At 67.0% G+C, this 115,343-nt stretch carries 96 protein-coding genes, 1 tRNA gene and 2 pseudogenes (2 of these 99 running past the window's edge); 50 read left to right on the forward strand and 49 right to left on the reverse strand.

What is annotated here, in order from left to right:
• The 5 genes from K6142_RS08200 to K6142_RS08220 all read right to left on the reverse strand — a co-directional run.
• Positions 1-7: the 5' end (the start) of a radical SAM protein gene (locus K6142_RS08200; protein ID WP_012612937.1), read on the reverse strand. Its footprint begins 710 nt before the window's first position; 7 of the gene's 717 nt are visible here — the first part of the coding sequence; the start codon lies at positions 5-7; its stop codon lies beyond the left edge, outside the window.
• A 549-nt stretch (positions 8-556) separates the two neighbouring features.
• Entirely contained in the window at positions 557-1,021 is a 465-nt protein-coding gene (locus K6142_RS08205; protein WP_012612936.1) for a chemotaxis protein CheX, read from the reverse strand.
• A gap of 365 nt (positions 1,022-1,386) precedes the next feature.
• Positions 1,387-1,671 carry a tetratricopeptide repeat protein gene (locus K6142_RS08210; protein ID WP_223380803.1) on the reverse strand — a complete coding sequence of 95 codons (285 nt, stop codon included), beginning with the start codon at positions 1,669-1,671 and terminating at the stop codon, positions 1,387-1,389.
• A gap of 266 nt (positions 1,672-1,937) precedes the next feature.
• A complete protein-coding gene (locus K6142_RS08215) occupies positions 1,938-2,216 on the reverse strand; it encodes a DUF2325 domain-containing protein (protein WP_012612934.1) in 279 nt (92 codons plus the stop codon).
• Positions 2,217-2,618: 402 nt separating this feature from the next.
• Positions 2,619-2,813 carry a ferredoxin gene (locus K6142_RS08220; protein WP_012612933.1) on the reverse strand — a complete coding sequence of 65 codons (195 nt, stop codon included), beginning with the start codon at positions 2,811-2,813 and terminating at the stop codon, positions 2,619-2,621.
• A 99-nt stretch (positions 2,814-2,912) separates the two neighbouring features.
• On the opposite strand from K6142_RS08220, the gene K6142_RS08225 reads away from it, so the two are divergent.
• Entirely contained in the window at positions 2,913-3,545 is a 633-nt protein-coding gene (locus tag K6142_RS08225; RefSeq protein ID WP_190244323.1) for a hypothetical protein, read from the forward strand.
• Positions 3,546-3,950: 405 nt separating this feature from the next.
• Here K6142_RS08225 and K6142_RS08230 read toward each other — a convergent pair whose 3' ends face one another.
• Positions 3,951-4,232, reverse strand: a complete 282-nt coding sequence (locus K6142_RS08230; RefSeq protein ID WP_190244324.1) for a hypothetical protein — start codon at positions 4,230-4,232, stop codon at positions 3,951-3,953.
• Positions 4,233-4,499: 267 nt separating this feature from the next.
• Between K6142_RS08230 and K6142_RS08235 the strand changes: the two genes are divergently transcribed.
• The 5 genes from K6142_RS08235 (at position 4,500) to K6142_RS08255 (ending at position 10,699) form a co-directional block, all read left to right on the forward strand.
• A complete protein-coding gene (locus K6142_RS08235) occupies positions 4,500-5,288 on the forward strand; it encodes a type III pantothenate kinase (RefSeq protein WP_190244325.1) in 789 nt (262 codons plus the stop codon).
• 509 nt (positions 5,289-5,797) lie between these two features.
• Positions 5,798-7,102 (forward strand): phosphopyruvate hydratase, encoded by a 1,305-nt coding sequence (eno, locus tag K6142_RS08240; RefSeq protein ID WP_190244326.1) that lies wholly within the window; start codon positions 5,798-5,800, stop codon positions 7,100-7,102.
• A 317-nt stretch (positions 7,103-7,419) separates the two neighbouring features.
• Positions 7,420-8,283 carry a bifunctional methylenetetrahydrofolate dehydrogenase/methenyltetrahydrofolate cyclohydrolase FolD gene (folD, locus tag K6142_RS08245; RefSeq protein ID WP_190244327.1) on the forward strand — a complete coding sequence of 288 codons (864 nt, stop codon included), beginning with the start codon at positions 7,420-7,422 and terminating at the stop codon, positions 8,281-8,283.
• 171 nt (positions 8,284-8,454) lie between these two features.
• Complete coding sequence (locus tag K6142_RS08250; RefSeq protein WP_190244328.1) at positions 8,455-8,844, forward strand: hypothetical protein; 390 nt, start codon at positions 8,455-8,457, stop codon at positions 8,842-8,844.
• Between the two features lie 349 nt (positions 8,845-9,193).
• Complete coding sequence (locus tag K6142_RS08255; protein WP_190244329.1) at positions 9,194-10,699, forward strand: flagellar hook protein FlgE; 1,506 nt, start codon at positions 9,194-9,196, stop codon at positions 10,697-10,699.
• Between the two features lie 93 nt (positions 10,700-10,792).
• On the opposite strand, the gene K6142_RS08260 is transcribed toward K6142_RS08255, so the two are convergent.
• The 5 genes from K6142_RS08260 to K6142_RS08280 all read right to left on the reverse strand — a co-directional run bounded on the left by K6142_RS08260 (position 10,793) and on the right by K6142_RS08280 (position 15,323).
• A complete protein-coding gene (locus tag K6142_RS08260; RefSeq protein WP_190244330.1) occupies positions 10,793-11,755 on the reverse strand; it encodes a DMT family transporter in 963 nt (320 codons plus the stop codon).
• Between the two features lie 436 nt (positions 11,756-12,191).
• Complete coding sequence (locus tag K6142_RS08265; protein ID WP_012612925.1) at positions 12,192-12,593, reverse strand: MucR family transcriptional regulator; 402 nt, start codon at positions 12,591-12,593, stop codon at positions 12,192-12,194.
• 398 nt (positions 12,594-12,991) lie between these two features.
• Positions 12,992-13,606 carry a VOC family protein gene (locus tag K6142_RS08270; protein WP_190244331.1) on the reverse strand — a complete coding sequence of 205 codons (615 nt, stop codon included), beginning with the start codon at positions 13,604-13,606 and terminating at the stop codon, positions 12,992-12,994.
• A gap of 29 nt (positions 13,607-13,635) precedes the next feature.
• Positions 13,636-14,547: a redoxin domain-containing protein gene (locus K6142_RS08275; RefSeq protein ID WP_190244332.1), complete on the reverse strand. Its 912-nt coding sequence runs from the start codon at positions 14,545-14,547 to the stop codon at positions 13,636-13,638.
• A gap of 71 nt (positions 14,548-14,618) precedes the next feature.
• Entirely contained in the window at positions 14,619-15,323 is a 705-nt protein-coding gene (locus K6142_RS08280) for a peroxiredoxin family protein (RefSeq protein WP_190244333.1), read from the reverse strand.
• Between the two features lie 165 nt (positions 15,324-15,488).
• Here K6142_RS08280 and K6142_RS08285 point away from each other — a divergent pair, with 165 nt between their 5' ends.
• Positions 15,489-16,559 carry a DMT family transporter gene (locus K6142_RS08285; RefSeq protein ID WP_223290283.1) on the forward strand — a complete coding sequence of 357 codons (1,071 nt, stop codon included), beginning with the start codon at positions 15,489-15,491 and terminating at the stop codon, positions 16,557-16,559.
• 946 nt (positions 16,560-17,505) lie between these two features.
• On the opposite strand, the gene pspC is transcribed toward K6142_RS08285, so the two are convergent.
• The 3 genes from pspC to pspA form a co-directional block, all read right to left on the reverse strand.
• A complete protein-coding gene (gene pspC / locus K6142_RS08290) occupies positions 17,506-18,093 on the reverse strand; it encodes an envelope stress response membrane protein PspC (protein ID WP_317846375.1) in 588 nt (195 codons plus the stop codon).
• Positions 18,090-18,413 carry an envelope stress response membrane protein PspB gene (gene pspB, locus K6142_RS08295; protein WP_190244334.1) on the reverse strand — a complete coding sequence of 108 codons (324 nt, stop codon included), beginning with the start codon at positions 18,411-18,413 and terminating at the stop codon, positions 18,090-18,092. The genes pspC and pspB overlap by 4 nt, the downstream gene beginning before the upstream one ends.
• A gap of 256 nt (positions 18,414-18,669) precedes the next feature.
• Complete coding sequence (gene pspA, locus K6142_RS08300) at positions 18,670-19,401, reverse strand: phage shock protein PspA (RefSeq protein ID WP_190244335.1); 732 nt, start codon at positions 19,399-19,401, stop codon at positions 18,670-18,672.
• 188 nt (positions 19,402-19,589) lie between these two features.
• Between pspA and K6142_RS08305 the strand changes: the two genes are divergently transcribed.
• From K6142_RS08305 to K6142_RS08315, 3 genes are all read left to right on the forward strand, one after another.
• Positions 19,590-20,879, forward strand: a complete 1,290-nt coding sequence (locus K6142_RS08305) for a sigma 54-interacting transcriptional regulator (RefSeq protein WP_190244336.1) — start codon at positions 19,590-19,592, stop codon at positions 20,877-20,879.
• 69 nt (positions 20,880-20,948) lie between these two features.
• Positions 20,949-22,916, forward strand: a complete 1,968-nt coding sequence (locus tag K6142_RS08310) for a molybdopterin biosynthesis protein (protein ID WP_190244337.1) — start codon at positions 20,949-20,951, stop codon at positions 22,914-22,916.
• Between the two features lie 122 nt (positions 22,917-23,038).
• Positions 23,039-23,785: an SAM-dependent methyltransferase gene (locus tag K6142_RS08315; RefSeq protein WP_190244338.1), complete on the forward strand. Its 747-nt coding sequence runs from the start codon at positions 23,039-23,041 to the stop codon at positions 23,783-23,785.
• A 270-nt stretch (positions 23,786-24,055) separates the two neighbouring features.
• On the opposite strand, the gene leuB is transcribed toward K6142_RS08315, so the two are convergent.
• The 8 genes from leuB to K6142_RS08355 all read right to left on the reverse strand — a co-directional run bounded on the left by leuB (position 24,056) and on the right by K6142_RS08355 (position 32,478).
• Entirely contained in the window at positions 24,056-25,132 is a 1,077-nt protein-coding gene (leuB, locus tag K6142_RS08320; RefSeq protein WP_012612913.1) for a 3-isopropylmalate dehydrogenase, read from the reverse strand.
• A gap of 254 nt (positions 25,133-25,386) precedes the next feature.
• Positions 25,387-25,878, reverse strand: a complete 492-nt coding sequence (locus K6142_RS08325) for a 3-isopropylmalate dehydratase small subunit (RefSeq protein ID WP_012612912.1) — start codon at positions 25,876-25,878, stop codon at positions 25,387-25,389.
• 53 nt (positions 25,879-25,931) lie between these two features.
• Positions 25,932-27,188: a 3-isopropylmalate dehydratase large subunit gene (gene leuC / locus K6142_RS08330; RefSeq protein WP_223380804.1), complete on the reverse strand. Its 1,257-nt coding sequence runs from the start codon at positions 27,186-27,188 to the stop codon at positions 25,932-25,934.
• Positions 27,189-28,733 (reverse strand): 2-isopropylmalate synthase, encoded by a 1,545-nt coding sequence (locus K6142_RS08335; RefSeq protein WP_223380805.1) that lies wholly within the window; start codon positions 28,731-28,733, stop codon positions 27,189-27,191.
• 228 nt (positions 28,734-28,961) lie between these two features.
• The gene (gene pssA, locus K6142_RS08340; RefSeq protein WP_190244343.1) at positions 28,962-29,711 is read right to left on the reverse strand and encodes a CDP-diacylglycerol--serine O-phosphatidyltransferase; all 750 of its coding nucleotides are present in this window, start codon (positions 29,709-29,711) and stop codon (positions 28,962-28,964) included.
• A gap of 57 nt (positions 29,712-29,768) precedes the next feature.
• On the reverse strand, positions 29,769-30,413 hold the full coding sequence (locus tag K6142_RS08345) for a phosphatidylserine decarboxylase family protein (protein ID WP_012612908.1): 645 nt from the start codon (positions 30,411-30,413) through the stop codon (positions 29,769-29,771).
• Between the two features lie 189 nt (positions 30,414-30,602).
• Positions 30,603-31,448: a TVP38/TMEM64 family protein gene (locus K6142_RS08350; protein ID WP_223380806.1), complete on the reverse strand. Its 846-nt coding sequence runs from the start codon at positions 31,446-31,448 to the stop codon at positions 30,603-30,605.
• A gap of 373 nt (positions 31,449-31,821) precedes the next feature.
• The gene (locus tag K6142_RS08355; protein WP_223380807.1) at positions 31,822-32,478 is read right to left on the reverse strand and encodes an HAD family hydrolase; all 657 of its coding nucleotides are present in this window, start codon (positions 32,476-32,478) and stop codon (positions 31,822-31,824) included.
• A 201-nt stretch (positions 32,479-32,679) separates the two neighbouring features.
• Between K6142_RS08355 and K6142_RS08360 the strand changes: the two genes are divergently transcribed.
• The 7 genes from K6142_RS08360 to K6142_RS08390 all read left to right on the forward strand — a co-directional run bounded on the left by K6142_RS08360 (position 32,680) and on the right by K6142_RS08390 (position 40,679).
• Complete coding sequence (locus K6142_RS08360; protein WP_223380907.1) at positions 32,680-33,711, forward strand: YbgA family protein; 1,032 nt, start codon at positions 32,680-32,682, stop codon at positions 33,709-33,711.
• Between the two features lie 204 nt (positions 33,712-33,915).
• A complete protein-coding gene (locus K6142_RS08365; protein ID WP_190244346.1) occupies positions 33,916-34,194 on the forward strand; it encodes a hypothetical protein in 279 nt (92 codons plus the stop codon).
• A 379-nt stretch (positions 34,195-34,573) separates the two neighbouring features.
• Positions 34,574-35,689: a metal-dependent hydrolase gene (locus K6142_RS08370; protein WP_223380808.1), complete on the forward strand. Its 1,116-nt coding sequence runs from the start codon at positions 34,574-34,576 to the stop codon at positions 35,687-35,689.
• Positions 35,690-35,999: 310 nt separating this feature from the next.
• Complete coding sequence (locus K6142_RS08375; protein WP_012612903.1) at positions 36,000-36,275, forward strand: HU family DNA-binding protein; 276 nt, start codon at positions 36,000-36,002, stop codon at positions 36,273-36,275.
• Positions 36,276-36,510: 235 nt separating this feature from the next.
• Positions 36,511-37,239, forward strand: coding sequence for a chemotaxis protein CheD (locus K6142_RS08380; RefSeq protein WP_190244348.1), 729 nt, complete (start codon positions 36,511-36,513; stop codon positions 37,237-37,239).
• A 266-nt stretch (positions 37,240-37,505) separates the two neighbouring features.
• A complete protein-coding gene (locus K6142_RS08385; protein ID WP_190244349.1) occupies positions 37,506-38,369 on the forward strand; it encodes a glycosyltransferase in 864 nt (287 codons plus the stop codon).
• Positions 38,370-38,996: 627 nt separating this feature from the next.
• Complete coding sequence (locus K6142_RS08390; protein ID WP_190244350.1) at positions 38,997-40,679, forward strand: aldehyde dehydrogenase family protein; 1,683 nt, start codon at positions 38,997-38,999, stop codon at positions 40,677-40,679.
• Positions 40,680-41,014: 335 nt separating this feature from the next.
• On the opposite strand, the gene brnA is transcribed toward K6142_RS08390, so the two are convergent.
• Positions 41,015-41,257, reverse strand: coding sequence for a type II toxin-antitoxin system BrnA family antitoxin (gene brnA / locus K6142_RS08395; protein ID WP_190244351.1), 243 nt, complete (start codon positions 41,255-41,257; stop codon positions 41,015-41,017).
• A gap of 219 nt (positions 41,258-41,476) precedes the next feature.
• Between brnA and K6142_RS08400 the strand changes: the two genes are divergently transcribed.
• From K6142_RS08400 to K6142_RS08410, 3 genes are read left to right on the forward strand one after another with little or no spacing between them, the layout of a single operon-like run.
• Positions 41,477-42,493 carry a nucleoid-associated protein gene (locus tag K6142_RS08400; protein WP_190244352.1) on the forward strand — a complete coding sequence of 339 codons (1,017 nt, stop codon included), beginning with the start codon at positions 41,477-41,479 and terminating at the stop codon, positions 42,491-42,493.
• Complete coding sequence (locus tag K6142_RS08405; RefSeq protein WP_190244353.1) at positions 42,493-43,431, forward strand: hypothetical protein; 939 nt, start codon at positions 42,493-42,495, stop codon at positions 43,429-43,431. The genes K6142_RS08400 and K6142_RS08405 overlap by 1 nt, the downstream gene beginning before the upstream one ends.
• 1 nt (position 43,432) lies before the next feature.
• Positions 43,433-44,578, forward strand: a complete 1,146-nt coding sequence (locus tag K6142_RS08410) for a hypothetical protein (RefSeq protein ID WP_190244354.1) — start codon at positions 43,433-43,435, stop codon at positions 44,576-44,578.
• A 97-nt stretch (positions 44,579-44,675) separates the two neighbouring features.
• Here the strand turns inward: K6142_RS08410 and K6142_RS08415 are convergent, their stop codons facing one another.
• Positions 44,676-47,357 carry a bifunctional acetate--CoA ligase family protein/GNAT family N-acetyltransferase gene (locus K6142_RS08415; RefSeq protein ID WP_190244360.1) on the reverse strand — a complete coding sequence of 894 codons (2,682 nt, stop codon included), beginning with the start codon at positions 47,355-47,357 and terminating at the stop codon, positions 44,676-44,678.
• Positions 47,358-47,800: 443 nt separating this feature from the next.
• On the opposite strand from K6142_RS08415, the gene acs reads away from it, so the two are divergent.
• Together acs and K6142_RS08425 are read left to right on the forward strand one after the other, a co-directional pair.
• On the forward strand, positions 47,801-49,804 hold the full coding sequence (gene acs / locus K6142_RS08420) for an acetate--CoA ligase (RefSeq protein WP_190245989.1): 2,004 nt from the start codon (positions 47,801-47,803) through the stop codon (positions 49,802-49,804).
• Between the two features lie 594 nt (positions 49,805-50,398).
• Complete coding sequence (locus K6142_RS08425; RefSeq protein ID WP_223290480.1) at positions 50,399-51,037, forward strand: DUF3313 domain-containing protein; 639 nt, start codon at positions 50,399-50,401, stop codon at positions 51,035-51,037.
• 112 nt (positions 51,038-51,149) lie between these two features.
• On the opposite strand, the gene K6142_RS08430 is transcribed toward K6142_RS08425, so the two are convergent.
• The 10 genes from K6142_RS08430 to K6142_RS08475 form a co-directional block, all read right to left on the reverse strand.
• On the reverse strand, positions 51,150-52,376 hold the full coding sequence (locus tag K6142_RS08430) for a sensor histidine kinase (RefSeq protein WP_223290479.1): 1,227 nt from the start codon (positions 52,374-52,376) through the stop codon (positions 51,150-51,152).
• Between the two features lie 98 nt (positions 52,377-52,474).
• Positions 52,475-52,930 (reverse strand): response regulator, encoded by a 456-nt coding sequence (locus tag K6142_RS08435; RefSeq protein ID WP_012612892.1) that lies wholly within the window; start codon positions 52,928-52,930, stop codon positions 52,475-52,477.
• A gap of 87 nt (positions 52,931-53,017) precedes the next feature.
• On the reverse strand, positions 53,018-53,308 hold the full coding sequence (locus K6142_RS08440; protein ID WP_012612891.1) for a hypothetical protein: 291 nt from the start codon (positions 53,306-53,308) through the stop codon (positions 53,018-53,020).
• 125 nt (positions 53,309-53,433) lie between these two features.
• A complete protein-coding gene (locus tag K6142_RS08445) occupies positions 53,434-54,192 on the reverse strand; it encodes a sensor histidine kinase (protein WP_223380809.1) in 759 nt (252 codons plus the stop codon).
• A 48-nt stretch (positions 54,193-54,240) separates the two neighbouring features.
• Positions 54,241-54,630 (reverse strand): response regulator, encoded by a 390-nt coding sequence (locus K6142_RS08450; protein ID WP_190245597.1) that lies wholly within the window; start codon positions 54,628-54,630, stop codon positions 54,241-54,243.
• Positions 54,631-54,632: 2 nt separating this feature from the next.
• On the reverse strand, positions 54,633-56,363 hold the full coding sequence (locus K6142_RS08455; RefSeq protein WP_190245596.1) for a PAS domain-containing sensor histidine kinase: 1,731 nt from the start codon (positions 56,361-56,363) through the stop codon (positions 54,633-54,635).
• Entirely contained in the window at positions 56,360-56,707 is a 348-nt protein-coding gene (locus K6142_RS08460; protein WP_190245595.1) for a NifB/NifX family molybdenum-iron cluster-binding protein, read from the reverse strand. Before K6142_RS08460 ends, K6142_RS08455 begins: the two co-directional genes overlap by 4 nt.
• Before the next feature lies 1 nt (position 56,708).
• Entirely contained in the window at positions 56,709-58,298 is a 1,590-nt protein-coding gene (locus K6142_RS08465) for a sigma-54 interaction domain-containing protein (RefSeq protein ID WP_190245594.1), read from the reverse strand.
• Between the two features lie 178 nt (positions 58,299-58,476).
• Positions 58,477-58,896, reverse strand: coding sequence for a DUF1634 domain-containing protein (locus K6142_RS08470; RefSeq protein ID WP_190245593.1), 420 nt, complete (start codon positions 58,894-58,896; stop codon positions 58,477-58,479).
• Between the two features lie 24 nt (positions 58,897-58,920).
• Positions 58,921-59,898 (reverse strand): sulfite exporter TauE/SafE family protein, encoded by a 978-nt coding sequence (locus K6142_RS08475; protein WP_012612884.1) that lies wholly within the window; start codon positions 59,896-59,898, stop codon positions 58,921-58,923.
• A 363-nt stretch (positions 59,899-60,261) separates the two neighbouring features.
• Here K6142_RS08475 and K6142_RS08480 point away from each other — a divergent pair, with 363 nt between their 5' ends.
• Complete coding sequence (locus K6142_RS08480; RefSeq protein ID WP_411722703.1) at positions 60,262-61,314, forward strand: sigma-54 interaction domain-containing protein; 1,053 nt, start codon at positions 60,262-60,264, stop codon at positions 61,312-61,314.
• An 88-nt stretch (positions 61,315-61,402) separates the two neighbouring features.
• Here the strand turns inward: K6142_RS08480 and K6142_RS08485 are convergent.
• Positions 61,403-61,489: transfer RNA gene (locus K6142_RS08485), tRNA-Leu, on the reverse strand.
• A 603-nt stretch (positions 61,490-62,092) separates the two neighbouring features.
• On the opposite strand from K6142_RS08485, the gene K6142_RS08490 reads away from it, so the two are divergent.
• Both K6142_RS08490 and K6142_RS08495 read left to right on the forward strand, forming a co-directional pair.
• Positions 62,093-63,037: a bifunctional riboflavin kinase/FAD synthetase gene (locus tag K6142_RS08490; RefSeq protein WP_190245591.1), complete on the forward strand. Its 945-nt coding sequence runs from the start codon at positions 62,093-62,095 to the stop codon at positions 63,035-63,037.
• A 338-nt stretch (positions 63,038-63,375) separates the two neighbouring features.
• Positions 63,376-65,193 (forward strand): chloride channel protein, encoded by a 1,818-nt coding sequence (locus tag K6142_RS08495; RefSeq protein ID WP_190245590.1) that lies wholly within the window; start codon positions 63,376-63,378, stop codon positions 65,191-65,193.
• A gap of 17 nt (positions 65,194-65,210) precedes the next feature.
• Here K6142_RS08495 and K6142_RS08500 read toward each other — a convergent pair whose 3' ends face one another.
• Positions 65,211-68,873 (reverse strand): DEAD/DEAH box helicase, encoded by a 3,663-nt coding sequence (locus K6142_RS08500; protein WP_190245589.1) that lies wholly within the window; start codon positions 68,871-68,873, stop codon positions 65,211-65,213.
• A 129-nt stretch (positions 68,874-69,002) separates the two neighbouring features.
• On the reverse strand, positions 69,003-70,199 hold the full coding sequence (locus K6142_RS08505; protein WP_190245588.1) for a tRNA1(Val) (adenine(37)-N6)-methyltransferase: 1,197 nt from the start codon (positions 70,197-70,199) through the stop codon (positions 69,003-69,005).
• A gap of 217 nt (positions 70,200-70,416) precedes the next feature.
• Between K6142_RS08505 and K6142_RS08510 the strand changes: the two genes are divergently transcribed.
• A complete protein-coding gene (locus K6142_RS08510) occupies positions 70,417-74,142 on the forward strand; it encodes a UvrD-helicase domain-containing protein (protein WP_223380810.1) in 3,726 nt (1,241 codons plus the stop codon).
• Positions 74,143-74,466: 324 nt separating this feature from the next.
• On the opposite strand, the gene K6142_RS08515 is transcribed toward K6142_RS08510, so the two are convergent.
• Positions 74,467-74,616: a hypothetical protein gene (locus K6142_RS08515; RefSeq protein WP_007524573.1), complete on the reverse strand. Its 150-nt coding sequence runs from the start codon at positions 74,614-74,616 to the stop codon at positions 74,467-74,469.
• Between the two features lie 243 nt (positions 74,617-74,859).
• On the opposite strand from K6142_RS08515, the gene cbiR reads away from it, so the two are divergent.
• Both cbiR and K6142_RS08525 read left to right on the forward strand, forming a co-directional pair.
• A complete protein-coding gene (cbiR, locus tag K6142_RS08520) occupies positions 74,860-75,675 on the forward strand; it encodes a cobamide remodeling phosphodiesterase CbiR (RefSeq protein WP_263284330.1) in 816 nt (271 codons plus the stop codon).
• 156 nt (positions 75,676-75,831) lie between these two features.
• A pseudogene (locus K6142_RS08525) lies at positions 75,832-76,833 on the forward strand (DHH family phosphoesterase); the annotation flags it as partial.
• Between the two features lie 760 nt (positions 76,834-77,593).
• Here the strand turns inward: K6142_RS08525 and K6142_RS08530 are convergent.
• On the reverse strand, positions 77,594-78,889 hold the full coding sequence (locus K6142_RS08530) for an EAL domain-containing protein (RefSeq protein ID WP_190244719.1): 1,296 nt from the start codon (positions 78,887-78,889) through the stop codon (positions 77,594-77,596).
• Between the two features lie 140 nt (positions 78,890-79,029).
• Complete coding sequence (locus tag K6142_RS08535; RefSeq protein WP_223290330.1) at positions 79,030-79,653, reverse strand: hypothetical protein; 624 nt, start codon at positions 79,651-79,653, stop codon at positions 79,030-79,032.
• Positions 79,654-80,448: 795 nt separating this feature from the next.
• Between K6142_RS08535 and K6142_RS08540 the strand changes: the two genes are divergently transcribed.
• From K6142_RS08540 to rfaD, 18 genes and pseudogenes are all read left to right on the forward strand, one after another.
• Positions 80,449-81,246, forward strand: coding sequence for a 2-amino-3,7-dideoxy-D-threo-hept-6-ulosonate synthase (locus K6142_RS08540; protein ID WP_167124796.1), 798 nt, complete (start codon positions 80,449-80,451; stop codon positions 81,244-81,246).
• Positions 81,247-81,516: 270 nt separating this feature from the next.
• Positions 81,517-82,488, forward strand: a complete 972-nt coding sequence (locus K6142_RS08545; protein ID WP_190244720.1) for a 3-dehydroquinate synthase II family protein — start codon at positions 81,517-81,519, stop codon at positions 82,486-82,488.
• A gap of 34 nt (positions 82,489-82,522) precedes the next feature.
• Positions 82,523-83,788, forward strand: coding sequence for a prephenate dehydratase (gene pheA / locus K6142_RS08550; protein ID WP_190244721.1), 1,266 nt, complete (start codon positions 82,523-82,525; stop codon positions 83,786-83,788).
• 432 nt (positions 83,789-84,220) lie between these two features.
• Positions 84,221-85,573 carry a 3-phosphoshikimate 1-carboxyvinyltransferase gene (gene aroA, locus K6142_RS08555; protein ID WP_190244722.1) on the forward strand — a complete coding sequence of 451 codons (1,353 nt, stop codon included), beginning with the start codon at positions 84,221-84,223 and terminating at the stop codon, positions 85,571-85,573.
• A complete protein-coding gene (locus K6142_RS08560; protein ID WP_190244723.1) occupies positions 85,570-86,361 on the forward strand; it encodes a prephenate dehydrogenase in 792 nt (263 codons plus the stop codon). The genes aroA and K6142_RS08560 overlap by 4 nt, the downstream gene beginning before the upstream one ends.
• Positions 86,362-86,481: 120 nt before the next feature.
• Positions 86,482-88,044 carry an anthranilate synthase component I family protein gene (locus K6142_RS08565; RefSeq protein ID WP_223290331.1) on the forward strand — a complete coding sequence of 521 codons (1,563 nt, stop codon included), beginning with the start codon at positions 86,482-86,484 and terminating at the stop codon, positions 88,042-88,044.
• Positions 88,025-88,603 (forward strand): anthranilate synthase component II, encoded by a 579-nt coding sequence (locus K6142_RS08570; protein ID WP_190244724.1) that lies wholly within the window; start codon positions 88,025-88,027, stop codon positions 88,601-88,603. Before K6142_RS08565 ends, K6142_RS08570 begins: the two co-directional genes overlap by 20 nt.
• 215 nt (positions 88,604-88,818) lie before the next feature.
• On the forward strand, positions 88,819-89,835 hold the full coding sequence (gene trpD, locus K6142_RS08575) for an anthranilate phosphoribosyltransferase (protein ID WP_190244725.1): 1,017 nt from the start codon (positions 88,819-88,821) through the stop codon (positions 89,833-89,835).
• A pseudogene (locus K6142_RS08580) lies at positions 89,828-90,631 on the forward strand (indole-3-glycerol-phosphate synthase); the annotation flags it as partial. The gene trpD and the pseudogene K6142_RS08580, both read left to right, overlap by 8 nt.
• Positions 90,632-90,789: 158 nt before the next feature.
• Positions 90,790-91,467: a phosphoribosylanthranilate isomerase gene (locus K6142_RS08585; protein WP_190244727.1), complete on the forward strand. Its 678-nt coding sequence runs from the start codon at positions 90,790-90,792 to the stop codon at positions 91,465-91,467.
• A 39-nt stretch (positions 91,468-91,506) separates the two neighbouring features.
• Positions 91,507-92,691 (forward strand): tryptophan synthase subunit beta, encoded by a 1,185-nt coding sequence (gene trpB, locus K6142_RS08590; RefSeq protein ID WP_190244728.1) that lies wholly within the window; start codon positions 91,507-91,509, stop codon positions 92,689-92,691.
• 29 nt (positions 92,692-92,720) lie between these two features.
• Positions 92,721-93,500 carry a tryptophan synthase subunit alpha gene (gene trpA, locus K6142_RS08595; protein WP_190244750.1) on the forward strand — a complete coding sequence of 260 codons (780 nt, stop codon included), beginning with the start codon at positions 92,721-92,723 and terminating at the stop codon, positions 93,498-93,500.
• A 317-nt stretch (positions 93,501-93,817) separates the two neighbouring features.
• Positions 93,818-94,966 (forward strand): NADP-dependent isocitrate dehydrogenase, encoded by a 1,149-nt coding sequence (gene icd / locus K6142_RS08600; RefSeq protein ID WP_190244729.1) that lies wholly within the window; start codon positions 93,818-93,820, stop codon positions 94,964-94,966.
• A gap of 342 nt (positions 94,967-95,308) precedes the next feature.
• The gene (locus K6142_RS08605; protein ID WP_223290332.1) at positions 95,309-95,908 is read left to right on the forward strand and encodes a tetratricopeptide repeat protein; all 600 of its coding nucleotides are present in this window, start codon (positions 95,309-95,311) and stop codon (positions 95,906-95,908) included.
• 116 nt (positions 95,909-96,024) lie between these two features.
• Positions 96,025-96,753 (forward strand): metallophosphoesterase family protein, encoded by a 729-nt coding sequence (locus K6142_RS08610; RefSeq protein WP_012612858.1) that lies wholly within the window; start codon positions 96,025-96,027, stop codon positions 96,751-96,753.
• Between the two features lie 236 nt (positions 96,754-96,989).
• Positions 96,990-98,864, forward strand: a complete 1,875-nt coding sequence (locus tag K6142_RS08615; protein ID WP_190244731.1) for a protein kinase domain-containing protein — start codon at positions 96,990-96,992, stop codon at positions 98,862-98,864.
• Positions 98,865-99,116: 252 nt separating this feature from the next.
• Positions 99,117-100,118: a YkgJ family cysteine cluster protein gene (locus K6142_RS08620; RefSeq protein ID WP_190244732.1), complete on the forward strand. Its 1,002-nt coding sequence runs from the start codon at positions 99,117-99,119 to the stop codon at positions 100,116-100,118.
• 124 nt (positions 100,119-100,242) lie between these two features.
• The gene (gene rfaD, locus K6142_RS08625) at positions 100,243-101,226 is read left to right on the forward strand and encodes an ADP-glyceromanno-heptose 6-epimerase (protein ID WP_012612855.1); all 984 of its coding nucleotides are present in this window, start codon (positions 100,243-100,245) and stop codon (positions 101,224-101,226) included.
• 153 nt (positions 101,227-101,379) lie between these two features.
• On the opposite strand, the gene K6142_RS08630 is transcribed toward rfaD, so the two are convergent.
• From K6142_RS08630 to mutL, 5 genes are all read right to left on the reverse strand, one after another.
• Positions 101,380-103,029, reverse strand: a complete 1,650-nt coding sequence (locus K6142_RS08630) for a nickel-dependent hydrogenase large subunit (protein ID WP_190244733.1) — start codon at positions 103,027-103,029, stop codon at positions 101,380-101,382.
• 11 nt (positions 103,030-103,040) lie between these two features.
• Entirely contained in the window at positions 103,041-104,009 is a 969-nt protein-coding gene (locus K6142_RS08635; protein WP_190244734.1) for a hydrogenase small subunit, read from the reverse strand.
• Positions 104,006-104,410, reverse strand: coding sequence for a cytochrome c3 family protein (locus K6142_RS08640; RefSeq protein WP_190244735.1), 405 nt, complete (start codon positions 104,408-104,410; stop codon positions 104,006-104,008). Before K6142_RS08640 ends, K6142_RS08635 begins: the two co-directional genes overlap by 4 nt.
• A 387-nt stretch (positions 104,411-104,797) precedes the next feature.
• Complete coding sequence (locus K6142_RS08645) at positions 104,798-106,330, reverse strand: response regulator (RefSeq protein WP_190244736.1); 1,533 nt, start codon at positions 106,328-106,330, stop codon at positions 104,798-104,800.
• Between the two features lie 242 nt (positions 106,331-106,572).
• Positions 106,573-108,849, reverse strand: coding sequence for a DNA mismatch repair endonuclease MutL (gene mutL / locus K6142_RS08650; protein WP_190244737.1), 2,277 nt, complete (start codon positions 108,847-108,849; stop codon positions 106,573-106,575).
• Between the two features lie 335 nt (positions 108,850-109,184).
• Here mutL and K6142_RS08655 point away from each other — a divergent pair, with 335 nt between their 5' ends.
• From K6142_RS08655 to K6142_RS08665, 3 genes are all read left to right on the forward strand, one after another.
• A complete protein-coding gene (locus tag K6142_RS08655) occupies positions 109,185-110,018 on the forward strand; it encodes an ATP-binding cassette domain-containing protein (protein WP_190244738.1) in 834 nt (277 codons plus the stop codon).
• A complete protein-coding gene (locus K6142_RS08660) occupies positions 110,015-110,812 on the forward strand; it encodes an ABC transporter permease (protein ID WP_190244739.1) in 798 nt (265 codons plus the stop codon). Before K6142_RS08655 ends, K6142_RS08660 begins: the two co-directional genes overlap by 4 nt.
• A 182-nt stretch (positions 110,813-110,994) precedes the next feature.
• Positions 110,995-111,318: a hypothetical protein gene (locus K6142_RS08665; protein ID WP_190244740.1), complete on the forward strand. Its 324-nt coding sequence runs from the start codon at positions 110,995-110,997 to the stop codon at positions 111,316-111,318.
• A 248-nt stretch (positions 111,319-111,566) separates the two neighbouring features.
• On the opposite strand, the gene K6142_RS08670 is transcribed toward K6142_RS08665, so the two are convergent.
• From K6142_RS08670 to purD, 4 genes are all read right to left on the reverse strand, one after another.
• Positions 111,567-111,983 (reverse strand): type II toxin-antitoxin system HicB family antitoxin, encoded by a 417-nt coding sequence (locus tag K6142_RS08670; RefSeq protein ID WP_223290333.1) that lies wholly within the window; start codon positions 111,981-111,983, stop codon positions 111,567-111,569.
• Positions 111,980-112,186, reverse strand: coding sequence for a type II toxin-antitoxin system HicA family toxin (locus K6142_RS08675; RefSeq protein WP_190244741.1), 207 nt, complete (start codon positions 112,184-112,186; stop codon positions 111,980-111,982). Before K6142_RS08675 ends, K6142_RS08670 begins: the two co-directional genes overlap by 4 nt.
• A gap of 109 nt (positions 112,187-112,295) precedes the next feature.
• Positions 112,296-112,796 carry a 5-(carboxyamino)imidazole ribonucleotide mutase gene (gene purE, locus K6142_RS08680; protein ID WP_190244742.1) on the reverse strand — a complete coding sequence of 167 codons (501 nt, stop codon included), beginning with the start codon at positions 112,794-112,796 and terminating at the stop codon, positions 112,296-112,298.
• 316 nt (positions 112,797-113,112) lie between these two features.
• On the reverse strand, positions 113,113-114,390 hold the full coding sequence (gene purD, locus K6142_RS08685; RefSeq protein WP_190244743.1) for a phosphoribosylamine--glycine ligase: 1,278 nt from the start codon (positions 114,388-114,390) through the stop codon (positions 113,113-113,115).
• 571 nt (positions 114,391-114,961) lie between these two features.
• On the opposite strand from purD, the gene K6142_RS08690 reads away from it, so the two are divergent.
• Positions 114,962-115,343: the 5' end (the start) of a phenylacetate--CoA ligase gene (locus K6142_RS08690; RefSeq protein WP_190244744.1), read on the forward strand. It continues 914 nt past the right edge of the window; only the first 382 of its 1,296 coding nucleotides appear in the window; the start codon lies at positions 114,962-114,964; the stop codon falls past the right edge of the window.

Genomic DNA, 115,343 nt, shown 5'->3' on the forward strand with positions numbered 1-115,343 from the left:
AGGACATGACGGGAAGTATCCTTGTCCGGGCGGCGAGATCCCGGAAACGAAAAGCCCCTTGGCGGCGCCTTGCGGCAGGTGCGTTGCGGTGCTCCGCGCCGTCAAGAAAGTGTCTAGTAAATTTTTAACCCGGCGGGTTAGTTCGAGCCGAAGCCTACTGCACCCATATTTTTTTGTATAGTGGGGTGTTTTGGAAAAGCCAGTCCTTAACCCGTTAGGGGGTGGAATACCGGGCTATTTTTTCCCGGTTTTCTGCCGTCGGCAGGGGTGGTTGGGGCCTTTGTGCCTGTCTTTTCACAGGCTGCGCGCGGCGTTGTGCGCATGGTGCGCGGCAGTGGCATTTCGTTGCGGCACGTGGCGCTGCGCGACGCAATGATTCATCGTGATTTCAGAGTGATGCCTTGTGAATTTCGTGCTGGGGAAAAATAGGTGCCGCCGGAGTTCCGGCGGCACCGTACACAGCAAGGCAGGGGTATTGTGGATACGCTGACGGTGGAAAACTCTCGTGCGTTCCCGCACGCGTCCCGACGGCGGCGCCACCTGGGCCCGGAGGCGGCTACTCGAAGCAGAACTCCACGGTGAAGTCGCCGTGGGGCGTGCCGAAGGGAATGGCGATGATGGGCGCCTTGGTGACGTGGCTGATGGTGTGCCCGTCGCCCATGATAACCGAGGGGGTGGCCCCCTGGAAGGTCATGCCCATTTCGGCAAGGCCCGCGCGGGCCTGGCCGGAGATCATGTTGGTCACCTCGCCCACGGCGTCCTTGATGTCCTGGACGATGTCCTGGATGTCGTCGCCCAGCATGGCCTTCACCAGGGCGATGGCGCACTTCTTGGTGAAGGTCACCGAGATGGTGCCGTTCTTGTACCCGGTAATGCCGATGACGGCAGATACGTCGCCCTTGGCCACGTTGTTCTTCTTCACGTAGGGGGGCCCAGCCGTGGGGGTGATGCCCGCCATGGTGGACAGCACGTTGATGGTGGCCGCGACGAAGGGCTTTGCGACTTCGATGCCGCTGCTCATGGTATGGCTCCTTGACGGTGGGCGTGCCCCCCCCTCCCGTGATGTGGCGGGGTGGCGAGGGCGCACTGAACAACCTACTGGAAACGGGCTGGGGCCGTCCAGTGCCAAGGCGCTCGTTTCACGCAAATGGCCGGGAAACGCGGCCCACATCGCCGGGCAAGGGCGAAGACTGCGGCGTCGCGGTGCGGCTCTGCACGTGGCGGGCGCAGCGCATGCACGGGCCATGCATCGTGCGGGCGGTGAAGGGGAAGCGTGCGCGCGGGCGCGCCAGTGTCATGCGGGATTGGCGCGCGACGTGCGCAGCATGGTGCGGGCGCCTGGCGGGGGCGCGGGAGGATGCCGTACCGCAAGCCTGCGCGTGGCGGCTAATGCAGAACGCTGGCAGAGGCTTCCGCCTTGGCGGCGTTCAGGTTGCCCGCGATGGCGGTGTAGACGCGGTGCTGTGTGCCCACCTTGGCTTCAAGATGAGCCAGGGCGGCGGAGAAATGGGTCACGGCTTCGTCGGTGCGGCCACGCAGGCGGCAGACCAGCCCGAGATTGTTGCGGATCTTGGCCTCGAACCCGACAAGCCCAAGGGCCATGGCCTGGCGCAGGGCCTGCGAAAGCAGAAAGTCCGCGTTGGCGAGGTTGCCTTCCGAAAGGGCCTGCATGCCCTGCCTGTTCAAAGCGCCGATCCGGCTTGCTGCGCACATGGTCTTTGTCCTTGGTCCAGAAATGTGATGCGGTGATGGCGTGGCGCCGTGCTTTCCGTCCGGGGTGGTGCCCCATGGTGCCCCATGGTGCCGCTGGCGTCGCTGACGCCGCCGCGGAGCCCCGGCATGAAGCGTGGGTGCGGCTGCGCCGGGCGGGTCGCATCCGCGCGCTTTGCGGGTAAGGGCCGGGGTTCCACGGCGGTGGCGTCGTCGTGCCTGAAATTCTAGTTGGTGGTGTCCAGGGCCTGACGCAGTGTGGAAACGCCGCAGCTGTGCAGCATCTGCACGGGAATGCTGTTGGCCTTGGCGTGCTGCACCACCTCGCGCTTGGCAGCGTGCGAGATCTTGTTGGTGAACACGATGACCAGGTCCGCCTGGCCGAGCTTGTCGGCGATGCGGTTCTCCTTGCCCGTGAACACCTTGAGGTCCACGCCGCTGGCGAGGGCTGCATTGATGTAGTCGCGCTTCAGTCTGTCCATTCCGCCGATGAGTGCTGCGCACATGTGAGGCTCCTTCCGACGAGTCTCGCGTCGTTTTGTCCTGTTTAATGAAAACGATTTTCATTGTCAACACGAGCGCGTGAATTTTTATGCTGCCCATGCGCTGCGCAGCGTGTTCCGGGAGGATTCCGGTGGCAATTGGCGGGCAAAACCCTGGAACTGTCGACTGTTATTGCGCGGCGGGGCATTGCGTACGACGTGGTCTGCCCCGTGACGAGGCAGGGGCGGATTGGCGCGGCGGGATGCGCGGCGCGGGGCGTAACGCGTGCGGGCCGCGCGTCCCGGCAAGAACGAGCGGCCCGTGCGGAATGTGCCGAAACGGGCAGGTATGGAGGGGCGTCGGGCGCGGGGGGCGTCCGGGCGGAGCGCCGTGCGATGCGAAGCGGGGAGTTTCGGGACGCGGGGCTATTCCTCGCGCCACTCGATACATTCCACCGGACAGGTGGAGATGGCGTCTTCCACGCATTCCGCGGTGGTATTGGGGTCGATGACCTCCGCATATTCGCCTGCGCTGGACATTCTGAACGCCTCGGGGCAAAGTTCGACGCACGATTCGCACGCCATGCATTCGTCCTGATCAAGGTACAGATACTTCGCCATGGTGGCCTCCTTGGGCTGTTTGCTCCATGGCATAGCATGGCCGAAGCGTCGAGCACAACGGGCGGGGCGCACGGCGTCCAACGCAGCGGAGGCAACCCGGTGGCATCCAAAGGCGACGCGCGCCAGGCGCGCGAGTACCTGGCGCGAGCCAAGGCATATTTTCACAGGCACGACGTGCCCCGCGCCCTGGCGGCCACCGCCGCCGGCGTGCAACCCATCGTGGACGGCGGCATCGTCGGGCGCGACCTGGCCGAACTGCACGGCGCGCTGCGCGAGATGGTGCAGATGCTCTCGCGCGACGAGGACGTGAAGACGCGTGCCATGGCGATTTCGCCGCGCGGGCTGACCTTCGAGAAGGGGGCCGAGAAGCAGTTGCTGGCCATGCTGGCGCGCATTCTGCGGTCCATGCGCGACGAGCAGGAGCAGGAAACCTACGAGCAGGCCATTGCCCGCAAGCAGCAGCTGGACAAGCTGCTGCTGCACGGCAAGCGGTTGCTGGAACACAAGAAGGTGGGCGAGGCGGACGAGGCCTTCACCGAGGCCACGGGCTTCTACCGCAACGAACACCGGCTGTTTCTGCTCATGGGCAAGGCCATGCTGGATGCGGGAGAACCCAAGCGCGCCCTGCGCCACCTGCGCAAGGCCATGGAGGTGGACCCGGACAAGGAGCAGGCCAGGCGGGTGCACGATACGGCCCTGGCCCGCAGCAAGGGCGAGCCCGATCCGGCGTGATGCCCCGGCGTTGCCCGGCACCCCGGTTCTGCCTGACGCCGGGCGCGTCCGACTGGCGCCGGGCGGGCAGGGGGCCGACAGCGGACAGGCACCGGACCGGGGACCGGGGCCAGACCGGCCCGGAAATCCGGCAGGCACAGGAAATCCGGCAGGCACGACGCCCTCATGCACGCGAAACGTTCCGCGTGCATGAGGGCGTCGTGCCGTTGCGGCGCAGGGAGAATGACAGGCTGCGTGCCGGTCAGGGGACAGCGACAGGGCGATTACAACAGGGGGACAACATCAGGGCGCAACATCAGGGCGGCAACGGCAATTGGTGCCCCGTTGCGGCGGGTTGCCGGGAGGCTGGCGGCGGGCTGGGGTCCGGCTGGCGTCCAACTGCCGGGAGGCAGCCCGGAGGGCGGCCTACAGGTCCAGCAGGCGGGCCACCCGTTCCGGATCCAGCGAGCGGTGCGCATCGCCGGAGGGGGCGGCCAGCATGTCCATGACCGCGCTGTAGGCCAGGTCGGCCTCGGCGGTGGGCACCTCGGCATTGGCGGCCTGCCCTGCCGGGGCAGCATGGGCGGACTGGGCACCGGTGGCGCCAAGCGAGGAACGCTTGGCTTCGGTGGTCTCGCGGGCGTGCGCCAGCAGCGTGTCGATGCGAGAGAAGGTATCCTGCGAAATGGTGGTGATGCCCGTGGTCATGGCGGCCTCCTGGAAGTTTTTTCCGTATGCCCGGGCAGGAATGCAAGTGACGTGCAAAACCGCAGGCGACGTGCCCTGTCATCTTCGTTATTCCCATCATTCCCGGCGGGCCCGGCAGGCCGCGAACCGTTGCGAATCGGGCCGCTTTGAGGTAGGCGAAGCGGCGCGCCACGGTTGCGTTTCCGTCCGAACAGGCTACACTTGCGCAAAGGTGCATCACGCACGGGACGGCAGCGGCCACATCCATACCCGACTGGCGGAAGCGGCATGACCCAGCATTTTCTGCTGTTCGACATAGGCAACACCAACGTCAAGATCGGCATCGCGGTGGAAACCGCCGTGCTGACTTCGTACGTGCTGCCCACAGACCCCGGCCAGACGGCCGACTCCATCGGGCTGCGCCTGCTGGAGGTGCTGCGCCATGCCGGGCTGGGACCGGCGGACGTGGGGGCCTGCGTGGCCAGTTCGGTGGTGCCCGGCGTCAACCCGCTGATCCGCCGCGCCTGCGAACGCTACCTGTACCGCAAACTGCTGTTCGCCCCCGGCGACATCGCCATTCCGCTGGAAAACCGTTACGAACGGCCCGCCGAAGTGGGCGCGGACCGGTTGGTGGCGGCCTATGCCGCCCGGAGGATGTACCCCGGCCCCCGGTCGCTGGTATCCGTGGATTTCGGCACCGCCACCACGTTTGACTGTGTGGAAGGCGGTGCGTATCTTGGTGGTTTGATCTGTCCCGGCGTGCTGTCGTCCGCCGGGGCGTTGTCGTCGCGCACGGCCAAGCTGCCGCGCATCAGCCTGGAAGTGGAAGAGGATTCGCCGGTCATCGGGCGGTCCACCACCACCAGCCTGAACCACGGCTTCATTTTCGGCTTTGCCGCCATGACCGAAGGGGTGCTGGCTCGCCTGCGCGGCGTGCTGCCCGGCCCCACGGAGGTGGTGGCCACGGGCGGATTCGCCCGGGACATCGCGCGGGTGAGCAGCTGTTTCGACCACGTCAGGCCAGACCTTTTGCTGGAGGGCCTGCGGCTGTTGTATATGGAACGTGACGCGCGCTAGGGATTGCGGCGCGCCGCGTCGGAGCCGGATTTTCGACGTGCCGCTGGCGGCATGGGTATTTGCCGATATAACGACGCGCCGCGTCTGATTGTACGAAACGACGCTCTGCGTCTGGCATGACTTGCGACGCACAGCGTCTGGCAACATGTTTCGACGCACAGCGTCTGGCATGACTTGCGACGCTCTGCGTCAGGCAGCACGTAACGACGCTCCGCGTCAGGCAGCACGTAACGACGCTCTGCGTCAGGCATGACTTGCGACGTTTCGCGTCTGGCATGACTTGCGACGCTCCGCGTCTGGCATGACTTGCGACGCTCCGCGTCTGGCATGACTTGCGACGCTCCGCGTCTGGCATGACTTGCGACGCTCCGCGTCTGGCATGACTTGCGACGCTCCGCGTCTGGCATGACTTGCGACGCTCCGCGTCTGGCATGACTTGCGACGCTCCGCGTCTGGCATCGACATTCCGACAGAAACCCGACGAACATGAAAGGACCAAGGAGATGCAGATGAGCACCATCGTATCCGTCTGGGCGAGGGAAATCCTTGACTCCCGCGGGAACCCCACCGTCGAGGTGGAAGTCTCCCTGGAATCGGGCCACACCGGCCGCGCCGCCGTACCTTCCGGCGCCTCCACCGGCACCCGTGAAGCGCTGGAAATGCGCGACGGCGACAAGGGCCGCTACAAGGGCAAAGGCGTTGAGAAGGCCGTGGACAACGTGATGGGTGAAATCGCCGAAGCCATCGTGGGGCTGGATTCCCTGCGTCAGGTGCAGGTGGACAACACCCTGCTGGACCTCGACGGCACCGACAACAAGTCGCGTCTGGGCGCCAACGCCATGCTGGGCGTGTCCCTGGCCACCGCGCGCGCCGCGTCCAGCTTTCTGGGCCTGCCGCTGTACCAGTACCTGGGCGGCGTGAACGCCAAGGTGCTGCCCGTGCCGCTGATGAACATCATCAACGGCGGCGCCCACGCGCCCAACAATCTGGATATCCAGGAATTCATGATCATGCCCATCGGCGCGGCCACCTTCCGCGATGCGCTGCGCATGGGCGCCGAGACCTTCCACACCCTGAAGGCGCTGCTGGCCGCCGACGGCCACGTGACCAGCGTGGGCGACGAGGGCGGCTTTGCCCCCAACCTGAAGAACCACGACGAGGCTTTCCGCTACATCATGAAGGCCATCGAGGAAGCGGGCTACATTCCCGGCGCGGAAATCGCGCTGGCCATCGACGCCGCCGCCTCCGAGTTCCACAAGGACGGCAAGTACGTGCTGACGGGCGAAGGCAAGAAGCTGTCCAATTCCGAGATGGTGGAGTGGCTGGGCGAGTTCACCACCCGCTACCCGCTGATCTCCATCGAGGATGGCCTTGCCGAAGCCGACTGGGACGGCTGGCGCGAGCTGACCTACAAGCTGGGCGACACCATCCAGCTGGTGGGCGACGACATCTTCGTGACCAACCCGGACATCCTGGCCGAGGGCATCGACGAGGGCGTGGCCAACTCCATTCTCATCAAGCTGAACCAGATCGGTACGCTCACCGAGACCCTGGACACCATCGAGATGGCCAAGCAGGCCGCGTACACCACGGTGATTTCGCACCGTTCGGGCGAGACCGAAGACCACTTCATCTCGGATCTGGCCGTGGGCCTGAACGCCGGGCAGATCAAGACCGGCTCCTTGTGCCGCAGCGACCGGCTGGCCAAGTACAACCAGCTGCTGCGCATCGAGGAAGACCTGGACGATACGGGCATCTACTTCGGGCCCATGATGAGCTCGCACTTCGGCTTCGAGGAAGAAGGCGAGGAGTAGCGGGCTGTCGCGTACATCGGGGGAGGGGGCCTGCGTGGCTCCCTCCCTTTTGCTTTCGGGCGGGGGGAGAGCGGCAGGGTGTTGCACGCGGTTCGGCAGAGAATTTCAGTTTGAACCCGCCCCCAAAAAGGGGGTTCGGGGGAGCATGCTCCCCCGGCGGGGTACGGGGCAGCGCCCCGATATTTTAAAGGCCGCCACTTTCCCGCAAGGGACAAGGCGGCAATACATGGCGGATGCAACCGGAACGCAGGACGGTGCCGGGCAGCGGAATCAGACAGGCGGCGCGCACGCGCGCCGGATTTCGGGAGGTTGGAGAGATGTTGCTGCTCGACGGCAAGGCGACGGCTGCGGCCATTCGCGCGGAGCTGAAGGAAGAAGTGGCGGCGGGGCTTGCGGCGGCGGGCCGCGCGCCGGGGTTGGCGGTCATTCTGGTGGGTGAGGATCCCGCCTCGCAGGTGTACGTGCGCAACAAGGAGCGCGGCTGCGAAGAGGCGGGCATCCGGTCCGAGGCGTTTCGCCTGCCTGCGGACACCACGCAGGAAACGCTGGAAGTGCTCATCGACGAACTGAACGGGCGCGCGGACATTGACGGCATTCTGCTGCAACTGCCGCTGCCCAAGGGGTTGAACAGCCAGCGCTGTCTGGAGCGCATCAGCCCCAGAAAGGACGTGGACGGCTTTCACCCCGAAAACATGGGGCGTCTGGCGCTGGGGCTGCCGGGCTTTCGCCCGTGCACCCCGGCGGGGGTGATGACCCTGCTGGAACGGTATGACCTGTCGCCTTCGGGCAAGAAGGCCGTGGTGGTGGGGCGCAGCAACATCGTGGGCAAGCCGCTGGCGCTGATGCTGGGCGCGCCCGGCAAGTACGCCAACGCCACGGTGACGGTGTGCCATTCCGGCACGCCGAACCTGGCCGAAGAGTGTCGCCAGGCGGACTTCCTGTTCGTGGCGGCGGGGCGGCCCTGCCTGGTCACCTCGGACATGGTCAAGCCCGGCGCCGTGGTGGTGGACGTGGGCATCCACCGCACCGACGAAGGGCTGGTGGGCGACTGCAAGTACGACGACATCAGCTGCATCGCATCGGCCATGACTCCGGTGCCCGGCGGCGTGGGGCCCATGACCATTGCCCAGTTGCTCATCAACACCGTGATCTCGTGGAAGGGCCGCACCGCTGCGGCGTAGCCAGAATCCGAAATATTTAGTCTGCATGCGCGCCGCGCGGGGAATGCCCGCGCGGCGCTTTTATTATTTGCGGGCGACGCTATGCGTGGCGCGGCACGTGGTGTAACATGAAAGAACTATGCCGCACATGTGCGTGACGGCGGCGTTTGAATCACCACAAGGAGGGCTTCTATGCGCAATGTATTCATGAAGATGGCGCTGTCTGCGGCGCTTGTTCTGGCCCTGGGCCTGCCGTCCCTGGGCTTTGCGGCAGAGGCCGCGCCCGCCCCGGCAGACCATGGCGTCCACGACGCCAAACCCGCTGGCGAAGGGCCGAAGATGATGATGGATGGCGCCGACACCATGATGCACATGAAGGACATGTCCAAGGGCGAGATGATGATGCAGCAGGGCAAGGGGATGATGGACAAGAACGCCCCCATGACCCCCGGCAGGAAGAAGATGATGGAAGGACATGACAAGATGATGCAGGGCAAGAAGATGATGATGGAAGGCCATACCATGATGATGGACGGCAAGAAGATGATGGACATGGAGGCCGCCGGGGCTCCGAAACAATAGCGGCAAAGCCGCTCCGGTCGGACGCAGCCAGAAGCAGTCCGGTGCAGGGTGTGCTTTTCGGGCGGGGTCATGGAAGCATGACCCCGTTGTCGTTGCGGCGGGTGGCCGGACCGCACGGCAGAAAAAACAGTGGAGCCCTTGCGGGCAGTTCCTGCCGCCTTGCGCGCCTTGTCAAGATTATCTATCTTTACATTCCAATGTATTGCCTAATGTAACCCAGCGCTGGCACGGCTCGTGCTTTGCGACTCCGCAGGGAAGAATCTTCCCCGGTTCCGCGTGCCCGCCTTCCACCGGGAAGGCAGGCGAGACGCGTTACGGACCGGGGTACTTCGCGCCCGAGGAGATACGCATGTTACGCGCCCTCTATTCCGGCGCCACCGGCATGAAAACCCTGGCGCAGGGCATGCAGGCGGTCAGCAACAACCTGGCCAACGTGAACACCGTGGGGTTCAAGCAACAGCAGGCGCTGTTCGAGGACCTCATGAGCCAGTACGCGGGCACGGGAAACTCGGCATCCACCTCCATCAGCCAGGTGGGTCTGGGCACGCGCCTGACGGATATCCGGACCGTGTACGGGCAGGGATCGTACGAATCGGGCACCGATATCACCGACCTGTCCATCAACGGCAAGGGGTTCTTCCAGGTTTCGCTGGACGGCAAGACGCATTACACCCGCGCGGGCAACTTCCGGTTCGACAAGGGCGGAAACCTGGTGGACCCCAACGGCTTCGTGCTGAACGGGCGGGCCATCACCAACGGGGTGGAGGGTGCCACCGGCCCCATCAGCCTGCCGCCGGGCGCGGACGGGCGCAACGTCATGCCCGCCAAGGCCACCACGTCCATCACGGCGCTGAACAACCTGGGTTCGGGCGACAGGTCGTCGGATGCGGCCAACCCGTACTTTTCGCTGCTGTCCAAGTGGAACGGCACGGCGCAAAGTCCCCTGGGCGATTCGGCCTACACGTACAAGCAGTCCATCAAGGTTTACGACGCCACGGGCAACGCCCATGACGTGACCATCTATTTCGACGGCGCCGGGCAGAGCGGCGGCAACAAGCATTTCGAATTCGTGGTGAGCATGGACCCGGCGCACGACGGTTCGGGCATGGCCGGGACATCCGCGGCGGGGCTGCTGATGTCCGGCACGCTTACCTTCAATTCGTCCGGCCAGTTGGTGAACATGTCCGCCTACACGCCCACGGGCACCGACGCCACCAACCTCAGCAACTGGGCTCCGGCGTCGTTCGGCGCGGGCGGATTGCCCCAGTTCACCGCCACCTTTGCAAGCGGCGGCGGAACGCAGGTGGTGGGGCTGGACCTTGGCCTGACCTCGTCCACAGGGGCCTGGACGGCGGGGGCTGGCAGTCCGGCTGCCGTGGGCAGCAACGCATCCAACCTGATGGGCATGGGCGGGGCCACCCTGGCGGCGGTCAGCACCACGGCCTACGGCGGCAGTTCGTCGGAAATCCGGTCGAAGCAGGACGGCTACGCACAGGGCTTTCTGGCGGGCATCGACATCAGCGCCGACGGGATCATCACGGGGCGCTACAGCAACGGACAGAACGACGACCTGTACCACATCACCCTGTACCGCTTCACCAGCGAGGACGGCCTGCGCCGCGAGGGCATGAACCACTTCTCCGCCACGCTGGAATCCGGCGCGGCGCAAGAGGGCCTGCCCGACACCCAGAACTACGGCACCGTGGCGGCCAAGAGCCTGGAACAGTCCAACGTGTCCATGGAGCGGGAGTTCGTGAACATGATCATCTACCAGCGCGGCTTCCAGACCAACTCCAAGTCGATCATGACGGCGGATTCCATGATCCAGAAGGCGCTGGAACTGAAGCGCACGTAGTGTGCCGTTTTGGCAGAACCACCAGGCAGCATGAAAGGCCGCTTCCGGAACCGGGGGCGGCCTTTGGCGTTGTGCGGGGGGACGGGCGGGGTGTTACTTTTTTCCGCCCGGCTGCGTGGCGGTGCCGTTTGGCGCGGATTCATCCGGCGCGGCCTTGTCGGGCACGGTGGCGCCGCGCCCTTGCGACAGCAGCACGCCCACCAGCACCAGGGCTGACGCCGCGTACTGCTGCGGCGTCAGCTGGTCGCCCAGCAGCACCCGGCCCATGAGCAGGGTGATTACCGGAATCAGGTTGATGAACGCCGAAGCCTGCCCGGCGGGCAGGCGGCTGACCCCGAAGTTGTACAGCCCGTAAGCCCCCAGCGAGATGCACGTGCCCAGATAGACCACGGACAGCGTGGGCAGCAGCGGGAAGGCATCGGGCAACTGCGTGGTGGGCAGGAACAGCAGCGGCAGAAAGAACGCGCTGCCCGCCAGAGACTGCACGGCGGTGATGAACAGCGGGGGATACGTGGCGGACAGCTTCTTGGCGTTGATGACATAGCCGGTGGCGCTGACCATGGCGCATAATTCCAGCAGGTTGCCCAGCAGGGGGTTGGGCGCGTTGTCGGAACTGGTCCCGCCAAGGCTCAGCCAGATAACCCCGATGATGGCCAGCACGAATCCGGACCACACCCGGCGGGCCAGCCGTTCGCCCAGCACGATCCACGCGGCCAAGGCCACGCACAGCGGCATCACCGAAACGATCATGCCCGCCTGCGAGGCCGATGTGTAGCGCAGGGCGTACGCCTCGAACACGAAGTACAGGCACGGTTCGCACAGCGCCATGGCGCCGAGGCGCTTCCAGTCGCCCTTGCGGTAACGCACGTGGCGAAAGTTGCGCCACAGGGCCAGGAACACCGCCGACGAAATGCCCATGCGGCCGAACACCACCACCATGGGGTCGAACCCTTCCAGCGCCACCTTCATGGCGATGAACGAACTGCTCCACAGCAGCATGGCCAGCAGCAATGCCAGAGTGGCGGAAGAGACGGGGACGGTGCGTGATGCGGACATGGCGGTGCAGGGAGCAAAAGGTGCAGGGCGCGCGCCGCGCCGGGATGCCGGGCGGCGGCATGTAGCCTGGGCAGCGCTGTGCATGCCCGGCGCATTGCCGAAGGAATGCCGGTCGCCACGCCGTACGGTGTCAACGGCAGGACCGGTGGGCGCACACTATCCGCGCGGTGTCCGGGTGTCCACTGGCATGGGCTGGGGCGGTGCTTTCGCTGGCGTCTTTTCTTGCGGGCCAGTGGGCGCATGTGCCCCGGCGGCGGCCATGCGCAATGCGGGCGGCGTGCGGCGTCCGGAGTGGCGGCTGCCAATGGCAACTGGCCCGCCAATGGCGACGCCCCGGCGGCAGGTGCCGTCGGGGCGTCCGGGATCCGTCATGCGAGGCATGAAGGGGGCTGAACAGGAAGAAGGCCGGGGGGCGCGGCGGATTGTCCGCCGGGCGCTACGCCTGCTTGCGGCGCTTCTCCCACAGCTTCATGTCCTTCATCTTCTTGCGGCGCTCGCGTTGCAGCGACTTGCACACCAGGGGCATGTCCTTGCGGTAGCCGTATTTGTCCCTGTAGCTGTCAGGTGTGAGGTCGTGAGAAGCCAGGTGCTTGCGGGTCAGGATCTTGAAGGTCTTGCCACATTCCAGACAGGTGATGGACTTTTCCTTCAGCGCCTTTGCAGCGTCGGGCAGCGGTGCTTCGGGAGCGGCCTGCTCTTCGCAGGGAACGCCATCGCTAATCTGACGGATGGCCAGCGCGATCTTCTGCACCATGGAACTGATCTCTTCCTCGTTCATGGTGCGGACGCTGGCCTGAGCCTTCACGATGTCGAGGGCCTGCTTGAGATATTCTTCCATTTCGGTTCTCCTTTGCGGTGGCGGGTGTGCAACGTCATGGATGGTGCCACGCTGGTCGCCATCATCGCACTCCGCATGCGGAATGCCGCTTCCAATGTTGCATGATGCACAATTTTTCCGGTAGACGTCATGCTCTTTCGTGCTCAGCAACGCGCATGCGCACTGCATTATCACCATGCGATGTGCAATACCATTATTTTTTTACATGCAAAATTACACACCTGGCGCAGCGTGGCAGTGGGTGAAAACGCAACGCCGCTCCAGGATGTGATAGGGGAGCGGCGAATGGGTTGCGGCACTCGCGGAATAGGTGGTGCGCGCATGCGGAAGCTGCGGGCAGAGAAGTGCGGCGTCATGCGATGCCATGCCGGGGAACCGTTACGCCCCTCTGCCGGGCGTCATGCCGGGTCGTGTTTCAGGGGAGGCCAGGCGTTGCGCTTGGTCCGCAGGAAATCGTCGCCTTCTCCCGGGTACACCCGGCGGTCGGCCAACGGCGTGGGTGTGGTGACCGGCGGCCAGTGACCGGGCGTCGGGTCCGGCCCCTCCAGTGCGGCGGGCACGGGCTGGGTATCGGTCATGCGCGGATTCGCCCGCACGTCCACGCCGTGCACCGGCGCGGAAAACTCGATGGCCAGCCCGTTGGGGTCGAAGCTGTACAGCGAGTGGATGAAGCCGTGGTCCACCAGTTCCGAACACCAGAATCCCGCTGCCTCCAGCCTGTCCTTGAGTTCCCACAGGTCGTCGTCCGTCGCCACGCCCACGGAAACGTGGTCGAACACCACGGCTCCGCGCACGGGCGCGCCGTGGTCCTTTTCCTCCACGGGGGTCACGCCGTCCCACTCGAAGAAGGCAATCATGTCCACGGGCGACACTTCGAAGAAGTACTGGCGGTAGCCGGAGTGGCCCAGCCCGGCCACGATGCGCATGCCGAGCAGGTCGCGCCAGAAACGAACGGTGGACTCCATGTCGCCGGTGACCATGGCCAGATGGTTGAAGCCGGTATAGCGGGGCATCGGGGCTCCTGATGGCTTGCGTGAAGATGCTAGGGGGAGGGCAGGGCATCCAGCGCCCGCAGGATGATGTCCAGCGGGGGGCGCTTGTTCACGTCGGATACGTGGATGTGCCGGATGATGCCCTGCCTGTCGATGATGACAAGGGCGCGTTCCGCCATGCCGTCGCCGCGCAGCAGGCCGTAGGACGCGGCAACCGCGCCGTGCGGCCAGAAGTCGGACAGCACCGGAAACCACACGCCGCCGACAGCGCCGCCGACTTCGCCTTGCCGGGGTACGGCTGTCTGCCCCTTGCGGGGCGGAGGTGAGGACTGGCCCGCGCCGTGCCCCTCATCGTTACCGTTTCCGGGGGTGCGCTCGACCATCTCGCGGGTCCACGCGTACAGCGAGGGCAGGTTGTCGGTGGTGATGCCCAGCAGCACCGCGCCGCGCCGTTCGAATTCCTCGCGGGCAATGTTGTAGCCCGGCCATTGCCCGGAACAGACCGGGGTGAACGCGGCAGGCACGAATGAAAGAACCACGGCGCGCTTGCCCCGGAAGTCGGACAACCGGATCGTGCCGGTGTCTGTGCCGCTGGTTGATGTGTACGGACCGGGCAGGGCAGGCAGGACGAAGTCGGGCGCGGTGTCGCCTACTGCCACCTTCAGTACGCTGTCCACCGGCTTGCGGGGGGCATCCGGGTAGATCAGGTCTTGCAGACCGGCGGCCTGCAACGGCACGGCAACGGCCAGCACGCCCAGAAGGGCCAGTGCCAGGATGGCGGCGGCCAGAAGGAGGCCAGTGCGGCCAGTGAGCCAGTACGGCGTGCCGGGGGCCGAAGATGTCTGGGTCGTGCGATCTGGGCGATCTGGGCGACCTGGGCGACCTGGGCGACCCGTGCGGCCAGCGGGAACAGTGCGGCCCGGGGGCGGGTTGCCCGTGCAGGATGCGGTAGTGCGTGGCATGGCTGGTACCCTCTTTCGGGGCGGCGTATCGACGGAGCGGCGGGGCAGCCGGGGGGGGGCGCCCGTGGGCATCAGTTGCTGCGTTTGGCGATGGCGGAAAGCTCGTCCAGAAAGGCCTGCGGGGAGGCCATGCGCCCGGTGCGCGAGAACAGCGTGGCGGGCGCGGCGGGATTTTTCAGCGAAACCAGAAAGAAATGCGGCGTGCCTGGTTCGCCCACCTGCTCATGCACGGCCAGGTCCGGATCGGCGAACAGAGGGATGGTCACCCCGTACCGCTCGCGGAAGAGGTCCACTTCCATGCGGGTATTGCCCGCCCCCACGCCGATGACCGTGATGCGGTCCTTCAGGGGCGAGGCGGCCAGCAACTCGGCAAGGCGGTTCATGTGCGGGGCCTCGCGCTGGCAGTGCGGGCAGTACATGCTGAAGATTTCGATCAGCACCAGCTGCGCCTTGCTGCCCGTGGCCGGGCGGATGTCCGAAAGCTTCCACGGCCCCTCGCCGGAAAGGCCCAGCGCGGCCAGTTGAGCAGGCGTGGCGGCGTTTTCCAGAGGAATGTCCGGGAATGGTGAACTGGCCGGAACAGGCTCCGCCAGGGTGGGCGTGGCGCAGGCGGGCAGCAGGGCCAGCAGGGCTGCCAGCAGCAGGGTGCGCAGCAGCGGCAGGGGGATGACCGTGCTATGTGGCTGGCCGGGGTGCCAATGGCGGGGGGCCTTCCGTGCGATTGTTGCGGCCTGTCTGGCCGGACGCGGCATTTCCGGGGTGTGGCGGCAGGGCATGGCGGTCTCCGGTACTGGCGGTGCGTAGTATTGCGGAGCATACAGCAGGAATCCGGATTGCGCAAAGGCGTGCCCCATTGCACCCGGTCCAGCACCGGACGCAGGAGGCCGCCGCCATTGGCATTGTCTGCCGGGCGGTGCTAGTACACGCGGCAGGAGGCGCACATGACCACTCCTCACGACAGTCCGCCTGGCGACACGACCGCTGCGCAGGGCGCTCCGACCGACATCACACCCGGCACCGGGGGTGCCGGACCTGTCGGCGATTGCGCGTCCGCACCGTCCGCATCCGCCCCGCCTGCGCCTGACGTCTCCGCCTCTGCCACGCCTGTCGCTGCCGGACAGCGCCCCGACCAGCGCAAGGCCTACCTGTACGGCATCGCCACGGTGGCCATCTGGTCCACGGTGGCCACGGCCTTCAAGCTGGCACTGCGCCAGCTGGATCCGTTGCAGTTGCTGCTGGTGTCCACGGCGGTGTCGCTGCTGGTGCTGGCCGCCATCCTGCTGGTCCGCCACGGATTCGGGGGGCTGGCCCGTGAACTGGCGGCCGCGCCCCGGCGCGAACTGCTGCGGGCCGCGCTGCTGGGCGTGCTGAACCCCTTCGCCTACTACATCGTGCTGTTCAAGGCGTACGCCCTGCTGCCCGCGCAGGTGGCCCAGCCGGTGAACTACACCTGGGCCATCACCCTGACGCTGCTTTCCGTGCCGCTGCTGGGGCACAAGGTGACCCGGCGCGAGTTGCTGGCCGTGGCCGTGAGCTATGCCGGGGTGGTGGTCATCGCCACGCGGGGCGACGTGGCCGCGCTGGCCGGGGGCAACGTGACCGGGGTGGCGCTGGCGCTGGTGAGCACGGTGATCTGGGCGCTGTACTGGATAGGCAACGCGCGCAGTCCGCTGGAACCGGTGCTGGGGTTGTTCTGCAATTTTGCCGCCGGGTTGCCGCTGGTGCTGGCGGCCACGTGCATCTTTTCGACGCTGCCGCTGGGGGCGGAACTGTGGCCGGGGCTTGCCGCCGCCGCGTACGTGGGGGCGTTCGAGATGGGCATTGCCTTCGTGTTCTGGCTGAAGGCCATGCGGCTGACGGAGTCTGCGGCGCGCATCGGCAACCTGATCTTCTTTTCGCCGTTTCTGTCGCTGGTGTTCATTGCGCTGCTGCTGGGCGAGCGGATACTGCCCACCACGTTGGCGGGGCTGGTACTGATCGTGGCGGGCAACCTGTTGCAGCGCCGGGGGTAGCGCGGGGGAGCTGGCGGGGGGAGAGAGGCGCCTGCTTGGGAACGCCGGGAATGCGGCGCAAAAACAGCCTGTTCCCCGCTGGCGTCGTCAGTCCGCGTTTCGCCTTGGTCGAGTATCCGTATACACTCCCTGCGGCGAAACGCGTCCTTCCTCGCCAGCGGAAAAAACTCTTGTTTTCACGCCGCCTTCCCGGCACCAGCCCCCCCGTGCGTCCAAGGCCGCGCACGGGATTGGAGGAAGGAGATCGGGGCAGCAACGGGGGCATCGGAAGGGCACCCGAGTGGCGGCGTGGCTGCGGGAGATTCGTGCACATGCGCATTCCGCCGGGCAGATCGCCCGGAGGCGCCTTGCGCCGCAGGGAAGCTGCCCGGCAGGGAATGCGGTGCAGGATGACAAACGCCAAGGGCACGACTCGAACCCTCGCCGTGGCAACGGAAGCGTAGCGCGCATTGGCGTTCCCGTCGGCAGATCACCCGGAGGCGCTTGGCGCCGGAGGGAAGTTGCCGACGGCAGGAACGCCGCGCAAGAATCGTTGGGGGTCCAGGGGGCGGAGCCCCTGGAACGCGGGGGTACAGGGGGTGTTCGTTACAACACCTCCTGTCCGCCGGAGGCATAACGAAATCGGGCGTGTTCGGCAGGGCACGCCTGCCTTCGTAGAGGCCGCGTCCAACAAGGCGCGCCGCCATTCCCCATCCGCCGGAGGCATAACGAAATCGAGCGCTAACGTGGTGGCTGGAGTGCCTTCGTAGAGGCCGCGTCCAACAAGGCGCAGCACCCATTCCCCCAAAAAGTGGACGGGGACGAGAGCCTATGCCCTCGCCCCCGTCCGGAGACGCCTCTCCATCCCTAAGGACTATGGTGTCCGGAACCGCCGGGCCTGCGCGGAGTCCTGCGCGGCAACGCCTTTTCCGCGTTTTCACCGCGCTGGCGCCTACCCGTTCCGGCGCTATCGCTGTGCGCCAAACCTGCGGTCCCAGTCGAAATCCCGTCGCGTGACCACATCCTCCATGCGGCGGATGCGGCCTTCCAGTCGGTCGAACTTTTCCTTCAGCCTGCGCAGCGCCTCGCCGCGCGAGGACACGTAGCTGCCGTAGAAGTCGCGTTCGCCCGCGTCCGCCGGTTGCAGCACCGGGCGCGGCTTCATCACCAGCCCGGCCAGCACGTACAGTCCCACCACGGGCCAGAACCCGGTGAACAGGGCCGCCGCCACGAACAGCGCGCGCACCATGAATACCGACATTCCGAAATGTTGCGCAAGCCCTTTACACACCCCCATCAACTTGCCGTCGCGGGCGCGGTACAGGGTGCGGGGGCCACGGTCGTGCCAGGCATCCCGCCCGCCGCGCAGCGTACCCCAGGCATCTTCTTGGCGTGCGCCGTCGCGGCAGGAACCGTCGCCATGCCATCCGGTCCGGCCCGAGCCGTCACGGTCGAATCCGTTCCCGTCGCGGCTTGCCCCGTTGGGGCACTTCCGTCCGCCCCGGCCCCAGCCGGAACGCCTGTCGAACCTGCTTTCGTGACCGTCCATGGTCATTCCCTCCCCTGCCCGCGCGGGGCATCGCGTCCGGCGTCATGCCGGGCACGCCCCGCCGTGCCGTCCGGATCAAGCAGCAGCGTTTCCAGCGCCTCCACCCGTTCCTCCATGCGGCCCATGGCCCGGTACATCTCCTGGATCATCCGGGTCTCGTCGTCGTGCGCCGGGGTGGCGCCCTCGCGGGTGCGCAGCAGACGGTACAGGATGGCCAGCAACAGCACGGCCACCAGAGCGGGCAGCACCATGAACCAGAACATCATGACCGGCCCCAGTTGCGCCATGACGGCGAACATTTCCTCGAACATGTATGGCTCATGCATGCGTGGCCTCGAACTGTCGTGCCGCCGCGCGCCGGGGCGTGGCCCGTGGCGCGGGCAGCGGGGTGGCAAGCCCGGATGGAATGGCGGACGTCAACACGTGCGGTGCGCCTGATGCGCCTGATGCTTCTGATGCGCCTGGCGCGGCCCCATGCGGGGCGGCGTGCGGCCCATGCCCGCAGGGGCGATGCCGCGCGGGCATACAGGCCAGCCTCTGCAACCGCCAGACTAGCCCCTGCAACCGGTGGGCGCAAGGCGGTTACTCCCCCGCGCCGGAAACTTCATCGTGGCGCGGGGTGGTATCGCCCTTGCCGGAATTGCCAGCCCGTTCACCCACGCGGGCGCGCAGGGCGGCCAGCTCGCGCTCCAGTTCGTCGCGCGTTTCCAGGTCCGCGAAGGCGGCGTCCAGACCGTTGCGGCTGTCGGATGGCACGCGCACGGCGTCGGCCTCGGCCTCCATGTGTTCCACGCGGCGCTCAAGTTCCTCGAACCGGTGCATCACTTCCAGCGAGGCGGCGCGGCGCACGTCCTCGCGGGCCTGGCGGCGCACCCGGGCGTGCACGTGGCGCTGCACCAGCATGCGCTGCTTTTCGCGCGCGGCGGCCAGCTTTTCGTCCAGCACGTCCATGTCGGCCTGCGTGCGGGCCACCAGCGCGTCGATCTCGTCCAGTTCGCGGCGCAGCGCGTCGGCGCGCTCGTTCTCGCGTCGGCGTTCCAGCAGCGCCTCGCGCGCAAGGTCCTCGCGCCCGGAAGTCACGGCCAGCTCGGCCCGGCGATCCCAGCGGTCCACCTGGTCCAGCACGCCGTCCAGTTCGCGGCGCACCCGGCGCGCCTCGGCCATGCTGGAAGCGCACCCGGCCTTCAGTTCCACCAGCGTTTCCTCCATTTCGCGGATCATCAGCCGGACCAGCTTTTCCGGGTCCTCGGCCTTGTCCAGCATGGCGCTGATGTTGGAACTGACGATGTCCTTGAATCGAGAAAAGATACCCATGATCGCCTCCTGCGGTGCGTCGTGCATTCGTGCCAGCGGGAAAGCAGCAACCGTGCCAGCCCGCCCGCAGAAGGCAACCATGAGCAATCACTGGGAATGGCCTCAACATGCCGGGCGATGCGTACCGCCCGTAAAATTGATTTACACCAATATCTGGTGAAAATCACCAAAATATGGTTGAATCAACCATGCACGATCGCACGCGCGCTGCCGCGTCGCCTGCACTGGCCGAGGCCATCGGCCAGTCGGACGCGTTTCTCGCCTTTCAGGAGGCGCTTTCGCGCGTGGCGCGCGTGGACCGGCCCGTGCTGCTGGCGGGCGAGCGGGGCACCGGCAAGGAACTGGCCGCCGCGCGGCTGCACTACCTGTCGCCGCGCTGGCAGGGGCCGCTGGTGGTGCTGGACTGCGCGGCGTTGGCCCCCACCCTGGCCGAGGCCGAACTGTTCGGCCACGAGGCCGGGGCCTTCACCGGGGCGGCGGCGCGCCGGGCCGGGCGGTTCGAACGGGCAGACGGCGGCACGCTGTTTCTGGACGAGGTGGGCAACATTCCCGCCGGGGTGCAGGACAAGCTGCTGCGGGTGGTGGAATACGGCATGCTGGAACGGGTGGGCGGCACCCAGCCCGTGCGCGTGGACGCGCGGGTGGTGGCCGCCACCAACGCCGACCTGCCCGCCATGGTGGCGCGGGGACTCTTTCGGGCCGACCTGCTGGACCGGCTGAGCTTCGAGGTGCTGGCCGTGCCCCCCCTGCGCGAGCGCGGTGACGACGTGATCCTGCTGGCCCGCCATTTCGCGGCCAGCATGGCGGCGGAACTGGACCTGCCCGACACGCCGGAACTGGCCCCCGCCGCGCTGGCCCAACTGCTGGCCCACCCCTGGCCGGGCAACGTGCGCGAACTGCGCAACGCGGTGGAACGGGCCGTGGCCCGGCTGGATGACGGCGGCATGCGGTCCGGTGACAGGCGGCGGGAAAGCGCAGGCGCGGGCGGCGCGAGACCGGCGGGCCGTGCCCCGCGCATTGAACATTTCGACCTTGATCCTTTCGCGCGGCCATGGCGGCAGGGACCGGCAGTCCCCCGTCCCGCCCCGGCCACGCAGCCCCCACCCTCCACGGGGGCCATGGCGGGCGGTGCCGGGCCAAGGCGCGGTCCCGGCACCGCACCGCCTGATGATGCAAGGCCAGATGGCACCAGCCCCCATGATGCCCGTCCGGTCAATGCCGACCCGGTCAATGCCGACCCGGTCAATACCGGTCCGTGCAATGCGCACCCGGGCGCGGTCGGCGCGCCGTCCGCCATCGGGCCGCCCCTGCCCTGCATGCCCCTGCCCGAGGCCATCCGCCAACTGGAACTTTCCGCCCTGCGCGCCGCGCTGGACCGTGCCCGGCACAACCGCCGCGTGGCCGCCGAACTGCTGGGCATCTCGTACGATCAATTCCGCGGCTTGTACCGTCGCCATCGGCAGGATATGGAAACGTAATCCGCCGTAACCAGCCGTCACCCCACCCCACCGCACCGCGCGCTCAACCTCAGCACCAAGAGGCACGCCATGTCCCATTCCGATACGTCCGCCACCGTGGGTACCCGCAACATCTACCTCGAAACCCTGCCCATCGCGGAAGCCGTGAACCGAGCCCGCGCCGCGCTGGACCGCGCCACGCTGGTCCGCGCCGAAACCGTGGGCTCGCACGAGGCCGCCGGACGGGTGCTGTCCGAGGCGGTGTACGCGCGCTATTCCTCGCCCACCATGCACAGCGCGGCCATGGACGGCATTGCCGTGCGCGCGGCGGACACCTTTGCCGCGCGCGAAGGGCATCCCGTGGCCCTGCGCCGGGGCGAAGGCTATCACCCGGTCAACACCGGCCACCCCATGCCCGAAGGGTGCGACGCCGTGGTGATGATCGAGCATGTGGCCCAGATCGACGCGGACACCGTGGAGATAGAGGCCCCGGCCTTTCCGTGGCAGCACGTGCGGCGCATCGGCGAAGACATCGTGGCCACGGAACTGCTGTTCCCGCGCAACCACCGGCTGGCCGCCTGCGACGTGGGCGCGCTGCTGTCCGGCGGCATCTGGGACGTGCAGGTGTGGGAGCGGGTGCGCATGCGCATCATCCCCACCGGCGACGAGGTGCTGGACTTCACCACGAGGCCGGAGCCGGGCGCCGGGCAGGTGGTGGAATCCAACTCGCAGGTGCTGGCGGCCATGGCCCGCGACATGGGCTGCATCGTAGAACGCATCCCCCCGGTGCCGGACAACCCCGACGCCCTGCGCGCCGCACTGGCCCGCAGCCTGGACGAGGGCGTGCACGTCACCGTGCTGTGCGCGGGATCGTCCGCGGGCAGCAAGGACTTCACCCGGCAGGTCATCGCGGCGGAAGGGCGGGTGCTGGTGCACGGCATCCAGGCCATGCCCGGCAAGCCTTCGCTGCTGGGCGAATGCCGCGGACGGCTGGTGGTGGGCGCGCCCGGCTACCCCGTCAGCGCGGTGGTCTGCTTCGACGAACTGGTGGCCCCGCTGGTGGCGTGGATGGGACGCACCGTACCGGCGGACCGCCCCGCAGCAGACGTGCATCTGACCCGCAAGGTGCCCTCCAAGCTGGGGGTGGAAGAATTCGTGCGACTGGCCGTGGGCCGCGTGGGCAACCGGCTGGTGGGCACCCCGCTGGGGCGCGGCGCGGGCAACATCACCACGCTGTCGCGGGCGCAGGCCGTGGCCCGCGTGCCCGCCCTGTCCGAGGGCGCCACCGAGCACGAGGTGCTGCGCGCCCGGCTGACCGTGCCCGAGGCGGTGCTGGACTCCATCCTGGTCTGCGTGGGCAGCCACGACAACACCCTGGACGTGCTGGCCGACGAACTGATGGGCGGCGAGCGGCCCTTCCGGCTCATCTCCACCCACGTGGGCAGCATGGGCGGCATCACCGCGCTGCGCGGGGGCTCGTGCCATTTCGCCGGGGCGCACCTGTTCGACCCGGAAACGGGCGACTTCAACTTTCCCTTCCTGGAAAAGTACCTGCCCGACATGGACGTGCGGGTGGTGAACCTGGCCATCCGGCACCAGGGGCTCATCGTGGCGGCGGGTAACCCCAGGAATATCATCGGAGTGGAAGACCTTGCGCGCTCCGATGTGCGGTTCATCAACCGTCAGCGCGGCGCGGGTACGCGCATTCTGCTCGACTGGCATCTGGGGCAGGCGGGCATCGCCCCTTCGCTGGTGCAGGGCTATGACAAGGAAGAATTCACCCACATGGCCGTGGCCGTGAACGTGCTGACCGGCGCGGCGGACTGCGGCCTGGGCATCCATGCCGCGGCGCGGGCGCTGGGGCTGGACTTCGTGCCGCTGGCGCGCGAGCGGTACGACATCGTGATTCCCGCCGCGCACATGGACGATGCGCGGGTGCAGGCCATGCTGGCCCTGCTGCGGGACGAGCGGTTCCTGAAGCGGGTGGAAGCCATGGGCGGGTACGAGACGACGCTGTCGGGCCGGGTGATGGAGAAGGGGATGGGGCTTGGGGGGTAAGGGCAGGGTAAAAGGCGTGCCTTGTCGAAAGGCGCTTTCCTTTATGCGGCGGTACGCGCGAGTGCGCGTGTAATCACGCGCAGCAATTTTACACGGTTGTGGCTGTGCAAGAGGTTTGCCTGGTGGATATTCCGCGTATTTTCACTATTACGGAAAGCAATCACCGTATCCATAATCCGTTCACGCCGGAAAAATTCGCCACGCTTGGTGCGGTGTTGCATCTGGAGCCGGGGACACGTGTGCTTGACCTTGGCAGCGGCTCTGGTGAGATGTTGTGCACATGGGCGCGCGATTACGGGATTACCGGCGTCGGCATCGACATGAGCCCGTTGTTCACCCGGCAAGCGAAGCTTCGTGCCGAAGAACTTGGCGTCGCCAAGCAGGTCGAGTTCATCCACGGCGATGCTGCGGGCCATGTCGCCGCCGCAAAGGTGGGGGTGGCAGCCTGCGTCGGCGCCACATGGATCGGCGGGGGCGTGGCAGGCACCATCGAGCTTCTGGCGAAGAGCCTGTGCGCCGGAGGCATCATTCTAGTCGGTGAGCCTTACTGGCTTCGGGTGCCGCCTACGGAAGACGTTGCCAGAGGGTGCCATGCCAATGCCATTTCGGACTTTCTCGTACTTCCGGAACTTCTCGGGTCTTTTGGCGATCTTGGCTACGACGTGGTGCAAATGGTGCTGGCGGATCAGGAAGGCTGGGACAGGTACGAGGCCGCCAAGTGGCTTACCATGCGGCGCTGGCTTGAAGCGAACCCCGACGACGATCTTGCGCAGGAAGTTCGCGCCCAGCTGACCTCGGAACCACAACGCTATGCAGCCTTCACGCGTGAATATCTTGGATGGGGTGTGTTTGCGCTGATGGCGCGGTGATGTGGGGTGGCTGCGCGGTGACGGCTTCTGCGCGGACAGTCCCGCGTTTTTTGGTTCCCCTCGGTTTCGTCATGCCTCCGGCGGGCAGGGGGTGTTCACCAGCGCGCCACTGCCTTCGTGGAGGGCGCGTCCGCCAAGGCGCGACACGTCTCCCTTTCGCTTCATCTCCATGAAAAACAGGCGCGCCGCCGCTGCAAACCTGCAACGACGGCGCGCCATTCTTTTCCAAAACCGGCCTATGGGCGCATGCCGGGCCACGCCGTCAGGGCATTACACCCGCTCGGTCACCAGGTTCCCCATGCTCACGGTGCCCACCAGCGTCTTGCCTTCTTCCATGATGTCGCCGGTGCGGTACCCTTCGCGCAGCACGCCGCTGACGGCCTGCTCGATGGCCACGGCTTCCTTCTCCAGACCGAAGGTGTAGCGCAGCATCATGGCCACGGAAAGGATGGTGGCCACGGGGTTGGCCTTGTTCTGCCCGGCGATGTCCGGGGCGGAGCCGTGGATGGGCTCGAAGATGCCGGGGCCGCTGGCGCCCAGCGAGGCCGAGGGCAGCATGCCGATGGACCCGGTGATCACCGCCGCCTCGTCGGACAGGATGTCGCCGAACAGGTTCTCGGTGACGATGACGTCGAACTGGGCGGGCCAGCGCACCAGCTGCATGGCCGCGTTGTCCACGTACATGTGGGTCAGCTCCACGTCGGGGTATTCCCTGGCCACCTCGATGACCACGGCGCGCCACAGGCGCGACACGGCCAGCACGTTGGCCTTGTCCACCGAGCAGACCTTCCTGCTGCGTTTGCGGGCCGCCTCGAAGGCCACGCGGGCGATGCGGCGCACCTCTTCTTCATTGTAGATCATGGTGTTGTAGCTGGTGCGCAGGCCGTCGCGCAGCTCTTCCTCGCACACCGGCTCGCCGAAGTAGACGCCGCCGGTCAGCTCGCGCACCACCATCACGTCCAGACCCTGCGCGGCGATGTCGGCGCGCAGCAGGCAGGCCCCGGCCAGTTCGGGCAGCAGGGTGGCCGGGCGCAGGTTGGCGAACAGCCCCAGCGCCTTGCGGATGCCCAGCAGCCCCTTTTCCGGGCGGATGGCGGTGGGCAGGGTATCCCACTTGGGGCCGCCCACGGCGCCCAGCAGCACGGCGTCCGCCGCCTTGCACGCGGCCACGGTTTCGTCCGGCAGGGGGCCGCCCGTGGCGTCGATGGCCGCGCCGCCGATGAGCGCATTGGTGTAGCTGACGGTGTGGCCGAACTTCTTGGCCACCTTGTCCAGTACCTTCACGGCCTGTTCCACTATTTCCGGGCCGATGCCGTCGCCCGGCATCAGGCAGATCTTCATGTCCATCTGGATATCCCTTCTCGATGACCGATGCGCGCTATGGGTGGTGCGGCGGCGGGGTGTACGGCTCGCCGCCGGAATGGTCAGGATTGGCTTATCTCGCTTCCGCCTTTTCTCCTCGCGCCTGCAAAACCGGCATGCGAGGGATTTTGTTCTCCGGCGAGGAAGAGGCGTCTTTCGCGGAGGGAGCGTACTCTTTTCGTACGTGACCGGAGCGAAAGGCGCATCTGACGAAGCCGGAGGGCAAAAGACCCGAATGCCTAAGCCAGCTTCTCGCGGACGTAGGGGACGAGGCCACCCTTATCCAGCAACTCCCGCATCGACGCAGGCAGCGGCGGGCAGGTGATGGTGGCCCCGGTGGTGCGGTTGGTGATCAGCCCCTTGGCCGCATCCACTTCCACGGTGTCGCCGTCGGCGATCTTGTCCACCTCGTCGCCCACTTCCAGCAGCAACAGGCCCATGTTGAAGGCGTTGCGGTAGAAGATGCGCGCGAAACTGTGCGCGATGACCACGGGCATGCCCGCGCCCAGGATGGCGATGGGCGCGTGCTCGCGCGACGAACCGCAACCGAAGTTGCGCCCCGCCACCATCACGTCGCCGGGCTTCACCCGCTTCACCCAGCCTTCTTCAAGGCCAGCCATGCAGTTTTCGCCCAGCTTCTGGGTGTCGGTGGTCACCAGAAAGCGCGCGGGGATGATGGCGTCGGTATCGATATGCTCGCCCACCTTGTGGGCGGTGCCGGTGTAGCTCATGATGCGTAAACCTCCGTAAATGGCGTGTGGAACGGTTCCTGGTCTACAGGGGCCTACAGGCTGCCGGGGTGGGCGATGATGCCCGCCACGGCGGATGCGGCGGCAACAGCCGGGCTTGCCAGATAGACCTCGGATTCCAGGCTGCCCATGCGCCCGCGGAAGTTGCGGTTGGTGGTGGCGATGGCGCGTTCGCCGTCGGCCAGAATGCCCATGTGCCCGCCAAGGCACGGCCCGCAGGTGGCCGGGCCCACGATGCAGCCCGATTCCATGAAGGTTTCGATCAGCCCTTCCTTCAGGGCTTCCTTCCACACGCCGGGGGTGGCGGGCAGCACGATGCAGCGCACGCCCTTGGCCACCTTGCGGCCCTTCAGCACTTCCGCCGCCTCGCGCATGTCGCTGATGCGGCCATTGGTGCACGAGCCGATGACCACCTGGTCCAGGGTCACGCCCCGCACCTCACCCACGGGCTTCACGTTTTCCGGCAGGTGCGGGCAGGCCACCAAGGGTTCCATGCCGGACACGTCGAAGGTCAGCTCGCGTTCATAGGTCGCGCCGGGGTCGGCGGACAGGGGGGCGTCCTTGCGGCCACGCGCGGCGGTGTAGGCAAGGGTCTTGGCGTCGGCGGCGAACAGGCCGGCCTTGCCGCCCGCCTCGATGGCCATGTTGGCGATGGTCATGCGGCCGTCAACGGACAGGGCCTCGATGGCCGCGCCGTCGAATTCCAGCGCGCGGTACAGCGCGCCATCCACGCCGATCTCGCCGATAAGGCGCAGGATCAGGTCCTTTGCACCCACCCACTTGGGCAGGGTGCCGGTGAAGGTGGCCCGGATGGTGGGCGGCACCTTGAACCACGTTTCGCCAAGGGCCATGGCCCCGGCCACGTCGGTGGAGCCGAAGCCGGTGGCAAAGGCGCCCAGCCCCCCGTAGGTGCAGGTGTGGCTGTCTGCCCCCACCACCACGTCACCGGGGCCGACCAGCCCCAGTTCGGGCAGCAGGGCGTGCTCCACGCCGCAGTCGCCGCCTTCGTAGTAGTGGGTGACGCCCATTTCCCTGGCGAATTCGCGGGTCAGCTTCACCTGCTGCGCCGAAGCGATGTCTTTCTGCGGGGTGAAATGGTCCATGACCAGCGCCACCTTGTCGCGGTCGAACACCTTTTTCGCCCCCATGGCCCGGAAGGACTTGATGGCGAGCGGAGCGGTGATGTCGTTTGCCAGAGCCAGCGAGACGCGACAGCGGACGATCTGCCCCGCGGCCGTGATCGCCTCGTCGGTGTGCGCCTGCAGGATCTTCTGCGCAAGCGTGTGTGCCATCTAGATTCCCTCCTTCTCTTGCTCTTCTTCTTTCTTTGCCAGCCGGTTCAGCGCGTTCACGTACGCGCGGGCGCTGGCCAGTATGATGTCGGGGTCGGACCCGCGTCCGACCGCGCTGCTGCCGTTCTGCCGCAGGCGCACGGTCACCTCGCCCTGGGCGTCTGTGCCGCCGGTGATGGCGGTGACCGAGTATCGTTCAAGCACGGGCGCCCGGCCCACTATTTCGCCAATGACGTTGAACACCGCGTCGATGGGGCCCACGCCGAACCCGGCGGCGCGCTTCACCTCGCCCATGACGTCCATGACCACGGCGGCGGTGGGGGGCATGCCGGTGTCGCTGCACTGCACGGAAAGGTTCACCAGCCGGTACAGGTCGGGCAGGCGGTAGACCTCTTCAAGCACCAGCGCCTCGATATCCTCGTCATAAATCTGCTTCTTCTTGTCCGCCAGCTTCTTTACCGCCTCGAACACGGTGACGAGCTGGGCTTCCTCCAGCCGGTAGCCAAGCTCGTCCAGCTTGTTCTTCACGGCGTTGCGGCCCGAATGCTTGCCGATGACGAGGTCGGTCTTGGTCTTGCCGATGGATTCCGGCGTCATGATCTCGTACGTTTCGCGGTTCTTGAGCATGCCGTCCTGGTGGATGCCCGATTCGTGCGCGAAGGCGTTGGCGCCCACGATGGCCTTGTTGGGCGGGATGGGCTGGCCGATGATCATGGACAGCAGGCGGCAGGTGGGGAACAGCTGCTCGGTCACCACGCCGCAGTCCAGCTGGTAGAAGTCGCGCCGGGTATGCAGGGCCATGACGATTTCCTCGAGCGAGGCGTTGCCCGCCCGTTCGCCAATGCCGCTGATTGTCACTTCCGCCTGGCGGGCGCCCGCCTTCAGCGCGGCAAGGGTGTTGGCCACGCCCATGCCGAGGTCGTTGTGGCAGTGCACGCTGAACACGGCCTTGTGGCTGTTGGGCGTGTTTTCGATGACGTACCTGATGAGCCGCCCGAATTCCTCGGGCTGGGCATAGCCCACGGTGTCCGGCACGTTGATGGTGGTGGCCCCGGCGTTGATCACCGCCTCGAAGACCCGCACCAGAAAGTCGGGGTTGGAGCGCGAGGCGTCCTCGGCAGAGAACTCCACGTTGCTGGTGTATCTGGCGGCATGGCGCACGGCGGCCACGGCCATTTCCACCACCTGGTCCGGCTCCTTGCGCAGCTTGTACTGCATGTGCACCGGCGAAGTGGCGAGAAAGGTGTGGATGCGCGGGGTTTCGGCCACCTTCACGGCCTCCCAGGCCCGGTCGATATCGGCGGGCATGGCGCGGCACAGGCCCGCCACCTCCACACCCTTCACGGCGCGGGCGATGGCCTGCACGGCCTCGAAGTCGCCCTGGCTGGAGGCGGGAAACCCGGCTTCCATGATGTCCACGCCCAGGGTTTCCAGCTGGCGGGCCAGGCGGATCTTTTCCTGAAGGTTCATGGTGGCGCCGGGCGACTGTTCGCCGTCGCGCAACGTGGTGTCGAAAATGCGGATGCGACCGGATTCGATGGTCATGGTTCGTGCTCCTCTGGCTGTGGTCCGCGCCCGTTGTGGTTGGGGACGGGACCATGGCGCTGATGCGCGGTCGTCACGTGCGGCGTGTGCGCCTGACGGATTGCTGCATCTGTTCGTTAGCTGCGCGCCGGCCCGGGAGACGGGACTCTGGCTGAGAGGAGGGTACACGTCCGCCCGGGAACGGCGTGCGTTCCTGACACGGAGGTACGGGGCGCTGCTACGACAACCCTAGGATAGGTTGCGTAGTAGCTTGTGATTGCGGCGGGGAATGATGACGAAGGTGTACACGGGACCAGAGATGAGGTAGCCCGCGAACACCAGGAAACCCAAGAGCTTGGGTTCGGAGGAGACGAGTACGAACAGCAGGATGGCGGTAACCATCGAGCTGAACGGATGGGCCTTGATGAGCCCGTATTCCTTGAAGGACGCGTAGCGCACGCGGCTCACCATGAGGAAGGCGAGCACGAAGACGAGCGCAAGGCAGAGGCGCGGGAAGAACCCCGCGAACTGTTCGGGCACGTAGGGGCTGAACAGCACCAGCGTGGCCACGGCGCAACCGGCCGCCGGGATGGGCAGGCCGATGAAGAACTTCTTGGAGGTGGTGGCGGTGGATATGTTGAACCGGGCAAGGCGCAACGCCCCGCACACCGCGAACAGGAAGGCGGCGGCAATGCCGAGGCGGCCATACTGGTGCAACTGCCACTGGTACATCATGAAGCCGGGGGCCACGCCGAAGGCCACCAGGTCGCACAGCGAATCGTACTGGACGCCGAATTCGCTGGCGGTATTGGTGAGGCGGGCCACCTTGCCGTCCAGGCCGTCCATGAGGGCGCTGAACAGAATGGCCATGGCGCAGTCTTCGTACCGCCCGGAAACGGCCCACAACATCCCCAGGAAGCCTGCAAAGAGGCTTGCCGTGGTGAAGAGGTTAGGGAGGATGTACACTCCCTTGTGGATCGGGCGGGCGGGCTGTTCCATGGCCTTGCGGCTGTCCTGTGCCTTTTTTCGGTCCGTGAACCGTTGTAATTGACGGGGTTAGGCGTTGCGGCGCGCCACTATGGTCTGCCCTGCGAACACCTGTTCACCCACGTTCACCGCCGGAGAATAGTCGTCCGGCAGGTAAAGGTCAACCCGCGAACCGAAGCGGATCATGCCGAAGCGTTCGCCACGGGCCAGCACGTCGCCTTCATCGGTGCGGCACACGATGCGCCGGGCGATCAGCCCCGCGATCTGCACGAAGGTCCAGGCGGAGCCGCCTTCCTCGGTCATCTGGTAGGCGCAGCGCTCGTTGTCGGTGGAGGCCTTGTCCCATGCCGCGTTCAGGAACTTGCCGGGATGATAGGCAATGCCGGTCACGGTGCCCGCCACCGGGGCGCGGTTCACGTGCACGCTGAACACGTTCATGAAGATGCACACCGCGGTGCGCGGCTGGCCGGTGAACGGGTCGGGCATGGTCTGCACGCGCACCACCTTTCCGTCGGCGGGGCTGACGGCAAGGCCGGGCGCAGTGGGGGTTACCCGTTCCGGATCGCGGAAGAAGTGGCAGCAGAACCAGGTCAGCAGCATGAACACGAAGCTGCCGGTGGCGCAGCCGAGCATGGCGAGGGAAAGCGTGACGAGGGCGCACAGGCCGATGGCCGGGACGCCTTCGGGGGTGATGCCGATGGAGGCTTTGCGCATGTGGGGTGCCGTTGGTTGCGGTGGTGTGCGGTATGCCGGGGCCGCGGTGCGCGGCCCGCGTGCGGGCAATGTGGTGGGAGTGTAGGCAAAAGCCGCCGCGCTGGCAACCTGCGGGCAACTGATGAGGCAATGGGGACGGGGGCGGGAATCGTCGGCGGGAGGGCAGGGGGCGTCGAATGGCCGGTGGGTTTACCCTTGGGCGGGGCTGCGATGGTCGCCCGCGCATCGTCGCGCCACCAGCGTGCCCATTACCCGGCGCAACAGCAGGGGGGCCACGGCCAGCAGGCACAGGGCAAGCCCGGCGCGCAGGGAAATGATGTCGCCAAGATGGCGGATGCGTCCCAGTTCCGCCCCGGCGTGCACGTATAGGGCGTTCAGCGGCACCATGCCGAGCAGCGAGACCGTGGCGAAGGTGGAAAGACGCATGGCGGTGACCCCGAACAGCAGGTTCACCAGCCAGTAGGGCATCACGGGCACGCAGCGCAGGCCCAGCAGGCACAGCGCGCCTGGCGAGAGCAACCCGGAGCCGGGCACCCCGGACGGTGGCCGGGCAGTGGGAGCCTGGCCTGCCGACGCATGGCCCGTCGCTGCCTGGTCCGAAGGATCCGGGAAAGGGAAAGGAGGCTGCGTCCCGGCCTGCGTCGGCCCATCGGGGCTGCCGCTCCCTTGGGCCATGGCCGCGTCGATGCGGGCCAGTTGGCCGGGCCACAGGCGACGCACCGTGCCGCGCAGCAGGTGGCGGGCGCTCAGGAAGGCCAGGCAGGCCCCGGCGGTGCTGGCCGCGCTGACGGCGGCAAGGGCCATGCCGAAGCCGAACACGGCCCCACCGGTCAGGGTCAGGAACACCGCGCCGGGGATGGAACAGGCGGTCATCAGCACATAGCCCGCCATGTACACGGCCACACTGACCACGGGGTGGCGGGCGTGCAGGTCCAGCAGCCGCTCGCGCAGGGCCAGGGCCTGGTCCGGGCCCGGAGTCGGAAGGTTGCCGGTAAGGAACAGCAGGGCAAGGGTGGTCAGCAGCAGGGCGGCCACCGCTTTCAGGATGGGTACCCGTGTCGCTGTGCCGCGCGTGGACGCCTCTGTGGCGGGGAGCGGTACACATGCGGCGGCAGGCCCGTCGTGCCCCCCATCAAGGGGGATGCGGGGGGTGCGGGCTGGGGGTGGGGGGCGACGGGGAATGCGCACGGACGGGCCTGCCTGCCGGTGTATGGGCGGCCTTCGCGGAGGAAGGCGATACCATGCGCAGCATGCCCCATGCCAGTGGCGGAATGATGATGTCCCGGTGACGGAACGCGAACGATGCCGGTGTGCGCCGCGCCGTCACCTGTCCCTGCGCGGGTGGGCGTCCGTTCGCTGCGCGGCAACTGGCCGACAGCTTCACGGACGCCGCAGTTTCGAACTGCCGTTACCCCGGCCACCCTGCGGGCAGCGCCACCTGCGGGGCCAGCGCGGCCAGGTCGGCGCGGAAGGCGTCGTGCCCGGTGAACAGCCGGGCATGGATGCCCAGCGCGGCGGCCCGCCCGATGTGCCCGGCGTTGTCGTCGAAAAAGGCCGCGCGCGTCGGGTCCACGCCCATGAGAGCCGCGGCGTGGGTGAAGAAGCCGGGGTCGCGCTTGTTCAGCCCCTCGCGGAACGAATTGAACACCCGGTCGAAGTGGCGGTACACGCCGTGCGCCGCGTCGATTTCCTCCAGCCAGTTGGTATGGTCGCTCAGGATGGCCGTGCGCAGCCCGGCGGCGCGCACCGCGTCGGCGGCGCGCAGCATTTCCGGGCGCACGGTGAAGCGGCTCATGATCTCCGCGCGCAGGGCGGCGTCGGTGCCGGTCATGCCGGTGGCCGCGCGCACGGCGTTCCACCATGCGGCCTCGTCGGCCCTGCCGTTGACGTAGCCGGTGGCGTAGCAAAGGTCGGTGGCCGTGCGCATGGCGGCTTCCGGGTCCAGGCCCTGGGTGCGTCCGATGGCGCGCAGGCCTTCGATGAAGCCTTCCTCGGCCAGCACGCCGCTGAAGTCGAAGAAGATGACGTCAATGTGGGGTGCGGCATTGCCGCGCGAGTGTGTCATGGGATATCCTTGGCGTCTGCGGGGCCACGCCGTGCATGCTGCGCGGTGCCCCGGTTCCGGAATGCCGCCGCTCCCGCGCGCCAGAAAGTCGGCGCGGACGCGCACGGCAACCCGCTCAGGATAACCACGCGGAGGCAAAGCGCAATGGCAGGATCCACTCGGCCCGCATCCACAGGCCCCACCGACACCACCGGCCCCGCCATGTCCGCCGGGGCCTCGGAGGCGGCGCACTCCGCCGGTGACGACGACAGGCTGCGGGTGGGCATCAGCTCGTGTCTTCTGGGAAACAAGGTCCGCTTCGACGGCGGGCACAAGCACGACCCGTACATTACCGGAACCCTGGGCCAGTACATGGACTTCGTGCCGGTCTGCCCCGAGGTGGAATGCGGCATGCCCATCCCGCGCGAGGCGCTGCGGCTGGTGGGCGACCCGGCCAACCCCCGGCTGGTCAGCGTGAAGGGCTACGAGGACTGGACGGAGCGCGTGCGCGCCTTTGCCCTGCGCCGGGTGGAACAACTGGCCGCCGAGCGGCTGGACGGGTTCATCTTCAAGCGGGCCTCGCCCTCCAGCGGCATGGAGCGGGTGAAGGTGTACGCCGACCACGACCCCCGCGACGTTCCGGAAGGCGCGGGCCGCGTCAATCTGGGGCCGCCGCAGGAAAAGGGCGTGGGCATCTTTGCCCGCGTGTTCATGGACCGTTTTCCGCTGCTGCCCACGGAAGAGGAAGGCCGCCTGAACGACCCGCGCCTGCGCGAGAACTTCATCGAGCGGCTGTTCGTCATGCGCCGCTGGCGCGCCCTGGCGGAGGCCGGGATGTCGCGCGGCGGGCTGGTGGACTTCCATACCCGGCACAAGCTGCTGCTCATGTCGCATTCGGTGGAGCACTACCGCGCGCTGGGCAGGCTGGTGGCCCATGCGGCCAGCCACGACCAGGCAAGCCTTGCCCGCGACTACCTGACCGGCCTCATGGACGGGCTGCGCCTGCCCGCCACCACGGCCAAGCACGCCAACGTGCTGCAACACTGCATGGGTTACTTCAAGCGGGTGCTGACCCCGGACGAAAAAATGGAAATGCTGGAGGTCATCCAGCGCTACCGCAAGTTGCAGGTTCCGCTGGTGGTGCCGGTGACCCTGCTGAACCACTACGTGCGCAAGTACGGCGAACCGTACCTGGCCGGGCAGTTCTACCTGAACCCGCACCCGGTGGAGCTGAAGCTGCGCAACCACGCGTGAGCGGTTTCGCACCCGGACCGTTCGTTGCGCGCGTGCGGGCAGCGGAAAGGTCTTGCTCCATATCATGCTGAAATGGCATGCAATGATTTGCAGCGTGCGCCGTCGGACTGGCGACGACCGGATGTCAGGGGGGCTCGCGCGCACTATGTATCGACGCATATGCGTGGTGCGGTTACGGTGCCTTCAAACCGCGAGGAGGCACGCATGATCAGACGCTGGTTGATGAGGATATTTCCGAAGCTGCTCGACGTGGGGTTTGTGGTGGGGCTGATAGGGGCAGTGGGGTTTGCGGTGGGAGCCGGAATGCTGGACAAGAAGGGCGGCGGGTTTGCGTTCCTTCCGTTCTTTTCGTTGCTGTTCATCGGGTTGTCGGGGGTGGTCGTCTCCTTTGGACCGCTCTACCTGCTGCTTGAGGTGCGCGACCTGGTCCGGGAATACGTGCGGCAGGAAGGCAACCGCAACCGCGAACATACCGAAGCCTGACGAGCACGCCATGGCGGCGACCGCTGCGGCGTGTCGGCGCGCGCATGCGACCATGAGCGGACGGATTGCCATGCAGTCTGTCCGCCTTGCATTTCCGGGGCGCCTTCTGCTTGCGGCAGGCCCGTTCCTCCCGTCCCCTCGCCTTGCCCCGTCCCGCGCCGCGCACCCATCTTGCCATCCGCCGTCCCGATGACGATATATCCGGAGCAACCACGCCGGTACGCCCCGTCCCGCCACGCGGGCGGAAGCCCGGCGTATTCCGTTCGCGCCCGCACTCCCGTTCCCCGGCTTCTTCCAGCCCCTTCCGTTCCCTTCTGTCAGCGACGTCACCCGCGCGCCACGCACGCATCCCCAATATGCTCCCCACGGAGGTCGCCCCATGGACCCGGTAACCCATCTTGCCAGCGGCGCGCTTGTGGCCATGGCCCTGCCCGATACCCGGCGCAGCCGCTGGTTCATGCCCTTTGCCCTGACCTGCGCGGTGCTGCCCGACGTGGACGTGTTCTTCGGCTCCACGCCGCTGGACTATCTGACCATGCACCGGGGCATCACCCATTCCTTCGCGGGCGGTGCGGTCATGGCCCTGCTGACGGCGCTGCTGTTCCTGCCGCTGCTGCGGCGCGCTCCGCGCGATGCCGTGGGCAGCGGCGGCGTGCACACCTGGGGCTATGCCCGCCATGCGCTGGCCGCCTACGGGCTGATCCTGCTGCACATCTTTCTGGACTGCATCACCACCTACGGCACGCAGGTGTTTCTGCCCTTCTCGGACTACCGGGTGGCCCTGCCCGCCGTGTTCATCATCGACCCGGTCATGACCCTGGTGATGCTGGCGTGCATCGTGGCGGCCATGGGCCGGGCGCATCGGCGCACCTTTGCCGCGCTGGGCCTGGCCTGGACCGTGCTGTGGCCCGGCGCTTCCCTGGCGGTGCAGCAGCACGTGCAGTCCGGCCTGGTGGCGAAGCTGGCCGCACAGCCCGTGCCGCCCGTGTCGGTGGCGGTAATCCCCGAGGTGCTGGCCCCGTTCAACTGGAAGGTGGTGGTGGACGATGGCCGCCGCTACGGCATGGCCCGCTACCAGTTGCTGAACCCGGATGCGCCGCTGGCCCTCGAACTGTTCGAAAAGGCGGACCCGGTGCTGTACCGCCGCCTGTCCGAGGGGGAAGAACTGTTCCGCGTGTATGGCCGCTTTGCCATGTTCATGACCCAGGAAACCCGGCAGGAAAACGGGGCGTCCGTGATCGCCTATCGCGACCTGCGCTTTGCCTCCACGGTGCCGTTCATGCGCATGCTGCGCGGCGAGGGCGTGCCCTTCCAGTTGTGGGCGCGCCTTTCCACCGACGGGCGGCTGGAAGGGTTCCGTTTCGTGCAGGGGCGCGCCGCGGGCGGCAGCGATGCGGCTGGCGCGGCTGGCGGAACTGGTGAGTCTGGCGGGACTGGCGCGACTGGTGAATCTGGCGGAACTGGCGGCGGCGAATGGGTGCCCGTGCCGCGCTGAGGGCGGCATGGCATTGCATACGAGCCGATGAAATGTGTCCACACCCCTTGTCACATGAGGGGTGACGCGATATTGATGAAATATTGGGGAGTATGGCGTGGTGACGCCATGCGGCAACAGCACGGGATGCATCCGCAACTTCCCGTTGGCGGGCGCGGAACATGCCGGAACAGTGCTGTCCGCGCGTATAACATGCCGCCACTAAACATGTTTCGCACATGGTGCCGCCGCATCGGGGTTCCGGGGCGCGCGCGGCGGCCCTGCACCTACACGCCATGCCCCGCACGGACAGGTCCGACTGGAGGTCCACGTGAACAAGAGCGAACTGGTACGAGCGCTTGCAGAAGAGCACGAACTGCCTGTAGAGGACGCCACCGTGGTGGTGAACACCTTCTTCGACTGCGTGCGCGATGCGCTGCTGGAAGGTGACCGCGTGGAGATTCGCGGCTTTGGTTCGTTCAAGATCAAGGGCTATCGCGGCTACAAGGGCCGCAACCCCAAGACCGGCGATTCCGTGGCGGTGCCGCCCAAGCGGCTGCCCGTGTTCCGCGCCGGAAAGGAACTGAAGGACATCCTGAACCCCTAGGAGACAGGGGCGGCGAGAGCCTTCGTTTTCGTCATTGGTGGGGCGGCGCGCAGGGCGCCGCCAGGCGGGCGGTTGCGCTGCCGGTCGGGGGGCTGGCTGCGCGAGCGCTCGTGTTTGGTTCGGGGGATGAGCAGCGTGGATGCGTGCGGCCCGGCGGGCGGCACAGGGGGGCATGATGGGCAACGGCACGGAAGACACATTGCACGGGCACAGGGCATGTCCTGTCCCGGCAGTCATGCCGCGCGAACTGGCGGAAGAGCGGCTGCGCCATCTGCACCTGCGCATAGGCGAGGGCATCGTGGCACGGCGCCCGGCCATCATCGCCACGGTGCTCGGCTCGTGCGTGTCCGCCACGTTTTTCCATAGGTCCACTGGGCTTGCGGGCATCTTTCACGCCATGCTGCCCACGGCGGAAGGCAGCCGCGATTTCGATTGCAACCCCTGCAAATACGTGGATACCGCCGTGGAGGCGGTGCTGGCCCATTTTCTGCGCAAGGGCGTGCCGGTCATCGAGATCGAAACCAAGTTGTTCGGCGGCGCCTTCAGCATGAACACCGAAGAAAAGTCGCTGGTGCGATCGCTGGTGGACGTGGGTGGCCGCAACGTGCAGGTGGCCCGCGACCTGCTGCGCGCCAGGGGGCTGGTGGTGTCCAGCGAACATGTGCTGGGCGAACGGGGCCGCAAGCTGCTGTTCCACGCGGGCACCGGCGAGGTGTGGGTGAAGCTGCTGCGCCGCAGCCTGGCCGAGCAGGGCCGAGGCGCGGGCCGCACCGGGCGTGGCCGTCATGCCGAGCCCCCGGCCTGGTCGTACGACGCCAGGCCGGAACCGTGGCCCGGTCCCGTCCCGTTTGGCGAATCGGGCCGGGCGGGTGGTTCGGGCCGGGCGGCTGGCCCGGTTGGTTCGGACGGCCCGGCTGATTCGGGCGAGCCGGATGGTTCGGGCGAGCCGGGCGGGCAGGCCTGATAGCTCGCGCCTGATAGCTCGCGCCTGATGGCTCGCGCCGGATGGCTCGGGCCTAGTCGCTCGGGCCGGATAGCTCGGGCCGGGTAATCCCGCCAGACAGCTCGCGCCGGGTTTCGTCCCCCGATTTCGTTCCCGGATTTTGCCCCCTCCATTTCGCCGTCCGCTCCCGCAGCGCGCCCGCGCACGCTGGCCTTGCCCCCGGAAATGGGCTACGAGCGGGGGCAGACCCCCATTCCCCACGCACCCGCACGCCGGACCCTTGCCGCATGAAGATCGTCTTCTGCATCGACGACAACCCCCGCTACCTGCTGATGATGCGCGCCGCCGTGCGTTCGCTGCGGCGTCTGCATGGCGATGCGGCCCCCTGCGTGTGCGTGTACGGCGGCAGCAACCCGGCGGTCATGGACGCGGTGCGCGCCGAGGGCGTGCAGCTTGTCCGGCACACCCCGGTCATCGGCGTGCACAACGCCCCGCCGCAGTTCCACCGCTGCATCGGCGCGTTTCTGAAGCTGGAGCTGGCCCTGCTGCCGGAACTGGCCGACGACGAGTACGTGCTGTACTGCGACGCCGACGTGTACTTTCACCAACCGATTCTGGGAGCCGGTGGGGGCGATGCCGCATCCGGCGGGGCAGAGCACATCCGCCCGCAGTACATGGCCATGGCCCGCGAGGCCACGGCCCCCTTCCACCACGCCCACGAACAACTGGACTACGAATGGCGGGGCCGCCGCTACGTGGTGCCGCTGCCCTTTCCCATCTGGACCTTCAGCAGCGGGGTGGTGCTGTTCAACCTCGAGCGGCTGCGGCGGCACGACCACATCCACAACTTTCTGGCCTTCTGCGTGCAGAACCTGCACCGCATCGGCAATCTGGACCAGTCGCTGCTGAACTATTTCTTCGGCAAGCGGGTGACCAAGCTGGACCCTTCGTGGAACTGCCCGCCCTACCGGGCCGACGCGCTGACGCGGGCGCGCATCGTGCACTTTCACGGCCCCAAGCCGTGGGACACCAAACCCGCGTTGTGGAAGGACCTGCGCATCAACCACTACATGGAATTCCGGCGCCGCTGGCTGGAACTGCTGACGCCGGAAGAACGCGAGCAGGCCGCCGCGTGGGAGGCGGCGGGGTAGGGACGCCGTGGGGCGATTTTTCGAATCTCTCACCCGCGACGCTTTTTTCCGGCCCGCGCCGTGTCCGGTTCGCATCCCGCCCGGATATTCATTGCTTCCGGCGCGCGCTGCTTGTCGCCTGCGGCGGTGTGTCCGCCTCCTTCCGTTTCGTCCGCCCACCTTCTGTTTTGTCCGACCCCCTTCGGCTTTGCCTGTCTGCCTTCCGCTTCGCCTGTCCTGCTCCGGCTCCCCATTACTGCGGTGCCGGGCGCATCCCCCCATCCCCTGCGCCCCGCGCGCCGTGCCCCGTGCGCCGTGTCTGGCTTTTTCGCCCCGTTTGGCCATTTCGTCGCCCCGGCCATAATCATCTCCGCCCCGCCTTCCCTGCTGTCATCGGGCCGCAAGCCTGCTATGCTGGTTCCGTGTCGCGGTCCTGCCCGGCCCCGCCCGGTCCAGTTCGGTCCTGCCCGGTTCTGTGCGGTTCTGTGCGGTCCTGTTCGGTCGAGTCCGGTCCTGTTCGATTGTTCCGCATCAGACCGATTGGACCCGATTGGACACGATTCGGCCCGCTTGGACCAGCCCCGCGCCGCTTTGCAACTATCGCCGCCATCCCACAGCCCGGCCCACCGCCGGATGAAGGAGTTTCGCATGTCGTCCCAGCCGTCTGCCACAGCCTCTGGTCCCGCCGCCAGCCCTGCCGACGCCCATACCCCCGAAAGTCTGCGCGCCCTTTTCCCCGTGGCCGGGCAGCCCCTGCCGGAAGCCGCCCACGCCTTCGCGCCCATAGAGCAGCGCACCTGCCTCATCGACGGCAAGCTGGAGGAATGGCCCGGCGAGATGCAGCAGGTGTTTTCGCCCATCGGGGAAGTTGACGGTGCGGGCGGCTTCGCTCCGCGCCTGCTGGGCAGCTGTCCCATTCTGGACGAGGCCGCCGCCCTGCGCGCCGTGGACGCCGCCGACCGCGCCTGGGCCGACGGCATGGGCGCATGGCCCACCATGGGCGTGGCAGAGCGCATCCGCCACGTGGAGGATTTTGCCCGGCGCATGGCGGCGCGGCGCACCGAGGTGGTGCGCATCATGATGTGGGAAATCTGCAAGTCGTGGCAGGACGCCAGCGGCGAATTCGACCGCACCATGGAGTACCTGCGCGACACCATCGACGCGCTGAAGGATCTGGACCGCGCCTCGTCGCGCTTTGTCATAGAGAAAGGCATCTACGCGCAGATCCGCCGCGCGCCGCTGGGGCCGGTGCTGTGCATGGGGCCGTACAACTACCCGCTGAACGAAACCTTCTGCACGCTGATGCCCGCGCTTATCATGGGCAACCCGGTCATCGTGAAAACGCCGCGCCTGGGGCGGCTGCTGTATTCGCCGCTGATGGAAGCCTTCCGCGACGCCTTTCCCGCCGGGGTGGTCAACATCCTGCACGGCGACCGGCGCATCGTGAAGCCCATCATGGCGTCGGGGCGCATCAACGTGCTGGCGTTCATCGGGTCCAGCACGGCGGCGGACGCGCTGCGCCTTGCCCATCCGTACCCGCACCGGCTGCGCTGCGTGCTGGGGCTGGACGCCAAGAACGCGGGCATAGTGCTGGACTGCGCGGACATGGACCTGACCGTGGCCGAGGCGCTGCAAGGCTCGTTTTCGTTCAACGGGCAGCGCTGCACCGCGCTGAAGATGCTGTTCGTGCATCAGAAGCGGCTGGACGAATTTCTGGCCCGCATGGACGAGGGCATCCGCAAGCTGCGCATCGGCATGCCGTGGGACGAGGGGGTGCGCATCACGCCGCTGCCGGTGCCCGGCAAGTCCGCCTATCTGGACGACCTGGTGCAGGACGCCGCCGCGCATGGCGGCAGGGTGGCCAACAGCGGCGGCGGCTCCCACGCCGAAACCCTGTACCACCCCACGGTGGTCTGCCCGGCCACGCCGCAGATGCGCGTGTACCACGAGGAGCAGTTTGGCCCGGTGATACCCGTCATCCCCTTCACGGACATAGAAACTCCGGTGCGCTACGTGGTTGGGTCGCAGTATGGGCAGCAGCTGAGCATCTTCGGCAACGACCCGGACGACGTGGCCCGGCTGATCGATCCCATGGTCAACCAGGTGTGCCGGGTGAACATCAACAGCCAGTGCCAGCGCGGGCCGGACACCTTTCCCTTTACCGGCCGCAAGGATTCTGCCGAGGGCACCCTTTCGGTCAGCGATGCGCTGCGCTGCTTCTCCATCCGCACGCTGGTGGCGGCCAAGGGCACCGACGCCAACAAGGAAATTCTGACGAGCATCATCCGGGACAGGCGGTCGAACTTCCTGTCGAACGATTTCATTCTGTAGCGGGACGGGCGGTTGCGAGGGGCGAATCCGGGAGAGCGGGGCGCTGCCCCGCACCCCTGTAGCTCTGCTGTCCTCATCCGTAAGGTTCGCGCTGCGCGCTCACCAACGGCTGAAGCAAGGGAGCCGCGTGCGTTGTGATCGCCTCCGTAAGGCTCACAAGCTCGTCAAACGGCTGCCGTCCCCTTGACCTCCCTTTTGGGGGGGAGTGGGTAGCAAATCACAAGGCCCGCCGGATACGGCGGGCCTTGTGGCGTTCTGGAGAAAGGGGAAGCGTGAGGAGGAGAGGCTGCGGAGACACGGCGGATGGCTCCCCGTCACCCGACATCGAGCCGGACCTACTGGCCCTTGCGTTCCTGCAAGTGCCTGCCGAGCACCGTCTTGATGAGCGCCTGCCGCGATACGCCAAGGGTCTTGGCTTCCTTGTCCAGCGCGTTCACCATCCACAGCGGAAAGTCCACGTTGACAGTCTTCTTCTCGCGGTTGGGATGGCGGATGGCGCTGGTATCCAGAAAGGCGGTGATGTCCTCGCCTTCGTCAAAGCGGCGGTCGAATTCTTCAGTGGAAATTTGCTTGGACATACAGTGCCACCTCCTCTTTTCTCGCCCGTTTTGCACTGTAGGCAAGTTGGCGAGGTGTGTCAGCCGAATAGCCGATTCCTCATTCAGGCCGCCAAGTGTGTGTGAATTGTTAGTACGAGTATAAATGTTAACATTGGCATTTACGGCATTTAAAATTGATGCTATTTTCAATAAAAAAAGCGATAATTGTCATTTTTATAACATGGGCAAGGGGATGTTGTGATTGACATTAGTTCGGCAAGAGTTGGAAGGTTTGTCGTTCATCACGTAGGTAACAAGCTAAGAGAAGAAGGCTACATATTATCTTCGAAGGAATCTGCTGCACAGGCTGACCTTTGTGAGCTTCTCCTTAAGCACTACCTGCTTCCGCTGTCGCAACAAACAGATTTTTTTGAATTTTTTCATGAATCCGATCTGGGCCTTAATGAATTGTATAGGTATTCTTCGAATGTTTTTAAAGATAATGAGTCATTTTTTGAGCAGTCTTGTAATATTGCGAGGCATTTATACAGTGTATCGACGCACCCAAACGTTTCAGAAGGTGAGTTAATAATTATTTTGTTTTTGGGTATTCGACTCGGTGAGTTGGCAATGGATGGATTGGCGATTCTAAAGATGGAGAACAAGGATAGCTATCTTGATGTCGTTGATGAATTTGGAACAATTCAGTTGATGACAAAGTACGGAATTTCATTGAATAAAATACAGAAAGGGTGCCTTGTGTTTTCAAGTGGCAATAGCGTAGTTGCTATTGATAATTTGAGTAAAAAAACTAAATACTGGAATGATTCCTTTCTTAAAATAAGGCCACAGAGAACGATGGATGCTTGTGCAAAAGCTGGTGGCACAATTTTAAAGTCTATCGCAGCTAAGGTGCAGGATGGCTCAGAACGGATATCGTTGAATAAAAAAATAAAGGATGAAATCTCATCTAACCACTCATTGTCGTTGGGTGAACTTATCGATATTTCCAAAGGTTTTGTAAGTGAGCGTGCTATTTCTGGGATTGTTGAGGGTGTGCGCGGAGGTGTGGGGTTTGATTTGTCTGATGGGCTACAGATTGATTCAGGGGCACTCCTCCCATATGTGCGGAAGATGGCTAGTAAAATATGCATAGCAAAGGGTGTTAATATTGTTGTTTCAGATCATCTGGTGAGTATTTCAGATGTTTCAATTGAGCCGCGTGTAGGCGGTTTTCGCGCAATTATTGATATGAAGGTTGAGGAGGGTGAATAATGGGAGGGGAGTTATCAAAAAAATCTGGCGAGATTGGCGAAGATATTGCGCAAAATTTGCTTGCTCAGTTGGGGTGGAAGTTAACGTTGGATAATTTTTCGGTGGCATGCAACAATGATTTGCATATAAATAAAAATGGTAATTCTAAGGTGAGCCATGGTGAAGATAGGGTTTATATTTATCATAACCCGTTTCATGATGACTCTAGTGAAATAGTTCATATATCGGTTAAGCATACTCTGAATAAATACCCGTCAGGGGCAACGCTGAAGACGCATCTAAAAGAATACATAAGCGAGCTTCAGGAGACGATCGATTGCGCTAGGTATAGTCCAGAGCTTAAAACTGCGATTTCATCACACGTGCTTCGGAAAAACAAGAAACATTCTGGTCTATTAGTTTGGGTAAGTAGCCATCCGGATGAGGTGAATAGAAATATTATTCGTGACTTAGTGAATGTGCGTTTAGATTGTGAGTGGAAGTACCCGGTGTACTTAATTGACAATGCCAGGGCCCACTTTCTTGCTAACGCGGTTAGTGGGGCGAAAGAATGCTTTAAAGCTGAAGAGGTGGAGTTTTTTTATCCACAGATGGGCACAGCTATTACTGCAACTGAGCCAAGATCTGGATTTTTTTTACCACTTGAGCTTGTCGCGTCTGATATCCTCCCTGTATTATATAAAGATAGTGAGCGTGTTGAACTTGTGTTTTATGCAAATCAACATTTCTCATTGGATGCGTATACGAAGCTGCTAACGTATGCTATGCGTTTCTCATATGGCCTTGTATCAAGAATAAGAATAGGAATGCCTGACTTTAATCCTGCATATCATGGAAATGACGTAAAGTCTGCGAGAATGAAATTTTCAGATAGGCGTGAGGAAATTGTCCCGTTTTGTTTTAATAAAACCATTCTTAATCCTGCTAGTGAAGATTGATATGAAAAATCAATTCGATTTGAATTCAAATATTCTTTCCGGGGCTGAGCTTAGAGTCCTTCTTAATAGTGATCACATTTCATATGGTGAGGTACAAACAACGCTAAAAGAGAAGGGGGTTTTTGTCGGAAGTATCGACAAGTCAGTAACAGTGCCGTTGCTGTCTGCTATGCTTTTAACACCAGATAATTTTTCTAGGCTTATCGAAGCAAGTGTCGTGCGTGAGTCTAAGCTTAAAACAAAGATATCTACACTTCAGTTAATAAATAAAGACGTGGACTGGCGTACTCCATTGCGGGGTGATATTTTTGATGACGATGTGATTCTTATTGAAGAATCTGAAAATTTGAATTTTGTAGAGTCTCCGGATGTAGTGATTGAAGGTAAAAGTGTAGTGAAAATACAATATGTAGTTGTAAAAAAAGATTATAGCAAAGACTGGTTGGAGAGAGAGATAAAATTTTGCGGGGACGTTTGTGTAAGGCAAGTCGGTGATTCGCTTGCTTTGGAGTTCTTGTCACACCATACTGCAAAAGAAACGGAAAGTATTAATCGTAAGATAATTTCATTGGTTTCAAAAATATTGAATACTTCTGGGGCAACGAGTTCGGTGACACCCCAAGGGATAAATTTTGATTCTTTTGATAACATAGAGCGGATTCGTTTCTTTAAAAGGTTGACATCAGGCATGCCTCCGCGTTTAAAAGTTGGGAACGTGGATAATATGGATATTGTGCTTGATGAAGCAGCGCCGGAACTTCCTTCGGATCCTCAAATTGCTTGGATGAAAAATGCGGTTAAGGGGTTAAAAATTGATGGGGAAAGGCTCAATAATATTTTTCTGATTGCAGATGAGATGTATTACCAGTACTACCACGTGCGAAAAATAGATGTAGAGTTTGACTTTAGTTTGGGCGCGAATTCAGGGTCATGTGGCGTTTGTTTTTCTTTTAGTGCTCCAGCACGCACAGAGGGTGCATATAAAAAGGGAGAATTAGCGTATTCATTTGTTAAAATTGTATATGACAATGCAGTAAACACAGAGTCAAAGAAGAATATTAATAGCGATCTTGAAATAATTATTAAAGAACTAATCAATAAGCACTATAAGAGTATGATCGATGAGAGGGGTGTGCCCGCAGAGTAATAAGAGTATTACATTGGGCTTTCGAGCCAAGTAGCCTCATGTGGCGGGTGCTGTCGCACGGTTCTTGGATCTTACTTTAGGGGAGACTCGCGGGTCATTACATCCCCATTTCTTCCCCCTTCCCATCCTCCAACGGCAAGTCCAGCTGCCAGATATCCTCGTCGTAGTCCTTGCTGACGATGAAGCCGACTGACCGCGCCAGTTCGGCCATGGACTTGTTGTCGCCAAGGGCAGCGCCCACAATGCGCTTGGTGCCGCGCGCCTTGCAGTAACGGATGATCTTCTGCATCAGCAGCTTGCCCAGGCCCTGCCGCTTCAGGTCGGATCGAACGGCCACGGCGAATTCCGCCTCGCTGTTGTCGGTGCTGACCATGGCCCGCACCACGCCCAGCGTGCGCACCACCCCGTCGTTGTCCGGCCCCTTGGCGATGAAGGCCATTTCGCGGTCGTAGTCGATCTGGGTCAGCTTCACCATTTCGGCGCGGGGCAGCTTGGCCACGTTGCCGAAGAAGCGGAACCGCTTGTCCTCCGCCGATAGGCTCTCCACGAATTCCCAGTGCTCCGGCTCGTCTTCCGGGCGGATGGGCAAGAGATCCACGTGCCGCCCGTCGCGCAGGGCCACGCATTCCTCCAGCTCGCGCGGGTAGGGGCGGATGGCCAGCTGGTCCGTGCCGGTGGTGGTGGACCAGGCAATGCGCATGTGCGCATCCAGCGCCACCACGCCGTCGGCATCCACGAACAGCGGGTCTATCTCCAGCTCGAATATCTCGGGAATGTCGATGATCAGCTGCGACACCTTGCACAGCAGCAGGCGCACGGCGTCCAGATTCACGTGGGCCTTGTGGCCGCTGCCGCGCAGCAGGCGGTACACCCGCGTGCGCGATACCAGTTCCTGCGCAAGGCCCATGTTCAGCGGCGGCAGGGCGGTCTGGCGGTCGGCCAGCACCTCTGCCATGGAACCACCCTGCCCGAAGTGGATGATGGGGCCGAACACCGGGTCGGTGGCGGTTTCCACGGCCAGTTCGTGCGCCCCGGCCAACCGGCACATGCGCTGCACGGCATAGCCTTCCATGCGCGCGCCGGGCACCTGGTCGCACACGTTGTTGGCGGTGGACAGGGCGGCGTCCATCACCTCTTCGTCGCTGGCAAGGTTAAGGGCAACGCCCCCAGCCAGCGACGTGCGCGGCACGTCGGGCGATTCCACCTTCAGCGCCACGGGGTAGCCTATCTCCGCCGCGGCGGCCACGGCCTCGCGCGGGGTCTTCACGTGGCGCGTCTCGGCCACGGGTATGCCATAGGCGGTGAGCACGGCGTGGGCCTCTGCCGGGGTCAGCAGCATGCGCTTGGCCTCCAGCGCGTCGTTCACCACCATGCGCGCCGCCGTCACGTCGGGGTTGAAGGCCTCCGGCAGCGAGGGCGGCGTTTCCATCAGGGTGTCCTGGTTGCGCCGGTACTCCACCATGTTCAGGAAGGCCCGCACCGCGTTGTCCGGGGTGAAGTGGCTGGGCACCCCGGCGGCGGCGAACTTGCGGCGCGCCCCGGCGGCGTCGTCTATGCCCAGCCAGCTGGTCAGCACCGGCTTGCGGCTGCGGCGTGCCACTTCGATGACCGCGCCCGCCACGTCGTCGCTGGGCATGGAAAAGGTGGGCACGTGCATCACCAGCACGGCGTCAACGCCCCGGTCGTCCAGAAGTATCTGCAACGCTTTCGCGTACATGGCCCCGTCGGCGGAACTGCGCACGATCAGCGGGTTCCAGTACGACCAGTCGCGCCCCAGTTCGTTGTCCAGCGCCTGGCAGGTCTCGTCGGAAAGTTCGGCCAGCTTGCCGCGCCCCTGCAACAGGGCGTCGGTGGCCAGAAAGCCGGGGCTGCCGCCGTTGGTCAGGATGGCCAGCCGGTCGCCCTTCAGCGGTTTGGCAAGGGCCAGCGTTTCCACCGTGTCGAACATGGCGTCGATGTCGGCCACCCGCAGCATGCCCGCCCGGCGGAAGGCGGCGTCGTACACCTCGTCCGCGCCCAGCAGCATGCCGGAATGCGCGGCAGCCGCAGCCGCAGCCGCCTCCGACCGCCCCGCCTTGATCACCAGCACCGGCTTGTTGCGGGCCAGCGCGCGCGCGGCGGACATGAAGCGCCGGGCGCTGTCGATGGTCTCTATGTACAGCAGCACGGCGCGGGTGTTCACGTCGCCGTTCAGGTAGTCCAGCACGTCGTTGAAATGCACGTCGTACCGGTCGCCCAGGGCGATGAAGTGCGAAAAGCCGATGCCCTTGGACGTGGCCCAGTCCAGAACGGACGTGAACAGCGAATCGGACTGCGAAAGAAAGGCCACCTTGCCGGGCAGCGCCTCTCGCGGGGCTAGGCTGGCGTTCACCCCCACCGACGGCGTGATGAACCCCAGGCAGTTGGGCCCCAGCACCCGCACGCCCCAGCGCTGCGCGGCCTGCAACAGGGCGGCCTTCTGCACTTCGCGGCGTTCTCGGTCAAACCGGAAGAACCCCCGGCTCATGATTACGGCGGCGCGGGTGCCGCGCTTGCCCAGGTCTTCGATGTAGCCGGGAATGGTTTCGGGCGGGGAACAGATGATGGCAAGGTCCGGCGTCAGGGGCAGGGTGTCGATGGCGGTGTGGCCGGGCATGCCCGCCACGGCCTCTCCCGTTTCGTTCACCGGCAGCACCGGCCCCAGAAAGGTGCCGGACATCAGGTTTTCCATGATGACGCAGCCCGGCTCGCCCGGCGTGGACGTGGCCCCGATGACGGCCACGGAATTGGGTTTGAACATCTGTTCCAGGGACGATTGCGTGGCCACCGTGCGAACCCCCTTCCGTCGTGCCGCCGCGTGCGGGCAGGTGCGGGCGCGCCGGGCGGTTGCCCGGCGTCGTGCGGTGCGCGGTTGCGGCGGCCACGGCGGTGTCGGCGCGGTCGGGGCATGGCGCGGGCGGGGCGCTTGCTGTTGCCCCGGCGTGCCGTCCCCGTCCGGTGACGGGCCGTCCTGCGCCGTTCATGGGGCGCACCATTTTGGGCATTCTTTCCGTCCACCGGCAAAAAGTCAATTTCACCGGCGCGGGATGACCGTTCACCGAAAAGGGGGTGGCGCACGTCTTCGCATGTTTGCGGTGCCCGGCTAGACAAGGGCTGTGAGCCGCGCCCCGCCGCAACACAAGCAGGGCCGCCACGCAAAGGCCGGAAAACCGGCGTACCGCCAAAAGAACGGGAGGCAACGGCATGAGCCAGAACAAGTCCGACAAGATCGAAAGCATGATGGACGAAAAGCGCCTTTTCGCTCCGCCCGCCGCGCCTTCCGGTGAACGCCGCCGCCCGCACGTGAACGGCATGGACGAGTACCTCGCCCACCGCGAACGCGCCGACAAGGATCCCGAAGGCTTCTGGGGCGACCGGGCAAGGCAGCTGCTGGACTGGTTCACCCCGTGGGACAAGGTGATGGACGCGGACATGAACGAGCCGCGCATCGAATGGTTCAAGGGCGCCACGCTGAACGTGGCGTACAACTGCCTGGACCGCCACCTGGTCAATGGCCGCCGCAACAAGGCCGCCATCATCTGGCAGGGCGAGCCGGAAGACGACGTGCGCGTGCTGACCTACCAGATGCTCTACGACGAGGTGTGCCGTTTCGCCTCCGTGTTGCAGGGCCTGGGCGTGCAGAAGGGCGACCGCGTTGCGCTGTACATGCCCATGATTCCCGAACTGGCCGTGGCCATGCTGGCCTGCGCGCGCATCGGGGCGGTGCATTCCATAGTTTTTGCCGGGTTCTCGGCGGTCAGCCTGCAGAACCGCATCCAGGACTGCGAGGCCAAGGTGGTGGTCACGGCGGACGCCGTGCTGCGCGCCGGGCGGTCCATCCCGCTCAAGGTCAACGTGGACGAGGCGCTGAAGGACTGCCCCAGCGTGGAACGGGTGGTGGTGGTCGACCGCGCGCACAGCAACTGCGCCATGCGCGAAGGCCGCGACATGTGGTGGCACGAGGCCATGGCCGACCGCACGCTGGATACGTCGTGCCCGTGCGCCAAGATGGATAGCGAGGACATGCTGTTCATCCTGTACACCAGCGGCTCCACCGGCAAGCCCAAGGGCGTGGTCCACACCACCGGCGGCTACCTTGCCTACGCGGCCCACACCACCCAGTGGGTGTTCGACCTGCATGACGACGACGTGTACTGGTGCACCGCCGACATCGGCTGGATCACCGGGCACAGCTACATTGTGTACGGCCCGCTGGCCCTTGGCGGCACCACGCTGATGTTCGAGGGCGTGCCCTCGTGGCCGGGGCCGGACCGGTTCTGGCACATCGTGGAAAAGTTCCGGGTCAACATCTTCTACACCGCGCCCACGGTCATCCGCGCTCTGATGCGCGAAGGCGCGCACTGGACGCAGAAGCACGACCTGTCGTCGCTGCGCGTGCTGGGTTCGGTGGGCGAACCCATCAACCCCGAAGCGTGGATGTGGTACCACGAGCACATCGGCCACAGCCGTCTGCCCATCGTGGACACCTGGTGGCAGACCGAGACCGGTGGCATCATGATTTCCGCGCTGCCGTACGCCACCACGCTGAAGCCCGGTTCCGCCACCATGCCGCTGCCCGGCATCGACGCGGCGGTGGTGAAGGCCGACGGCACCCCCTGCGGCCCCAACGAGGGCGGCCACCTGGTGGTGCGCAAGCCGTGGCCCGGCATGCTGCGCGGGGTGTTCGGATCGCCCGAGCGGTACAAGTCCACCTACTTCGAACGCTTCCCCGGCATGTACGAATCGGGCGACGGCGCCCGCACCGACGAGGACGGCTACACCTGGGTCATGGGGCGGCTGGACGACGTGATCAACGTCTCCGGGCACCGCATGGGCACGGCGGAAGTGGAGTCGGCCCTGGTGTCGCACCCCGCGGTGGCCGAGGCCGCCGTGGTGGGCATGCCCCACGCCATCAAGGGCGAGGCCATCTACGCCTACGTCACCCTGTCGGCGGGCACCGAGGAAACCGAGGAACTGCGTGCGGCCCTGCGCACATGGGTGCGCAAGGAAATCGGCCCCATCGCCACGCCGGAGGTCATCCAGTTTGCCGAGGGGCTGCCCAAGACCCGCAGCGGCAAGATCATGCGGCGCATCCTGCGCAAGATCGCCTCCGGCGCGGGTTCCGACTTCGGCGACACCTCCACCCTGGCCGATCCGGGGGTGGTGCAGGATCTCATCGAAGGCCGTGTCCAATTGACCGGACATTAATCATAGCAAGATGGGGCGCCCCGTTTGGCGGCGGGGCGTTCCATCCGCCGGCACCCACACCCGCGCCGGACGTGCGGCGATGTCCGGCGCGGGTGGCCGGCCACTACGGGGAGGCGCGGCTAGTATCGCGCCCCCTGAATGTTCTTCCCCCCTTCCCGCATAAGGAGGCGGACCGGTGATGCCGGTCCGCCTCCGACGTTTTTCTGGCGGCTGCGGCGACGGGGCATGGCGGCGTTGCCGCACGTCTCGTGTCGCGCCGTGCCGATCGGGCTCGTCAGCGTGGGGCAAAAAAACTAGCCCGGTTGCCGCGTGTCGTGAAGGGATGCTACGTTGGCGCATGGTTCCGGAATTTTTCGGTCCGGCGGTCGGCTTGCCCCGGTCTTGTCGTGCCCAGCCCGGAGCATCCACCCGTCAGTGCCGTGCAGCGCCCCTTTGGCCGTGCCACCAGATCCATCGACACCCCAGGAGGTTTCCATGCGCGTGTTCCCCTTGCGTCAACTCCGTGCTCCCGTCCGTTCCGCGCGTTGCTTGCGCCCCCGCCGCGCCGTCCGGCTCCGGGTCATTCGGCTTTCACTGCTCTTGCTGTCGCTGGCGATGCTGACGGGATGCGCATGCAGGCAGCCGTCCGCCGAGGCCGGGGCGAAGGCCGCGCAGGTTTCCCCCGCAGAATCCCCCCTGCTGCTGGAGCACCCCGCCACCGGCGGCATGCTGTACTCCCGCGAGCCGGAACTGTTGCGCCGCTACACGAAGTTTCAGGTGGAGCACGTGGTGCTGCGCGAGGAACGGCCCGAGACGTTCCGGGGCGCATCCCTGGACGAAAAGGCGGCCATGGTCTTCATGACGCATGATATTTTCGTGGATGCGCTGCGGCGCGGCGGGTGGGAGGTGACCGACACGCCCGGCCCCGGCGTGGCCCGGCTGCGGCTGATGATCTTCGGCATGCAGGCCACCGAGGTGGTGCCCAGCGATGCCGCCTACGACACCCCCTTCGGGCGTATCGACCTTTCGCGGCTGGACGATTCGGGCCGGGCGGCGCTGATGGGCAACATCACCATCGGCGGCGAACTGACCGACGCGGAAACCGGGGCGCGGCTGCTGAGCTATGTGGAGCGCTGCTCCGTCACCGGGCTGGACCCGTTGCGGGCCTTTGGCCGCTGGGACGCCGCGCGCAGCGGGGTGGAGGCCAGCGCCGCGTCGCTGGTGCGCGGGTGGAACCGCCTGCACGGAAGATAGCGTTTGCCGGATTGCGGCCTGAAACACCACCAGCCACGCGGCGTTGCCTCGTGGCTGGTTCTTTTTTGGCGATGTGGCGGAAGGCGGGTGGGGGCGGGAACAGGTGGCCGACCTAGCCCTGACAGGTGGGCGGGGCCGCCTCCGCCGGAGTTTCCGGCAGGGGCAGGCGCAGGGTCACCGTGGTGTCGCCGGGCTGGCTGTCGATGTCGATGAACCCGCCAAGGGCGGTGATGACGCCCACGGCCACGGACAGGCCAAGGCCCATGCCGCGCCCAACGGGCCGGGTGGAAAAGAACGGCTCGAACACGTGGGGCAGCACTTCGGACGCGATGCCGTGGCCCGTGTCGTGAAAGGCGATGCACATCTCGCCGCCCGATGGAGGGGAAGAGGGGGACGGGCCAGATGAGGGAGACGCGGACGCGGCGCTTTCCGGGGGGGCGGAACTTGCGGAAAGCGGAAACTCCACCCGCACGGTAACGGCAAGCTCGCGCTGCGCCAACGGGGGCTGGGCGTATTCCACCGCGTCCAGCGCGTTTTCCGCCACGTGCACGAACACCTGGCGCAGTTCCACGGGTGGGGCCACCAGCAGGGGCGTGTCCGGCGGCACGTCCAGCCGCACCGCCACCCCCAGGTCGGCGGCGCGGTCGGCCAGCAGGCGCAGGGCCTCGCCCAGCAGGTCGGCCATGCGCACCGGGCCGGGGCGCGGGTCCAGCCCCTTGCCGAAGAACAGCAGCTTGCGGGTTATCTCGCGCACGCGGCGGCTCTGGGCCTTGATCTTGACCACGGAACGGCGCATTTCCGCCGCGTGCGGGCTGGATGCAAGGTCCGGCTCGTCCAGCAGGTCCTCTATCCAGCCCGCCGCGTTGGTCATGATGTTCACGGGGTTGTTGATCTCGTGCGCCACGCCTTCGGCCAGCCGCCCGATGGAGGCCAGCTTGCCCGCCTCGATCATGCGGGCGTTTTCTTCCTGGCGCAGCTTGCGTTCGTGGGCGGCGCGCAGTTCGCGCACCAGATCGTCGATGTCGGCGGGCTTCAGCAGGTAGTTGAACGCCCCGTGGCGCATGCCCTCAACGGCGCTGCGCACGTCCGACGAGCCGGTCAGCATCAGCGCCTCGACCAGCGGCAGGCGGGCCTTCATGCGCCGCAACAGGTCTATGCCGCTGGCGCCGGGCAGGCACACGTCCAGCACGGCCACGTCGAATTCTTCCCCGGCGTCCAGCAACGCCAGGGCGGATTCGGCGTCATAGGCGGTGCGCACGGCAATGCCGCGCGCACGCAATCGTTCGGCCAGCAGTTCGGCGAAGGCCGTCTCGTCATCCACGAGCAGGGCGCGCATCATGCTTCCCTCGGATATATCCGGAATCCGCCCCGGGCATCCCTGCGGATGCCCCGGCCCCCGGAGACCCCCCGGAGACCCCGGGCGGGTGCGGCCCGCCGCTACTTCTTGTCTTCGTCCAGGATCTTGCGGGCGTTGTCGAAGTCGCCGGCCTGCGCAAAGGTGGCGGCCACCATGGCGTCCTCGACCTTTTCGCGGAAGGCGCGGCGGATGTCGCGCACCAGGATGTCGATGTCCACGGGCTTCTTGTGGTACTCGAAGGCGCCCAGGCGGCGGGCTTCTTCCTCGTCCTTTTCGGTGCCGTGGCCGGTCAGCACGATGACCTGCACCTGCGGGTAGGCCTTCTTGACGCGGCGCAGCACTTCCATGCCATCGATGCCGGGCATGCGCAGGTCAAGGACCATGACGTCGGGCACCTCGCCGGCGGACACCATCTGCAGGGCTTCTTCACCGTTCAGGGCAACGGTGGCCCCGGCGTCGCGCATGGACATGCGTTCGGCCAGCGTGCGGACGAAATTTTCCTCGTCGTCCACCAGCAATACCTTGATACCCTTCATGACTGCTCTCCTTCGGGTTCGGGTGAAACTCGGTCCGCAAACCCGCGCGGCGGTGGCGAAGCCGCCGCACGGGGCACTAGCTGTGTTCTAGATGGGCACGACGCCGTAGCACACGGCCACGTCGCCAAGGCCCACGTTGTCCAGGAAGCTGTTGTGGATGACCCGGCGCGCGGGGCGCACGCATCCCATCATCTCCAGGGCCACGTCGTGGCAGTCGGCCTCGGCGAAGGCCACGGCCGCGAAGACATCCTCAAGCCGCCCGGCGCATGCGGCAGCGGGGGTTACGCCCGCCATGCGCATGGCCTCGTCGTGGTCCGCCGCATCGGCGAAGGCCACGGCCGCGAAGCAGCGTTCCAGCGTTTCACGAAGTGTTGCCATACGTTCCTCCGTTGTGCCGTGGCGGCAGAATGTTGCCGCCGCGTGAGACAAGTGTTTCAGGAGAGCAGTTGGCTATATCGTAGCTGAAACCGTTGCAACGCGAAAGCGGAAAATATGGCGCCGCATCATGCGGTGCAGTTGGGGCAGGGCAGAAAAAAGCGCAAATGCGCGGCTTCAGCCTGTCGCACCTCTGCCCCGCAGGCCTGCATGCATCGTGCTGTGTCGGCACTGGTCGTGGAAAGCTCCGTCGCGCCGGAAGCGGCCCGCGTTCCGGGCGGGGTGAAGTCCATCTCCACGCCGGGCACACCGTCGTGCAGGGCCGCGCGCAGCACCAGCGCCCCGCCGGTGGCGGGCCGGGAACTCCGGGCGGCCTCGCCCGCCATGTCGTCTGCCGGGCCGCCGGGCAATCCCTCGCCCAGGCAGCAGCGCACGGCGCGCAACAGGCTGGCGCGCAGGGGCAGGCCGGGGGCGTTCACGCGCACCGCCGGGCCATCCCCTTGCGAAAGTTCCACCCCGCGCATGGCGCAGCCGCGCCGGGCCAGGGCCACGAATTCCTCCAGCACCGCGCCAAGGTCGCGGGGGCCCTCGCCGTCCTCTTCCCAGGCGTGGGCCAGGCGGTTCAGGTTCCATGCCAGGTCTCCCCCGCGCGCCACCTGTTCCTGAATCAGCGAAAGCATGGTGCACAGCCGGTCGCGGTGGGGCAGCCCTTCGCCGCACAGGGACACGAGGTCCTGCATCAGCCCGGCGGATTCGCGGATCACCGCCAAGGCGTTCTGCAATTCGTGCGTGGCCGATGCGGCAAGGCGGCCCACGCATTCGTGGGCGGCGTCATCCCCCGCCGTGGCGGCGGGGACGGCCATGTGGATGGTGTCGTCGTGTGCCATGCCGTGTTTCCTGTGCGATACGTTGTGCCGGAGTGCGTGCATCCGGGGCTAGCTGTTGCCCTGGGCGGCCTGCGCCAGCCGTCCCGCCTCGTGCAGCTTTTCCAGCAGGTCTTCCAGCCGCAGGGGCTTCATCAGGTAGTCGAAGGCGCCCAGCTTCATGCCCTCGATGCCGTCGCGCGCGCTGCCGTGCCCGGTCAGCAGGATGACCTGCACGCCGGGGTGCCCGGCCTTGATGCGGCGCAGGGCCTCGGTGCCCTTGATGCCGGGCATCATCAGGTCCAGCACCACCACGTGGGGCGGGTCAGCCTCCACGGCGCGCAGGGCCTGCTCGCCATCGGTGGCGATGCGCGTGGCCATGCCGCGCAGCGACAGCCGTTCGGCCAGGGTCGTGACGAATTCCTCTTCGTCATCCACGAGCAGAACCTTCAGTTCCTGCATGCTTAGCTCCCGAGGGTGGCCGTTGGCGCGGCCTTCACGGGCAGGAAGACGGTCACGGTGGTACCCGCGCCCTCCTTGCTCTGCACCGCGATGTCGCCGCCAAGGCGCCTGATGATGCCGTAGGTTATGAACATGCCAAGGCCGGTCCCCGAGGTCTTCTTGGTGGTGAAGAACGGTTCGAAGATGTGCCGAAGCACCTCGTCGGACATGCCCTTGCCGTTGTCCTTGATGGACACGCCCACCGTGTCCGGGTCGCGCAGCCAGGTGGCCAGCGTCACGGACCCGCCGTCCGGCACGGCGGCGAAGGCGTTGTTCAGGATGTTCAGGAACACCTGCTGCAACTGGCCCCGGTCCGACGCGATGCGCGGCATGGCCGGGTCGAGGCTGACCGAGGTGGTGATGGACCGGTGCAGCGCCTCCTGCTCCAGGAAGCTCATGGTTTCCTTGAGCACGTCGTTGACGTCCAGCTGCTCGATGTTCACGTCCATGCGGCGCGAAAAGCCCAGCAGCCGGTGGGTGATGGACCGGCAGCGCTCCACCGAGCGCAGGATGGCGTCCACCAGCGCGCGGAAGCGGTCGCGCTCCGGAAAGTCCTTGGCCAGTTCCATGAGGTCGGAGGCCAGGCCCGCCTTTTCGTTGATGATGGCCAGCGGGTTGTTGATCTCGTGCGCCACCCCGGCGGCCAGCCGCCCGATGGAGGACAGCTTCTGGGTGTGCTCCATCTGCACGAAGGCGGCGATGCGCCGCTCGTCGCTGGCGCGCATGCGCCGCACCAGGAGGTCGGTCAGGCCGAAGGCCACGGACAGGATCAGCGCCACGCTGGTGACGAACAGCAGTATCAGGTCGCTGCGCAGGGTGGTCCATGGCTTGAAGATGTCGGCGCGGGGCTTCACCGCCATCAGCACGAAGTCGGCGTGCTGGAAGTAGGTGTAGGTGATGAACACGTCGCGCCCGGCGGGGTCGGTGGTCTCCAGCGTGGCCGTTTCATAGGTCATGGGCGGCATGGGCAGGGGCAGCTGGTCCAGCACGGCGCCGTAGAAGCGCGATGCGGTCTGGAGCACCCCGGCGGTGTTCACCAGAAAGGCGTCGCTTTCCGGCTCCAGCCCCATGGAGGCGATGAGCCGGTCGAACTGCCCGGTGTCGATGGTGGCGCGCAGCACCCACGAGTGGCCGTCGTCGGTCATGCGCTGCACGGCGATGACGATGTGCGGAAAGCGCCGGAAGCCCATGAACACGTCGCTGACGTACACGCCCTTGACCCGCGTCTGCTGGTACCAGTCGGCGCTGGAGTAGTCCTTGCCCTTCAGGTTGTACGGGCCCACGTAGCTTGCGTGCACGCCGTTTTCATTGATGAGCCCAAGGTCGATGAAGCCGGGAAATTCGCCCTTCACCGCGCGGAAGATGCGGTTCAGGTTGCGTTCGTCCGCCAGTTCCGCCGGGGTGTACACCTGCGAGATGAGGCTGACGGTGGAGGCGCGCTCGGCCAGGAACAGTTCGAAGGAATGGCGGGTCTTGTTCACCAGCCCGCGCACCGGGGTGACGATTTCGCGCGTCAGGGTGGCGCGGTACTGGTGGTAGTTGATCACCGACAGGATGAGCAGCGGCACCACGGCGGCGGTGGTCAGCAGCAGGGTGATCTTGCGGCGCAGGGCCTGGTAGCGTTCCGGCGCGATTTCTTCCGGCACGTCCAGCGCGGTGCGGAACAGGCTGCGGAAACGTTCCAGGCGGCTCATGCGTCGCTCCTGTGGAACAGGATGTCGCCGGGGCGCAGCACGTCGGCGCGAAACCGGGCAATGGCCTCGTCCACCGGGCCCATGACGTTGTCGATGACCTCAATGCGCTTCCAGCGCAGGTACTGCCAGAACTCGTCGTCGATGCCGTTGCAGATCACCGCGCGCACCTTTTCTTCCAGCGCGATGCGGCACAGTTCCTCGGACGAGGCGTGGGCCAGCAGCACGCTGGAACGGGAAAGCTCGGCGCCGTCGGCGTCCAGGTGCACCAGCAGGGCCTCGCCCGCCAGGTCGAAGCGGGGGGCTACCTCGTTACGGTACAGGGGTATGAGCAGGGTGGCAGGCATATCAGCACATCCCGTACTGTTTCATCTTGCGCCACAGGGTGGAACGGCCCCAGCCCAGAAGTTCCGCGGCCTCGCCCCGGCGGTTGCCGGTGCGTTGCAGGGCGTCCGCGATGAGGCGGCGTTCCAGGTCGCTGACGCTGGCCCGGGCCAGTGGCTCGGCCATGTCGACGGCGGCCTGCGCGGAACCCTGCGCGTCACCGGGCGCGCCGGAGGCGTCTGGCACGCCGGGAATGCCGCGCCCGGCCCTGCGCTCGCGCTCGGCGCGGCGGGCTTCTGCCTTGGCCTGGAAAAGATACGCGGGCAGGTGCGCGGGCATCACCGTTTCACCGGGGCACAGGGTGACGGCGTATTCGGCGATGTTGCGCAACTCGCGCACGTTGCCCGGGAAGGGGTAGTCCAGCAGGGTGCGCAGGGCCTTGCCCGAGCAGCCGCGCACGGTCTTTTTCATCCGCGCGGCAAAATGCCCCATGAAATGGTTGAGCAGAAATTCGATGTCCTCGCCCCGGTCGCGCAGGGGGGGCAGGTGCAGGCGCACGGCGGACAGGCGGCGGAACAGGTCCTCGCGCAGGCGGCCTTCGGCCACCAGCTGTTCCGGGTCGCGGTTGGTGGCCACCACCAGGCGCACGTCGCACGCCACGGGCTCTGTGGCGCCCACGGGGTAGATGACCCCCTCGTCCAGGAAGGCCAGCAGGCGGCCCTGGATGGACAGGGGCAAATCGCCGATCTCGGTGAGGTACAGCGTGCCGCCCTGGGCCAGGCGGAACCGGCCCGGCTTGTTCTCTTCCGCGCCGGGGAAGGCGCCCTTGCGGTGGCCGAACAGCTCCGATTCGGCCAGAAATTCGGGCAGGGACGACAGGCTGGCCTTCACGAACGGCTCGCGGGCGCGGGATGACGCCTTGTGCACGGCCTCGGCCAGGGTGTCCTTGCCGGTGCCCGTCTCGCCGGTGACCAGCAGGGGGCCGTCATTCTGTGCCACGGCGGGCAGGGCCTGGAACACCCGTTCCATGGCCACGCTGCGTCCCACCAGCGGCCCGAAGGCCTCGCCCTTGGCGGTCTTTTCCTCAAGCTCGCGCACCAGCGTCAGGTCTTCCACGGCGTGCAGCCAGCCCACCACGCGGCCATCGGCATCGCGCAGGGGGGACATGCTCATGCGCACCGGGATGCGGCGGCGATGGCGGTTCAGGATGTCGCCTTCCTGCGCGGGGGGCAGTTCGCCGTCGTCCATCATGTCGTAATGCGCGCCCGACGCCGTGGCCACGGTAACCCCCGATGCGGTGGTCAGCGGGCGGCGCAGCGGACAGCGGTGCAGGCAGATGCTGGCGCGCAGGGCGTGGCGGCAGGGTATGCCGCGCACTTCCGCCGTGGTGAACCCGGTCAGGGTTTCCAGCGCGCGGTTCATCAGGCGGATGGAACAGTCGGTGTCCAGCAGGGCCACGCCCACGGGCAGGGCGTCCAGCATGGCCGCCAGGTCCACCGGCAGGGGCGAGATGCCCGACACGTGCGGCAGCGGCGGCGCGCCGTGACGTGCGGGCGACCCGGCGCGGGGCCGGATGCTGTGCGGGGCTGCTGGGCCTGTCTGCTGCGTGGACACGAAGCACCTGTTCCGTCGTTGCGCGTTATGCCGGGCGCTGGGTGAGGACACGGGGCGTCCGGCGTCGGGGGTTGCGGTCCGGGGCGCCGCGTCGCACCCCGGACCGTTGCCCATGGCAGTTCCACGGGCGGCACATTTTTGCAAGCGGCTGTGCCGGGCGCGTTTCAGATCGGAATGCCTAGTGGCCGCCGGAGCCGAAGATGCCCGACGCCGCCACGGTAAGCACGATGACTTCCAGCACGGCGATGCCTGCCATCAGCGGTTCCTTCTTCTTGAGGAAGGCGGGGATCAGCGTCAGGTAGCAGATGATGGTCATGCCCGCGAGCAGCACGATGCCGATGAAGTTCAGGAAGTCGCCCTGCAGGATCAGGGTGGCCCAGCCCCAGCCGGTGGGCACGTTGCCCTGGGCCAGGTACACGCCCACGCGCTGGCTCCACAGCTGGGTGATGACGTCCAGCGGAATGTGCGGGGGCAGGATGCCCAGCACGTAGATGAGGTAGGTGACGATCATGATGGCCAGCGAACCCCAGCAGCCGTAATAGAGCAGGTTGGCGTAGGTCACCTGTTCCGGAGACGCCTTGACGGACTGATTGGACATGTCTGTTTCCTCCTGTGTGCCGGGCTAGATGCCGAGGCCCTTGAGCAGCGCCTTGCCGCCAGAGAACAGCAGCACGCCGATGACCATGTAGCGGATGAACTTGGGCTTGGCCACGGCCAGCAGGCGCACGCCCACGAACGAGCCCAGCATCAGGCCGATGATGGAGGGGATGGCCATCAGCGGGATGACGCAGCCCTGGTTCAGGTACACCCAGGCGGCCGAGGTGTCGGTGATGGACAGCAGGAACTTGGAGGTGCCCACGGCCACCTTCAGCGGCACGCCCATGAGCAGGTTGAGCACCGGCACGTTGGCCCACCCGGCGCCCAGGCCGAACATGCCCGCCATCAGGCCGATGACGATGAACAGCAGCAGGCCCGGCAGGGTACGGTGGGTCTTCCAGTCGATGACCTCGCCGGTGGAGGGTTCGATGAACACGCCGTCCATGCCGAGGGCAACGCTGATGGCGTCCTGCTTCTTCACTTCGGGTCGCACGGTGTTCTTGGACACCAGCAGCAGCACGGCAATGAACAGGATGGTGCCGCCAAGGCAGATCTGCACCACGTTGGTGGGCAGGGCCAGGCCGACCATGGCCCCCACGATGGAGCAGGCCGAGGCGATGAGCGCCACCGGCAGGGCCAGGCGCAGGCTGGCCAGGTTGCGCTTCAGCAGGCCGGGACCAGCCGCCAGCGCGCCCGCCAGGGCCACCAGCAGGCCCGCGCCGCGCACGAAGTCGAGGTGGAACGGAAAGAACCCGCTGACCAGCGGCACGAACAGCACGCCGCCGCCCACGCCCGCAAGCACGGCGATGATGCCGAGAATGAAACAGAAGAACAGCAGCGCCGTGGGCCAGAACCACCACGGATGGCCGTCCGCCGGCATGGCTGCGGCGACGGTGGAGGCGACGTCGCCCCCAGATGCCAGCGCGGGAAGGGCCCAGCACAGCACGAGCAGGACCGCAAGGACCGCCGGGCCCCAGAACCTGACTTTGGTAGCGGTGTTCATGTCGGTAATGTCCCCTTTTGAAACATTGAAACATTAATGAAACAACAACTCGCCATCGCGGTCCGCAATCCGGGGGGATGTTTGGCCTTCCTGCCCGGTGCTGCGGCGCGCGTTGCGTCCAGTTTGCCAGCAACACACCGAAAGTCGGGGTGTTGATCTGGGACTCGCCTGAATTTGTGATTGCTGTAACAAGTTTCGTGCCATCAATGAGCGCTTGCCAAACATAGGGAAAAGGCCTAGTTCACGCACATGGACGGCAGAAATTTTCCGCATACCGGCAACAAATTGCCGGGCGATGGCCAGGATGGTCCTCATTTCGAAACGTTGCAGAACGGAACAGGGTTTCTCCTGTTGTCCGGAGACATGCTGCGCCTGAAACAGCTGGCGGTTCAGGTGGCCTCGTCGGACGCGCCCATCCTGATCCACGGAGAGACGGGCACCGGCAAGGAACTGTTCGCGCGGCTCATCCACGACATGAGCGTGCGGGCGCGCAAGCCTTTCGTGGCCGTGAACTGCGGCGTGCACGAGGGCGAGCTGTTCGCGGACAAGTTCTTCGGGCACGAGCAGGGGGCCTTTACCGGCGCGCATCGCACCAGTCAGGGCTGTTTCGAGCTTGCCGGAGACGGCACGCTGTTTCTGGACGAGGTGGGAGAGATTCCGCCCGCCAACCAGGCGGACTTTCTGCGGGTGCTGGAAGAGCGCAAGTACCGGCGCATCGGCGGGCAGCGGGACATTCCGTTCCAGGCGCGCATCATTGCCGCGTCCAACCGCGAATTGCCGGACATGGTGCGCGAGGGGCGGTTCCGGGCGGACCTGTTCTTTCGCCTGAACGTGATCCCGGTGTCGCTGCCGCCGCTTCGGGCGCGGCGCGAGGAGATCGTGCCGCTGGCCCGGCATTTTCTTGCCCATTACGCAGAAAAGTACCACCGGCACGGGCTGCGCTTTCGCCCGGAGACCGAGGCGGGGCTGAGCGGCTATCCGTGGCCGGGCAACGTGCGCGAACTGAAGAACCTGGTGGAGCGGCTGGCCCTGCTGGCCCCGGATGGAGACATCGGGCCGGAGCACCTGCCGCTGGAACTGCGGTCGGCTGTGGCCCTTGGGGCGGCGGGCTTGGGCGGGGCGGGCGGATACGCCGGGGGCGGCGTGTCCGGCGTTGCATCGGGCGGGGCGGGGAACGGCAACGGGAACGGCAACGGCGGCGGCATGCCGGGCGGAGACCTGGCCATCCATGCCGTGCACCCGGCGGGCATGGGCGAAGACCTCAGTCTGGATGTGGCCCGGCGCGAGGCCGAGGTGCGCGTGATCCTGAAGGCCATGCGCGCCAGCGGTGGCAACAAGGGCGAGGCCGCGCGCCTGCTTGGCGTCAGCCCGCGCACCCTGCGCTACAAGTTCAGCGAGTACGGGTTGCGGTTCTAGCGGGAAGCGGGCGGGGCTGGATGATCGGCCCGGTCAGGCTTGGAAACTGAGAAAGGGCCGCAACTTTCGTTGCAGCCCTTTATTCTCGTGGTGCCGAAGGGGAGAGTCGAACTCCCACTCCCTTGCGGGAACTAGACCCTGAACCTAGCGTGTCTACCAATTCCACCACTTCGGCGCGGAGGAGTCGTATAGCCACAGGCGGGTGAGCTTGGCAAGCGGTTTTTTTGCCCGGCGTAAAAAAAGATGCCGATATATATGAATGGCGGGCGTCATTCCGGCGCCAGCCCGTTGCTGGCGCGGCAGCGGAATTGGCGACTGGCGCGGCACAGGGACGATACCTGTCGCGGCACAGGGCAGTTTTGGGCGGGGCACGCAGCGCATGCCGGTGTCGCCCTGCCGGTGTTGTCCTGCCGGTGTTGTCCTCCCGGACGGGTTCTGGCCATTCCCCTGGCGTGTCTCATCCCCTGACCCGCACCGTGGCCCGTCTCCCAGCCCCGTACGTCGACACATACGCCAGCCTGTCCGCCCCCCGTCCGTTCCTGCTTCGTTCCTCAGCAGTTCCTTCACCCGGGCCATTGTCCGGGTTCTCGTCCGCCCTTGCCGCCCCGGCCCGCGTCCGGCCGTGCCCGCCCTTGAACCCGCGCGCCGTTTGGGGTAGCACGAGACGGCGCGGTGCCGGAACGTCAGCCCCGCGCCGTCAGCCGTTCACGCGGCCCCGCGCCGCATGCCCGCTGCCGCACGGCATGCGCCGCGCACCATTCCGCCGTCACGAGTATTCATGGAAATCGCACGCGAATTACAGGAAATAGGCCTCGACCTCTCGCGGGGCAGCTGCGTCACCGTCGGCAACTTCGACGGCGTGCACAACGGCCACCGCAAGCTCATCGGGCGGGTCATGGCCAAGGCCGCCGCGCTGGGCGTGCCTTCGGTGGTGGTCACCTTTTGCCCGCATCCCCTGCGGGTGCTGGTGGGGCCGCACACCCCGCCGCTGATCACCGACTACGAGAAGAAGCTGGACCTGTTCGAGGCGCTGGGGGTGGACCTGACCCTGATGCTGCGCTTCACCCGGGAGATGGCCGCGCAGGAGCCGGAAGAATTCGTGCGCCGCGTGCTGGTGGACGCCCTGCACACGCGCGAGCTGGTCATCGGCTACGATTTTTCGCTGGGCAAGGGGCGCAAGGGCAACTTCGAACTGCTCCAGCGCCTGGGCAAGCAGTACGGCTTTGCCACCGAACAGCTGGACCCCGTCATCATCAACGACGCCGTGGTCAGCTCCACCCGCATCCGCGACCTGATCCGCGCGGGCGACGTGTGGGACGTGCGCCCGCTCATGGACCGCTTCTACGCCATCCGGGGCAAGGTGGTGCGCGGCATGGACCGGGGCGGCAAGCTGCTGGGCTTTCCCACCGCCAACATGGAACCGCGCGACGAACTGATGCCCAAGCCCGGCGTGTACGCCACCTGGGTGCTGATCGACGGGCAGGTGTACCAGGGCGTGACCAACGTGGGCTTCAACCCCACCTTCGACAACGCCCGGCTCAGCGTGGAAACGCACATCCTCGACTTCGACCGCGACATCTACGGCTGGGAAATCCGCGTCTCGTTCGTGCACCGCCTGCGCGACGAGCGCAAGTTCTCCGGCCTGGATGAACTGGTGACCCAGATCCGCCGCGACGTGGACCTGGCCCGGCAGATACTTTCCGCGCCTGACGCGCGCCTGTAGTTTTCCGGCGGGATGCGTCCCGCCGTGCGGGACGATTCGCCGGACTGCCGGACCTTTCGGACCGGCGGACTTTTAGTCCCGCCGCATTTTTCGACCCGCCGCGCGCCCGGCCCCGTGCCGCGCCGCGCGGCCCGCATCCGCCGTAACGCACAGCGCCGCTGTGTGTTGACGGCGTGCACGCGTTACCGCCAGCCCGGAAACATGGACGCCGCAAGCGCCGTGTCCGGGGACGTACCCCGGTCTTGGGGGTACCGGCCCCATGCCGTCGGGACACATCCTGTCGGGACGCATCCTGCAGGAACGCACAGGGCCAAGGAAGCACCCATCAAGGAAGCACCATGCTGCGCATGCTCAAGAAACCCGCGCACGAATTCCTGCGCCTGTACCGCACCGTGGCCTACGTGCGCCTTGGCGTGCTGGGCATGGGGCTGGGGCTGCTGTCCGGTTGCGCGGCCATCCTGTTCTTTCTCGGCATAGAGGCGGGCAAGCACTACATTCAGGTGGTGTGGGCCGGGCTTTCGCTGCCCGCCCCGGCGGGAGAAACGCTGTTCGGCCATGCCGAGGCCGCCGCGCGCGCCTACCGCCCCTGGGTCATCGTGGCCGCGCTGGGCATTACCGGGCTGGTCACCGGCTGGCTGGTGCAGCGCTTTCTGCCCAACAGCCTGGACGGCATGACCGACGGCACCGACGCCATGATCCGCGCCTTTCACGCGGAAAAGGGCGTCATCCGCCGTCGTGCCCCGCTGCTGAAGGGGCTTACCTCCATCTGCACCATCGCCGCCGGGGGCAGCGCCGGGCGCGAGGGGCCGGTATCGCAGATCGGAGCGGGCATCGGCTCGTGGCTGTCCATGCGGCTGGGGCTTTCCCCGCGCGAGCGGCGCATCCTGATGCTGGCGGGGGCCGCAGGCGGGCTGGGGGCGGTGTTCCGCGCCCCGCTGGGCGGCGCGCTGACCGCCATCGAGGTGCTGTACCGCGAGGACTTCGAGTCCGAGGCGCTGCTGCCCGCCGTGCTCTCGTCGGTGGTGTCCTATTCGCTGTTCACCTTCGTGTTCGGCACCGCGCCCATCTTCGGCATTCCGCGCTTCAGCTTCACCTCGGTACTGGAACTGCCATGGTACCTGCTGCTGTCGCTGGCCTGCGCGGCCACCGGCTGGGCCTACGTGCGCACCTTCCGCGTGCTCAAGTATTCGGTGTTCGGCAAGCTGCGGGCGCGGGTGGGCATCATGTGGACCACGGCCCTTGGCGGGGTGCTCATGGGGCTGTTCGGCATCCTGTACCCGCCGGTGCTGTCGGACGGCTACGGATGGATCGAGCAGGCCATTCTGGGCCAGTTGCCGGTGGTCACCATGGTGACGATACTGCTGGGGAAGACGCTTGCCACCGCCGTCACGCTGGGCTCCGGCATGAGCGGGGGCATGTTCGCCCCGGCGCTGTTCGTGGGCGGCATGACCGGCGGGGTGGTGGGATTTGCCGCGCAGCAGGTCCAGCCCGGCGTGGTCACCCAGCCCGGCGGCTACGTGCTGGTGGGCATGGCCGCGTTTTTCGCGGGCATCGCGCACGCGCCCATCGGGCCGCTGGTGATGGTCTGCGAGCTGACCCAGGGGTACGGGCTGCTGGCCCCGCTGATGCTGTCGTCGGCGGTGTGCATCCTGCTGGGGCGGCGCACTGCGCTGTACGAGAACCAGGTGGAGAACAAGTTCGAGTCGCCCGCCCACCTGCAGGACGCCACGGTGAACCTGCTGGCCACCATGCGCGTGCGCGACTGCTACACGCGGGGCCGGGTGGCGGTGGTGGAGGAAAACGTGACCCTGAAGGCCCTCACGGACATCATCGCCAATACGCGGGCGTTCACCTTTCCGGTGCGGGGCATGCACGGCAGGCTGAACGGCCTGCTGGCCGTGCAGGACGTGCGCGGCATCCTGTACGAGGCGGACCTGTTCGACCTGGTGCTGGCGGGCGACCTGGCCCGGCCCCTGACCGCCCTGACCGAGGACGACGACCTGTACACCGCCCTGCTGGCCTTCGTGGAAACCGACCTTTCGCAACTGCCCGTGGTCTCCAAGGACAACGAGGAAGCCGTGCTGGGCCTGCTGGAACGCTCCGACCTGTTCCGGGCGTACAGCGATTCGCTGAAGGCGCTGCGAGAGGATCAGTAGGGGCGGCGATGTGCCCGTCAGGTTCGCACGCGGGGCAGGGCGTCCGCCAGCGCCGCGAAATGTCCTATTCGTGACCACGCATCATACGAGCCGATAACGTACAGGTTTCGTTTTGCCCGTGACACCGCAACATTGAGTATGTTCGGTGCATTCCCAGCCCACATCCTGGCGCCGACCTCCGCGGTGCCGGGAGCTCCCAACACGAAGATGACCGTATCCGCCTCCCTGCCCTGAAAGGTGTGAATGGTGCCGATGCGGCGTTCTGCCCATTCTTTTGGGTCCGCGCGTAACGCCGTGAACAGGGCGTTCCTTTCCCTTGCGGTTCTGCGGAGTCCGCTGGAGACATTCCGGAACGGGGTGATGATGAATGCGTCGGGGGCCGCGATGCCTGCGTCAGCCAGCCGCTGCAACAGACCGTAAGCCATATCGCCTTCGGCGGCGCTCCATTTGGCGCTGGAGGGGCTGGATATATCGAGCCAGCACGAGGACCCCAGCGTGTCCGCTACCGCGCACGGGCGACATGGGGCAGGGGCATGCACCATCTGCCCGTCATACGCGATGCGGTTGGATATTCCGAACATGGGGTTCTGGCAGCGCCGGTGGACAAGCAACGGCACGCCCACACGGCGGGGCTCCGGGTCTGCCGCGAACGCGGCCTGGAAGTTCGATGCGCGGTCGGCCAATATCTGAGCCGAGGCCTCGGGCGCGGCCCATTGCAGCGGATCAACGTGGAAATGACGGCACACATTTTCCACAAGTCGTTGCGGCAAGGTGACAACAGGCGGAACCTGCATGGGGTCGCCTACCACGATGGTGCGCCGCGCCCTCAGGATTGCGCCTGCGGCGGCCTGCGGCGTTGCCTGTCCAGCCTCGTCGATGAGCAGCCAGCCGAGACTTTCCGGCGGCAGATCGCAAAGCATGCGCTCTACTGAAGCGAAGGTGGAGGACACCACGGGGACAACCATGAACAGCGACGACCAGAGGTCACCCAGAAGAGCACGTTTTTCGGGGTCTTGCACTGGCCCGGACATGAAGCCCGTGAGCACTCCGATATTGTGCAGGAGTTTTTGCGCGGAAACGTCGATGAACGCGCGATGGACATCAAGGGCTGCTATGAACAGGTCTTCCCGTTTCTTGTGCAGACTGGCGGGTATCCATGGTGCTGCAAGGTTGATGACGCTATGATCTGCACGGAAGAAATGCTCGTCCACCATGCTTTCGCCCAATGTCGAACGCCATGATGCGACCTGCCGTTCAAGTTCCGACAATTCTCGTGCGAGTGCATCAAGGGCGAATTCTCCGGAGCGGAGTTGATCAGCCAGGGTGTTCAGGGCAGCCACGGCCTGTGTACGTGCCTGCTCGGTATCGCGCACTGCCGCAAGTGCCATCGCCACGGCGTCCAGCAAGGCCTCGTTGTCTGCCGCCCATTGTTTCCACCGTGCAGTGCGGAACAGGCGAGAGAAGAAACCCGGTCGCGTAAGCCGGTGGTGTTGCGCCACGGAGGCTTGTCGCTCGTGCGTTTGTCGGGCGGCATCAGCGTCAGCGATGCAGGCATCCCTGACTGCCGCCGCCTGTTCGTGCTGTGCGGCAAGCTGCGCATGGGCTTCCCGCAGTTGCGCATGCTTGGCCCGGACAGCCGGAATGCGCAGACAGCATTGGCGGACCTGTTCCAGAGATGCCAGTTCGCTTTCGGCATCCCTTTTGAGAGCCAAGAAGCGTGCCTTGCAGGCTTTCCATTGCGCAAGCGCCAGTTGCGGTGTCGGTGGACGTTCCTCTTCGACGATACGCGGCGGGCGTTGTCCGGTTTCGTTGCCCGTCTTGGGGTCCAGTACCGGAATCTGCTGCGGCTTTCCGGCGGCGGTTTTCAGATAGCCAGCCAGGCCGCAATCCTTGTCCCACCAGAATGCCTTCTGGAACGCCGCACAGTTCGCCCGGTTCCCGAGCACGGCTGCGATCAGCCCCCAGGTTTCAACAGGGGCTGCAACGTCCGTGGCGGCAGGGGAGCCATCACCATCCCATGGGTTTCCGCCAGCGGAACCTTGTTGCAGCCTGTCACTGGTGGTTTTGAAGTAGCGAAGCTCGTCCGGGGAGCGGCCCACGGCGGAAAGCGCCGGAAGCTCGCGGCTGATATTCTCCACGGCCTTGTTGTTGCTTGATGCCACAAGGATCTCATGGCCTTTCAAACGGGAATCCACACGGTAGATGTGATAAAAGGCCCCGCCACCGAAGGCTATCTTCTCCCCGGATGGCGTGAAGGCAGACGCGGGATTGTCAAAACCCGCCATGACCACTGCCCGGTCGAACACGCACGCGGCGACCACATCCCGCAGCAAGGTGGTCTTGCCAGTGCCGGGCGGGCCGTTGACGGCAAGGATACCGCCGTTGGGTCCAAGTTCCTTTCGGGAAAGGTTTACGGCGGCCTGTTGCAGCGTCACCAGCGGGTGTCCGCCTGGACAGGGCCAGCGGGCGGGGGGCATCATGGCGGGCGAGATGGCCTGCTCCAGCGCTGCCGTGTCGGTCAGCAGGTCAGGCGGTGACTGCGGAGCTTCGACGCCGAGATAACGGCGGAGGCCCTTTGGCAGATCATCCTGTTGGGATTGTCCGAGGCATCGGCCAAGGTCATGCAGGAAGAAGGAATTGAGCAGCAACGGTTCCGGAGGATTCTGGGCCTTGTAGTAATGGTAGACGCGCACGGCAAAGGTCGGCGGTATTGTCATGTCGCCCGGAATGGCAAAATGCTGGGTAAGCCAGCCGAACGCCGCCATGATGTCGTCATGCGTCAGGGGCAGCGGCGTGCCGTCTTCATCGGTTTTGCGCAGCATTTTTTCCAGAGCCTCGGCGGTCTGGCGTTCTACGCATGCCCATGTACCCAAAGCATCAAGACGCTGTTGCAGGGCCAAAGGCAACGCCCAGGCAAAACTGCTGAGCCCGATACAGTTTTTGGCCAGCAGGATGCCGTGCCTGTCAACGAGCAGCGTGGCAATGGCGGCGTTACCGCCTTGGCGGGATGGCTGCTCATCGTTTTCGCCAAATGCGGCGGCCATGGCGTCGGTAGCCTTGGCCATGGAGATGGATCCGAGAACAACCTGATAATAAAGTTCTGCTTTCTTGCTTGTCGTCTGTACCGGTGGGATCCATGGCAAGCCTCGGTCGAGCTGAGCGATGCAAGCCCGGTCCCCGTTGACTAGGTCTTCGGGTTTTTTGAACGCTTGTGGCGACAAGGCTTCCAGTGCCGTCCATGCGGCAAGAATGCGCGAGGGGGGCGGCATTTTGTCCGGCGCGGGAAATGGCGACGCTTCAGGGGTGGGGGGCGGTGCGGAAGAGGCGGAGAGCGCTGCGAGTGTCATGGGGGATTCGCCAGCATGGTGCGCGGCTGCCGTACTGCCGTGTAGCGTGTTGTGGGTGGAGGTTGCGGGAGTGCCGACCTGAGTTGTTGGCGGAAGGGTGGTGGCTGGCGTGTCGCTGGCGGCAGAAGACTTGGCGTCGGGCCTGGCTGGCACGTTATTCTTCATATCCCGCGTGACGTTCGCGTTAAGGGCAGCAGCGCGGACCGTTTGCCGATGAGATAGTTCCTGGGCAATGGCGCGCAGTACGGAAACGTCTGTGCCTTGCGTGGCGTATAGGTTTTCCAGATGTTCTATGCTGGCTGAGAAATATGGCCGGTTGGGCTTCTTGGGCATGCTCACCCCTGAGTTTGCACAGGCTGAGGGCGCGCTGCATGTGCATGCGCCATGGTAGTGAAGCACCAAAAAACCGTGCTTTTGCATAAGATGTCAAGTACGCGCCAGTGCGGAGAAGGGTGCGATGCCCTATCTTCCTCGCCCCCCGGCGTTGCAGGCCAGCAGGGGGCAGAAGGCCAGCGCCTCGTCGGTGAGGGCCGTGGCCGCGCCTTCGCCGGAGTGAAGGATGAGCGGCGGCTCCACGAGCAGGCCGGGTTTGCCCGCGCGGTGGGCCTCCACCAGCACCAGCGTTGCCGGGCCGTGGGCGCGGGCATGCACGCAGCGCAGCCGGGCGGGCTCCTGTCCTGTTTCGCGCAATGCCAGCAGCAGGTCGGGCAGGCGGTCCGGCCCGTACACCCAGCAACTGCGGCCCCCCGCACGCAGCAGGCGTGCCGCCGCCCGCGTGAAGGCGGGCAGGGTTTCGGGCGTTTCGAACAGGGCGCGGGTGCGCTGGCTGCTGGGCGAGGGACGGCCTGAGCCGTGCCGACGGTAGGGCGGGTTGGCCACCACCAGATCCATGGACCCGGCCCTGGGCAGGGCGTCGAAGGCGGGTGTGGACATTAGTGTGGCGGCGTCGGGCGCGGGGTCGGGCAGGTTCACTACCTTCGCGAATTCGTGGGTTCCGGGCATGCCGGAAGTGTTTTTTCCGCCCCTGCCTCCGCCCGAGCCGGTGGCGGCAAGGTTGGCCCGCAGCACCCGGAAGCGGTCCGCCAGCCCCAGCCGCGCCCCGTTCTGGCGCGCGGTGTCCGCCAGCTCTCCGGCGATGTCGATGCCCGTGCCCGTCAGGTGCGGGTGGGCCAGCAGCAGGGCCAGCCCCACCACGCCGCAGCCGGTGCCAAGGTCCGCGAAGGCCCCTGACGCCTCCCCCGATGCTTCCCCCGGTGCGCCCCCTGATGCGTCGCCTGATGTGTGTCCTGATGCGTGTCGTGTTGCCTCCCCTGACAGGCCCTGTCCCGACGCGGGGCACGCGCCGGTTGCCGCCCGGCGTCCATGGCGGATACCTGCCGCGTTCGCCGTCAGGCCCCCCCGTGCCGACAGGGCCTCCCCGGCAAAGGCCGCCAGCAGCAGGGCATCCACGGAAAAGCGGAAGCCGCCCACCGGCTGGACGAGCCCGCGCGGAAACAGGGCGCGAGCCTGAACCACGGCGTCGGGCAGCGAATCGGGCAGCGAATCAGGTAACGAGCAGGGCAGGGTGCCCGGTGAACCAGCCGTGCCAGCCATGCCGGTCGTGCCAGCCATGCCGGTCGTGCCGGTCACATCAGTCATGTCGGGGGCGTTGCGGCGCATGGGGGCAGGCTATCCGGGTGGTGCCGGGTTGGCAACGGGTGTTCGCCCCCCCCGTTTGCCATGGCGAACCCATTTGCCATCGCTGATGATTTTGGTAGACAAGGATGACGGCGGCAGACCCGCGTCTCGCCATTGTCGTGTATGTTCCGGGCCGCGCGCCTTCCGTTCCGCGCCCGCGTTCCCTCCCCGTCCGGCCAGCCCCACAGGAGCCCGCCCGATGCAGCAGTTCCGGGCCGACCTGCACATCCATTCCCGCTTTTCGCGCGCCACCAGCGGGCGGCTCAACGCCCGCCATCTGGCCGCGTGGGCGCGGGTGAAGGGGCTGGACGTGCTCGGCACCGGCGACTTCACGCACCCCAGGTGGCGCGCGGAACTGGCCGAACAGCTGGTGCCGGACGAAGCCAGCGGCCTGTACCGCCTGCGCGACCCGCGCGGGCTGGACGCCGAACTGCCCGAATACGCGGGCAAGCCGTTGGCCGGGCGCACCCTGTTCATGCTCCAGGCCGAAATCAGCAGCATCTACAAGCGCGGCGGCAAGGTGCGCAAGGTGCACAACCTTGTCTACGTGCCCGACATGGACGCCGCCGACCGCCTGTCGCGCCGCCTGGCAGAGGTGGGCAACATCGAATCCGACGGGCGGCCCATCCTTGGCCTGGATTCGCGCAACCTGCTGGAAATGGTGCTGGAAACGCACCCGCAGGCCTTTCTGGTGCCCGCGCACATCTGGACGCCGTGGTTCGCCCTGTTCGGCTCGAAGTCGGGCTTCGATTCGGTGGCGGAATGCTTCGGCGACCTGTCGTCCGAAATCTTCGCCATGGAAACGGGCCTGTCGTCCGACCCGGAGATGAACTGGCTGTGGAGCGAACTGGACCGCTTTGCGCTCATCTCCAATTCCGACGCGCATTCCGGGGAAAACCTGGGGCGCGAGGCCAACCTGTTCTCCGGCGAGATCGGCTACGAAAGCATCCTGCGCAGCCTGAAGGGGCAGGGCATCGGCGGGCGCTTTCTGGGCACGCTGGAATTCTTTCCCGAGGAAGGCAAATACCATCTGGACGGCCACCGCAAGTGCGGCGTGGTCATGGAGCCGCGCGAAACCCGCGCCCGCGGCGGGCTGTGCCCGGTGTGCGGCAAGCCGGTGACCGTGGGCGTGCTGCACCGGGTGGTGGAACTGGCCGACCGCGAAACGCCCATCCAGTCGCCGGGGCAGCAGGGCTACCTTTCGCTCATCCCCTTGCCGGAAATCCTGGGCGAGTTGCTGGGCGTGGGCGCCAAGAGCCGCAAGGTGGCGGAACAGCACGCCCGGTGCGTGGCCCGCTTCGGCTCGGAACTGAACATCCTGCAGGACGTGCCCGAGGCAGAACTTTCCCGGTTCTGGGAACCGCTGGGCGAAGGCATTGCCCGCATGCGGCGGCGCGAGGTGCTGCGCCAGTCGGGCTACGACGGCGAGTACGGCGTGGTGCGCGTGTTCACGGACAAGGAGCGCGCCTCCATCCAGCGCCGCTCGGTGGTGGGCGGCCTGCCGCTGCTGGAAGGCATGGGCGTGCCCGCCGCCCCGCGCGCGGACGACGGAAAAACCGCCCCCCGCGCCACTGGCAAGGGCAGGAAGGGCAAGGGCGCGGATCGCCCCTCGCTGCTGGATGGATTGGGCGGCCAGCCTGATGCTGCTGCCGGGGCTGCCCGATCCGGCCTGTCTGACGCGGCGGCGCGGCCTGCCCCCGCTGCCGAGCCGGACTTCGAATTTTCGCCGGATCCGTCCGCGCCCGGCCCCTCTGGCGCATCGGGCCTGCCCGACGCTCCCGAAGCCGACGACGGCCCTCCGCCGCCCGCCTTTGCCGCGTTCAGCGCGCCCCGCCCGCCGGAAGGCGCCACCGTGCGCTTCAACCCCGCCCAGCGCCGCGCCCTGGTCGCCGGTCCGCAGCCGGTGCTGGTGCTGGCCGGTCCGGGCACGGGCAAGACCCGCACGCTGGTGGGCCGGGTGCTGCATCTGGTGGAAACGGGCATCGACGCCCGGCGCATCCTGGCCGTCACCTTCACCCGCCGCGCGGCGGCGGAAATGGACGAGCGCCTCGCCACCGCCCTTGGCGAGGACGCCCCCCTGCCGCGCACCGATACCCTGCACGCCCTGGCCTTCGAATACTGGCACCGGGCCACGCCCACGCCGCCGGTGCTGCTTTCGGAAGAGGCGGCCCGCCGCGTGTTCGCGGAAGCCAACCCCGACGAGCCCGCCCAGCGCCTGCGCGAGGCGTGGGAGGCCATCGGGGTGTGCCGCGAGAAGATTCGTTCGTGCCTTGCGGAGCACGCCCCGCTGCTGGCCCGCTACACCGAGCAGAAGGCGGCCTGGAATCTGGCCGACTACACCGATCTGCTGGAATTCTGGCTGGATCAGATGCAGAACAGCATCTACGCCAGCCCATGGCGGCACGTGCTGGTGGACGAGATCCAGGATCTTTCGCCCCTGCAACTGACGCTGGTGCGGGCGCTGGCCCCGCGCGGCGGGGCGGGCTTTTTCGGCATCGGCGACCCGGACCAGTCCATCTACGGCTTCCGGGGCGCGCACGGCGACGTGGCCGCCTTCCTGCGCGAGGCGTGGCCCGACCTTTCCGTGGTGGCGCTGGAGGAAAACTACCGTTCCTCGGCGCGCATCCTCGACTTCGCGGGCGGGCTGATGCAGGGCCGCTCGGCCTGCGGCCCGCTGCGCGCCGCGCGCGACCTGCCCGGCGAACTGCACCTGTTCGAGGCGCCCACGGCGGAAGGCGAGGCGGCCTGGATCGGCGAGCAGATTCGCGGCCTCATCGGGGCCACCAGCCATTCGCTGCTGGACGCCGGGCATGGCCGGGCGCGTCGGGGCACGGTGCTGGACGAGGGCGGGTTCAGCCCCGGCGACATCGCCGTGCTGGTCCGCGTCAAATCGCTGATTCCCCAGTTGCAGCGCACCCTGACCCGCTTCGGCGTGCCCTGCGCCGTGCCCGAGGCCGAGGCCTTCTGGGCCGACCAGCGGGTGGCGCTCATCCTGGGGGCTGCCGGGCGCATGCTGGGCATCGGGTCCACGTCGTCCCCCGCTGGTCCGGCGCTGCCCGCCGGGCTCAGCCACCGCCGTCTGGTGGCGGAAGGGGTGCATCCCTCGCTGGCAGACCGGCTGAGGCTGGATGCGTCGCCGTTCCCCATGCATCGCGGCGGGGACGCGGCTGACAATGCCCACGGTGCGCCCGGTGCGCCGGAGACTCCCGCTGCCACTGGCTCGCCCGCCGTGTCTGGATCGCCTGATGGTTCCGATGGCCCCGAGGCCTCCGGTGCCGCCATCGACCCCTCAGGCGGCGAGGTCCCCCTGCGCCCCGACGCGGAAATTCCCGCGCGCGACACGCCGCACGAGGTGGACTGTCCGCCCAAGGTGCTGGCCCGCGGCCCGCTGGGCGTGGCCGCCTACCTGCGCGAAACCCCGCCCTTCGACGACCTGTTCTGGCAGTCCTCGGCCTTCCGGGCGCTGTCCCGCGCCTACGACACCCATGGCGGCTGGGCCGGGCTGATGAACTGGATCAGCCTGCAAAGCGAGCTGGAACTGGTGCGGCGCGGCAGCGAGAAGGTGCAGATCATGAGCCTGCACGCGGCCAAGGGGCTGGAGTTTCGCGCGGTGTTCCTGCCCGCGCTGGAGGACGGCATCATGCCCTTCGCCGGGGCGGGCACCCTGACCGGCAAGCCCCAACGCGACGGCGCCAGCCCCGACACCCGTACCGACATGGACGAGGAACGCCGCCTGCTCTACGTGGGCATGACCCGCGCCTCCGAGGGGCTGTTCCTCAGCTGCGCCGCGCGCCGCCAGCTGTATGGCCGCGAACTGCGCCTGAAGCCTTCGCGCTTTCTGGACGACGTGCCGCTGGAAGGGCTGCGCCGCTCCATGCTGGTGCAGCACCAGAAGCGCAAGGAACGCCAGCTGTCGCTGATGTGATGCCCGTCGGGCCCTGTGCCGTGTGGCCCGGCGCGTGATGTTTCCGGGGCGCGCTGTCCCGCCCCAGTCCCGTCGCTGTCTGGCCCCTGTCTGGCCCTTGTCCCGCCCCTGTCTGGCCGCTGTCCCGTCGCCATCCGGCCCGGTCTTCCCCGTATCCCGCCAACGCAAACGGCCCGGTCATGCCGGGCCGTGGTGTTTTTCGGGGAAGGGGAAGGGGAAGGGGAAGGGGGCGGGGACGGCGCGCACTGGCGCAAGCCGCCCCGTGGTGCACGTTGTCCCGTCACGCAGGTCGCCCACCGTGCGGGAATGCCGTGGCGGGCGGGGCTACAGGGGGCAGCACACCCGGTACACGTAGCGTTCGTACAGGCCGGACACCCTGCCCGCCGCGCGGGGGCTGAGGCCCGCGTCGCGCAGGCGACAGTAGACGTGCAGGGGGTTGAAACGGTGCTGCAGAAAGTGCTTCACGTGGCGCATCAAGGTCTCCTGTTCCCCGTCCTGCTCCGGAGTGCCCCATGGTGGCTCATGGTGGCGTGACGGGGGAACGACGTATGCCGTGCATGGCGCGTGCCGGGTTGGTCCGTGGTCCATGGTGGCGGCCTCTTGCGAAGGCGGCGCACCGCAGACGACCGGAAAACCGGCGTTGCGGGGGCGCGCGGGCGGCACTTTTCTGCCGGGCCGCGCTTGCCGCTCAGGCGGAAAGCCCGTAACCGGAACGGCATGCACGTTCCGCAGGCCCTTACCGCATCGCCTCGGCTTCTGTCCAGAACCGTAGCGGCCCCTTCGTGGGTGGTTGCGGGCAACGTCCATGATAATTGCGCATTTCTTTCGGAAAAAGTGCACGAGGTGGGACTGTGCCTGTTCGAGGCCGAAGCCTGCCTTGCCTACACCGACGCCGACCTGCCCCCGGCGCTGGCCGCGCTGCCCCTGACCTGGCACGCCCACCTGCCGGTGGATCTGGACTGGGGGGCCGGGCCGCACGGTGCGCCCGGCGCGGGCGCGGCGCGGGTGTGCGGGCTGCTGCTGGACCGGGTGGCTTTTCTGGGCGCGCACCGCGCGGTGCTGCACCCGCCCACGCCGCAGCAGGCCGAGGCTGCGGGTTTTTCCGGTGCGGACGGCCCGGCCCGGCTGCTGGCGGCCTTTCTGCGCGAATGGACCCGCCACGGTCGCGACCCGGCCTGCCTGCTGCTGGAAAACATCGCCGGGCAGGACCTGACGGACCTGCTGCCGGTCATCGGCGACGGAAACTGCAAGGTGTGTCTGGACATGGGCCATGTCCTGACCTACGGTCAGCATAGGTTGCCCGCATCCGCAGCACTGCTGGAGCGGGTGGGCATGGTGCACGTGCATGCCCCCGGCGGCATGGACCGCCACCGCGCCCTCACCGAACTGACGGCGGAAGAAGCCGCCTGGGCCGCGAGGGTGTTGCCCGCCCTGCCGCCGGACGCGGTGCTGATGGTGGAGGTGTTCGCCTGGGACGGGGTGCTGGCCTCGCTGCCGGTGCTGGAACGCCTGCTGGACGGGGAGCCAGCCTGAAACTGTCAGGCGGGCATTGCCGGACGTCCCATACATGCCGGGCATGCCAGACATGCCGGGCATGACGGGCAGTACGGGTTCGCGAACACCACAACATCACGGACATCACGAGAGACGCGCATCGGGCATCACGCGATTCGGGGCCGAGAGGAGATCATGAGTTACTTCCGGAAGCTGGAGACCAGGCTCACCCACCTGCAAGAGCTGTTCGACCGCGCCGAGCGCTGGCTCATCGTGATCAACGCCGATCCCGACGCCATGGCTTCCGCCCTGGCGCTGAAGCGCATCATGATCCATCGCGTGGACGATGTGGCCATCGCCCGCGTCAACGAGATCACCCGGCCCGACAACCTGGCCATGGCGCGCTACCTGCGCATTCCCATGGTCAAGCTTACCCCCACGCTGGCCGCCCAGTTCGACCGCTTTGCGGTGGTGGATTCGCAGCCCCACCACCATCCGGCGTTCAAGGACCTGTCCTTCTCGCTGGTCATCGATCACCACCCGCTGGTGGAAGATCATCCGGTGGTGGCCGACTTCAAGGAAATCCGCAACGAGTACGGCGCCACCTCCACCATCATGACCGAGTACCTGTACAATCTCGGCATCCGGCCCGGAAAGCTGCTGGCCACGGCGTTGCAGTTCGGCATCAAGACCGACACCGCCAGCTTCGAGCGCGCCTTCCACGACGTGGACATGCGCGCCTACCGCTACCTGACCAAGTTCGCGGACCACGCCCTGCTTTCGCGCATCGTGCGCAGCGAATTCCGGCTGCACTGGCTGGACTACTTTTCGCGCGCGTTCATCAGCATGCACAAGCTGGGCACCGGCCAGTACGTGTACGTGGGCGAGGTGGAAAACCCGGACATTCTGGTGGTCATCGCCGACTTCTTCATGCGGGTGCACGAAATCCGCTGGGCGGCGGTGTGCGGGGTGTACCACGACACCATCGTGGTCATCCTGCGCGGCGACGGCATGGGGCGCGACCTTGGCCGTTACGCCAGCCTGCAATTCGGCGACGTGGGTTCCGCCGGGGGGCACCGGGCCATGGCCCGCGCAGAGATTCCCCTGACCGCCGCCGATGGCCGCAACGTGGAGTTCTTCATCTACAAGCGGCTGCTGGCCCCCCGCAAGAAAATGCGGGCCAAGGTGGAGCCGAAGCCCGACCAGAAGCCCGACGCCAAGCCCGGTGGCGGGGCGGAATCCGCGCCCGGACAGAAAACCGCCCAGAAGGCGGTGCCGCCGGGCGAGCGCAAGCCCGAGCAAAAGCCCCCTGCCGCGCTGCCTGCGGGCACGTCCGTCGCGCTGCCTGCGGGAACGTTCGGCGCGACGTCCGTTGCGCCCACTGGCGGAACGTCTGCCGCCTCGACCGGGGCGTCCGCTGCCGCCGCCGTCCCCCCGGTTCCCCCGGACGGCAAGTAGCCCCCGGACGGCAAGTAGCCCCCAGACGGCAAGTAGCCCCCAGACGGCAAGTAGCACCCAGGCGGCAGGTTGCGCTGCCGCGCGCTTCCCTCCTCGCCGACAGCTTTCCTTCACAGGTATGTCGTTTTCGCACGCGGCGCGTGCTGTTTGCGGCGTGCGTACGTGCGTGTGCCGGCGGTGGCGAGCAGCCCCTTGCCCCGAGGGGCTCGGGGCGCCGGTGCGCATCTCCGCGTTGTCCGTGGCCGGATACGGAAATATGGCAAGGCCGCCCTCCGGGATTCCGGGGGGCGGCCTTGCGCGTGGAGGGAAGGGAAAGGAACCATGGCCGGGCGCAGGGGCGGTGGTGCTGCTGCCCGGCGCTGTGGCCGATCCGACTTTCAGTCAGGGCAGTCAGGGCAGTCAGGGCAGTCAGGTCAGCCGGGGCAGCACGGGCCACTCGTGTCAGTACGGGGCAGGGCGACCAGTACGGGCAGGGCCGGAGCGGGGTCCGGCGGGCACGCTACGCGCCGCGCCGCCTGCGGTCGGGGCGGCCCGCGTCGGCACACAGCACGTGGGGCGCGCCCGTGGCATCGGTGAAGCGCGCCGCCAGGGTCACGCACAGGTTGCCCGAGGCCCGCGAAATGTACGGGGCGGTCAGGCATTCCTCTATGCCGCTGCGCATGGGCAGGAAATATTCCTTCAGCGAATGGTCGGTGCCGCGCCGCGCGGGCTGGTAGATGAACCGCCTGCTGGCCGAGAGCCGGTAGGGGTTGCATACGGTGTCCGACACCTGGCGACCCGCGCCGTCCAGCACGTACAGGCACTCCAGTGCCGACTCCGCGTTCAGGTAGCGGGCCAGCAGCTTGTCGAACTCGCCGGGGCAGGCATGGTGCAGGTCTTCGCGCAGGCGGTGCACGGCGCTGCGCAGGGTGGCCACGCGGCGTTCCTCTTCCTCCACCTGGGCCAGGGTGAGCGCCGCATAGGCGCGGGCCACGTTGTGCATGGCCGTGCCGCCTTCGGCCACGGCCCCTTCCGGCGAGGGCAGCGCGAACAGGAAACCCTGCATCACGTCGGCCCCCAGGTCCATCAGCAGGGCCGCCTCGCGCTCGTGTTCGACTCCCTCGGCCACGGTCATGGCCCCGATGCGCCGGGCCAGACCCACCAGCGCCCGCACCACCTCCTGGCGGTGGAACGAATCGGGCAGCCCGGATACCAGCGAACGGTCCAGCTTGAGCACGTCGGGCTTCAGCGCGGCGATGCGCTCCAGGTTGGAATGCCCGGCGCCCACGTCGTCCAGGGCCACCAGAAAGCCCAGCTTGCGGTGGCGCGCGGCGAACTCCATCAGCGCATCGGTGTCGTCCACCTGCGATTCCACGATTTCCAGCACCACGTTGTTGGGGTTTACCCCGCTGGCTTCGGCCAGCCGCTGGATGTGCCCGGACCCCACCACGCCGCGCCGCAAGACGGCGGTGTCGATGTTCACGAACAGCAGCAGTTCCGGCCTGCGGCGCACCATGGGGGCAAAGGCGGCAAAGGCCCGCTCGCGGCACAGGCGGTCCAGTTCCAGCGCGTTGCCGCTGGCGGCGGCGGTGGAAAACATGATGTCGGGCGGCATCACCGCGCCGCCGGGCACGCGGCCCCGGCTCAGGGCTTCCATGCCCACCACGGCGTGGCGGCGCACGGAAACCAGCGGCTGGAACAGGGTGAACACGTCGGCAATGGCCACCCCCGGCACGGGGGGCGGGGTGGCGTGGGCGTGGACATGTGGTCTGGCGGGCGTGGGGGAACCTGCGCGCGCCGGGTTCGTGGCGATCATGCGGTCGTCTCGTTGGCGCGGCGGCGCGCGGGCAGAAATAGGGCCGGACCGGGGCGGCGGGCGGGGGAAGGGTGCCCCGGTCCGGCGGAGGGTGCGGGCGGCGGGGGTTGCTGGGGTGTCGCCGCCCGTTCACGCCGTGGTCAGTTCCTTCGCCAAGGCGAGGAACCGTGCGTGATTCCGTCGGGTTGCAGGTGGAGCGGCAGGGTGCTCCCCCCGGCGGAACAGTGCACGGAAGGAACCGCGAAGCCGGGCGCAGTGCCTGCGCCGGGTGCTTCCGGCGGAAAGCCACCGCCCGTTGCGTCTGCGTGTCCCCCATGGCGGGAGGCGGCGTGCGCACGGGCAAACAGTGACGCATCGTCATCGAAAGGGGTGTCGCCGGTGTTCGCGCCAACCTCCGTGGGCAGGCGCAGCAGGCTGCGCAACGAAGTGGCGGCCACATGCATGGTGAACACCAGCCACGCGCAGACCAGGGCCGCGCAGGCGATGCGGGCCGGGTCGCCGGGCAGGGCGGCGGCAATCACGCCCAGCCCGGCCGCCAGAAGGCACGAGAGCCCCGGCGCAAGGCCGCGCGAGGTGTGGCCGGGCGTGTCGCAGGCACGTCCGGCGCCCGCGGGCGGCGCTGGAATGGTGGAGCCAGTGGACGCACCGGGGCAGGCAAAGGGCAGCACGTCCGCATGGGCCTGCGCAGCCATGGCCATGTCGCGTCCCGCTCCGTGGCGGCGGGTTGCGTGGCGGGCTGTGGTATGGCGTGGCGCGGCGTGCATGACGTTGTCCGTACCCGGGCGGCAAGGGCCCGCATGATTCTGTTGCTGGTTGTGCCCGTTCCGGCGGCAACCGGTGCGGGGCGGCACGGGCGGCACCACGCCGTCCGTGCCCGAATGATAGCAAAACGGGGGCCAATGGCGGCAACCCACCGGATTTCAAGGTTTGGACCGGTGCGGGGCAGGTTAGTGAGAGCGGACCGAGATGTATATAATGACAAAATTGAACACAGCATGAGTGTTTAGTGAGACAAAAACGTAAATAACAAGCTGGCCTCCGGGGCGAGCAAAGATGGAGTTCTGCCGAATATTCCGCTTGACAGCCTTTGCGAGGCGGGCGTAGGTATCCAGAAACACCTGAAAACGGATAACGTCAGGACACCACGACAATGCTTTCCACCTCCGCCACCTTCACCACTGCCTATCGTACCAACTATTACTTTTGGTACTTTTTTAGCTATGGAGAAGCCCGTGGCCGCATGGAGCGTGCGTAAGCATCTGACGAAGGTGTAAACACACGAAGACTCAAGGGGCCGCGGGCGAAAAGCCGGCGGCCCCTTTTCTGTTTTTCCGGCGGTGCGTTACGCGCGGCGCGCCCCGGAAGCGTGTGACCCGAAGGACCGGGCAGGCCGCAAGGCCACCCCGGGTCCGACGCCTGACGCTGCCGCATCAGCAGTACCCGGTACGCGGGGGGATTGCCCCCCGGCGCCCGCGACCCGAAGGTCCGGGCGCAAGGCAAGGAAACACGATCACGGCCAGTTGCGCCGCAACCTTTCCGAAAGAACAGGGGAACATACGATGCAAATCGGCAAAAGAATCAGGATGGAGCGCATTTTCAACCGAAAAACCGGGCGTGCCGTCATCGTGCCGCTGGATCACGGCGTGAGCGTGGGACCCATCTACGGCCTTGTGGACATGCGCGAAACCGTGAACCAGGTGGCCGAAGGCGGGGCGGACGCGGTGCTCATGCACAAGGGCCTGGTGCGCTGCGGCCACCGCGAGGGCGGCCGTGACGTGGGCCTGATCGTACACCTTTCCGCATCCACTTCCCTTTCCCCCCGGCCCAACGCCAAGACCCTGGTCGCCACCGTCGAAGACGCCCTGAAGCACGGTGCCGATGGCGTATCCGTGCACGTGAACCTTGGCGACGAGACCGAACGCGACATGCTGGCCGACCTGGGCCGCATGGCCACCGTGGCCAACGACTGGGGCATGCCGCTTCTGGCCATGATGTACGCCCGTGGCCCCCGCATCAAGAACGAGTTCGACCCCGAAGTGGTGGCGCACGCCGCCCGCGTGGGCGTGGAACTGGGCGCCGACGTGGTCAAGGTGGCCTACACCGGCGACATGGACAGCTTCGCCCACGTGGTTGCCTCCTGTTGCGTGCCCGTGGTCATCGCGGGCGGCCCCAAGCTGGATTCCACCCGGTCGTTCCTGCAAATGGTTCACGACGCGGTGCGCGCCGGCGCTGCCGGTCTTTCCGTGGGCCGCAACATCTTTCAGCACGAACGCACTCCCGCCCTCGTCAAGGCCCTGCGCGGCCTGGTGCACGAGGATTGGGATGTGGAGCAGGCCATGGCCCTCGTCGGCGAGTGAGGAGTGCCGGGATTCAGGGCACTTTCGCCCTCTGGCTGCGTCAGGCCGCGCCTTTTACTCCGGTCACGTACGAGAAGAGTACGCTCCCTTCGTAAAATGCTTGCCTTCCTTGCCAGAGAACGAAATTGCCCTGAATCCCGACACTCCTGAAGGCATGTGAAGTGATGCGCCGCGAAAGACAATAACATGCAGACTTATTTGCATTTTCTTCCGGTGCGACACGGCGGGGTAAAGAGCGGTTCGCCGCCATGACAAAAATGTGAGGGGCCGATGCGGACCATTCTTTTCAAGAGCGTGCCTTTCGACAAGGGCCTGGTGACCCTGGCGCTGGAATCGGGCGTGGACGGCATCATCGTGCCGCGCGCGCAGGTGGATTCGGTGGCGACGCTGGCCCGGTGCCGGGTGCTGGCAGACGAGGACGTGGCGACCATCGCGCTGTCGGCCAAGGCCGACGAAGAGGACGCCGCCGCGCGTCTGGCGCGGGGCGAAACCGTGGTGCTGGCGCGCGGGTGGGAGATCATTCCGGTGGAAAATCTGTTGGCGCAGTCCGACGACGTGGCCGTGGAAGTGGCCGATCTTTCCGAGGCGCGCCTTGCGGCGGGCATTCTGGAGCGGGGCGTGGCCACCGTGGTGGTGCTGCCCGAAGGCGCAGGCGAGCTGAAGTCCATCGTGGCCGACCTCAAGCTGTCGCAGGGCTGCATGGACCTGGCCCCCGCCGTGGTCACGGCGGTGGAGAACGTGGGCCTTGGCCACCGGGTGTGCGTGGATACCATGTCCATGCTGCGCCGGGGGCAGGGCATGCTGGTGGGCAATTCCAGCGCGTTCACCTTTCTGGTGCATGCCGAGACCGAGCACAACGAATACGTGGCCGCGCGCCCGTTCCGGATCAATGCCGGGGCCGTGCATGCCTACGCCCAGATGCCCGGTGACAGGACCACCTATCTTGAGGAACTGCGCGCGGGCGACGAGGTGCTCATCGTCAGCGCCGACGGTTCCACCACAGTGGCCACCGTGGGCAGGCTGAAGGTGGAGGCGCGGCCCATGCTGCTGGTGCGCGCGAAAGTGGGCGACGTGGAGGGCGCGGTGTTCCTGCAGAATGCGGAAACCATCCGCCTGACCCGCCCGGACGGAAGCCCCGTGAGCGTGGTGAGCCTGAAGGAAGGCGACCAGATCCTGTGCCGCACCGATTGCGCGGGCCGCCACTTCGGCATGCGCATCAAGGAGGACATCAAGGAATGCTGATGCGCACCACGCTGCAACGCCGGAGGACGCGGCCATGAGCCTCACCGACGACAAGGAATCCCACTGGCGGGGGGATCACGTTGCCGCCAGCGCCGCCAAGGTTCCCCAGGTCACGGACGACGGCGCGCCCCAGCCTGCGCAGCCCGCAGTCGCATCCGCAGTCACGTCCGCAGTCACATCCGGGGGCGCAGCCGACCCGGAAGCGGCCCTGGCCGGGCGGCTTGGCCAGATCCGCCACGAGATCGACGGGCTGGATTCCGACCTGCTGAACCTGCTGAACCGCCGCGCCTCGCTGAGTCTGGAGGTGGGGCGCATCAAGGCCGACGACGCGGGCATCGTGTTCAAGCCCTTTCGCGAGCGCGAGGTGCTGGAAAATCTCATGGCCGCCAACGGCGGGCCACTGCCCAACGAGCACCTGCGTTCCATCTGGCGCGAGATTCTTTCGTCCTCGCGCAGCCTGCAACGGCCCCAGAAGGTGGCCTACCTTGGGCCGGAGGGCACCTTTTCGTACTTCGCGGGCGTGGAATTTCTCGGCAAGGCCGTGGAATACATGCCGCACAAGGATCTGGACGGGGTGTTCCGCGCTGTGCACGACAGGCAGTGCGAGCTTGGCGTGGTGCCGCTGGAAAATTCGCTGCACGGCACCGTGGGCCAGAGCCTGGACCTGTTCCTGTCGCACGAGGTATTCATCCAGTCCGAGCTGTTCTGCCGCATCAGCCATTGCCTGCTGACCACGGAAACCAGCCTGGCCGACGTGACCACGGTGTACTCGCACCCGCAGCCGCTGGCCCAGTGCGGCGGCTGGCTGCGTCAGGCCCTGCCCGGGGCGCGGATCATCCCGGCGGATTCCACCGCCTCCGCCGCGCGCCGCGTGGTGGGCGAAAAGGGCGCGGCGGCCATCGGGCACCGCAGTCTGGCCGCGCTGCTGGGGCTGAACATCCTTGCGCGCGGCATAGAGGACCAGCCGGACAACTGGACGCGCTTCGTGGTCATCGGCCCCGCCCCGGCGGGCCAGCCCGGCACGGACAAGACCTCCATGCTGTTCTCCGTGCCGGACAGGCCCGGCGCGCTGGCAGAGGTGCTGAACCTGCTGGCCCGCGAAGGCATCAACATGAAGAAGCTGGAGTCGCGGCCCCTGCGCGGCGAAAAGTGGAAATACGTGTTCTTCGTGGACGTGGAATGCGACCTTGGCAACGAGGACTATGGCCGGGTGGTGCATGAACTGCGCAGGCTGTGTCATACGTTGCGCATCCTCGGGAGCTACCCCGCCGGGCCGCAGCTGGACATGAGTCGAGATTGACGCGGCGCGGCCTTTTGCCCTCTGGCAGACCGACCCAAAGGGCGCGAAGCGTGGCCGTTAGACGAGCTTGCGAGTCTTACGGCCATCGAGAGCAGAGCGTCAGGCGTCGCCTTTCCTTCGGGTCACGTACCGAAGAGTACGCTCCCCTCTTGAAAGGCTCGCCTTTCTTGCCAGAGAACAAAAAAACGCACCGCGCGTGCCCCGGCGGCGCTGGCAGGCGCTCTCCGGGTAAATGAGTTCGAGCCGGATCATCTGACAGGGTGCATCCGGGTTGCGTCTCCTGCCCCCAAATAAAAAGTTTAGGGGGAGCGGCAGCCGTCAGGCGGGCGCGCAGCGCGAGCCTTACGGATGGCGACAGCAAAGCTGGGGGGCCGGGGGAAGGAGACCCTTTCCCCAAGGGGCCCTTCCCCCGGTACCTGCAAAGGAACTTTCATGGAAACCAAGCGTGAAACCGTGACCGTGGCGGCCCCGCCGTCCAAGTCGGTGTCGCACCGCATGCTGATAGGGGCGGCGCTGGCCGCGGGTGATTCGGTGGTGGAACACGTGCTGGAAAGCCGCGACATCGAGCGCACGGCGGACATCTTGCGGGCGGCGGGCGCGCGCATTGAGCGCCAGGGCGACGGCAGGTTCGCGGTGTCGGGCGTGGCGGGCACGCCTGCGGGCGGGTTCGACGCGCCGGTATCGTGCGACGTGCACGAATCGGGCACCACGTGCCGCCTGCTGACGGCGGTGCTGGCGGCGGGCAAGGGCCAGTTCCGCATCCACGGCGCGCCGCGGATGCACGAACGGCCCATCGGCGAACTGGTGGACGTGCTGCGCGGGCGCGGGGTGCGCGTTACCTATGAAGGCCGCGAAGGCTGCCCGCCCCTGCTCATCGATTCCGACGGCATGTCCGGCGGGTCGACGGCCATCGGCCTTGGCGAATCCAGCCAGTACCTGTCGGGCCTGCTGCTGGCCGCGCCGCTTACCAGCGGGCTGACCATCGAGGTTTCCGGCGACAAGGTGGTCTCGTGGCCCTACGTGGCCCTGACCCTGCAGGCGCTGGAGGACTTCGGCATCGGCTTTCGCGTGGAAACGCGCGAGACCCCGCGCGGCAAGTGGCAGGCCGACGAATGGCGCACCCTGCGCGAAGTCCGTCCCGGCCTGGTGCGCTTCGTGGTGTCGCCGGGGGTGTACCGCGCGGGCAACTACCGGGTGGAGGGCGACTGGTCCAACGCCTCGTACTTTCTGGCTGCGGGGGCCGTGGGCCCGCGCCCGGTGCGCGTGGCGGGCTTGCGGGTGGATTCGTTGCAGGGCGACCGGGCCATGCTGGACATCCTGGGCCGCATGGGCGCGCGCTTCGAGCGGGCCGACAACGGCGTGGTGGTGGCACCCTCCAGCCTGACCGGGGTGGAAGTGGACATGGGCCACTGCCCGGACCTGGTGCCCACGGTGGCGGCCACGGCGGCCTTTGCCCAGGGCGTGACCACCATCCGCAACGTGGCGCACCTGCGCATCAAGGAATGCGACCGGCTGTCCGCCCCGGCGGCGGAACTGCGCAAGGCCGGTGTGCGGGTGGAGGAACTGGACGACGGCCTCATCGTGCACGGTTCGCTGCGCAGCGGCGGCCCGGCCCCGGTTATTGACGAAAAAGTGATGCCATTTTTGTCATACGGAGACCATCGCATGGCCATGAGCCTTGCGCTTCTGGGCTTTGCCGGGGTACATGTGGTTCTGGACGACCCGGCCTGCGTGGCCAAGTCGTTCCCGCATTTCTGGAACGAGTGGGAAAAGGTGCGCGCATGAACGCAGTGAAAATCGCGCTGGTCGGCGCGGGGGGCCGCATGGGCCGCCTGTTCGCCGACAGGCTCTCCGCCGCGGGATACGCGGTGGGGGGCGTGGACCGTCCGCTGACGCAGGATGCCTTGCGTCATGCCGTGGACGGGGCCGCCGCCGTGCTGTTGTGCGTGCCCGTGGAAGTCATGGACGAGGTGCTGCGCCAGGTTGCCCCGCTGCTGAACGGCATGCAGGTGCTGGCGGACATCACCTCCGTCAAGGTGCGCCCCATGCAGGTCATGGAGCGCCACTACGCGGGCCCCGTGGTGGGCACCCATCCGCTGTTCGGCCCGGTGCCGCCTGCGGGTGATCCTGCGGAGAACCTGCGCGTGGCCGTGACCCCCGGCGATGCGGCCCACGAAACGGACGTGGCGCTCATCGAGCGCGTGTTCGCCGACATGGGCTGCGTGCCCTTCCGCACCACGGCGGACGAGCATGACGAGGCCGCCGCCTGCATCCAGGGCCTCAACTTCATCACCAGCGTTGCCTACCTTGCCACGCTGGCCCACCGCGACGAGCTTACCCCCTTCATCACCCCCTCGTTCCGCCGCCGCCTCGACGCGGCGCGCAAGATGCTGACCGAGGACGCATCCCTCTTCGAAGGCATGTTCGAAGCCAATCCCCACAGCCAGACCGCTGTCCGCAGCTACCTGTCGTTCCTCAACTTCGCCGCCGCCGGCGATGTGGACGTGCTGGTAGATCGCGCCCAGTGGTGGTGGCGTTCGCACACCGAAAGGGGAGGAGTGCGTCCGTCATAGCTGCACGCGAGTAGTAGAGTAACGGACAAGGCAATAGTAGGCCGCGCTCCCGCCCCGGGAGCGCGGCTTTTTGTTTTCGATGCACCACTCACGGCACGCCGAACTTGAAGGAGAACCCAGATGGAAATGCCCGAAATGCCCGCACAGGCCGAAGCCCCCGAAACGGCGAAGGCTCCCCAGGCTCCGGAAACCGCGCAAGCCCCGGCCAACGGCAACGGCTGCCCTTGCGCCACCACCGGTTCCGGGGACGATATCCCCGCGCTGCCCGAAGGCGGCGAGATCGTGCTGCGCCAGACGGGCCGCTGGCTGGAGGCCGACGTGGACACCCCCATCAGCGTGTTCCTCGGCATGGTGGGGTCCGGGCAGGGCATCCTGCTGGAAAGCGCAGAGGTGGATGGCCGCTGGGGCCGGTACAGCGTCATCGCCTTCAACTTCCTGCTGCGTCTTGGCTGCCGCGACGGCAAGCTGGAAGTGGCCGTGCGCGACCCGCGCCTTGCCCCGCTGCGCAGGTTCGACGGCATGGGCTTCATTGAGGGCACCCGCGCGGTGATGCGCGCCCTGCGCATCGAGCCGGACGCGGCCTTTGCCGACCAGCCCCCCATCACCCGCGCCCTGTACGGCTACTTCGGCTACGGCGTGTCCGGGCTGTTCGAGCCCAAGCTGGCCAAGGTGCTGCCGACCTCGTCGGCGGAGGCCTGCCTGGCCCTGCCCGGCACCGTGGTGCTGTTCGACCACCTGTACAACCGGTTGTGCCAGCTTTCGCTCACCGACCTGCCCGGAGCCAGGGTGGACCGCAGCCAGGTGGACCGCACGCCGGAGCCGCCGGAAGTGGGCCCCGTGGTCAACGTGCCGGAACAGGCCGTGTACACCCGCGCCGTGGCCCGGGTGAAGGACATGATCCGTCAGGGCGAGGCCATCCAGGTGGTGCTGTCCACCCGCTTCCAGGCCTCGTTCAGCGGCGACCCGTTCACCCTGTACCGCCGCCTGCGCCGCATCAACCCATCGCCGTACATGTTCTTCATGCGGCTGCCCGGCGTCTCGCTGCTGGGGTCTTCGCCGGAAGTCATGGTGCGCTGCCGGGCCGACAAACTGCAGGTCAGCCCCATTGCGGGCACCCGCCCGCGCGGCACGGACGACGCCCACGACGCCGCACTGGCGCAGGAACTGCTGGAAGACCCCAAGGAACGCGCCGAGCACGTCATGCTGGTGGACCTTGGCCGCAACGACCTTGGCCGCATCGCCGCGCCGGGCACTGTGCAGGTGGAACGGTTCATGGACGTGGAAAAGTTCTCGCACGTCATGCACCTGACCTCGCGCGTCACTGCCCAGATCGAGCCGGGCCGCGACGCGCTGGACGTGCTGGCCGCCACCTTCCCGGCGGGCACCGTCAGCGGCGCGCCCAAGGTGCGGGCCATGGAGATCATCTCCGAGGCGGAAGGCCTTGCGCGCGGCCCCTACGCCGGGGCCATCGGCTGGCTGGGGCTGGACCGGGGCAGCGTGAACCTGGACACGGGCATCACCATCCGCTCCCTGTGGGTGCGCGACGGGCAGGTGCACTGGCAGGCCGGCGCGGGCATCGTGTTCGATTCCGTGCCCGAGATGGAATGGAAGGAATGCAACAACAAGGCCGCCGTCATCCGCGCCGCAGTCACCGGAGGGGAATATGTTCCTGTTAATCGATAACTACGACTCGTTCACCTTCAATCTGGTGCAGGCGTTCTACGGCCTCGGGCTGCATCCGGTGGTGGTCCGCAACGACGACCCCGCCGTGCCCGCCATGGCCGAAGACCCGGCGCTGGAAATGGTGTGCATCTCGCCTGGCCCCAGCCACCCCCGCAACGCGGGATTCTGCCTCGATTTCCTGTCGCGCCTGCCGCACCGCGTGCCCGTGCTGGGCGTGTGCCTGGGCCATCAGGTGCTGGGCCTGTTCGCCGGGGCCACCGTGGATGTGGGCCCGCGCATCATGCACGGCAAGACCTCGGACATCACCCACGACGGGCAGGGCCTGTTCCACGGCGTGCCCAGCCCCATGCAGGTGGGCCGCTACCACTCGCTCATCGTGCACGCCGAGGAACGCCCCGACCTGCTGGCCGTAACCGCCCGCGCCCCCGAAGGCGAGGTGATGGCCCTGCGCTACACCGACCGCCCGTGGGTGGGCGTGCAGTTTCACCCCGAATCCGTGCTGACCCCCGACGGCGTGCGCATGCTCGCCAACTTTCCCGCCCAGGTGGCGGGGAAGTAAAAGCGGGGCTCCGCCCCGCGCCCCGCAAGGGGGCGGTGGCCCCCTTGACCCCTTGTGCGGGACCGGTTCGCACTACGTGCGATCCGGTCCCGGCAGCAACCGCAACGGGCAACCAACCCCCAATCGAAAAGTTTGGGGGGATGGGGGTTCGGGGGAAGGGGACCCTTTCCAAAGGGTCCCTTCCCCCGGTGGCTCCCAGATTAAGGAGACAGCAAATGCAGACCGCAACGTCTACCATACTGGAAACACTGGCCACGGGCATGGACCTTGCGCCGGAGCTGGCCGAGGCCGGGTTCTCGCGCCTGATGGACGGCGAGATGACCTGCGCGCAGGCGGGGTCGTTCCTGATGGGCCTGCGCATGAAGGGCGAGACCCCGCAGGAGCTCACCGAGGCGGTGCGCGCCGCGCTGGCCCGCGCCGTGCGGGTGACCGGCATTGACGGCCCCACCATCGACATCGTGGGCACCGGCGGTGATGGCCGCTCGTCGTTCAACTGCTCCACGGCCACGGCGCTGACCTTGGCGGGCATGGGCCACCGGGTGGTCAAGCACGGCAACCGCGCGGTGTCGTCCTCGTGCGGGGCGGCGGACGCGGTGGAGGGCCTGGGCCTGCCGCTGGAACTGGACCCGGAGGACGTGCGCGCGCTGGTGGCGCAGCGCAACTTCGCCTTCCTGTTCGCGCCGCGCTTTCACCCGGCGTTCCGCAACGTCATGCCCATCCGGCGCGAACTGGGCGTGCGCACCCTGTTCAACCTGCTGGGGCCGCTGCTCAACCCGGCCCGGCCCAGCCACATGCTGCTGGGCGTGGCCCGCGCCGAACTGCTGCCCCTGATGGCCCGCACCCTGCTGCTGACCGGCGTGCGCCGGGCGGCGGTGGTGCATGGCGCGGGCGGCTACGACGAACTGACACCCATGGGCCCCGCGCACATCATGCTGCTGGAGGGCGACGGCCAAGGCCACGGCACGCTGACGGAAATCAGCGTGGACCCGGCGGACTACGGCATCGCGCCCTGCACCCCGGAAGAACTGGCCGTGCCCGACCGCGACACCGCCGTGCGGGTGCTGCGCGAACTGCTGTCCGGCGGCGGCCCCGCCCCCATGCGCGACATGCTGGTGCTGAACGTGGGCATGGCCCTGCACCTGCTGGAGCCGGGGCTGGCCCTGCCCGACGCCATGGCCGCCGCGCGGCTGGCCCTTGCCGCCGGGGCAGGGGGGAAGGTGCTGCATGCTTGATCGTTTCCGCATCGCCAAGCAGCCGGAACTGGAACGGCTGCGCAAGCTGGCCGAGGCGGGCGGGATGCCCGCGCCGCTGGCGTCCGGGACAGGTGGCGGCACACCGCGCCCCGACTTCCTGCGGGCGCTGCGGGACCGCACCGGCTACCCCGATGCGCCGGTGGCGGTCATCGCGGAGTACAAGCGCGCCTCGCCCTCGCGCGGGGTCATCGAGACGGGCGTCTCGCCCGAGGATGCGGCCACGGCCTACGCGTCCGCCGGGGCCACGGCCATCTCGGTGCTGACCGAGGAGCAGTACTTCGGCGGCGACCTGGCCTATCTGGGGCGCATGGCCGGGGTGAATCCTGATGTTCCCCTGTTGCGCAAGGACTTCATCATGGACCCGTTGCAGGTGGCGGCCACGGCGGTCACCCCGGCGGCGGCGCTGCTGCTGATCGTGCGGCTGACGCCCGATGCGCGCACCCTGCGCGACCTGCGCGAGCAGGCCGAAACGCACGGCATGCACGCCGTGGTGGAGATCTTCGACGAGGCGGATCTGGCGCTGGCGCGCGAATCCGGCGCACGGATCATTCAGGTGAACAACCGCGATCTGGAAACCCTTGCCGTGGACCGCACCGCCTGTCTGCGACTGGGGCCGTTGCGCGCCCCCGGCGAGGTGTGGATTGCGGCCAGCGGCATCAGCGAGAACCGCCATCTGGCGGAAGCCGCCGCTGCCGGGTATGACGCGGCATTGGTGGGCACTGCGCTGATGGACGGCGGCGACCTCAAAGGCTCACTGATGCGGCTTCTGGGCCGCGAGGGCACTCCGTCCTTTCGTCCTCCGGCTGCGTCAGGCTGCGCCGCCTGCTCCGGTCACGTACGGTCGGAGTACGCTCCCTGCGCGTCGGGCTCGCCTTCCTTGCCGGAGAACGAAAATCCTGTCGTGCCAGATTGCAGCGAAACCGAAGGTGCGCAATGAGCTCGTCAAAACCGGCCACCCTGTTCGACGCCCCCTCCCGCCTGCTGGTGAAGGTCTGCGGCCTGACCCGGCAGCAGGATGCGGACGCCTGCGCGGAGGCCGGGGTGGACCTGTGCGGGTTCATCTTCCATCCGGCCAGCCCGCGTGCGGTAACGCCCGCAGTGGCCGCCGGGCTGCACAGCCACGGCTTGGCGCGGGTGGGGGTGTTCGTGAAGCAGTCCGCCGACGAGGTGCTGGCCATCATGGACGCGACCCGGCTGGACTTTGCCCAGTTGCACGGCGGGCAGGATGCCGCCTTCTGCGACCGGGTGGGGCCGGAACGGGTCATCCGCGCGGCGTGGCCGCAACGCCATGCGGACCGCAGCGCGCTGCAAGCCGAACTGGCCGGGCTTGCCCCGCATGTGCACTGCTTTCTGCTGGATGCGGGCACCAGCGGCGGCGGTCACGGGGCCACCATGGATTGGTCCGCGCTGCGCGGGCTGGCCCCCGGCGCGCCGTGGCTGCTGGCGGGCGGGCTGACCCCGGACAACGTGGCTGGCGCCGTTGCCGCCTGTGGCGGCCATGACCCCGGCGCGCTGATCGGCGTTGATCTCAATTCGGGGGTGGAAAGCGCCCCCGGCCAGAAGGATGCAACCCGCGTGGCCGCCGCCCTTGCGGCGCTGCGCGCGGCATAGTCGATACCAACTGGCGCCCCGGCGCCAAAGGATACCACCATGAAAAAAGGCTATTTCGGCGAGTTCGGCGGGCAGTTCGTGCCCGAGCTGCTCATGCCGCCGCTGCGGGAACTGGAAGCCGCCATGCGCGACATCCTGCCTTCGGACACGTTCCGGGCGGAACTGGACGACCTGCTGCGCAACTTCGCGGGGCGCGAAACCCCGCTCACGGCCTGCCCCACGCTGTCGGCGGAACTGGGCGTGCACCTGTGGCTGAAGCGCGAAGACCTGCTGCACACCGGCGCGCACAAGGTCAACAACACCCTTGGGCAGGCCCTGCTGGCCAAGTACATGGGCAAGACCGCGCTGGTGGCGGAAACGGGGGCGGGCCAGCACGGCGTTGCCACGGCGGCTGCCGCCGCGCGCCTGGGCATGGAGTGCGTGATCTACATGGGAGCCACGGACGTGGTGCGCCAGGCCCCCAACGTCATGCGCATGAAGCTGCTGGGGGCCAAGGTGGTGCCCGTGCAGAGCGGCACCAAGACCCTGAAGGACGCCATCAACGAGGCCCTGCGCTACTGGATTGCCCAGCAGGATTCCACGCACTACTGCTTCGGCACGGCGGCGGGGCCGCACCCCTTCCCCACGCTGGTGCGCGACCTGCAATGCGTCATCGGGCGCGAAACCCGCGCCCAGATGCTGGAGCGCGTGGGCCGGCTGCCCGACATGGTGGTGGCTTGCGTGGGCGGCGGCTCCAACGCCATCGGCATGTTCCACCCGTTCATTGATGATGCCTCGGTGCGCATCGTGGGGGTGGAGGCGGCAGGCACCGGCGAGCCGGGCTGCTACAACTCCGCGCCCATCAACCTGGGCCGCCCCGGCGTGCTGCACGGCCAGATGACCATGCTGCTGCAGGACGCGGACGGCCAGATCGAGCCGTCGCACTCCGTGTCCGCCGGGCTGGACTACCCCGGCGTGGGGCCGGAGCACGCGCATCTGGGGGCCATTGGCCGTGCGGTGTACGGCATGGCCACCGACAGTCAGGCGCTGGAGGCCTTCCAGGCCCTGACCCGGCGCGAGGGCATCATCCCCGCGCTGGAATCGTCGCACGCGCTGGCGTGGGTGCTGTGCAACAGGCAAAAGCTACCTGCGGACGGACATGTGGTGGTCAACCTTTCGGGCCGGGGCGACAAGGACATGGAAATCGTGCGGGAAGTGCTGTTCCGCGAAGGAGAGCTGGCATGAGCGCGGCCATTCATACCGACATGAACGACATGCTGCCCGAGGCCCCGGTGTCGCGGCTGGAAGCCCGCGTGGCCGCCGCCAACGCGGCGGGGCGGCCCGCGCTGGTGCCCTTTCTGACGGCGGGTTTTCCCACGCTGGACCGCTTCTGGGAGGAAATGGACGGCCTTGATCGCGGCGGCGCGGACGTCATCGAAATCGGCGTGCCCTTCTCCGACCCGGTGGCCGACGGCCCGGTGGTAGAGGCGGCATCGCTGCGGGCGCTGGAAAACGGCGTGACCCTGCGCTGGATACTGGACGGCCTGAAGGCCCGCGCGGGCCGCTACGACGCCGAACTGGTGCTGATGGGCTACTACAACCCGTTCCTGCAATACGGGCTGGAAAATCTGGCGGCGGACGCGGCGGCGGCGGGGGTGGCGGGCTTCATCGTGCCCGACCTGCCGCTGGAGGAAGACGCCGAGATGCGCGCGCTGCTGGCCGCGCGGGGCATCGACCTCATCGCCCTAGTCGGCCCCAACACCAGCGAGGAACGCATGGCCGAATACGCCGCCGTGGCCTCCGGCTACGTGTACGTGGTGTCGGTGCTGGGCATCACCGGCGTGCGCGAGGGCCTGCCGCCGGAGGTGCCGCAGACGCTGGCCCGCGCCCGCAAGGCCTTCCGCCTGCCGCTGGCGCTGGGCTTCGGCATCAAGGAGCCGAAGCAGCTGGAAGGCTTCCCCGATTGGCCCGACGCCGTGGTGTTCGGCTCCGCGCTGTTGCGCCACATCGATGCGGGCAACAGCGCGGAATCGTTCCTGGCCGCGTGGAAGTAACGGGGCAGGACAGACGAGCGGGGCCGGGCCGGGTAGAGTAGGAGAGGATTGGACAGGATTGGGCCTTGCCCGCCGCGCCGCTGCGGCGCAACAGTATTCGCAATCATCGGGACCGTCCTGCCCTGCGCGGGGGCGGTCCCGTTTTGACAAAATCCGCCAAACCGGCTACCGGAACTGACCCCCAAGGGTACCCGGATCCCACCGGAAGCACGTGATACAAGGCCGGGCGGCGTGCCGTCCGGCCGCTTTTCGGCAGCACGACATCAGCACGACAGTATGGCCCCGCCCCGGCGGGGCCTGCGCAAAGGAGCGCCTCCATGCGGAAGACGGTCTACTGGATTGAAGGCGACGGCATCGGCCCCGACGTATGGAAAGCCGCCCGTCCCGTCATCGATGCGGCGGTGGCGAAAACCTACGGCGACGCGCGCTCCATCGAATGGAAGGAACTGCTGGCCGGTGAAAAGGCCTACGCCGCCACCGGCGAATACCTGCCCGAGGCCACCATGCAGGCCCTGCGCGGCGCGGAACTGGCCATCAAGGGCCCCCTTGGCACCCCGGTGGGCAAGGGCTTCCGCAGCCTCAACGTCACCCTGCGCCAGACGCTGGACCTGTACGCCTGCATCCGGCCCATCCGCTACTTCGAGGGCATCATGTCGCCCGTGAAAAGGCCGGACCTGGTGGACATGGTGGTGTTTCGCGAAAACACCGAAGACGTGTACGCGGGCATCGAATACAAGGCGGGCACGCCGGAAGCCAAGCGGCTCATCGACTTTCTGCGCAACGAACTGGGCGCCAACGTGGACCCGGAAAGCGCCGTGGGCATCAAGCCCATGACCGCGCGCGGCTCCAAGCGGCTGGTGCGCCGCGCCATGGACTTTGCCGTGGCCCAGAAGCGGTCCAGCCTCACGCTGGTGCACAAGGGCAACATCATGAAGTTCACGGAAGGCGGCTTCCGCGAATGGGGCTATGAGGTGGTGCGCGACGAATTCGCCGACGCCGCCGTGCTGGAAGCCGACGCCGGGGGCGCAGCAGGCAAGGTGGTGGTGAAGGACCGCATTGCCGACGCCATGTTCCAGGAAGTGCTGATCCGCCCCGACCAGTACAGCGTCATCGCCACTTCCAACCTGAACGGCGACTACCTGTCCGACGCGCTGGCCGCGCAGGTGGGCGGGCTTGGCCTTGCGCCGGGCGTGAACATGTCCGACTCGCTGGCCTTCTTCGAAGCCACCCACGGCACCGCGCCCACCATTGCCGGGCAGGACAAGGCCAACCCCGGCAGCCTCATCCTGTGCGGCGCGCTGATGCTGGAACACATGGGCTGGAACGATGCGGCCACCCGCATCTACAACGCCATCAACACCACCATCGGCAAACGCACCGTCACCGTGGACTTGGCCTCGCAAATGGCCGGAGCCACCACCGTGGGCACCGTGGCCTTTGGCGAGATGGTGGCCAAGGCGCTGTAGAGAACGAGAAGAATTGGGTAGATACGACAGATTGGCGAATGATGACGCCCCCGGAAGCTGTGAGCTTTCGGGGGCGTTTTATTGCCTGCCGAGCCCTGTCCGTGCGTTGGGGCTGGGCGCACGGAAAAGGGCAGGATGACCGAGAGGAACGGCTAAGACTGGGACGGCACGGCTGCCCGATCTACTGCCCTGCCTCCTCTTGCACACATGGCATACCCAATGCAAACATTTGTGATAATGGCGGGATAGAGTGCATACACACCTTGCGTGCCGCCGGGCCGTGCTTATGATTGTGCTGCCCGCTCCGAGGCCGTCATGCACCCCGGCAGGCAGGAGAACACCATGAACACTCATCTTCGCACGCTTACCCTCGCCGCCGTGCTGGCGGCGTTTGCCGTTACGGGGTGCGCCACCACCAGCATGCGCGCCTCGGCGCAGATGGAAGACGGGCAGTTCCGGCAGGCGGCGGAAACCTACGCCGCCGCCCAGCGCGAAAACCCGGACGACTGGCAGGCTGGCGTGCGGCGTGGCTATGCGCTGTACCGCGCCGGAGACTACCAGGCCGCGCAGGACGTCCTGAAGCCCCTGTGGACCAACCGTCGCGCCGCCGAATACGCCCGGTTCTGGGCGGGCATCGCCGCCATCGCCGCCCGTGATGAAGCCGCCGCCCGCACCGCGTGGTCGGAATGGACCGCCAGCCGCTTCGAGATCGTGCGGGCCATCCGGCCCCGCGTAGAACAGCTGATGTCCGGTGAACTGGCCCTCGGCCCGCAGGCCGCCAGCGGCTATGTTGCCGAGGCCGCCACGGCCAACGGGCGCGAGGCCCGCGCCGATGCCCGCTACGGCTGGCGTCCCCTGTCGCCGGGCTATTCGCCGTCCTACGAGCGCGACGCCTTTTCCGACACCATGCTGCCGGTGACGCCCAAGCCGTATCTGCCGTAGAAAAAGCCACTCCGAAGCCCCGGCGCGTGAAACATCCACCGGGGCTTTTGCGTTCACCGGCAACGCCTCCTCACCCCGCCCTTCCCAACCAACCCCGCGCCTGCTATCCGTAAGCCATGAAGCTGGCGGTCATTTCCGACATTCACGGCAACCTCGGCGCGTTTAAGGCGGTGCTGGCAGACATGGACGCGCAGGGGGCCACCTGCGCCGTGTCGCTGGGCGACAACGTGGGCTACGGGCCGGACCCCGGCCCGGTGCTGCGCCTTGTGGCCAGTAGGCACATCCCTTCGGTGGCGGGCAACCACGAGATGGCCGTGGCCGACGCCCGCTGGCTGCGCGAGTTCAACAGCCAGTCGCGCGATGCCGCGCGCATGACCATGGACTGGCTGGACGACGACGAGGTGGAACTGGCCCGCGCCATGCCCCGCGTGCTGGTGCGCGATGGCTGCCGCTTCGTGCACGGCATGCCGCCCGATTCGCCCTTCACCTACCTGTACGAATTTCACGGCAAGCGGCTGGCCTCGGTATTCGACCGGTTTCCGGAGCCCATCTGCTTCGTGGGGCACACCCACGACCTTGAGCTGGTCCGGCGCGATGCCGACGGCGTGGTGGCCCGCGAGCCGCTGACAGAGGGTGCGCGCGTGTTGCCCGCCGGTGGGCGCTATCTGGTCAACGCGGGCAGCGTGGGCCAGCCGCGCGACGGCGACAACCGCGCCAAGTACCTGTTGTGGGAACCCGCCCCGCGCCGCCTGACGGTGCGCTTCGTCCCCTACGACGTGCAGGACGCCGCCCGGCGCTTCCGCGAGGCGGGGGTGAATGAGCGGTATGTGCTTCGCCTGCTGTAGGATGCAGCCAACGCCATGTTGAAGGAAACTTCACCCCGCCAGGTGGGCCGCGCCAACTTGAGCCGACCCAGCATGGGCCGCCCCGCCACGATGCGTCCGACCATGCCCTGCAACGTCCTGTCCCGCTCCCTGCCTCAGGGGCGCAGCCACTCCGGGGCCACTCCTGCGGGCGCGCCCGCTTTTTTGCCAATTCTCCCCCCGCGCGCCGCGCGCATTCCGTCCCAAGGATTTTCCCCATGCGCATAGGTCGTTACACGGTGTGCGGGCTGCTGGGCCGGGGCGGCATGGGTGCGGTGTACAAGGTGCGCCAGCCGGTCACGGGGCGCATCGCCGCGCTGAAGCTGCTGCGCCCCGCCGACACGCTGGCCGACCTGTCCGATATGGACGACCTGCGCCGCCGCTTCCTGCACGAGGCGCAGGTGATGGCCGCGCTGGACCACCCCCACGTGGCGGCGGTGTGGGATGTGGACGTGGCCCCGGCGGGCACGTTGCGCCTGCCCTCCGGCGACGACTTCTGCCCGCCGCCCGATGCATGGGACGGGGGAGAGGGGAACCCGCTCGTGGGGGCAGCGGGGGATGCGCGGGACGCGGACACCGCCGCCCCGGAGGACTGCGACCCGGAGCGTGACCGCGCCGCCCGCGTGGCCCGCTTCGGCGATCTGCCGTTCTTCGTCATGGAATACTACTGCCTGAACCTGGGGCTGCTGATCGGCGAAAGCTACCGGGTAGAGGCCCCCACCCGCCGCCTGCCGCTGCCGCGCGCCTGCCGCTACGCTGCGCAGACGCTGGACGCGCTGGCTCGCATGCATCACGCCGGGGTGATCCACCGCGACGTGAAGCCCTTCAACATCATGGTCACCGCCGAAGACGACGTGAAGCTCATTGACTTCGGCCTCTCGCGCTTGCGCGGCGAAGTGCAGCGCCTGCCGCGCGGGGTAAAGGTGGGTTCGCCGTACTACGCCGCGCCGGAGCAGGAACGCGACCCGGACGGGGTGGATGGCCGGGCCGACCTGTTTGCCGTGGGGGTGATGCTGTTCCGCATGCTGACCGGCGTGCTGCCCACGGACGAGGCCTTTGGCGGGCGCATCCCCCGCATCAGCAAACGCCACGCGGAACTGGACGCGGCGTGGGACGACTTTTTCGCGCGGGCCATGGCCCGCGACCCGGCGCAGCGCTTTGCGGACGCCCGGACCATGGCGGCGGAACTGGATGCGCTGGTGGCCGCGTGGCGTCAGCGGGTGGACGCGGTGTGCCTGCTGCCGGAAGGAGACGGCGCGCCGGGTGATGCTGGCGTGGCGGGCGATGCGGACAACGGGAATGATGCCACGCCCGATGGTGTGCGGGGCGCTGCGCATGGCAGCCTTTCGGATACGGCTGGCCGCGCGGCGGCGAACGTCATTGTGTCCGGACAGGCTCGCTCCACTCCGGTGAAAGTCATGCCCCGCCATGCCCGCGCCCTGTTCGGGCTGGACGAATTGTGGCGGCCCGCCGGGGTGTTCGCGGCGTCATCTCTTGCATCGGGTGCGGGCCGCAACGGCGGCCCGGAGTGCGGGCTGCTGCCGGGGCTTCCCGTGCCGAATCTGCCCGCCCCGGGCGCATCCTCCACTGGTTCCCGCAGGCCCGATGCCGCCACCTCCGGCGCATTCGCCGTGCGCGGCGGGACTGGCCCTGTTGCCTCTGACGCTTCCGGTTCCCCCGAACCCGCCGCCCCTGCCGATCTCCCCGCCAGCCCGATTGATCTTGCCGCGCTGGTGGCGTACCAACCGGCCACGGGGTTGCTGTGGCAGCGCGGCGGCAGCGAATGGGGCCTGAACCTGACCGAGGCCCGCGCCCACGTGGCCGAGCTGAACGCGGGGCGCTTCGCCGGGTTCGACGACTGGCGGCTGCCCACCGTGGACGAGGTGTGCACCTTGCTGGCCCCGCCGCCGGAAGGGGGCGGCCACTGCGTGCCCCCCGTGCTGGACCCGGTCCCCGACCCGCTGTGGACGGCGGACCGCAAGTCGTTCACGGCGGGGTGGTTCGTCAGCGCGTCCATGGGCTTTGTGGGCTGGCAGGACGACACCTGCCGGTTCCATGTCCGCGTGGTTCGCACGGTCCGGGATATCCGGTAGATTCGGTAGATTCGGGCGGTCCGGAGCGTGCGCGGCGACGTTTCGGGCTAGGTTCGGGCACGGGTCGCACCGGGGCACGGCCTCGGTGGCGCACGCCGGGCGTAGCGCGGACGTCTCCACCCAGCCCGTTCCCGGCCTTCATTCCGCCGCCCGACCTCAGCGTCCCGAACGCTGCGCTCGACTTCCCGCGCGCAATTGGCTCGCGCACAACCGGCCTGCGCACAACGCTTTTTCGTCCCTTACGGAATCCGGATGCACAACGAACACGACATGCCCGCCCTGGCGCCACAGAGCGATGCGACCGATATCGATTGTCGAGGCTGCGGCACCTGCTGCCGCAAGGGCGGGCCAGCCCTGCACGCGGAAGACCTTGCCCTGTTCCGTGCCGGGCATCTGGCGCCGGAGCATTGCCTGACCCTGCGCGCGGGCGAACTGGCCCGCGATCTGGACGGGCAACTGCGCCCGCTGGAGCGGGAACTGGTGAAGCTGCGCCCGCGCATGGCCGCTGGCAACGGCGACTGGACCTGCCTGTTCCTGAACCAGTCCGACAACCGGTGTGGCGTTTACGCCCATCGCCCCGCCGAATGCCGCGCGCTGCTGTGCCGCGATACCTGGGCCATCAAGACCCTGCATGCCGTGGACCGGGTGACCCGGCTGGACGTGCTGGCGGCATGGGCGGAAGGTGCGGCGGAACGCGCGGGAGCCGGTGCCAGCCGGGCCGATGTCGAACAGTCCGGTCCCGCCGATTCCGCCTGTCCGCCTGATTCCGCCGGTTTCCCCGATTCGGCAGTCCCTGCCGATCAGGCGGCTTCCGGCGGCTGCGCCGTCCCCGGCGTGCCGTGGGCCGACATTCTGGCCGCGCACGAGGAACGTTGTGGCTACGCGGTGCTGGCCGCCACGGGCGCGGCCCTGCAACGCGCGGCGGACAAGCTGCGCGCCCGCAACCCCGGCATGGCGCACCCGATGCCGCTTTCGGAAGACCCGGATGGACCGGACAGCCCGTCCCGTCTGACGAGCATGGCGGGCATGGCGGACATGGCCGAAGCAGCCCCTGCCGTCGCCACGTTCCTTGAAGCCGTGCGCTTCGACTTCGCCTTCCGGTCCATCGTGCGCGAACGCGCCGGAGTGGCCATGGAAGAACTGGACTTTCTGCTGGGGCGCACCCTTGCGGCCACGGCGGCCATGTACGGCGTGGCCGTGCGCATGACCGCGAATGGCCCGGAACTGGTGGTACTACCCGCCTCCGGCAACTAGGGCATTTTCCCTGCACGGGCACGGCGGCCATGCACCCGCCGCCCCCTTGCCCTGCGGCCCGCATCGCGGCATCATGCCGCACGCCCGGCGCGCCTGCCGGGCAGCCTTCGCAAAGGAGCCTGAAATGTACATCGTCACCGGCGGCGCGGGGTTCATCGGCAGCGCCATGGTCTGGAAGCTGAACCGCATGGGCATCGACGACATCATCGTCGTGGACAACCTGGCCACCACGGAAAAGTGGAAGAACCTCGTCAACCTGCGCTACGCGGACTACATCCACCGCGACGGGTTCATGGACATGGTCCTGCACGGCGACCTGCCGTGGGAAGTGGACGCCATCGTGCACATGGGAGCGTGCTCGTCCACCACCGAGCGCGACGCCGACTTCCTGATGGAAAACAACTTCCGCTACAGCCGCATGCTGTGCACGCTGGCCATGCAGACCGGCGCGCGCTTCGTCAACGCCAGCAGCGCCGCCACCTACGGCGACGGCACGCTGGGCTTTTCCGACGACGACGAACTGATGCCCCGCCTGAAGCCCCTGAACATGTACGGCTATTCCAAGCAGCTGTTCGACCTGTGGGCGCGGCGCGAAGGCGTGCTGGATTCCATCGCCAGCCTGAAGTTCTTCAACGTTTACGGGCCCAACGAATACCACAAGGACGACATGCGCAGCGTCATCTGCAAGTCGTTCCACAACGTGAACAACGCGGGCCGCATCACCCTGTTCCGCTCCAACCACCCGGACTACGCCGATGGCGGCCAGATGCGCGACTTCGTGTACGTGAAGGACTGCGTGGAGGTGATGTGGTGGCTGTTGCAGCACCCCGAGGTGGGCGGCGTGTTCAACGTGGGCACCGGCACCTCGCGCACCTGGAACGACCTGGCCCGCGCCGTGTTCGCGTCCATGGACCGCCAGCCGGTCATCGAATACATGGACATGCCCGCGCACCTTGCGGGCAAGTACCAGAACTACACCCAGGCCAGCATGGACAAGCTGCGCCGGGCCGGGTGCGACGTGCCGTTCCGGTCGCTGGAAGAGGGCGTGGACGACTACGTGCGCGGCTACCTGGCCACCGATGATCCGTACCTGAGCCCGGAAGCGTAGGGCGGATAGTCCCCACCCCCCCCAAAAAAAAGAAGACAGCGAAACGGGGCGGTCCGCGTGATGTGCGCGGTCCGCCCCGTTATACATGTGTCGTGTCTCGTTGGGGCGCGGGTTTCGTCTGCTCGCACTCCCAATCGCCCATCGTCCCTATCGCTACAGGATGCGGAACGACCGCTTGCCCCCCGCGTGCAGCACATGCACGGAACAGGCAATGCACGGGTCGAACGAATGCACTGTGCGCAGCAGTTCCACCGGGCGGTCGGGGTCCAGCACCGGGTTGCCCATCAGCGATTGCTCCACTGCGGACGGCTTGCCCTTGTCGCAGCGCGGGCCAAGGTTCCACGTGCTGGGCACCACCATCTGGTAGTTGGCGGTCTTGCCCTTTTCTATGCGTATCCAGTGCGAAAGCCCCCCGCGCGTCACCGCGCAGAAGCCCACGCCCTTGGCCTCGTCGGGCATGGTCCATTCCCTGTAGATTTCCACGGGACCGGCCTTGGCGCGGTCTTCAAGGTCGTTCAGCCAGCCCTGCACGCGGTTCATCAGGATGACGCTTTCCACCATGCGCGCCGCCGTGCGGCCCATGGTGGAGAACAGGTTCTCCTGCTTCAGCTTGCAGGCGGCAAGCCAGGCGTCCATGCGGGTGACGGTTTCCTGCTCGCCGCGTGAATAGGCGATCAGGCGGCGGGCCAGCGCCCCGGTTTCCACGGCCTCGCCCTTGTAGCGGGGGGCCTTGGACCACGAGTAGTGGCCGTTGGGGTCGTAGCCGGTGTAGTCCGGGTCGGTCACGCCGTCATAGGGGTGGGCGGGCGGACCCGGCTTGTACCAACCGCGCGACAGGTGTTCCTGGATCTGTGCGGGGTCCAGTTCCTCGGTCTTGCCGATGGCGTGGCCCCACAGCACCCCGCCCCGGAAGAACGGGTCCTTGCCGGTTTCCGGGTCGTGGAAGTCGGAGAAGTCCATGTAGTTGGTGGTGCGCCCGTACGCGGCCACCTCGGGGTAGCGGCGGCCCAGAATGGTCAGGTCGCCCAGGTAGTTGTGGTTGATGAAGGTGCGGCACTCCTCGTACAGGGCGCGGAATTCCGCCAGCCGTTCGGGGCGCAGGGCCTCGTAGCAGGTCACCCCGCCCACGCGCATGGTCTGCGAATGGGGGTTCTTGCCCGCAAAGATGGCCATGGCCCTGGCGATCTTCATCTGCACGCGCAAGGCTTCGATGTAGTTGGCGGCCACCACCAGGTTTTCTTCCGGCGACAGGCGGTAGGCCGGGTGCCCGCCCAGGAAGTAGGCGTTGTCCAGCCAGCCCAGTTGCCCGGCATCCACGAATTTCTTCAGCCTGCCGTGCACCACGAACAGGTCGCCGGGGGGGACGTCGCGACCGGAAACCTCTGACGCCAGCTTGGCCGCGGCCACCGGGTCGGCCTTCAGGGCGTTGGCCACGTCGCAGAAGTCCAGCGAATGCAGGTGGTAGAAGTGCACCAGATGGTCGTGCACGATGAGCGTGGCCAGAATCAGGTGGCGCACCAGTTCCGCCGCCGGGGGGGCCTTGAAGCCCATGGCGTTTTCCACGGCGCGAATGCTGGTGAGCGAGTGGGTGGTGGTGCACACGCCGCAGGCGCGCTGCACGTAGTTGTGCACGTCTTCCGGCGGGCGGCCCTTGACGATGATCTCCAGCCCCCGGAACAACTGGGTGCTGGACCACGCGTTGTCCACCACCCCGTTCCTGACCGAGACGTCGATCTTCAGGTGTCCCTCGATGCGGGTGACCGGGTCCACCACGATGCGGCCGGTATAGGCTTTGTCAGCCATGAAATGCCTCCTCAGGCGTCATCGCCCTTTTCGCGCACGTCGCGGTTGAAGGGGGCAAGCTGGTCCCAGAATCCGGGTTCGCTGCATCCGATGCAGGGCGCGCCCGAGCGCACCGGCCAGGTGGTCTGGTTGAACAGCGCGGTGGGACAGTTGTTGTAGGTCCACGGGCCACGGCACCCCAGCTTGTGCAGGCACCAGCCGTCGCGTGCCTGCTGCGACGAGAACGTGGGGGCGAATTCGCCCTTGTCGAAGTGGGGCCGCCGTTCGCACATGTCGTGCACGGTCTTGCCGTAGAACAGCCTGGGGCGGCCCGAGGTGTCGAGGTCGGGCAGGCCCTTGGTCAGCAGGTGCACCACCGTGCCCACGAAGTTCACGGGGTTGGGCGGGCAGCCGGGCAGGTTGATGGGCGCGATGCCCAGCGGTTTCAGCGCTGCGCCTACCCCGATGGCCCTGGACGGGTTGGGTGCCGCCGCCTGGATGCCCCCGTAGCTGGCGCAACTGCCCATGGCGATGACGCCCTTGGCCTTGCCCGCCACCTCGGTGAACAGTGACAACATGGTCTGCCCGCCCACCTGGCCGTACACCCCGCCGTCGCGGGTGGGGATGGCCCCTTCGATGACGCAGAAATAGCCGTCCGGGTTCCTGATGGCCTTTTGCAGCGCCGCGTGGGCGGCGTGCCCGGCGGCGGCCATGACCGTCTCGCAGTAGTCCAGCGAGACAACCTCCATGATCAGCACGTCGAAGTACGGGTCCACCAGACGCAGCAGCGCCTCGGTGCAGCCGGTGCATTCCGCGCCGTGCAGGTACACGACCGACGGTTTTTTCTTTCCTTCCAGCGCGCGGGCGATCTGCGCGCCCATGGAGGCCTCCAGCCCCATGGCCACGGCCACCATGCCGCAGAATTTCAGAAAGTCGCGCCGCGAGACGCCGCGTTCCTCGGCCTCTGCACGGCGCGCCACGAATTGGGCGAGAGCGTTCATTGGGCCTCCGTCTTCTTGTGGCAGCCACGGGTGCACGAGAGGGGGGGCATCTTTCCGGCCTCGCGCATCTTGCGGTGGCAGCCCAGGCAACTGTGGGTGCTGTCGTTGTGCCAGGCCATGTAGAACGACGAGGTTTCCGTGACCGTGGGCTTGTTGTGGCACTGGGTGCAGGGCAGGAACTGGCCGAGTGTCCTGTCCGACTCTTCGTGGTGGCACGAATCGCAGGAATTCAGCACGGCGTGCTTGCCGTGGGGAAAGGTGACCGCCTTTACCCATGCGGCCATGGGCTGGTTCTTTTCCGGCCGCTTGATGATGATCTCCTTGGGCACCTCGTACGCCAGCAGCGCCGTGGGCAGCAGGAGCAGGAGGAAAGCCGCCGCAAGACATCGGATACGGTGCATCGGGTTCGCCTCCCTGATGGGGGTTGTGGATGCTTGAACGTATTAACGAAGGCTATGGCGGCGAATGATAATCATGATGGGATACGAAATGGGAAAGCGTGCCACCGGGCGAGGCGGTGGAAGGTGCGGCTGAAGGGCCCGGTGCGACGGGCAGGGAGGTGGCCTGACGGGGTATGCGTGCGGCGGCCTTGGACGGGGGCGGAAACGCCGGACACTTCGGGCCGGACACTTCGGGCCGGACGCTTCGCGCCAGACATGTCGCGCCAGACATGTCGCGTCCGGCAAGTGTGTGGACGAAAGGAAAGGCCCGGCACCTTGACGGGTCGGGCCTTGGGGAGCGGAATGCGGGGAAAGGGCGCGGGGCAATAGGCGAGGGACGTTGCCGTGCTACTCCTCGGCCAGCAGGTCGGCCACGTCGTCGGGGTTTACGGGCACGGCCAGCATCAGCAGCAGGCCGTCCGGTTCTCGCCGGACGTGCAGCAGACAGCTCAGGTCGCGGGCCAGCTTGTAGCTGACGGCCAGCGGCTGCGGTCCCTGCTGGTCGCCGAAGGGCATCAGCGAAAGTTCCGCGTCGTGGGCCAGGGGCGATTCGGTGCGCAACAGCACCTCCACCAGCTGGCCACGGCCCGCGTCCCGGCAGCGCAGCACGGCTTCGCTGCCGGGCACGCCGTGTTCCACGGCCAGCCCCGCCATGCCCACCACGATCTGGGCCAGCAGGTCCGGGTCGGACTGCACGGGCGGCAGGCTGGCGGCGGCCTCCACCCGCAGTTCCACCCCCTTGCGCTGCAAGGGGGCGTGCAGCAGGTCCGCCGCAAAGTCCAGCACGGCGGCAAGGCTGCACGGGCGGGGCACGATGTCCACGGGGGCCAGGTACTGCTGCACCCGGTTGATCAGGGCTTCCAGGCGGGTGGCTTCTTCCAGCACCACTTCCGCCTCGTGGGCGTCCGGAAACTTGCGGTGCAGGGTGCGGGCAAAGCCAGCCAGCGCGAAGACCGGGTTGCGGAATTCGTGGGCTATCTCGTCCACCAGCGCGCCCAGGGTGTTCAGCTTTTCGCGCTGCACCAGCAGCCGTTCCAGAAACACCCGGCGCGAAAGGTCGATAAGCACCCCTTCGATGCGGCCCGGCATGCCGCGCGAAAGGTCGGGCGAGGCCACGGCGGTGGAGCGGGCCTGCACGAACAGGGGTATCCCGCGCGGGTTGATCATGCGGAATTCCAGCGAAAACGGGGTGCTGGCGGAAAACGCGCCGGAAAATGCACCGCGCACGCGCTCGCGGTCTTCGGGGAATACGTTGTCCATGAACCAGCCGGGTTCCAGCAGGGCCTGTTCCGGCGTCCAGCCCAGCACCGTGCGGCAGGCCTCGTTGATGAAGGTGAGCTCCAGCGTGTCGTCCAGGCTGAAGACCACCACCGGCAACCCCTGCACCAGTCCGGAATAGCGCGATTCCATGGCCGACAGCCGCTCGCGCAGGCGGCGGCGCTCCAGGCAGTTGCGCACCGTGAGCGCCAGCATGTTCATGTTCAGGATGGGCTTGGTGATGTAGTCCCATGCGCCCAGCTTGAAGGCGTTGATGGCATCGCCGATCTCGGCCCGGCCCGAAACCACCACCACCGGCACCTCGGGCGATTCCTGGGCCATGCGCTCCAGCACGGCATCGCCGGAAATGCCGGGAATGCCCAGGTCCAGCAGCACCACGTCGGGGCGTTGTTCACGCACGGCCCGCAGCGCCGAGATGCCGTCCTCGGCCTCCAGGACCAGGTAGCCTTCATCGGAAAGCCATCCGGCGATGGACTGGCGGATGACCGGATCGTCCTCCACCGACAGCACGCAGGCGGGGCGGCCATGCGGGTGGGCGGCGCCGGGCGGGGGAAATGACGGCGATCGGGGCGGCTGGGGCGGCTGCGAGGGAGGTGGACACATGGGGTCGGGCTCCTTGCGGCCGCGCGGCGCGGGGCGCGCGGGCAGGCGTTGCGGACACGGGTGGTGCCCGGCGGCACAGGGCTCGGGCATGGGCAGGGCCGAAACGCCGAGGCCCCGGTGCCTGCGCGGGGGTATTCCGCACAGAGTACCCCCGCGCAGGCACCGGGTAAAGGGGCTGAGCGGAATTGGCGGAAAGGACGGAAAGGCGGAAAGGGGCAAAAAGGCAAGCCGGGAACAGTCGCCTAGGCTTTTCGCTTGAACATCCGCTCCATCTCGCCGGGCGTGAAGGTGAGCACAGCCGGGCGGCCATGCGGGCAGAAGTCGCGCCCCGGCGTGGCCAGCCACTGGGCCACCAGTCCGGCGGCCTCGTCGGGCGTCAGGCGCTGCCCGGCCTTGATGGCGCCCTTGCAGGCCATCATGGCCCACAACGCATCCAGGCTGCTGGTGCGCCCGGCCACCGCCTCGCGCAGGAAGGCGGCGGCTTCGGAACGGTCCAGCAGGGCGGGCACGGCGCGGGCGCGCACCGTGGCGCCGGTGGTTTCCAGCGCAAAGCCCAGGGCTTCCAGATCCGGGCGCAGTTCGTGCAGCCGTTCCGCCTCCGCCGGATGCAGGGGCAGTTCCACGGGCAGGGCCAGGAATTGCCCGCCGCCCGCCGTGCCGCGCCGCCTGATGCGTTCGTGCAGCACGCATTCGTGGGCGGCGTGCTGGTCCACCAGCAACAGGGTGTCGCGGCCCCGGCGCAGCACCAGATAGGTGTCCGCGATCTGGCCGAGGTAGGTGTAGTCGCCGATGCGCACGCCGCCCTCGCGGGTGTCCTCTGGGATGAAGTCTGCCGGGAAGGACTGCGCGGTGGGGGCGTCCGCGTCGGTGAACGGGCGGGAGCCGTCGGCAAGCAGGCCGGGGGATGCGGCAAGGCTCGCTTCCTCGGCCACCAGCAGTGCGGGTGCCGGGCCGTCGCGGCGCGCGCCGGGCAGGCCGGGGCGGAAGTCGATGTGCGGGTCTGCGGAGCCCGAAGGTTCTGCGGGGTCGGAAGGATGGGTGGGGCCAGCGCCAGCCAAAGCACCGGAGCCGGATGGCCCGAACGGATCGGCTGTGGCGTGGCCCCCGTGCGGGATGTGCCCGGCGTCGTGAGCCCCATGGGAGTCATTGCCGGCAGGGGCCGCGTAGGGATCGTCCTCGCGCTGGCGCTTGTCGATGATCACGTCGCGGGCGTCGGCCTGCCCCCAGAAGCCCAGGGGGCGCGCCTCGCGCCGGGGTGCGTCCGGGGCGGAAGGATTGTTGCCGGCGGCGTGGGACTGGGGCGCTTGTCCGAATTGCCGGTGATCCACGGCCCGCCAGTCGCCCGGCTGCTGCCCCCCGACCGCGAACGGGTTCTGCCCCGGCAGCGCCCCCGCGGCCTCATCGCCCGCGCCCATGGCGGGCATGCGGTCCAGCGATTCGCCCAGCGCGCGCAGCACGGCCACGAACACGGCGCGCTCGTCGCGAAAGCGCACCTCGTTCTTGGCCGGGTGCACGTTCACGTCCACCTCTTCCGGGTCGATGTCCAGAAACAGCGCCAGTTGCGGGTATTCGCGGGCCAGCAGGCGGCCCTTGTACGCCTCGCGCACGGCTTTCAGCAGCAGCCGGTCGTTGACGGCGCGGCCATTGACGTACAGCAGCATGCGGTCGGGCCGGGGCTGCGCGCCGCGCGGGTCCGCCGTCAGGCCGTGCACCCGGATGCCGTCGGTCATGCGGTCGAAGGGGTGCAGGGTGTCCACCACCGCCGGGGGCCACAGCACGGCCAGCCGCCGGGCCAGGGTCTGCCCGGCGGGAAAGCGCAGCACCTCGCGCCCGCCCGCGGACAGGGTGAAGGCCACGTCGGGCCGGGTCAGGGCCAGCCGCGCGAACAGCTCCTGGGCGCGCTTCAGTTCGGTGGACTGGGTCTTCAGGAATTTCAGGCGCGCGGGCACGTTGGCGAACAGGTCGCGCACCTCGACGATGGTGCCCCGGTGCAGCGCCGCCGGACCGGCGGACATCACGTGGCCGTGCGCCACCTCTATGTAGGTGGCCTCGCCGGGGGTGCCATCTGGAGCCACCGGGGCGGAGGTCATGCGGAACCGCGACACCGAGGCAATGGAGGGCAGCGCCTCGCCCCGGAAGCCGAAGCTGCCGATGCGGGCCAGTTCCGCCAGGTTGGCCACCTTGCTGGTGGCGTGGCGGGTGACGGCCAGTTCCAGTTCTTCCGCCGGGATGCCGGTGCCGTCGTCGCGCACCATGATCAGCGACTGCCCGCCGTTGTCCAGTGCCACCTCCACGGTGGTGGCCCCGGCGTCCAGGCTGTTTTCCACCAGTTCCTTGACCACGCTGGCCGGGCGTTCCACCACCTCGCCCGCGGCAATCTGGTTGCGCAGATCGGTGGGCAGCACCTGGATGCGGCGGCGCGCGCCGTGCGCGGGGGAGGAGTGCGTGGTATCCGCAGTCGGGGACGTGGTGTTGTCGGAAACGGGGGAAGGGGCGGTGTCGTGGTCGTGCGTGTGCATGATTCATCTGTAGCCACTCGGGCGGGCAAGGTAAAGCGGCGGCGGGGACGCCTGCGCGGGAGGGGCTTTGGAGGGCCGGGCGGGGCCGGGCGGGGCCGGGTGGGGCCGGGCGGGCAGGTGGGGGCGGGGCGCGAATGACCCCGCATTGCGGGCGTTGGCTCCCGCGTCCGCACTGGCCGCATTCACCCTTGCGCTGTTCATCCTGTCTATGCCCGCCCGACCCGTGTTCGCCTTTGCCCGTGTCGGCATTGGTGGCCACCTGCGTGACGCCACGCCTGCATTTGCCCGGATGATAGTTGGTGACACCCCCGCGTGCCCGGCGGTAGATTGGTGCCATGCAGCCACTTCTTCAGTTCGACGACATGTCGTTCGCGTATGCGTCCGGCACGACAGGGGATGGTGCGGCCAAGCCGGGCGCGGGAAACGCTGATCCGTCGGCTCGGCCCGCCGGGGCATCGGTCCGGCCATCCACCGTCGCGCCTGCCGGTTCCGGCGTGCCCGCGCACCCCGGCCTTGCCCACGTGAACCTTGGGGTGCACCCCGGCGATTTCGTCATGCTCACCGGGCCGTCGGGCGCGGGCAAATCCACCCTGCTGCGGCTTGCCGTGCGGCTGGAAGAGGCCGACGCCGGGGTGGTCCGATGTGGTGGCCGACCGGTGGCGGACATTCCACCGGCGGAGTTGCGCCGCACCCTGGGCTTCGTGCAGCAGACCCCCACGGTGGGCGAGGGCACGGTGCGCGACAACCTGCTGCTGCCGTTCACCTTTGCGGCCAACAAGGGGCTGACCCCGCCCGACGATGCGGAACTGGCCGGGTGGCTGACCCGCTTTCGGATGGCCGGGGTGGGGCTGGACGCCACGGCGGCGGCGTTGAGCGTGGGCCAGCGCCAGCGGGTGTGCATCATTCGTACGATGCTGCTGCGGCCCGCCGCCCTGCTGATGGACGAACCCACCAGCGCGCTGGACCCGGAAAGCAGCGCGGTGGTGGAAGCCCTGACCGAGGAACTGAACGAGGACGGGGTGACCGTGCTCATGGTCACCCACGGGGCCTACCGCCCGGCGCGCCGCCCCTGGCGCGACGTGCGCGTGCAGGATGGCGGGGTGCGCGAAGTGGCGGTGGGCCATCCCGCTAACGCCGCCGCAGGCATGGTGGCCGGGGGTGCCGCATGAACGATCCGCTGGGCATGGCCTACATCCAGATCGGCCCGGGGCAACTGGCCGTGGCCGTGGTGTTCGTGCTGCTGGCGGGCGCGCTGTCGCTGGTGCACCACCTGAAGCTGGAACGCGACCTGGCCATCGGCACGCTGCGCACCTTTGCCCAGTTGTTCGCCATGGGCTACCTGCTGCGCATCCTGTTCGGCCTGCAATCGGCGCTGCTGGTGGTGGGCATGTACATGGCCATGACCTGGTTCGCGGCGCGCATCGTCAAGGGGCGGGTGCGCGAGAAGAGCGTGGACTACTTCATGCCCACCCTGCTGGCGGTGCAGGTGACCTTCTTTCTGGTCACCTTCGTGGTCACGGGGCTGATCATCGGGGCCAGGCCGTGGTGGGAGCCGCAGTACTTCATCCCCATCGGGGGCATGGTGGCGGGCAATTCCATGAACGCGCTGGCCGTGGCGCTGGACCGGCTGTTCTCCGACCTGCGCGCCCACCGGGCAGAGGTGGAAATGCGCCTGTGCCTTGGCGCGGACCGGGACGAGGCCAGCGCCGACATCTTTCGCGGGGCGCTGCGCGCGGGCATGATTCCGTCCGTCAATTCCATGATGGGCGTGGGGCTGGTGTCCATACCCGGCATGATGACCGGCCAGATCATGGCCGGGGCGGATCCGGCGGACGCCGTGCGCTACCAGATAGTGGTCATGCTGATGATCGTGGCCTCCACGGCGCTGGCCACTTTTATCGTGTTGCACCTTGTCCGAAAGCGTTGCTTCGGGCGCGCGCATAACTTACTGTTGAAGGCATAGCCCATGGAACAGACGGACGGCCCGTCAGGTGACGGTGCGGTGACGGTTACGGCCAGTCATTCGCAGTGCCGAACGCCCGCCATGGATCGCTGCACGGGAACAATCGGGAGGATGAACGACCAACGATTCCGCGACCATCAAAAGGTTCGGCACGAGCCGGGCACAAGCCAGGGAGGAACGCCATGCGCCAGATTGACCGCATTGATCGCGTTGTTGAGCGGCAGCCCCACGTGCCATCGCAGCCGAAAGGCTATGACCCTGAATTGATGTTTGTGGAATGCGCCCGTTGCGGCAGGCCGGTAATGTGGGAGCATGGCCGCGCAACCGTTGTACTGCATGGCGTGGGCGTCAACGCCGCCGACATTGACGAGCACTGCATGATCGTCACCGACGGCTGCGCGCACTGCCACCCGGAAGAAGACGAGTATCGCCTGAAGGTCATTCGCCTTAGTGAGATCGTGTACCGCGACCTGCTGCGTGACGGGGAGCCCATGGGCAACGCCTGACGGGCGAGCCAGGGCGCGCACGGCAGGCACGAATACCCGCCCGCGCAATGACCGGACACGAGAGCGCCGGATTCGAGCAGGCCGGACACCGGAGTGTCGGCCACCAGAGGTTTTGACGGGTTCGCAACCCCTCCCGGTTGCCCCACGGCAAGGGACGATTCCTTTCCGAACTTTTCCGAAACGGACCAAACGCATGACGGCCGCGTCCCGATGGGGCGCGGCCGTCGTTGTGTCGGGGGGTATGCGGGCTACGCGCCTGCGGCCTTGCCCGGCCCGGCGGCGCGCAGGGCGCTTTCCACCATGAACGCCGAGCGGCTCATGCCGCGCGCCTTGGCCGCGCGGTCGATGGTGTTGCGGATGTGCACGGGCATGGTGATGTTTACGGGAACCGACGTCGTATCCAGGAAGGACAGGTCGATATTCACCAGCAGCACGGCACCGTCGCGGGCATCCTCACTGCCGAGCACCGCATCGATCGGGGAGGGGGCAGGGGCCACGGCGTCGCGCTCCCCTTCGAAATGCAGTTCCACGGCCTCCTGCGCGTTGGTCAGGGCTTCTTCCAGAGTATCTCCCGCCGTGAAGCAGCCGGGAAAGTCGGGCAGGATCACGCCGTAGGCGCTGTCCGCATCCTTGTGGACGATGACCGGATAGAGCACGGTACTCACCTCTTGTTGTCCGTTGCGGCACGCAGCGGTACGCCGGACTGTCGTTCGATGCTGCACAGGGTGCCCAGGGGCAGATCCTTCTTGGGGTCGGGGACGATGGCCATACGCCCGTCGGGATGGCGCAACTTGAGGTGGCTGCCCCGCTTTCCCACTTCTTCGAACCCGGCGGCGCGAAGGCACCTGATGACGTCCCTGCTGTGCATGTACTCATAATGCGCATGGTACGCATCAGGGTCAAGAAAAAAGGATGCGCATGGTACGCATCCTTTCAGGTGCAAGGTTGGTGATTCGCTCGGGGATGATGGAAACAGGCTACTTCCGGTACCGGGCTTCCAGTTCTTCCCCGGCCCTTTCGGCGTCGGCCTTCATCTTGGCGCGGGCGGCGGCAAGGCGCTGCGACAGGGCCGGATCGGCCAGGGCCAGGATTTGCGCGGCCAGCCAGGCGGCGTTGCGCGCGCCTGCCTTGTCCAGCGCCACCGTGGCCACCGGAAAGCCGGGGGGCATCTGCACCGTGGCCAGCAGGGCGTCCATGCCGCCAAGGGCCGACGCCGCCACGGGAATGCCGATGACCGGCTTCTGGGTGCGCGCGGCCACGGCCCCGGCCAGGTGGGCGGCCATGCCCGCCGCGCAGATGAACACCTGGCAGCCTTCGGCTTCCAGCTTGGTCACCAGGTTTTCCGTACGTTCCGGGGTGCGGTGGGCGGAGCTGACGGTGAACAGGTAGGAAATGCCCAGGCTGTCGAGCACTTCGGTGCACGGGCGTACGGTGTCCTCGTCCGAGGCAGAGCCCATGAAAACGGCAACCTTGGTCATGCTGATCTCCTGTTGTCGATAAGGGTTCGGTAACCGGGCGTTGCGTGCCGCCGTGAACCGGTTCAATCCGGACTGGTATCTGCTGGACGGCGTGGCGGAACGCGCGGGCAGTGCCGAAAACGTCGTGCGTGGCCCATGCCGCTCCGTGCCAATCCATGCCGACCCGTTCAGGTTCGGTCGGGTTCGGTCATGCCCGGCTGGCCCGGCTGCTTCGGTCGAAGCCATCAGGACCGTTCGGGACTGGGTTCGATCAATCGTGGCCGGGAACGGCAAGCCGCCACCCGGCCCTTTCTTGCAGATGTATCCGCGCGCGGGGCTACGCCCCGCGCTTCAGGCCCTTGGCACCGATGTCGCTGCGGTAGTGGGCGTTGTCCATGCGCACCCGGGAGACGGCCTTGTACGCCAGCGCCTGTGCGTCGGCCAGGGTGTCACCCAGGGCGGTGACGCACAGCACGCGCCCGCCGCGCGACACGGAAGCGCCGTCGCGCTGCTCGGTGCCCGCCTGGAACACCTTCACCGGGCCCAGCGCCTCGGCATCCTCGATGCCGGAAATGGTCATGCCCTTGACATAGCTGCCGGGGTAGCCCTTGGCCGCCATGACCACGCCCAAGGCGGTTTCGCGCTTCAGGGGCAGGGTGGTTTCATGCAGGCGGCCCTGCGCGCCCGCCACCATGATGGCGGCAAGGTCGCCGTCAAGGCGCATCAGCAGCGGCTGGCATTCCGGGTCGCCGAAGCGGGTGTTGAATTCCAGCACCATGGGGCCTTCGGCGGTCATCATCAGGCCCGCGTACAGCACCCCGGTGAAGGGATGGCCGCGCTTGATCAGTTCGCGCAGCACGGGGCGGATCACGAGGTCGATCATTTCCTCGTAGCGCGTTTCGGGCAGCACCGGGGCGGGGCTGTATGCGCCCATGCCGCCGGTGTTGGGGCCTTCGTCGTTGTCGAACACGGCCTTGTGGTCCTGCGCGGAGGGCAGCGGAAGAACCGTTTCACCGTCGCACAGGCACAGGAAGGAGGCTTCCTCGCCCGCCAGCGCGCTTTCCACCACCACACGGGCGCCCGCGTCGCCAAAGGCGCGCCTGACCATCATGTCGTCCACGGCTTCCAGCGCCTCGTCCACGGTGCGGGCCACAACCACGCCCTTGCCGGCGGCAAGGCCGTCGGCCTTGACCACCACGGGCGCGCCGTTTTGGCGGATGTACGCGCGGGCCGCATCGGCAGTGTCGAACACGCCGAAGGCGGCGGTGGGCACGCCCGCCGCGCGCATCACTTCCTTGGCGAAGGCCTTGCTGCCTTCCAGTTGCGCGCCGTAGGCGTCGGGGCCGAAGCAGGGCACGCCCGCAGCGACCATGGCGTCCTTGATGCCCAGCACCAGCGGCAGTTCCGGACCGGGCACCACGAGGTCGATCTTTTCGTCCAGCGCAAAGCGCACCAGCGCGGGCAGGTCGCCGTCGGAAATGGACACGTTGGTGCCTTCAAGGGCGGTGCCGCCGTTGCCGGGCGCGATGAAGATGTCCTTGACGAGGGGGCTCTGGCGCAGCTTCCAGGCCAGGGCGTGTTCACGCCCGCCGGATCCGACGATGAGTATCCGCACTGTGGGCCTCCTGATGCGGCAAGGGGTGATGATGCGGGGGCCGCACGGCGGCTGGCCGGGGTTTTCCCCCGCGAGGATTCGTGGTAGCTCTCTGGTGCGCCCCGGATTGTATACAATATGCGGGCGCCGCGCGATGCCGTGTTCCGAGGTCATGGTGACCGGCTGTGACCGGCTGTGACAGGCGGTTGCGGTGCCGGTGCGCACAGGCCACCGCGCCGCGCCTCGCCGCGCCTCGTCGTGTCTCGCCGGGGCGCAGCCTGCGGCAAATCACCGGCGGCTTTCCGGTGGGTTGTCGATGTCCCCCCGCAAGGAGGACTGGCCGGTGCGTTGCGTGGGCCTCAGATACAGGCTTTTGCGCCGCCGCACAAGCCGCGCGCCCGCCGTCAGCACGCTCCGGGGCCCATCCAGAACATGTCCGGCGTCTGTTGAGAGCAGGTCCGTCGCATGCCCGGAACACGGCCCCATGCCCGACCGGTTTGCTGTCTGGCGCAATGCGCTGTCTGGCCCGATTCGACCGGGTCCCGTTTTCGTGTCGCGTCCATTATTCCGCCGTCCCCAGGAGTCCGCTTCCATGTCGCAGTATCGCTTCTTGCCCCATCTCGACCCCGAAACCCTGCACCGCGTGCAGACCGAGGGCCTGCGCTGGACCGTGCGCCACGCCTACGCCAACAGCCCGGCCTACAAGGCCAAGTTCGACGCGGCGGGCGTGCACCCCGACGACATCCGCACCCTCGACGACATCGTGCGCCTGCCCACCGCCAGCGTGGAAGACTTGCGCGAGGGCTACCCCCTGCCGCTGCTGTCCGTGCCGGAAAGCGACGTGGTGCGCATCCACGCCTCGTCGGGCACCACGGGCAAGCGCAAGATCCTGGCCTATACCCAGAACGACGTGGACACCTTTGCGCTGCAAATGGCCCGTTGCTATGAACTGGCGGGCCTTACCCGCGAAGACC

Origin of the sequence: Nitratidesulfovibrio sp. SRB-5 (assembly GCF_019931275.1) — a bacterium.
In the GTDB taxonomy this organism is placed as follows: Bacteria; Desulfobacterota; Desulfovibrionia; order Desulfovibrionales; family Desulfovibrionaceae; genus Cupidesulfovibrio.

Excerpts from the sequence above, each read along its gene's own strand:
- K6142_RS08380 (WP_190244348.1), top strand. The coding sequence starts at position 36,511 with ATGCCGCGCGAACTGGCGGAAGAGCGGCTGCGCCATCTGCACCTGCGC.
- trpD (WP_190244725.1), top strand. The coding sequence starts at position 88,819 with ATGCAGACCGCAACGTCTACCATACTGGAAACACTGGCCACGGGCATG.
- eno (WP_190244326.1), top strand. The coding sequence starts at position 5,798 with ATGAGCACCATCGTATCCGTCTGGGCGAGGGAAATCCTTGACTCCCGC.
- K6142_RS08215 (WP_012612934.1), bottom strand. The coding sequence starts at position 2,216 with ATGTGCGCAGCACTCATCGGCGGAATGGACAGACTGAAGCGCGACTAC.
- K6142_RS08435 (WP_012612892.1), bottom strand. The coding sequence starts at position 52,930 with ATGAAGGGTATCAAGGTATTGCTGGTGGACGACGAGGAAAATTTCGTC.
- rfaD (WP_012612855.1), top strand. The coding sequence starts at position 100,243 with ATGTACATCGTCACCGGCGGCGCGGGGTTCATCGGCAGCGCCATGGTC.
- K6142_RS08510 (WP_223380810.1), top strand. The coding sequence starts at position 70,417 with ATGCAGCAGTTCCGGGCCGACCTGCACATCCATTCCCGCTTTTCGCGC.
- K6142_RS08360 (WP_223380907.1), top strand. The coding sequence starts at position 32,680 with ATGTCCGCCGGGGCCTCGGAGGCGGCGCACTCCGCCGGTGACGACGAC.
- K6142_RS08270 (WP_190244331.1), bottom strand. The coding sequence starts at position 13,606 with ATGCCCCGCTATACCGGCTTCAACCATCTGGCCATGGTCACCGGCGAC.
- K6142_RS08280 (WP_190244333.1), bottom strand. The coding sequence starts at position 15,323 with ATGCCCTGCCGCCACACCCCGGAAATGCCGCGTCCGGCCAGACAGGCC.
- pspA (WP_190244335.1), bottom strand. The coding sequence starts at position 19,401 with ATGGGTATCTTTTCTCGATTCAAGGACATCGTCAGTTCCAACATCAGC.
- K6142_RS08490 (WP_190245591.1), top strand. The coding sequence starts at position 62,093 with ATGGAAATCGCACGCGAATTACAGGAAATAGGCCTCGACCTCTCGCGG.
- K6142_RS08495 (WP_190245590.1), top strand. The coding sequence starts at position 63,376 with ATGCTGCGCATGCTCAAGAAACCCGCGCACGAATTCCTGCGCCTGTAC.
- icd (WP_190244729.1), top strand. The coding sequence starts at position 93,818 with ATGCGGAAGACGGTCTACTGGATTGAAGGCGACGGCATCGGCCCCGAC.
- acs (WP_190245989.1), top strand. The coding sequence starts at position 47,801 with ATGAGCCAGAACAAGTCCGACAAGATCGAAAGCATGATGGACGAAAAG.
- cbiR (WP_263284330.1), top strand. The coding sequence starts at position 74,860 with ATGCACGTTCCGCAGGCCCTTACCGCATCGCCTCGGCTTCTGTCCAGA.
- K6142_RS08480 (WP_411722703.1), top strand. The coding sequence starts at position 60,262 with ATGCTGCGCCTGAAACAGCTGGCGGTTCAGGTGGCCTCGTCGGACGCG.
- K6142_RS08660 (WP_190244739.1), top strand. The coding sequence starts at position 110,015 with ATGAACGATCCGCTGGGCATGGCCTACATCCAGATCGGCCCGGGGCAA.
- K6142_RS08570 (WP_190244724.1), top strand. The coding sequence starts at position 88,025 with ATGTTCCTGTTAATCGATAACTACGACTCGTTCACCTTCAATCTGGTG.
- K6142_RS08205 (WP_012612936.1), bottom strand. The coding sequence starts at position 1,021 with ATGAGCAGCGGCATCGAAGTCGCAAAGCCCTTCGTCGCGGCCACCATC.
- K6142_RS08515 (WP_007524573.1), bottom strand. The coding sequence starts at position 74,616 with ATGCGCCACGTGAAGCACTTTCTGCAGCACCGTTTCAACCCCCTGCAC.
- K6142_RS08255 (WP_190244329.1), top strand. The coding sequence starts at position 9,194 with ATGTTACGCGCCCTCTATTCCGGCGCCACCGGCATGAAAACCCTGGCG.
- K6142_RS08645 (WP_190244736.1), bottom strand. The coding sequence starts at position 106,330 with ATGTGTCCACCTCCCTCGCAGCCGCCCCAGCCGCCCCGATCGCCGTCA.
- K6142_RS08560 (WP_190244723.1), top strand. The coding sequence starts at position 85,570 with ATGAACGCAGTGAAAATCGCGCTGGTCGGCGCGGGGGGCCGCATGGGC.
- K6142_RS08585 (WP_190244727.1), top strand. The coding sequence starts at position 90,790 with ATGAGCTCGTCAAAACCGGCCACCCTGTTCGACGCCCCCTCCCGCCTG.
- leuB (WP_012612913.1), bottom strand. The coding sequence starts at position 25,132 with ATGGACATGAAGATCTGCCTGATGCCGGGCGACGGCATCGGCCCGGAA.
- K6142_RS08250 (WP_190244328.1), top strand. The coding sequence starts at position 8,455 with ATGCGCAATGTATTCATGAAGATGGCGCTGTCTGCGGCGCTTGTTCTG.
- purE (WP_190244742.1), bottom strand. The coding sequence starts at position 112,796 with ATGACCAAGGTTGCCGTTTTCATGGGCTCTGCCTCGGACGAGGACACC.
- K6142_RS08640 (WP_190244735.1), bottom strand. The coding sequence starts at position 104,410 with ATGCACCGTATCCGATGTCTTGCGGCGGCTTTCCTCCTGCTCCTGCTG.
- mutL (WP_190244737.1), bottom strand. The coding sequence starts at position 108,849 with ATGCACACGCACGACCACGACACCGCCCCTTCCCCCGTTTCCGACAAC.
- K6142_RS08275 (WP_190244332.1), bottom strand. The coding sequence starts at position 14,547 with ATGCCACGCACTACCGCATCCTGCACGGGCAACCCGCCCCCGGGCCGC.
- K6142_RS08440 (WP_012612891.1), bottom strand. The coding sequence starts at position 53,308 with ATGGCAACACTTCGTGAAACGCTGGAACGCTGCTTCGCGGCCGTGGCC.
- K6142_RS08540 (WP_167124796.1), top strand. The coding sequence starts at position 80,449 with ATGCAAATCGGCAAAAGAATCAGGATGGAGCGCATTTTCAACCGAAAA.
- K6142_RS08475 (WP_012612884.1), bottom strand. The coding sequence starts at position 59,898 with ATGAACACCGCTACCAAAGTCAGGTTCTGGGGCCCGGCGGTCCTTGCG.
- K6142_RS08260 (WP_190244330.1), bottom strand. The coding sequence starts at position 11,755 with ATGTCCGCATCACGCACCGTCCCCGTCTCTTCCGCCACTCTGGCATTG.
- K6142_RS08615 (WP_190244731.1), top strand. The coding sequence starts at position 96,990 with ATGCGCATAGGTCGTTACACGGTGTGCGGGCTGCTGGGCCGGGGCGGC.
- K6142_RS08620 (WP_190244732.1), top strand. The coding sequence starts at position 99,117 with ATGCACAACGAACACGACATGCCCGCCCTGGCGCCACAGAGCGATGCG.
- K6142_RS08265 (WP_012612925.1), bottom strand. The coding sequence starts at position 12,593 with ATGGAAGAATATCTCAAGCAGGCCCTCGACATCGTGAAGGCTCAGGCC.
- K6142_RS08665 (WP_190244740.1), top strand. The coding sequence starts at position 110,995 with ATGCGCCAGATTGACCGCATTGATCGCGTTGTTGAGCGGCAGCCCCAC.
- trpB (WP_190244728.1), top strand. The coding sequence starts at position 91,507 with ATGAAAAAAGGCTATTTCGGCGAGTTCGGCGGGCAGTTCGTGCCCGAG.
- K6142_RS08610 (WP_012612858.1), top strand. The coding sequence starts at position 96,025 with ATGAAGCTGGCGGTCATTTCCGACATTCACGGCAACCTCGGCGCGTTT.
- K6142_RS08285 (WP_223290283.1), top strand. The coding sequence starts at position 15,489 with ATGACCACTCCTCACGACAGTCCGCCTGGCGACACGACCGCTGCGCAG.
- K6142_RS08355 (WP_223380807.1), bottom strand. The coding sequence starts at position 32,478 with ATGACACACTCGCGCGGCAATGCCGCACCCCACATTGACGTCATCTTC.
- K6142_RS08370 (WP_223380808.1), top strand. The coding sequence starts at position 34,574 with ATGGACCCGGTAACCCATCTTGCCAGCGGCGCGCTTGTGGCCATGGCC.
- K6142_RS08415 (WP_190244360.1), bottom strand. The coding sequence starts at position 47,357 with ATGTTCAAACCCAATTCCGTGGCCGTCATCGGGGCCACGTCCACGCCG.
- K6142_RS08230 (WP_190244324.1), bottom strand. The coding sequence starts at position 4,232 with ATGACCACGGGCATCACCACCATTTCGCAGGATACCTTCTCTCGCATC.
- leuC (WP_223380804.1), bottom strand. The coding sequence starts at position 27,188 with ATGGCACACACGCTTGCGCAGAAGATCCTGCAGGCGCACACCGACGAG.
- brnA (WP_190244351.1), bottom strand. The coding sequence starts at position 41,257 with ATGTCCAAGCAAATTTCCACTGAAGAATTCGACCGCCGCTTTGACGAA.
- K6142_RS08500 (WP_190245589.1), bottom strand. The coding sequence starts at position 68,873 with ATGCCCAAGAAGCCCAACCGGCCATATTTCTCAGCCAGCATAGAACAT.
- K6142_RS08310 (WP_190244337.1), top strand. The coding sequence starts at position 20,949 with ATGTCCCATTCCGATACGTCCGCCACCGTGGGTACCCGCAACATCTAC.
- pspB (WP_190244334.1), bottom strand. The coding sequence starts at position 18,413 with ATGCATGAGCCATACATGTTCGAGGAAATGTTCGCCGTCATGGCGCAA.
- K6142_RS08655 (WP_190244738.1), top strand. The coding sequence starts at position 109,185 with ATGCAGCCACTTCTTCAGTTCGACGACATGTCGTTCGCGTATGCGTCC.
- K6142_RS08430 (WP_223290479.1), bottom strand. The coding sequence starts at position 52,376 with ATGATGCGCGCCCTGCTCGTGGATGACGAGACGGCCTTCGCCGAACTG.
- pheA (WP_190244721.1), top strand. The coding sequence starts at position 82,523 with ATGAGCCTCACCGACGACAAGGAATCCCACTGGCGGGGGGATCACGTT.
- K6142_RS08535 (WP_223290330.1), bottom strand. The coding sequence starts at position 79,653 with ATGCACGCCGCGCCACGCCATACCACAGCCCGCCACGCAACCCGCCGC.
- K6142_RS08635 (WP_190244734.1), bottom strand. The coding sequence starts at position 104,009 with ATGAACGCTCTCGCCCAATTCGTGGCGCGCCGTGCAGAGGCCGAGGAA.
- K6142_RS08425 (WP_223290480.1), top strand. The coding sequence starts at position 50,399 with ATGCTGACGGGATGCGCATGCAGGCAGCCGTCCGCCGAGGCCGGGGCG.
- aroA (WP_190244722.1), top strand. The coding sequence starts at position 84,221 with ATGGAAACCAAGCGTGAAACCGTGACCGTGGCGGCCCCGCCGTCCAAG.
- K6142_RS08405 (WP_190244353.1), top strand. The coding sequence starts at position 42,493 with ATGGGAGGGGAGTTATCAAAAAAATCTGGCGAGATTGGCGAAGATATT.
- K6142_RS08390 (WP_190244350.1), top strand. The coding sequence starts at position 38,997 with ATGTCGTCCCAGCCGTCTGCCACAGCCTCTGGTCCCGCCGCCAGCCCT.
- pspC (WP_317846375.1), bottom strand. The coding sequence starts at position 18,093 with ATGACCATGGACGGTCACGAAAGCAGGTTCGACAGGCGTTCCGGCTGG.
- trpA (WP_190244750.1), top strand. The coding sequence starts at position 92,721 with ATGCTGCCCGAGGCCCCGGTGTCGCGGCTGGAAGCCCGCGTGGCCGCC.
- K6142_RS08545 (WP_190244720.1), top strand. The coding sequence starts at position 81,517 with ATGCGGACCATTCTTTTCAAGAGCGTGCCTTTCGACAAGGGCCTGGTG.
- K6142_RS08210 (WP_223380803.1), bottom strand. The coding sequence starts at position 1,671 with ATGCAGGCCCTTTCGGAAGGCAACCTCGCCAACGCGGACTTTCTGCTT.
- K6142_RS08505 (WP_190245588.1), bottom strand. The coding sequence starts at position 70,199 with ATGCGCCGCAACGCCCCCGACATGACTGATGTGACCGGCACGACCGGC.
- K6142_RS08630 (WP_190244733.1), bottom strand. The coding sequence starts at position 103,029 with ATGGCTGACAAAGCCTATACCGGCCGCATCGTGGTGGACCCGGTCACC.
- K6142_RS08345 (WP_012612908.1), bottom strand. The coding sequence starts at position 30,413 with ATGCGCAAAGCCTCCATCGGCATCACCCCCGAAGGCGTCCCGGCCATC.
- K6142_RS08530 (WP_190244719.1), bottom strand. The coding sequence starts at position 78,889 with ATGATCGCCACGAACCCGGCGCGCGCAGGTTCCCCCACGCCCGCCAGA.
- pssA (WP_190244343.1), bottom strand. The coding sequence starts at position 29,711 with ATGGAACAGCCCGCCCGCCCGATCCACAAGGGAGTGTACATCCTCCCT.
- K6142_RS08410 (WP_190244354.1), top strand. The coding sequence starts at position 43,433 with ATGAAAAATCAATTCGATTTGAATTCAAATATTCTTTCCGGGGCTGAG.
- K6142_RS08325 (WP_012612912.1), bottom strand. The coding sequence starts at position 25,878 with ATGAGCTACACCGGCACCGCCCACAAGGTGGGCGAGCATATCGATACC.
- K6142_RS08365 (WP_190244346.1), top strand. The coding sequence starts at position 33,916 with ATGATCAGACGCTGGTTGATGAGGATATTTCCGAAGCTGCTCGACGTG.
- K6142_RS08470 (WP_190245593.1), bottom strand. The coding sequence starts at position 58,896 with ATGTCCAATCAGTCCGTCAAGGCGTCTCCGGAACAGGTGACCTACGCC.
- K6142_RS08235 (WP_190244325.1), top strand. The coding sequence starts at position 4,500 with ATGACCCAGCATTTTCTGCTGTTCGACATAGGCAACACCAACGTCAAG.
- K6142_RS08605 (WP_223290332.1), top strand. The coding sequence starts at position 95,309 with ATGAACACTCATCTTCGCACGCTTACCCTCGCCGCCGTGCTGGCGGCG.
- K6142_RS08565 (WP_223290331.1), top strand. The coding sequence starts at position 86,482 with ATGGAAATGCCCGAAATGCCCGCACAGGCCGAAGCCCCCGAAACGGCG.
- K6142_RS08335 (WP_223380805.1), bottom strand. The coding sequence starts at position 28,733 with ATGACCATCGAATCCGGTCGCATCCGCATTTTCGACACCACGTTGCGC.
- K6142_RS08220 (WP_012612933.1), bottom strand. The coding sequence starts at position 2,813 with ATGGCGAAGTATCTGTACCTTGATCAGGACGAATGCATGGCGTGCGAA.
- K6142_RS08675 (WP_190244741.1), bottom strand. The coding sequence starts at position 112,186 with ATGCACAGCAGGGACGTCATCAGGTGCCTTCGCGCCGCCGGGTTCGAA.
- K6142_RS08450 (WP_190245597.1), bottom strand. The coding sequence starts at position 54,630 with ATGCAGGAACTGAAGGTTCTGCTCGTGGATGACGAAGAGGAATTCGTC.
- K6142_RS08445 (WP_223380809.1), bottom strand. The coding sequence starts at position 54,192 with ATGGCACACGACGACACCATCCACATGGCCGTCCCCGCCGCCACGGCG.
- K6142_RS08385 (WP_190244349.1), top strand. The coding sequence starts at position 37,506 with ATGAAGATCGTCTTCTGCATCGACGACAACCCCCGCTACCTGCTGATG.
- folD (WP_190244327.1), top strand. The coding sequence starts at position 7,420 with ATGTTGCTGCTCGACGGCAAGGCGACGGCTGCGGCCATTCGCGCGGAG.
- K6142_RS08460 (WP_190245595.1), bottom strand. The coding sequence starts at position 56,707 with ATGCCTGCCACCCTGCTCATACCCCTGTACCGTAACGAGGTAGCCCCC.
- K6142_RS08455 (WP_190245596.1), bottom strand. The coding sequence starts at position 56,363 with ATGAGCCGCCTGGAACGTTTCCGCAGCCTGTTCCGCACCGCGCTGGAC.
- K6142_RS08305 (WP_190244336.1), top strand. The coding sequence starts at position 19,590 with ATGCACGATCGCACGCGCGCTGCCGCGTCGCCTGCACTGGCCGAGGCC.